78 protein-coding genes, 2 tRNA genes and 1 pseudogene are annotated in these 90,983 nt (G+C 67.7%); 35 read left to right on the forward strand and 46 right to left on the reverse strand.

Annotated elements, in window-relative coordinates; all coding sequences use genetic code 11:
* A partial coding sequence (locus tag CDO44_RS25745; protein ID WP_087783137.1) for an aldehyde dehydrogenase family protein occupies positions 1-1,431 on the forward strand: 1,431 nt, incomplete at its 5' end.
* Between the two features lie 12 nt (positions 1,432-1,443).
* Here the strand turns inward: CDO44_RS25745 and CDO44_RS25750 are convergent.
* Complete coding sequence (locus CDO44_RS25750; RefSeq protein WP_087783138.1) at positions 1,444-1,878, reverse strand: RidA family protein; 435 nt, start codon at positions 1,876-1,878, stop codon at positions 1,444-1,446.
* Positions 1,879-1,976: 98 nt separating this feature from the next.
* Between CDO44_RS25750 and CDO44_RS25755 the strand changes: the two genes are divergently transcribed.
* The 7 genes from CDO44_RS25755 (at position 1,977) to CDO44_RS25785 (ending at position 9,053) form a co-directional block, all read left to right on the forward strand.
* Complete coding sequence (locus CDO44_RS25755) at positions 1,977-2,753, forward strand: nitroreductase family protein (RefSeq protein WP_158213442.1); 777 nt, start codon at positions 1,977-1,979, stop codon at positions 2,751-2,753.
* Positions 2,754-2,780: 27 nt separating this feature from the next.
* On the forward strand, positions 2,781-3,524 hold the full coding sequence (locus CDO44_RS25760; RefSeq protein ID WP_087783140.1) for a FadR/GntR family transcriptional regulator: 744 nt from the start codon (positions 2,781-2,783) through the stop codon (positions 3,522-3,524).
* A 111-nt stretch (positions 3,525-3,635) separates the two neighbouring features.
* Complete coding sequence (locus CDO44_RS25765; RefSeq protein ID WP_087783141.1) at positions 3,636-4,634, forward strand: D-glycerate dehydrogenase; 999 nt, start codon at positions 3,636-3,638, stop codon at positions 4,632-4,634.
* A complete protein-coding gene (locus CDO44_RS25770; protein ID WP_087783142.1) occupies positions 4,627-6,375 on the forward strand; it encodes an IlvD/Edd family dehydratase in 1,749 nt (582 codons plus the stop codon). Before CDO44_RS25765 ends, CDO44_RS25770 begins: the two co-directional genes overlap by 8 nt.
* Positions 6,372-6,884, forward strand: a complete 513-nt coding sequence (locus CDO44_RS25775; RefSeq protein WP_087783143.1) for a 2,4'-dihydroxyacetophenone dioxygenase family protein — start codon at positions 6,372-6,374, stop codon at positions 6,882-6,884. The genes CDO44_RS25770 and CDO44_RS25775 overlap by 4 nt, the downstream gene beginning before the upstream one ends.
* A 170-nt stretch (positions 6,885-7,054) precedes the next feature.
* A complete protein-coding gene (locus tag CDO44_RS25780; RefSeq protein ID WP_233146368.1) occupies positions 7,055-8,005 on the forward strand; it encodes a tripartite tricarboxylate transporter substrate binding protein in 951 nt (316 codons plus the stop codon).
* An 85-nt stretch (positions 8,006-8,090) separates the two neighbouring features.
* On the forward strand, positions 8,091-9,053 hold the full coding sequence (locus CDO44_RS25785) for a LysR family transcriptional regulator (RefSeq protein ID WP_087783145.1): 963 nt from the start codon (positions 8,091-8,093) through the stop codon (positions 9,051-9,053).
* A gap of 36 nt (positions 9,054-9,089) precedes the next feature.
* On the opposite strand, the gene CDO44_RS25790 is transcribed toward CDO44_RS25785, so the two are convergent.
* The 10 genes from CDO44_RS25790 to CDO44_RS25835 form a co-directional block, all read right to left on the reverse strand.
* Positions 9,090-9,821 (reverse strand): SapC family protein, encoded by a 732-nt coding sequence (locus CDO44_RS25790; RefSeq protein ID WP_087783146.1) that lies wholly within the window; start codon positions 9,819-9,821, stop codon positions 9,090-9,092.
* A gap of 57 nt (positions 9,822-9,878) precedes the next feature.
* Positions 9,879-11,519, reverse strand: coding sequence for an allophanate hydrolase (gene atzF / locus CDO44_RS25795; protein WP_087783147.1), 1,641 nt, complete (start codon positions 11,517-11,519; stop codon positions 9,879-9,881).
* A gap of 133 nt (positions 11,520-11,652) precedes the next feature.
* The gene (fnr, locus tag CDO44_RS25800; RefSeq protein ID WP_087783148.1) at positions 11,653-12,378 is read right to left on the reverse strand and encodes a fumarate/nitrate reduction transcriptional regulator Fnr; all 726 of its coding nucleotides are present in this window, start codon (positions 12,376-12,378) and stop codon (positions 11,653-11,655) included.
* Positions 12,379-12,414: 36 nt separating this feature from the next.
* The gene (locus CDO44_RS25805; protein WP_087783149.1) at positions 12,415-13,311 is read right to left on the reverse strand and encodes a LysR family transcriptional regulator; all 897 of its coding nucleotides are present in this window, start codon (positions 13,309-13,311) and stop codon (positions 12,415-12,417) included.
* 168 nt (positions 13,312-13,479) lie between these two features.
* Positions 13,480-15,420, reverse strand: a complete 1,941-nt coding sequence (locus CDO44_RS25810) for a response regulator (RefSeq protein ID WP_233146369.1) — start codon at positions 15,418-15,420, stop codon at positions 13,480-13,482.
* 22 nt (positions 15,421-15,442) lie between these two features.
* Positions 15,443-15,907, reverse strand: a complete 465-nt coding sequence (locus CDO44_RS25815) for a response regulator (RefSeq protein ID WP_087783209.1) — start codon at positions 15,905-15,907, stop codon at positions 15,443-15,445.
* Positions 15,908-15,912: 5 nt separating this feature from the next.
* Positions 15,913-18,174 (reverse strand): ATP-binding protein, encoded by a 2,262-nt coding sequence (locus CDO44_RS25820; protein ID WP_087783150.1) that lies wholly within the window; start codon positions 18,172-18,174, stop codon positions 15,913-15,915.
* Positions 18,175-18,321: 147 nt separating this feature from the next.
* Positions 18,322-19,089 carry an ABC transporter permease gene (locus CDO44_RS25825; RefSeq protein WP_087783151.1) on the reverse strand — a complete coding sequence of 256 codons (768 nt, stop codon included), beginning with the start codon at positions 19,087-19,089 and terminating at the stop codon, positions 18,322-18,324.
* A gap of 5 nt (positions 19,090-19,094) precedes the next feature.
* A complete protein-coding gene (locus tag CDO44_RS25830; RefSeq protein ID WP_087783152.1) occupies positions 19,095-19,877 on the reverse strand; it encodes an ABC transporter ATP-binding protein in 783 nt (260 codons plus the stop codon).
* A gap of 97 nt (positions 19,878-19,974) precedes the next feature.
* Positions 19,975-21,033 (reverse strand): ABC transporter substrate-binding protein, encoded by a 1,059-nt coding sequence (locus CDO44_RS25835; protein WP_369824715.1) that lies wholly within the window; start codon positions 21,031-21,033, stop codon positions 19,975-19,977.
* Positions 21,034-21,262: 229 nt separating this feature from the next.
* On the opposite strand from CDO44_RS25835, the gene CDO44_RS25840 reads away from it, so the two are divergent.
* Positions 21,263-22,045, forward strand: coding sequence for a class II glutamine amidotransferase (locus tag CDO44_RS25840; RefSeq protein WP_087783153.1), 783 nt, complete (start codon positions 21,263-21,265; stop codon positions 22,043-22,045).
* A gap of 15 nt (positions 22,046-22,060) precedes the next feature.
* Here the strand turns inward: CDO44_RS25840 and uraD are convergent, their stop codons facing one another.
* Both uraD and puuE read right to left on the reverse strand, forming a co-directional pair.
* Positions 22,061-23,842: a 2-oxo-4-hydroxy-4-carboxy-5-ureidoimidazoline decarboxylase gene (gene uraD / locus CDO44_RS25845; protein ID WP_087783154.1), complete on the reverse strand. Its 1,782-nt coding sequence runs from the start codon at positions 23,840-23,842 to the stop codon at positions 22,061-22,063.
* An 8-nt stretch (positions 23,843-23,850) separates the two neighbouring features.
* Complete coding sequence (puuE, locus tag CDO44_RS25850) at positions 23,851-24,792, reverse strand: allantoinase PuuE (protein WP_087783155.1); 942 nt, start codon at positions 24,790-24,792, stop codon at positions 23,851-23,853.
* A 186-nt stretch (positions 24,793-24,978) separates the two neighbouring features.
* On the opposite strand from puuE, the gene uraH reads away from it, so the two are divergent.
* Positions 24,979-25,332, forward strand: coding sequence for a hydroxyisourate hydrolase (gene uraH / locus CDO44_RS25855; RefSeq protein WP_087783156.1), 354 nt, complete (start codon positions 24,979-24,981; stop codon positions 25,330-25,332).
* Here uraH and CDO44_RS25860 read toward each other — a convergent pair.
* The gene (locus CDO44_RS25860) at positions 25,295-26,272 is read right to left on the reverse strand and encodes a LysR family transcriptional regulator (RefSeq protein WP_087783157.1); all 978 of its coding nucleotides are present in this window, start codon (positions 26,270-26,272) and stop codon (positions 25,295-25,297) included. The genes uraH and CDO44_RS25860 overlap by 38 nt on opposite strands.
* A 134-nt stretch (positions 26,273-26,406) precedes the next feature.
* Here CDO44_RS25860 and xdhA point away from each other — a divergent pair, with 134 nt between their 5' ends.
* Genes xdhA through xdhC form a run of 3 tightly spaced genes read left to right on the forward strand, consistent with a single transcriptional unit; the run spans position 26,407 to position 31,183 of the window.
* The gene (gene xdhA / locus CDO44_RS25865) at positions 26,407-28,008 is read left to right on the forward strand and encodes a xanthine dehydrogenase small subunit (RefSeq protein ID WP_087783158.1); all 1,602 of its coding nucleotides are present in this window, start codon (positions 26,407-26,409) and stop codon (positions 28,006-28,008) included.
* Positions 28,005-30,329, forward strand: a complete 2,325-nt coding sequence (xdhB, locus tag CDO44_RS25870) for a xanthine dehydrogenase molybdopterin binding subunit (RefSeq protein WP_087783159.1) — start codon at positions 28,005-28,007, stop codon at positions 30,327-30,329. Before xdhA ends, xdhB begins: the two co-directional genes overlap by 4 nt.
* Positions 30,326-31,183, forward strand: coding sequence for a xanthine dehydrogenase accessory protein XdhC (gene xdhC / locus CDO44_RS25875; RefSeq protein WP_087783160.1), 858 nt, complete (start codon positions 30,326-30,328; stop codon positions 31,181-31,183). Before xdhB ends, xdhC begins: the two co-directional genes overlap by 4 nt.
* 50 nt (positions 31,184-31,233) lie before the next feature.
* Here xdhC and CDO44_RS25880 read toward each other — a convergent pair whose 3' ends face one another.
* The 6 genes from CDO44_RS25880 to CDO44_RS25905 all read right to left on the reverse strand — a co-directional run bounded on the left by CDO44_RS25880 (position 31,234) and on the right by CDO44_RS25905 (position 38,384).
* Entirely contained in the window at positions 31,234-33,171 is a 1,938-nt protein-coding gene (locus CDO44_RS25880) for an ABC-F family ATP-binding cassette domain-containing protein (protein ID WP_087783161.1), read from the reverse strand.
* Positions 33,172-33,184: 13 nt separating this feature from the next.
* On the reverse strand, positions 33,185-34,078 hold the full coding sequence (gene prmB / locus CDO44_RS25885) for a 50S ribosomal protein L3 N(5)-glutamine methyltransferase (protein WP_087783162.1): 894 nt from the start codon (positions 34,076-34,078) through the stop codon (positions 33,185-33,187).
* 204 nt (positions 34,079-34,282) lie between these two features.
* The gene (dapE, locus tag CDO44_RS25890; RefSeq protein WP_087783163.1) at positions 34,283-35,413 is read right to left on the reverse strand and encodes a succinyl-diaminopimelate desuccinylase; all 1,131 of its coding nucleotides are present in this window, start codon (positions 35,411-35,413) and stop codon (positions 34,283-34,285) included.
* Positions 35,414-35,441: 28 nt separating this feature from the next.
* Entirely contained in the window at positions 35,442-36,272 is an 831-nt protein-coding gene (gene dapD / locus CDO44_RS25895; protein WP_087783164.1) for a 2,3,4,5-tetrahydropyridine-2,6-dicarboxylate N-succinyltransferase, read from the reverse strand.
* A 132-nt stretch (positions 36,273-36,404) separates the two neighbouring features.
* Positions 36,405-37,613: a succinyldiaminopimelate transaminase gene (gene dapC / locus CDO44_RS25900; protein WP_087783165.1), complete on the reverse strand. Its 1,209-nt coding sequence runs from the start codon at positions 37,611-37,613 to the stop codon at positions 36,405-36,407.
* A 42-nt stretch (positions 37,614-37,655) separates the two neighbouring features.
* Entirely contained in the window at positions 37,656-38,384 is a 729-nt protein-coding gene (locus CDO44_RS25905; protein WP_087783166.1) for a helix-turn-helix domain-containing protein, read from the reverse strand.
* Positions 38,385-38,812: 428 nt separating this feature from the next.
* On the opposite strand from CDO44_RS25905, the gene CDO44_RS25910 reads away from it, so the two are divergent.
* The 9 genes from CDO44_RS25910 (at position 38,813) to CDO44_RS25950 (ending at position 49,503) form a co-directional block, all read left to right on the forward strand.
* A tRNA-Leu gene (locus CDO44_RS25910) sits at positions 38,813-38,899 on the forward strand.
* A gap of 196 nt (positions 38,900-39,095) precedes the next feature.
* Entirely contained in the window at positions 39,096-40,406 is a 1,311-nt protein-coding gene (gene tig, locus CDO44_RS25915; RefSeq protein WP_087783167.1) for a trigger factor, read from the forward strand.
* A complete protein-coding gene (gene clpP / locus CDO44_RS25920) occupies positions 40,406-41,062 on the forward strand; it encodes an ATP-dependent Clp endopeptidase proteolytic subunit ClpP (protein ID WP_087783168.1) in 657 nt (218 codons plus the stop codon). The genes tig and clpP overlap by 1 nt, the downstream gene beginning before the upstream one ends.
* Before the next feature lie 2 nt (positions 41,063-41,064).
* Complete coding sequence (clpX, locus tag CDO44_RS25925) at positions 41,065-42,327, forward strand: ATP-dependent Clp protease ATP-binding subunit ClpX (RefSeq protein WP_087783169.1); 1,263 nt, start codon at positions 41,065-41,067, stop codon at positions 42,325-42,327.
* A 518-nt stretch (positions 42,328-42,845) separates the two neighbouring features.
* Entirely contained in the window at positions 42,846-45,281 is a 2,436-nt protein-coding gene (lon, locus tag CDO44_RS25930) for an endopeptidase La (protein WP_087783170.1), read from the forward strand.
* A gap of 76 nt (positions 45,282-45,357) precedes the next feature.
* Entirely contained in the window at positions 45,358-45,807 is a 450-nt protein-coding gene (locus tag CDO44_RS28285) for an HU family DNA-binding protein (protein ID WP_198951453.1), read from the forward strand.
* Positions 45,808-45,922: 115 nt separating this feature from the next.
* A tRNA-Val gene (locus CDO44_RS25940) sits at positions 45,923-45,998 on the forward strand.
* A gap of 280 nt (positions 45,999-46,278) precedes the next feature.
* A complete protein-coding gene (gene nadA / locus CDO44_RS25945; protein ID WP_087783172.1) occupies positions 46,279-47,430 on the forward strand; it encodes a quinolinate synthase NadA in 1,152 nt (383 codons plus the stop codon).
* Positions 47,431-47,595: 165 nt separating this feature from the next.
* Positions 47,596-49,503: a SurA N-terminal domain-containing protein gene (locus CDO44_RS25950; protein ID WP_087783173.1), complete on the forward strand. Its 1,908-nt coding sequence runs from the start codon at positions 47,596-47,598 to the stop codon at positions 49,501-49,503.
* 66 nt (positions 49,504-49,569) lie between these two features.
* Here CDO44_RS25950 and CDO44_RS25955 read toward each other — a convergent pair whose 3' ends face one another.
* Positions 49,570-50,289 (reverse strand): arylesterase, encoded by a 720-nt coding sequence (locus tag CDO44_RS25955; RefSeq protein WP_087783174.1) that lies wholly within the window; start codon positions 50,287-50,289, stop codon positions 49,570-49,572.
* A gap of 28 nt (positions 50,290-50,317) precedes the next feature.
* On the opposite strand from CDO44_RS25955, the gene CDO44_RS25960 reads away from it, so the two are divergent.
* On the forward strand, positions 50,318-51,055 hold the full coding sequence (locus tag CDO44_RS25960) for an ABC transporter ATP-binding protein (RefSeq protein ID WP_087783211.1): 738 nt from the start codon (positions 50,318-50,320) through the stop codon (positions 51,053-51,055).
* A gap of 3 nt (positions 51,056-51,058) precedes the next feature.
* Here CDO44_RS25960 and CDO44_RS25965 read toward each other — a convergent pair whose 3' ends face one another.
* Together CDO44_RS25965 and CDO44_RS25970 are read right to left on the reverse strand one after the other, a co-directional pair.
* Positions 51,059-52,576 carry an NAD(P)H-hydrate dehydratase gene (locus CDO44_RS25965; RefSeq protein ID WP_087783175.1) on the reverse strand — a complete coding sequence of 506 codons (1,518 nt, stop codon included), beginning with the start codon at positions 52,574-52,576 and terminating at the stop codon, positions 51,059-51,061.
* Between the two features lie 3 nt (positions 52,577-52,579).
* On the reverse strand, positions 52,580-53,851 hold the full coding sequence (locus tag CDO44_RS25970; protein ID WP_158213443.1) for a D-amino acid dehydrogenase: 1,272 nt from the start codon (positions 53,849-53,851) through the stop codon (positions 52,580-52,582).
* Positions 53,852-54,145: 294 nt separating this feature from the next.
* Here CDO44_RS25970 and purL point away from each other — a divergent pair, with 294 nt between their 5' ends.
* The gene (gene purL / locus CDO44_RS25975; RefSeq protein ID WP_087783177.1) at positions 54,146-58,174 is read left to right on the forward strand and encodes a phosphoribosylformylglycinamidine synthase; all 4,029 of its coding nucleotides are present in this window, start codon (positions 54,146-54,148) and stop codon (positions 58,172-58,174) included.
* Positions 58,175-58,272: 98 nt separating this feature from the next.
* Here purL and CDO44_RS25980 read toward each other — a convergent pair whose 3' ends face one another.
* The 7 genes from CDO44_RS25980 to CDO44_RS26010 form a co-directional block, all read right to left on the reverse strand.
* Positions 58,273-59,325 (reverse strand): porin, encoded by a 1,053-nt coding sequence (locus tag CDO44_RS25980; RefSeq protein ID WP_158213444.1) that lies wholly within the window; start codon positions 59,323-59,325, stop codon positions 58,273-58,275.
* A 423-nt stretch (positions 59,326-59,748) separates the two neighbouring features.
* Positions 59,749-60,795 carry a porin gene (locus CDO44_RS25985; protein WP_087783179.1) on the reverse strand — a complete coding sequence of 349 codons (1,047 nt, stop codon included), beginning with the start codon at positions 60,793-60,795 and terminating at the stop codon, positions 59,749-59,751.
* Between the two features lie 424 nt (positions 60,796-61,219).
* Positions 61,220-61,987: a peptidylprolyl isomerase gene (locus CDO44_RS25990; RefSeq protein WP_087783180.1), complete on the reverse strand. Its 768-nt coding sequence runs from the start codon at positions 61,985-61,987 to the stop codon at positions 61,220-61,222.
* Positions 61,988-62,045: 58 nt separating this feature from the next.
* Entirely contained in the window at positions 62,046-62,333 is a 288-nt protein-coding gene (locus CDO44_RS25995) for a BolA family transcriptional regulator (protein WP_087783181.1), read from the reverse strand.
* Positions 62,330-62,920, reverse strand: coding sequence for a septation protein A (locus tag CDO44_RS26000; protein ID WP_087783182.1), 591 nt, complete (start codon positions 62,918-62,920; stop codon positions 62,330-62,332). The genes CDO44_RS25995 and CDO44_RS26000 overlap by 4 nt, the downstream gene beginning before the upstream one ends.
* 122 nt (positions 62,921-63,042) lie before the next feature.
* The gene (gene msrB / locus CDO44_RS26005) at positions 63,043-63,453 is read right to left on the reverse strand and encodes a peptide-methionine (R)-S-oxide reductase MsrB (RefSeq protein WP_087783183.1); all 411 of its coding nucleotides are present in this window, start codon (positions 63,451-63,453) and stop codon (positions 63,043-63,045) included.
* Positions 63,454-63,461: 8 nt separating this feature from the next.
* Positions 63,462-64,976 (reverse strand): YdiU family protein, encoded by a 1,515-nt coding sequence (locus CDO44_RS26010; RefSeq protein ID WP_087783184.1) that lies wholly within the window; start codon positions 64,974-64,976, stop codon positions 63,462-63,464.
* A 156-nt stretch (positions 64,977-65,132) separates the two neighbouring features.
* Between CDO44_RS26010 and CDO44_RS26015 the strand changes: the two genes are divergently transcribed.
* From CDO44_RS26015 to CDO44_RS26030, 4 genes are read left to right on the forward strand one after another with little or no spacing between them, the layout of a single operon-like run.
* A complete protein-coding gene (locus CDO44_RS26015; RefSeq protein WP_198951454.1) occupies positions 65,133-66,098 on the forward strand; it encodes a branched-chain amino acid ABC transporter permease in 966 nt (321 codons plus the stop codon).
* Positions 66,099-66,109: 11 nt separating this feature from the next.
* Complete coding sequence (locus CDO44_RS26020; RefSeq protein WP_158213445.1) at positions 66,110-67,354, forward strand: branched-chain amino acid ABC transporter permease; 1,245 nt, start codon at positions 66,110-66,112, stop codon at positions 67,352-67,354.
* Positions 67,347-68,132 (forward strand): ABC transporter ATP-binding protein, encoded by a 786-nt coding sequence (locus CDO44_RS26025; protein WP_087783186.1) that lies wholly within the window; start codon positions 67,347-67,349, stop codon positions 68,130-68,132. Before CDO44_RS26020 ends, CDO44_RS26025 begins: the two co-directional genes overlap by 8 nt.
* A gap of 8 nt (positions 68,133-68,140) precedes the next feature.
* A complete protein-coding gene (locus CDO44_RS26030; protein ID WP_087783213.1) occupies positions 68,141-68,833 on the forward strand; it encodes an ABC transporter ATP-binding protein in 693 nt (230 codons plus the stop codon).
* Between the two features lie 9 nt (positions 68,834-68,842).
* Here the strand turns inward: CDO44_RS26030 and CDO44_RS26035 are convergent, their stop codons facing one another.
* The 13 genes from CDO44_RS26035 to CDO44_RS26095 all read right to left on the reverse strand — a co-directional run bounded on the left by CDO44_RS26035 (position 68,843) and on the right by CDO44_RS26095 (position 81,019).
* Positions 68,843-70,222: a CoA transferase gene (locus CDO44_RS26035; protein WP_087783187.1), complete on the reverse strand. Its 1,380-nt coding sequence runs from the start codon at positions 70,220-70,222 to the stop codon at positions 68,843-68,845.
* 1 nt (position 70,223) lies between these two features.
* Positions 70,224-71,963 carry a PhoH family protein gene (locus tag CDO44_RS26040; protein ID WP_087783188.1) on the reverse strand — a complete coding sequence of 580 codons (1,740 nt, stop codon included), beginning with the start codon at positions 71,961-71,963 and terminating at the stop codon, positions 70,224-70,226.
* Positions 71,964-72,239: 276 nt separating this feature from the next.
* On the reverse strand, positions 72,240-72,704 hold the full coding sequence (locus tag CDO44_RS26045; protein ID WP_087783189.1) for a peroxiredoxin: 465 nt from the start codon (positions 72,702-72,704) through the stop codon (positions 72,240-72,242).
* A gap of 50 nt (positions 72,705-72,754) precedes the next feature.
* Positions 72,755-73,138, reverse strand: coding sequence for an Mth938-like domain-containing protein (locus CDO44_RS26050; protein ID WP_087783190.1), 384 nt, complete (start codon positions 73,136-73,138; stop codon positions 72,755-72,757).
* Between the two features lie 276 nt (positions 73,139-73,414).
* Positions 73,415-74,389, reverse strand: a complete 975-nt coding sequence (locus CDO44_RS26055; protein ID WP_087783191.1) for a fumarylacetoacetate hydrolase family protein — start codon at positions 74,387-74,389, stop codon at positions 73,415-73,417.
* Between the two features lie 22 nt (positions 74,390-74,411).
* Complete coding sequence (locus tag CDO44_RS26060) at positions 74,412-75,383, reverse strand: tripartite tricarboxylate transporter substrate binding protein (protein ID WP_087783192.1); 972 nt, start codon at positions 75,381-75,383, stop codon at positions 74,412-74,414.
* Between the two features lie 40 nt (positions 75,384-75,423).
* The gene (locus CDO44_RS26065) at positions 75,424-76,170 is read right to left on the reverse strand and encodes a glutathione S-transferase family protein (RefSeq protein WP_087783193.1); all 747 of its coding nucleotides are present in this window, start codon (positions 76,168-76,170) and stop codon (positions 75,424-75,426) included.
* A gap of 14 nt (positions 76,171-76,184) precedes the next feature.
* Entirely contained in the window at positions 76,185-76,979 is a 795-nt protein-coding gene (locus CDO44_RS26070; protein ID WP_087783194.1) for a cyclase family protein, read from the reverse strand.
* A gap of 29 nt (positions 76,980-77,008) precedes the next feature.
* Positions 77,009-77,788: an ABC transporter permease gene (locus CDO44_RS26075; RefSeq protein ID WP_087783195.1), complete on the reverse strand. Its 780-nt coding sequence runs from the start codon at positions 77,786-77,788 to the stop codon at positions 77,009-77,011.
* Positions 77,785-78,549 carry an ABC transporter permease gene (locus tag CDO44_RS26080; RefSeq protein WP_233146370.1) on the reverse strand — a complete coding sequence of 255 codons (765 nt, stop codon included), beginning with the start codon at positions 78,547-78,549 and terminating at the stop codon, positions 77,785-77,787. Before CDO44_RS26080 ends, CDO44_RS26075 begins: the two co-directional genes overlap by 4 nt.
* Positions 78,546-79,349 carry an ABC transporter ATP-binding protein gene (locus CDO44_RS26085; RefSeq protein WP_233146371.1) on the reverse strand — a complete coding sequence of 268 codons (804 nt, stop codon included), beginning with the start codon at positions 79,347-79,349 and terminating at the stop codon, positions 78,546-78,548. Before CDO44_RS26085 ends, CDO44_RS26080 begins: the two co-directional genes overlap by 4 nt.
* Before the next feature lie 23 nt (positions 79,350-79,372).
* On the reverse strand, positions 79,373-80,302 hold the full coding sequence (locus CDO44_RS26090; RefSeq protein WP_087783197.1) for an ABC transporter substrate-binding protein: 930 nt from the start codon (positions 80,300-80,302) through the stop codon (positions 79,373-79,375).
* Between the two features lie 39 nt (positions 80,303-80,341).
* Positions 80,342-81,019, reverse strand: coding sequence for a TetR/AcrR family transcriptional regulator (locus tag CDO44_RS26095; RefSeq protein ID WP_087783198.1), 678 nt, complete (start codon positions 81,017-81,019; stop codon positions 80,342-80,344).
* A gap of 531 nt (positions 81,020-81,550) precedes the next feature.
* On the opposite strand from CDO44_RS26095, the gene CDO44_RS26105 reads away from it, so the two are divergent.
* The 5 genes from CDO44_RS26105 to moaE all read left to right on the forward strand — a co-directional run bounded on the left by CDO44_RS26105 (position 81,551) and on the right by moaE (position 86,420).
* Positions 81,551-82,858, forward strand: a complete 1,308-nt coding sequence (locus CDO44_RS26105) for a homoserine dehydrogenase (RefSeq protein ID WP_087783200.1) — start codon at positions 81,551-81,553, stop codon at positions 82,856-82,858.
* A gap of 142 nt (positions 82,859-83,000) precedes the next feature.
* Positions 83,001-84,413: a threonine synthase gene (gene thrC, locus CDO44_RS26110; protein ID WP_087783201.1), complete on the forward strand. Its 1,413-nt coding sequence runs from the start codon at positions 83,001-83,003 to the stop codon at positions 84,411-84,413.
* Between the two features lie 53 nt (positions 84,414-84,466).
* Positions 84,467-85,696, forward strand: coding sequence for a gephyrin-like molybdotransferase Glp (gene glp, locus CDO44_RS26115; protein WP_087783215.1), 1,230 nt, complete (start codon positions 84,467-84,469; stop codon positions 85,694-85,696).
* Between the two features lie 3 nt (positions 85,697-85,699).
* Positions 85,700-85,957, forward strand: a complete 258-nt coding sequence (moaD, locus tag CDO44_RS26120) for a molybdopterin converting factor subunit 1 (RefSeq protein WP_087783202.1) — start codon at positions 85,700-85,702, stop codon at positions 85,955-85,957.
* Between the two features lie 10 nt (positions 85,958-85,967).
* Positions 85,968-86,420, forward strand: a complete 453-nt coding sequence (moaE, locus tag CDO44_RS26125; protein WP_087783203.1) for a molybdopterin synthase catalytic subunit MoaE — start codon at positions 85,968-85,970, stop codon at positions 86,418-86,420.
* 5 nt (positions 86,421-86,425) lie between these two features.
* On the opposite strand, the gene hpnE is transcribed toward moaE, so the two are convergent.
* Genes hpnE through hpnC form a run of 3 tightly spaced genes read right to left on the reverse strand, consistent with a single transcriptional unit; the run spans position 86,426 to position 89,473 of the window.
* Complete coding sequence (gene hpnE / locus CDO44_RS26130) at positions 86,426-87,814, reverse strand: hydroxysqualene dehydroxylase HpnE (protein WP_087783204.1); 1,389 nt, start codon at positions 87,812-87,814, stop codon at positions 86,426-86,428.
* Positions 87,760-88,623, reverse strand: coding sequence for a presqualene diphosphate synthase HpnD (hpnD, locus tag CDO44_RS26135; protein WP_087783205.1), 864 nt, complete (start codon positions 88,621-88,623; stop codon positions 87,760-87,762). Before hpnD ends, hpnE begins: the two co-directional genes overlap by 55 nt.
* Positions 88,613-89,473: a squalene synthase HpnC gene (gene hpnC, locus CDO44_RS26140; protein WP_087783206.1), complete on the reverse strand. Its 861-nt coding sequence runs from the start codon at positions 89,471-89,473 to the stop codon at positions 88,613-88,615. Before hpnC ends, hpnD begins: the two co-directional genes overlap by 11 nt.
* Before the next feature lie 142 nt (positions 89,474-89,615).
* Between hpnC and alr the strand changes: the two genes are divergently transcribed.
* Positions 89,616-90,719, forward strand: a complete 1,104-nt coding sequence (gene alr, locus CDO44_RS26145) for an alanine racemase (RefSeq protein WP_087783207.1) — start codon at positions 89,616-89,618, stop codon at positions 90,717-90,719.
* 2 nt (positions 90,720-90,721) lie between these two features.
* Positions 90,722-90,983 (forward strand): annotated as a pseudogene (locus CDO44_RS26150) (DNA repair protein RadA); the annotation flags it as partial.

Genomic DNA, 90,983 nt, shown 5'->3' on the forward strand with positions numbered 1-90,983 from the left:
ATGCATGCGAACTACATAGCGGGGCAATGGCTGGAAGGCGCGGGCGCCACGCGCAACATCAATCCCTCAGACGTGTCGGACGTGATCGGCGAGTATGCGCATGCCGCGCCCGAGCAGGTGGCGCAGGCCGTCGAGTCCGCGCGCGAGGCGGCCGGGGAATGGGGACATGCAACCGCGACGCGGCGCGCCGAATGCCTGGACGCCATAGGCGCCGAACTCCAGCGCCGCAAGGACGAACTGGGCCGCCTGCTGGCGCGCGAGGAAGGCAAGACCCTGCCGGAAGCGGTGGGCGAGGCTGCGCGGGCGGCGGCGATCTTCCGCTTTTTCGCCGGCGAAGCCTTGCGCGTGCGGGGCGAGCGCCTGCCCCAGGCGCGCGCCGGCGTGGACGTCGAAGTCACCCGCGAGCCCGTGGGCGTGGTGGGACTGATCACGCCGTGGAATTTCCCGCTCGCCATCCCGGCATGGAAGATCGCGCCCGCGCTGGCGTACGGCAACGCGGTCGTGTTCAAACCGGCCGACCTGGTGCCCGGCTGCGCGTGGGCGCTGGCCGAGATCATCAGCCGCGCGGGCTTGCCCGCGGGCGTGTTCAACCTGGTCATGGGGCGCGGCAGCGTGGTCGGCCAGGCCATGCTGGACGACCCGCGCATCGACGCATTGAGTTTCACCGGCTCGGTCGCCACCGGCAGGCAGGTGGCGCAGTCGGCCGTGCGCCGGTTCGCCAAGGTGCAGATGGAAATGGGCGGCAAGAACCCGCTGGTGGTGCTGGATGACGCCGATCTCGGCCAGGCGGTCGAATGCGCCATCCAGGGATCGTTTTTTTCCACCGGCCAGCGCTGCACGGCCTCCAGCCGCCTGATCGTCCAGCGCGGCATCCACGACCGCTTCGTGGCGGCGATGAAGGAACGCATGGCCGCCTTGCGGGTGGACGACGCGCTGCGGCCCGGCACCGACATCGGGCCAGTGGTCGACGCGCGCCAGTTGCAGCAGGACGAGGAATACATCCGCATCGGCCGGCAGGAGGGCGCGACGCTGGCCCTCGGCGGCCGTCGGGTGACACGCGAAAAGGACGGCCACTACCTGGAGCCGGCCTTGTTCACCGATTGCCGCAACGACATGCGCATCTGCCGCGAGGAGATCTTTGGTCCGGTCGCCGCGGTCATTGCCGCCGCCGACTACGAGGAAGCGCTGGCGCTGGCCAACGATACCGAGTTCGGCCTTTCGGCCGGCATCTGCACGACCTCGCTCAAACATGCGACGCATTTCAAGCGTCATGCGCAAGCGGGCATGGTCATGGTCAATTGTCCGACCGCGGGGGTGGATCCGCATGCTCCCTTCGGGGGGCGCAAGGGCTCGAGCTACGGGCCGCGCGAGCAGGGCGCCTACGCGGCCGAGTTCTACACCACGGTAAAGACCGCCTATACCGTGGCGTGAACCGCTGGCGCGTCAGCCCGCGACCATGGCCTCGATCTCCAGCAGCCAGCCCGGATTCACCAGCCCGGCCACCTGATACACCATGCGCGCGGGATGACCGTCCGGCTGGCCGGCAAAGAATTCGGCATAGCCGGCGTTGAAGCCCTCGAAATCCATCCTGCCGCCCTTGTCCGGATCAGCCACCAGGCAGGCGCGGATATGGACCACGTTGCGCATGGACAGGCCCATGCCGCGCAGGATGCCGTCCAGCCGCTCGAGCGTGGTGCGGGTTTGCGTACGCGTATCGCCGTACGCCCGCCGGCTGTCGGCCGGGGCGTCGGGATCGACGACCGTGGGCATCTGGCCGCTCAGGTAGTACGTGGTGACGCCGGGCGGCACGCCCACGGCGCGGCTGATGGGGGACTTGCCGTTGGGCACGGGGACGTGGACGAAGGCGGGCAGGGACATGGCGAAAGCTCCTTTGAGAGGGCGGTGGACAGGCTTGATTTCAGACGCTTGACTTCAATTAATATGATTATACTATAATCATGAAAATGGAGAGAGCCATGAACGCCGTCCTCGACCACCTGTGCGCCCACCGCAGCGAACGTGATTTTTCCGAACAGCCTGTCGGCGACGACGTCCTGGCCCGGGTATTCGAGGCCACGCGCCGGGCGCCGACCTGGAACAATGCGCAGAACGTATCGTGGGTGGTCGTCAGGAACCCGCAGACCAAGGCCCGGCTGGCGCGCTGCAGCGGCAACCAGGCATGGATAGACCAGGCGCCGGTCTTCGTCGTGCTGGTGATGGATTTCTACAAGACGGAACTGGCCGCGCAGCGGCATGGCCGCCGCCAGGTCGTGCTGGATAACGTGAACAGTGTGCTGATCGGCGCCGTGGATACCGGCATCCTGATGGGAACGATGATGGCGGCCGCGCGGGCCGCGGGCCTGGGGGTGTGTCCCATAGGCGGCGTGCGGCGCAACATGGCAGAGGTCATCGAGCTGCTGCGGCTGCCGCGGCTGGTCGTGCCGATGACGGGCGTCTGCATGGGCTATGTGCGCAAGCCATCGGCTGGCCGCAAGCCGCGCATCGACCTCGCATCGTCGTGGCATCCGGAGGTCTACGATCCGGCTCGCGTGGCCGGGGGCATCGACGCGCTGGATGGCGAGATGCAGGCCTATTCGCGCAGCCTGGGGCGGGAGTCGGCGCAGAGCTGGTCGGACGCCGTATCCAGCCGCTATGGCGCCGATGCCTATGGAGGCGTCGGGCCGGCGTTGCGCCGGCAGGGGTTCCGCTTTGAGTGGACAACGCAGGAAGACGATAGTGGAGGCAGCGCCTAATGCTATTATCGTACAAAGGAGACTGCGATGGCCCTGCTCAAAGACAATCCCGAACCTGCGCGTTCCGAGCCCAACCTGACCGAGCGCATCACGCGGATGCTGATGGACGAGATCACCGGAGGCCAGTACCAGCTTGGGGAAGTCCTGCCGCCCGAGCAGGTCATCGCCGACCGGCTCGGCGTCTCCCGCACCGTGCTGCGCGAGGCAGTCTCCCGCCTGAAGGCCGAGGGTATCGTCAGCAGCAAGCAGGGGCGCGGCCTGGCGGTAATCGCCAATACGCCGCTGTCGGTGCTGCGGATGCATGCCGCCAACGACGAGGACGTCGAGCAGATCCTCTCCATCGTCGAGTTGCGGCGAGGCTTCGAGATCGAGGCGGCGGCGCTGGCCGCGGAGCGGCGTACCGCGGAGGACCTGGCCGAGATGCGCGATGCGCTGGCCGAGATGGCCAAGGCCATCGACAGTGGCGAGGTTGCGCGCGGCGTGGATGCCGACCTGCGGTTCCACCGCGCGGTGGCACGCGCGACCCGCAATCGCAACTACATCATGTTCTTCGATTTCCTGGCGGTGCTGCTGCGCAAGAATCTCGAAGTCTCGCGCAGCCGTTCGGCCAAGGTGTCGGGGCGCGGCGCGCTGGCGCAGAAGGAGCACGCCAAGCTGCTCGCCGCGATCGAGAAAGGGGATCCCGGGCTGGCGCGCGAATGCGCCCGCACCCACGTCGAGAACACCGAGTCGCGCCTGCGGTCCGCCATCCAGGACAAGCCCCCGCGCTGACAGGGGCGGGCCGCCCGGACCGTTCACCGCCATGCCCGCAATCATCGTCCGTGTCCCGGCCGCGTCGCCGGAACAACGACTCCGTTCGTCCGTTTGAAGCCGAGAGGTCCTATGCCGCAATCCCTACCCACCGTCATTGTCAGCGCCCCCGTGCCGCCTGATTTACGCTCGGCCGTCGAGGCCGCATGCAGGATCGTCGAGGTGCCGATCGGCGAGCGTCTCGACCGGGCCGTGCCGGCAGCGGAGCGCCAGGCCGCCCGGGGCGTGCTGTGCACGGTGCGCACACCGGTCGACGCCGCCACCCTCGAGGCCCTGCCAGGCCTCAAGGTGGTATCCAACTTCGCCGTCGGTTTCGACAACATCGACGTGCCGCATGCCACGGGGCGGGGCGTGCTGGTCTGCAATACGCCGGGCGTGCTGGATCGGGCCGTTGCCGACCTCACCATGGGGCTGGTGATATGCCTGGCGCGCGACATGGTGGCGGGCGATGCCTTCGTGCGCCAGGGCAAATGGCAGCGCGGCGCCGCGCCGCTGACCTCGGACCTGGCCGGAAAGACCCTGGGGCTGCTCGGCATGGGCCGCATCGGCCGCATGGTGGCGCGGCGCGCGCAGGCTTTCGACATGCGCGTCATCTACCACAACCGCAACCGCGACACGCAGTCCGAGGCCCAGGGGCTGGCGGCCTACAGGCAGCGCGACGCCTTGATCGCCGAGGCCGATTTCCTCAGCGTGCACATTCCCCTCTCGCCCGAGACCCGCGGGTCGATCGGCACGCGCGAGTTCGACGCGATGAAGCGCACCGCCTATCTGATCAACACCGCGCGCGGCGCCGTCGTGGACGAGGCGGCCCTGGTCCGGGCCCTGCAGGAAGGCCGTATCGCCGGGGCGGGGCTGGACGTGATGGAGCGCGAACCGCTCGATCCCGGCAGTCCCCTGTGCGCATTGCCCAACGTGGTGCTGCAGGCGCACGTGGGCAGCGCCACGGTCGAGACCAGGCGCGCGATGATGGAACTGGCCGTGCGAAATCTGGTGGACGCGATGACGGGCCGAACCCCCCAGGCCATGGTCAATCCCGCGGTCTGGGATGCTTCCGGAGCCGGCCATGTCTGACGAGACGCCGCAACAAGGCCTGGACCGCGGCCTGACGAACTACGGCGACACCGAGTTCGCGCGCTTTCTGCGCCGCTCCTTCGCGCAGTCCATGGGATACACGAAGCGCAGCCTGGCCAAGCCAGTGATCGGCATCGCCAATGCGGGCAGCGATTTCAACAACTGCCACCGTCACTTTCCCGAACTGATCGCCGCGGTCAAGCGCGGCGTGCTGGCCGCGGGCGGCCTGCCCATGGAGTTTCCCAGCATCTCGCTGGGGGAGCCGTTCCTTTATCCGACCAGCATGATGTTCCGCAACCTGATGTCCATGGACGTGGAGGAAATGATCCGCGCCCAGCCCATGGACGCGGTGGTGCTGGTAGGCGGTTGCGACAAGACGGTGCCGGCCCAGCTGATGGGCGCGCTGTCGGCCGGATGTCCTGCGATCCAGCTCGTGGGCGGGCCCATGATGACGGGCCGCTACCAGGGCGAGCGGCTCGGCGCCTGTACCGATTGCCGCCGCCACTGGGGGCGGTATCGCGCGGGCGAGATCGGCGCGCGCGAGATCGGCGCCATCGAAGGCAATCTCGCCACGACGGCGGGTTCCTGCGCGGTCATGGGCACGGCCAGCACCATGGCGTGTGTGGTCGAGGCGCTGGGCATGATGCTGCCGCACACGGCCGCCATTCCGGCCGTTCATGCCGACCGCCTGCGGGCCGCCGAGGCCACCGGCGCCCAGGCGGTGTGGCTCGCGCAGCAGGGCCTGCGGCCCGAGGCCATCGTCACCGCGCAGTCCATCGACAACGCGCTGCGCGTGCTGCTGGCGATCAGCGGGTCCACCAACGCCGTCATCCATCTCACGGCGATTGCCGGACGCCTCGGCCTGCCTGTGGAGGCCGAGCGCCTCAACCGGCTGTCGGAAGAAACGCCGGTGCTGGTCGACCTCAAGCCCACCGGCACGCACTACATGGAAGACCTGTACGCCGCCGGCGGCGTACAGGCCATCCTGCGCGAGCTGGCCGACCTGCTGCACCGCGACTGCATGACGGTGGCCGGCAAGACCGTGGGCGAACTGCTGGACGAGCAGCGCGATGCCTGGGTCGACCACCAGGTGATCCGGCCGCGCCGCGAGCCGCTCAAGCCGGAGGGAGGGCTGCTCGCGCTGTCCGGTTCGCTGGCGCCGAACGGCGCATTGATCAAGCGCGCAGCCGCCGACGAGTCGCTGTTCGAGCACACGGGGCGGGCGGTGGTCTTCGACGACCTGCAGGACATGGCCGAACGGCTCGATGCCGAGGACCTGGACGTGCGGCCGGACGACGTGCTGGTACTGCGCAACGCCGGACCGCTCGCGGCCGCCATGCCCGAGGCCGGCTATATCCCCATTCCGGCCAAGCTGGCGCGCCAGGGCGTGCGCGACATGGTGCGCATCTCGGATGCGCGCATGAGCGGCACCGCCTACGGCACCGTGGTGCTGCACGTTTCTCCCGAGGCCGCGCTGGGCGGGCCGCTGGCGCTGGTGCGCAGCGGCGACCGCATACGCCTCTCGGTGGCACGGCGCACGATCGACCTGCTGGTGGACGAGGCGGAACTGGCGCGCCGCCGGGCGGCGTGGACACCGCCGCAGGCGCCGGCCAGGCGCGGGTACCAGTGGCTCTACCAACAGCACGTCATGCAGGCCGAGAACGGCTGCGATTTCGATTTTCTGCGCGCCCAGGCGCGCCCGGACGACGCCGGCACGGACCGGCAAGGAGACCGCCCATGACCGGCACCGTGTTTTCCCAGCCCCTCGTCCAGCAGCCGGGCATCCTGCCCGAGATCGCCATCGACGCCATTCCCGCCGACGAGCGGGTGTGGGTGCCGCAGGCGCCCAACGTATGGTTCCGGCCGCTCTTCTTCAACACGCTGGGCGGCGGCTGGTGCAACCTGCTGCGGGTGCGGCGCTCGGGCGTCCTGAGCCGCCACATCCATCCCGCGCCGGTGTTCGGCTACGTCCTCAAGGGGGCGTGGCGCTATCTCGAGCATGACTGGGTGGCTTCGGCCGGCCGCTTCGTGTTCGAGCCGCCGGGCGAGATCCATACCCTGGTGGTGGACGCCGATGCGCAGAACGAGGAAATGATCACCTTCTTCAACGTAAGCGGAGCCATGATCTATCTCGACGAGCGCGGCATGCAGATCGGCTACGAAGACGTATTCAGCAAGATCGACATGTGCCGGCGGCACTACCGGGAAGTGGGCCTGGGCGAGGACTACGTGGACCAGTTCATCCGGTAGGGCCGGGCGGCGGGAGGCCTAGGGTTTGCCGCAATTCCTCCGCCTATTTGTCTATAAGTAGTATTTGTTTGTACTACAAATTGGGCGAAGGAGACCGCATCCCTCCGCAACGTCGTTTCCCGTACCGAGGCACTATGGATCGTCGAACAGCATTGAAAGCAGCAGGTGGCATGGCGGCTCTGGCATGGACGCTGCCCCTGCGCGCCCAGGAGAAGTATCCCTCGCGCCCCGTGCGCATCGTGGTGCAGTACCCGCCGGGCGGCGTGACGGACGTCGCTGCGCGCCTGGTGGGCGAGGTGCTGACCAGGAAGTACGGCCAGCCGGTAGTGATCGAGAACCGCCCCGGCGCCAGCGGCATCATCGGCCAGCAATACGTGGCCGGCACGCCCGCCGACGGCTACACGCTCATCACCGGCGGACTGGGCGGCAACGTGATTCCCCCGGTCACCGTGCGCAACCTGCCGCTGGACGTGGTCCATGCTTTCGTACCCATTGCCCAGGTGGCGGAGTTCGTGAACATCCTCGTCGTGTCGAGCCATCACCCCGCGACCTCGGTGCGCGCACTCATCGATTACGCCAAGCGTTCGCCCAAGCCCCTGAGTTACGGCTCCAACGGGCTGGGCACTTCAGTGCACCTGACCAGCGAGCTGTTCGCCTCGACGGTCGGCATCGACCTCATGCACGTACCATACAAAGGCAGCAACGAGGCCCTGGTCGATACCGTGAACGGCAACCTGGATTTCTGTTTTTCCAACCTGCCGCCGGTCATTCCCCTCCTGAAAAGCGGCAAGCTGCGCGCGCTCGCGGTGACGAGTTCCTATCGCACCCAGCAACTGCCCGACGTACCCACCATGGCGGAAGCCGGCGTGCCCGACTTTGCCGTGACGAGCTGGCTGGGCATCTACGGGCCGGCCAAGATGCCGGCCGCCATCGTGGCGCAATTGGGCCGGGATATCTCCGAAGGCCTGCGCCAGCCCGAGATGACGGCGAAGCTGCAGGCTGCCGGGTTCGAGCCGCGGCCGCTCGATTCGGTGGAGTTCGCGCGGGTGAACCGCTCTGAGCTGGAGCGCTGGGATGCCATCGCCAAGCGGTCCAAGGTGGCGCTGGAGTTCGGCCAGTAGGGCGGGCGACGGGATGCCGGATGCGATCCGGCATCCGCGGGTGCGCATTGTTTAATCCAGACCCGGCGGATATAGTGACGCTGCCATGGATATCAACAAGCTGGACCTCAATCTTCTGCTGGTATTCGAAGCGCTCTACCTCGAGCGTAATGTCACGCGCGCGGGCGAGCGCGTGGGCCTGTCGCAGCCTTCCATGAGCAACGCCCTGCTGCGTTTGCGCAATCAATGCAATGATCCGCTCTTCGTTCGCACGCAGGGCGGCATGGAGCCCACGCCCTATGCCGCGGAACTGGCCGGCAACGTGTTGCGGGCGCTCGAGCTGGTGCGCAACGGCTTCGAGCAGGCGAGCGGATTCGATCCGGCCAGCACCCAGCGCAGCTTCACGCTGCTGATGTCCGACTTCTCGCAGTTCCTGGTCTTGCCGCAATTGGTGGCGCGCTTCAAGTCATCCGCGCCGGGCGTGAGCCTGGTGGTCAGCAGTCTCAGCCGCGAGCACTACCGCGCCGCGCTCGAGAGCGGCGATGCGGATCTCGCGGTAGGCAACCTGCAGGAACTGCAAAGCGGCTTCTACCAGCAGGGCCTGTTCGTCGACCAGCATGTCTGCGTGATGGGCCGTGGCTTCAGGAAGGCGGGCGCCGCCATCACGCTCGACGAATACCTGGCGGCGCGCCACCTGGTGGTGACCGCCAACAAGACTGACCTGCAGATCGAGAAGGAACTCGGCAAGCAGGGCCATCGGCGCGAAGTGGCGCTGCGCGTGCCGAATTACCTGGTACTGCCCAAGATTCTGGCCCAGACGGATCTGGTGGTCACCGTGCCCGAGGTCATCGCCCAGGCGATCACCGACGATGCCGAAGGCGCCACCTGGTCGCCGCTGCCGTTCCAGACGCCCCATACGCACATCCGGCAGTTCTGGCACGCGCGCTATCACCACGATGGAGCCAACATCTGGCTGCGCAAGCAGATCGCCGACCTGCACATCGGCGCGAGCTTGCGCCGGGTGGGAGGCGGGGAAGGGCAGCCGGCGGGATGGTCGGCGGCGGCGTGAGCCGCCCGTTGCACCCGACGCGAACCGACGACACACCTAGCCCGCGAGGGCGACCAGATGTCCCCAGTTCAGCCGCGACTGCAGGTGGAAGTAGGTCATGGCGAGCCAGCCCTTGCGCGCCCATGCCGTCACGGTGGCGTCAGGCAACTGGTCGAACCGCGTTTCGTCGACCACGTGAAAGCCGTCCAGCGTGACGCGCTCGCCGCTCTGCAGTTCGACCGCCACCTGGCGCGGAATCATCAGGTTCTCGGCCTGCAGCGCGGCGACGTATTCGCGCGTCATCGTCAGTCCCGCCTGCAGTTCCCCCAGGAACTGCAGCATTTCGCTCACGACAGCGGTGGGCTGGCCGCCCTCGAACAGGGCTTCGGCATCGGTAGCCGTGCTGCGCAGGTGATCGGCGCTCTCGTCCACGCACAACGCATAGCGTTCGCTGGCCGGGTCCTCCTGCAGGATGAACGGATAGCGGCGCAGGTGGGCGGGAATGTAGCGACTGGGCAGCCACCTGCCGTCGGCGTCGACCATGAGGTTTTCCGCCGTGCGCAGGCCCAGCACCGCCATGGGCATGTGCTGTTCGCCGGCGAACACGATAGGCAGGTCGCGCGCGGCCATCGCGAATTCCGTCGCCACCAGCGGCACAGCGGTCTGGCCACGCGAAAAGGCGTAGCCGGCATTGCGGTCGAGCTTGAGGTGGGCGTGGCGCTGCGGGTCCAGCGCGCGCGCCTGTTCGAACATGGGGGCGTAGGTGCCGGCGGGGGTCGAGGTGGTCATGGAATCCTTGCACGAAGGTCGATGCCGCGCGGCATCGTCATGACCGCAATGGTAACGCTACGCGCGGGCGCCGTCCCCCTCGAGGCTCTGAACATAGCGCCGCCAGCCGCCAAACGCCGAGACGTCGCGCGCGCCTTGCGCCGCCCACGGTTCGCAGACGAAACCATGCACCATCGTGCCGTCCTCCAGGGCCAGGCTGCCTATGCCCAGCGGCGCGAGCACCTGCCTGAGGAAAGCGCCGACCTGCCCCAGGGGAAGATTCCACACCTCGACCGCGATCGAGGCGCCGCCTGCGCCGACGCGCACGAGACCGGGCTTGGGCGGCGTGGTGCCCGGCAGCGCGTAGAGCCGGTATTCCGCCGCGGTACGGGTCTCGCGCAGCTTGCGCGCGCCTAGATCGGTCAACTGCCAGTTCAGCGGCATGCCGCTCAGGTGGGCGCCGACCACCGCGATCGGCAGGGCATCGGCCAGGGGCGGTGCGATCTCGCGCGGCGCGGGCAGCGGCGCGCCGGTCGCCCCCTGCGGCAAGCCGGTGGCATGGTGGAAGCGCTGGCCCAGTTGAGCCAGCCGCCAGTCCGAGCCCGAGGGCCCGATCAGCGTGATGCCGAACGGCAGGCCGTCGGCGCGCAGCGAGGCCGGCACGGCCAGCGCGGCCCAGCGCAGCAGGTTGACGAAGTTGGTGTATCGGCCGAGCGTACGATTCAGGCCGATGGGATCGGCCAGCATGGCGGCGATGGTGGGCAGCGTGGGGGCGGTCGGCACGGCCAGCACGTCCATGTCGCGCCAGACTGTGGACAGCCGCTCGCGCGCCTCGTCCAGCCTGGCCTGCATCGCCAGCACGTCGGCCGCGCCATGGTGCCGGCTGCCGCCGATAATGGTGCGCACGGGCTCGATGACCGCCTCGGGCCGGGCATCGAAGAATTCGCGGATGGCCTCGTAGCGCTCGGCCACCAGCGCGCTTTCGTACAGCCATGACGCGACTTCCGCCAGCGGCGCGTCGTCGATGGGTACCGCGGTACCCCCCAGCGCCTCGAGTTGCCGGCATGCCGCTTCGTAGGCCTGGGCCGCGAGCGCGTCGCCGGCGAAATCCGGACGCATCGGCACCCCGAAGCGGAAGGACGCCGGCATGGCCCGCAAGTCGGGGGCCACGGCATCGGTGTCGGCCAGCACGTTGAGCACGTCCACCGCCTCGGCTACTGTGCGGGCGAAGATGCTGGCGGTATCGAAGCTGCGCGAGGCCGGAAATACGCCCTTGGCGCTGAGCAGGCCGATGGATGGCTTGAGCCCGACGATGTTGTTGAAGCCGGCCGGCACCCGGCCGGAACCGGCCGTGTCGGTACCCAGGGCCACGTCCGCCTCGCCGGTGGCCACCGCCCAGGCCGAGCCGCTGCTGGAGCCGCCGCTGACGTATTCGGGGCGCAGCGCATTGGGAACCGCCCCAAAAGGGGACCGCGTGCCGTTCAGCCCGCACGCGAACTGGTCGAGGTTGGTCTTGCCGACGATCGATGCACCGGCATCGAGCAGTTTTTGCACCACGGCGGCGCTAGCCGCGGGCATGTAGGCAAACTCGGGGCAGGCGCAGGTGGTCGGCACGCCGGCCACGTCGATGTTGTCCTTGACGGCCACGCGCACGTGCGCGAGCGGGCCCGAGGCGCGGGTGCGGAGAGGAGGGGAAAGGCGGCGGATCCAGGCTGACATGGCAATCCCTGATAGACGATGTCCATGCTCAAGCAAGGGGCGTACCACGGCGCGGGCGGCGCCGGCCGGGCGCAACGCCGGGAAGGCGCGCGGGCCGCGGGCCCGCGTTTTCGGCTGCTCCCGTGGCTGTACGCTAGCAGGGCAGCCCGGCAATGCGCCGCAAGCCCGCCATGTCGAGGATCTCGACTTCCCTCTGGCGCGTGCGCAGCAGCTGCGCCCTGGACAAGCGCGAAAACAGCCGGCTCACCGTCTCCAGCGTCAGGCCGAGGAAATTGCCGATCTCTTCGCGGCTCATCCGGAGGACGAATGTCGAGGCCGAATAGCCGCGGGCCGCCAGGCGCTCGGAAAGGTTGAGCAGGAAGACGGCCAGGCGTTCTTCGGCGCGCATGGCGCCCAGGGACAGCAGCATCTGCTGGTCGTGCTCGATCTCGCGGCTCATCAGCCGCATGAGCTGGCGCTGCAGGGACGGCAGATGACCGGCCAGGGAAGACAGGTCCCGTACCGGGATCACGCAGACTTCGCTGTCTTCCAGGGCGACGGCGGTGGAGGCATGGGCGGTCCGGGCCAGGCCATCCAGCCCGACGATTTCGCCGGCCAGGTGAAAGCCCGTGATCTGCTGGCGTCCGTCGGCCCGTTCGAGGACCGTCTTCAGTGTGCCGAAGCGGATGCCGTAGACCGCCTCCAGTCCGTCCCCCACGTGGAACAGCGCCTGGCCTTTCGCGACCCGTATGCGTTCCTGCACCAGCTCATCCATCCTGCCGGCGTCGTCGGCCTCCATGCCGACGGGCAGGCAGAACTGGCCCAGCCCGCAGGTCGAGCAGCGGACGGAGTCGGAGGCGAGCGGAATGCGTTTGTTCATGGATGGCGAATCGTCGCGGTAGCGGCCGGACCGCTGCTAGGGCAGGCGGCCGGCGTAGCTTTGCCGCAGCATGTCGATGAAGACCCGCACGCGCGGCGGCAGGTGCTTGCGCTGCGGGTAGACGGCGTAGATGGCGTTGGGCGGCGGGGCGTAGTCGTCGAGCACGGTCACCAGCCGCCCCTGTTTCAGGTCGTCTTCGACCTCCCATAGCGACCGCCACGCCAGGCCCCGGCCGTCCAGGGTCCAGGCATGGAGGACGGCGCCGTCGGTGCATTCCAGCGTGCCGGAGACGCGCTGCGGGGTGGGTTTGCCGTCGATGGTGAAGAGCCAGCCGCGCGTCTGGCTGCCGCTGGCCCCGAACGACAAGCAGTTGTGGCGCGCCAGCTCCGATGGATGCCGGGGCGTGCCGTGGCGGCGCAGGTAGGCAGGCGAGGCCACCACCATCCGGCGGTTGTCGGCCAGGCGTACGCTGACGAGACTGGAGTCGGCCAGGTCGCCGATGCGTATGGCGCAGTCGTAGCCTTCGTTGACGAGGTCCACCAGCCGGTCGTTGAGGTCGAGGGTGACGCTGATGCCGGGATAGGTGTCGAGCAGCCGCGGCAGCAGCGGGGCGACGTGGCGCCGCCCGAACCCGGCCGGGGCGGTGACCCGCAGATGGCCCTTGGGATTCTCGCCGCCGGCCGCGACGCTGTTCTCGGCATTTTCCAGCGATTGGAGTATCTGCTGGCACTCCTCGAAGAATTCCGTTCCTTCCCGGCTCAGGGAGATCTTGCGGGTGGTGCGTATCAGCAGCTTGACCCCGAGGCGGGCCTCCAGCGCGTCGATGCGCCGGCCGATGACCGCCGGAGCGACGCCTTCGCTGCGCGCGGCCGCGGACAGGCTTCCGCGCGAGACGGCCGAAACGAAGGATTCGATCTGCTTGAAGCGATCCATGGCGGGGAAGGGGCGAACATGCGCCGGCGGCGGGCGGGCATGCCGAGGTGGCAAGCCCGGCGGGCGCGGCGTATTTATGCAAATTAGTAAATAATTTGCACCGCATTTTAGCCTATCCATAACAAAACCGCGCCCGCGGCCGGGCGGGCGCGGAAGCGGTTCCCGCCCTCAGGACCGGTTGTCCCGTTGCAGCACGTCGATCAGGTGATCGATATCCAAAGGCTTGGTCAGATGGATGGCGAATCCCGCGCCCAGGCAGCGGCGCACGTCGGATTCCATGCCGTAGCCGGTAAGGGCTACCGCGATCTGGTCGGCGGCGGGCGCATAGTGCCTGAGCACGTCGATGCCGTCGCCGTCGGGCAGGCCCATGTCGCTGACGAGCACGTCGTAGCGCTTGGCATCGATACATGCGCAGGCTGCCGCCACGTTCTCGGCGATGTCGACCTCGTAGCCGTATTCGGCCAGGAGGAATTGCATGGCCTCGGCCGTATCGCCGTTGTCCTCCACCAGCAGAATGGTGGCCGGCCGGTGCGTGGAGGGCGATGCGGGCGTCTCCACGGGCGCAGGCGCCTGCACGTCGCCGCCCGCCGGGTCGTCGAGCGTGAGCGTGAAAGTGGTGCCCTTGCCCTGGCCCTCGCTGCGCACGCTCAGCGTGCCGCCGTGGCGCTGCGCGAGCGAACTCGCGATCGCCAGCCCCAGCCCGAGCCCGCCGCGGGCCTGCGCCGATTCTTCTTCGCCCTGGTCGAAGGCGTCGAAAATGCGCTTGAGCGCCTGCGGCGGGATGCCTATGCCGGTGTCCGAGACGTCCACCGCGATCTTTCCCGGCATGGGCTGGTACATGGTGATGCCGATCTCGCCGGCGCGCGGCGTGAACTTGATGGCGTTCTTGAGCAGGTTCCAGATGATCTGCTGCAACCGGGCCGGATCGGCCTGGACGATGACCGGATACGGCAGGGGCGTGTAGCGCAGTTCGATGTGGCGGGCCGCCGCTTCTTCGCGGAAGATCTCCGCGATGCCGTTCAGGATGGCGACGAGGTCCGTGGGCTCGAGGCGCAGGCTCAGTTTGTCGTTGACGATCTTGGAGATGTCGAGCAGGTCGTCGATGAGCCGCGCCTCGACCTCCACGTTGCGCTTGATGAGCTCGATGCTGCGCCGGCATTCGGGCGGCAGGTCCTGGCGCAGGTCCAGCGCCTGGGCCGCGGCGTAGATGGGGCCGAGCGGCGTGCGCAGTTCGTGCGACAGCACGGCCAGGAACCGGTCCTTGGCGCGGTTGGCCGCCTCGGCCTGTTCCTTGGCCATCTGCAAGAGGTCGGCCGCCACCCGGGTGTCGGTCATGTCGCGGACGATGCGCGAGAATCCCCGGACGGCGCCGCCATTGCCGAAGATGGCCGTGGTCACGACCGAGGCGTAGAACGTGGCGCCGTTCTTGCGCATCAGCCATCGTTCCTCGGCCAGGCTGGTGCCGGTGCTGATCTCGGCCAATCGTTCGACCAGCGGCCGCTCGGTCGGCTGGCCGGGTTCGGGCGGCAGGTTGAACATGTCGCCGGGGCGTCCGATCACTTCTTCGGCGGGATAGCCGAACAGCCATTCCGAGGCGCGGTTCCAGCTTTCTATCGTGCCGTCCAGCGACAGCGTCGCCACGGAGTAGTCCCGTAGCGCGTCGATCAACTGGCCGAAGTAGGTTTCGCTCTCGCGCAGGCGCCTTTCTGCATCGTGCCGGGAGCGGCGCTCCCGGGCCTCGTCCAGGGCCCGCTGCACGACGATGGGCAGGCGGTCCAGGCGTTGCTTGAGGACGTAGTCGGTCGCACCTTCCTTGAGCATGTCCACCGCGTGTTCCTCGCCCAGCACGCCAGAGACGAAAATGAACGGCAGCGCCGAAGGATGGCTGCGCGCGATCCGCAGCGCCTCGCTGCCCGGGAAACCCGGCATGTGGAAGTCGGACAGCACGAGATCGAAGGTTCCGCTGTCCAGGGCCTTGATGAAGTCGGCTTCGTTGTTGACGATGACGCCCTCGACGTCGAGCCCGGCGATTGCCAGGCGTTCCAGGGTCAATTCCGCATCGTGAGGGTCGTCTTCGGCCAGAAGGACTCGCATGACAGGCAGATTCACTTTAAGCGGGCTCCCGGACGCGTTATTCCTGTTGCAGCGTGCGCGCGCGGCGCAGGGAGCCTGGGGGCGGCTCGTTCAGCACCGCCCAGAATACGCCCAGATCGCCGATCGCGCGCACGAAATCGGGAAAATTCACCGGCTTGACCACGTAGGCATTGACGCCCAGCGCGTAGGCGCGAACCAGGTCGCTTTCCTCGTTGGACGAGGTCAGCATGACGACCGGGACGTTGCGCAATTCCTCGCTGGTGCGTATCAGCTTGAGAAGCTCCAGGCCATCCATCTTGGGCAGCTTCAGGTCGAGGAGGATCACCGCCGGGTTGCCGGGCGGCCGATCCAGATAACTGCCGCGCCGGGACAGATAGTCTAGCGCCTCTGCGCCGTCGCGGGTAATGACCACGTCGTTGGCCAGCTGGCTTTTTTCCAGCGCGATCAAGGTCAGTTCCAGGTCCCGGGGGTTGTCTTCGACCAGCAGGATGGGCTTGAGCATCATGATCAGCCTCGCAGTTTCTTTTTGCTTGGAGACGGCGCCGCGGTTGCCGAAGGCTCGGCGCCGGGGAGGAACAGATAGAAGGTGGCGCCCCGGTCGGGCACGCCTTCGGCCCATACCCGGCCGCCGTGGCGCTCGACGATGCGGCGCACGTTGGCCAGGCCGATGCCGGTCCCTTCGAAATCTTCCATGCGATGCAGACGCTGGAATACGCCGAATAGCTTACCGACATATTTCATGTCGAAACCCACGCCATTGTCGCGCACGTATATGACGTGCCCGCCGTCGCGCGCGTCGGCGCCGACCTCGATTACCGCCGGGGTACGGTCGCGGGTGTATTTGATGGCGTTGGACAGCAGGTTGCGCAAGGCCAGGTGCATGTAGGCGGCATCGGCGTAGATCGCCGGCAGGTCGTGCGCGATCCACTCCACCTCGCGTCCTTGCAGGTCGGGCGCCAGTTCGTTGCGGATCTGTTCCAGCGTCTGGGCCAGGTTCACCTGCGTGGGCTTGAGGGCCGAACGCCCCATCTGCGAGAAGGTCAGCAGCGCATCGACCAGGCGGCCGGCAAAGCGCGCCGAGTCGTTGATGTTGGCCAGGTACCGCGTCGCGCGCGCGGACAGTTGCTTGCCTTCGTATTCCTGCAGCAGTTCGGCATAGCCGGCGATGTGGCGCAAGGGCGCCCGCAGATCGTGCGAAACGCTGTACGAGAACGCTTCCAGTTCCTGGTTGATGCGCCCGAGTTCGTCCGCCAGGCCGGCCAGTTCCTCGGCCTTGCGCAGCACCACGCCCGTGATGGCGGTACGCAGTTCGGCGGCGCTGTCGAGCTCCCAGGGCTCCCAGGCAAGGGACTGTCCCCGTATTTCCTGGGGCCAGGGCCGGAAGTTGCGTTCGGCGGCGGCTGCCTCGTCGCCCGGGGCGGGCTGGCCGCCGGCCCAGTGGATGTTGCGCACCCACTCCGGCCGGAACCACAGGACGTAGTTGGGGTGCAGCTCGGAAATCGAGATGGCCAGCACGCCGCAGGCCAGTTCCCGGATCTTCGCGAATTCGGGTGCGAGCGCCGGCAGGTCGCGGGTATGGAACAGTCCTGACTTGGCGATCCGGGACAGGCGGGCGCACAGCATGAGGATGATGTCGCGGCCGGGCGCCTGGCCCAGGGTCAGGCAGTCGTCGCCATGGACGATGGCCGCGCCGGTGGCCCGCGCGAAGTCGAGCAGCGTTTCCGGCACGCTGGCCAAGCCCGCCGGCACGCTATCGTGCTCGGCCATGGCGGACAGCAAGGCGCCCGCCAAGTGTTGCAGCTCGTGGCGCCGTCCGGCTTCGGCCTGCGCGTGGCGAGCCTCGATCTGCAGCGAGACGATCTGCACCAGCAGGTTGGTCTGGGTCCGGACCGCCAGGGGGATTCTGCGCGGCAACGCGTGGTGGCACGAGATCATGCCCCATAGCCGGCCTTGCACCACCAGCGACAGCGACATGGAGGCCTGCACGCCCATGGCCTCCATGTAGCGCAAGTGCGAGGGCGAAACGCTGCGCAGCTCGGCGAAGCTGAGGTCAGTCGGCGCGCCGGTCGCGGGGTTGTCGCGCGGCACCAGCGGAGACGATTCGTAGCGCGCGTCGGGTATGCAGCGCATGCGGTTGACGAGGTAGAGACTGCGGGCCTGCGCGGGAATGTCGCTGGCGGGGAAGTGCAGGCCCAGGAACGATACGTAGCCGGGGTCGTGCCGTTCGGCATTGACCCGGCCATGTCCCTCGGCATTGAATTCGTAGGCAACGACGCGTCCGAACCCGGTGAGTTTCTTGATCTCTTCGACTGCGAGCTCGCAAATGGCGTCCACGGTCTCGCATTGTTGCGCGCGGCCGACGAAATCGCCCAGGCCGGCAAGCTGCGTGCCCGGGATGGCGGGCTCGAATTCGGCCAGGATGGCGCCGCCATCCCGGTGAACGACGAGATCGAAATCGCCGTGTCCGGTCTGGAAGGAAACCGAGCCGAGGTGGAACGGCGCACGTTCGGCCTGGGTGGCCGCTTGCAGCCGCTCCAGGAAACGGTCATCGGGATCCTGGACCAGACCGGCGAGCTCTTGGCCCAGCAACGCCGCCGGCGGCACGCCGAGATGGCGCCGTACCGACTCGCTGGCCTGCAGGATGCCGCCATGAGTACGGTCGAGTACGAGCAGGAAACCGTGCGGCTGGATGCTGCCCGGGATGTGGATCGGCTCGCTAGCGCACGAGTCCGTAACGTTCGTACTGGGCGCTGGGCTTTGGGAAGGCACCTGTCGACATGGCTGAAGGGGACGAAGCCCAATAGTATTCAATCCCCGTGTCTTTTCCCAAGCGCCGGGCGGATTATGTAGCGATACTTACAGGACGTCTCATTCGCGCCGGCCGGGGCGGGCCCGGCCGGCGAGGCGACGGCCGTTTCAGGAGCCATGGCCGCCGCGATGCGCCCAGGCCGTGGTGCGCTTCTCGACCAGGGCGAAAAGCTCGTACATGGCCATGGCCATGACGCCGATCACCATCAGGCCGGCAAAGGCCAGCGGCATCTTCATCGCCGAGCCGGCCGATACCAGCAGATAGCCGATGCCCTCGTTCGAAGCGGCCATCTCCGACACCGTCGAACCCACGAAGGCCAGGGTGATCGCGACTTTCAGGGAGGCATAGAAATAGGGCAGCGAGCGCGGCAGCCCGACCTTGAGCAGCACGTCCAGGCGCTTGGCGCCCAGGACTCGCAACACGTCCTCGAGCTCGGGCTCGAGCGTGGCGAGGCCAGTGGCGATGTTGACCATGATGGGGAAGAAAGAGATCAGGAAGGCCGTCAGCATGGCCGGGCCGATGCCGATCCCGAACCAGACCACCAGCACGGGCACGAACGCCGCCTTGGGGAGGGCGTTGAAGGCCGTCATCAGCGGATAGACGGCGGTATAGGCGATGCGCGAGCTGCCGATGACGAAACCCAGCACCACGCCGACCACGATGGAGATGCCGAAGCCGGCCATGGTGACCCAGAACGTGCGCCAGGCGTGCTGCGCGATGACCGGCGCGTAGTCGATGGTGGCCTGCAGGATCTGCGAGGGGCTGGGGAAGATGAACTCCGAGACCTGGAAGACGCGGCAGATGATTTCCCACAGCGCGATGACCAGGATCAGCAGGGCGATCGGGGCGGTGCGTTCGGCGAACTTGTTATTCATGGGGTTCAACGTCCGATCCGGGTGCGCAATTCGTGCACCAGGGTATTGAATTCGTCGGTATAGGTGGTCTCGAGCTCGCGCGGGCGAGGCAGGTCGATCTCCCGGCGGGCGAGGATGCGGCCGGGGCGCTTGCTCATCACGTAGACCGTGTCGGCCAGGAACACCGCTTCGCGCAAGTCGTGGGTGACCAGGACGACGTTGAAGCGGCGGGCCGTCCACAGATCGCGCAGCACGCACCAGAGCTCTTCGCGCGTAAACGCGTCGAGCGCGCCGAAGGGTTCGTCCAGCATCAGCATCTCGGGCTCGTGGATCAATGCCCGGCACAGCGAGGCCCGCTGCTGCATGCCGCCCGAGAGTTCCCACGGGAACTTGTGTTCGTAGCCGTCCAGTCCCACCGTCGCCAGCAGGGCGCGCGCCCGCTGCTCGTATTCGGCGCGCTTGGCGCGGAAGTTGGAGCGGTAGGGTTCGACGATCTCGAGCGGCAGCAGGATGTTGTCGAGCGTGGTCCGCCAAGGCAGCAGGTTGGGCGCCTGGAACGCCATGCCGACGATCTTGAGCGGTCCCTTGACGGGATGCCCGCCGACTACGACGGTGCCTCGCGTGGGCGACTTCAGGCCCGTCGTCAGTTTCATGAAGGTGGATTTGCCGCAGCCCGACGGGCCGACGATGGCGACGAATTCGCCTTTGCCGATGGAGAGGCTGATGTCCTCGACGGCATATTCGCCGGCGCGCTCCTGGGCAGGGGTATAGGCCAGCGATACGCGCTGGAAGTCGACAAATGGAGTCATGGGGTAGGGCGATGCGGAAAGTCGGGGGACGCGCCGCCGGAGCGGCGCGCGGTTCCGTGCACCCCCGGGACGGGCGGCCACCGGGGGTTCGTTCTCGTTACTTGCCGCGCAGTACGGACGAGGTCAGGGATTTTTCCGGCAGGAACGAGCGATCGAACGCCGCGGCCGGATCCACCGAGGTCTTGGTGCCGTAGGTGCGCGTCACCTGCGCGGCCATCAGCGCCATGCGCGAGGGATTGATGTCGCCGAAGCCGTCCGCCCGCGCGTCGGGCGTGTCGATGGCGGTCTGGATCGCCAGGCGCAGGCGCTTGAGTTCCAGCGCGGTGTCGATGATGCCGTCGCGTTCCTTGACGGTGGCGATCGAACCCGCGGGGTCGGCCAGGACGTCGCGCGTCGCCTTGGTGACGGCGCGCAGGAAGCCCTTGACCGCCTCCGGGTGGTTCTTGGCGAAATTGCGGTCGGCGATGATGGCGTTGCCGTAGAGCTTCACCCCGTATTCGGGGTAGGACATGATCGCGATGTCCTGGTCCTTGATGCCGCGCGCGTTCAGATTCAGCAGCGAGGTGAAGTAGAAGCCGGTGATGGCGTCGATGTCGCCGCGGGCGAGCATGGTCTCGCGCAGCGCGGGGTCCATGCTGACCCAGGTCACCTTGGAATCGTCGATCTTGTTGGCCTGGGCGAAGATCGGGAACGAGCGGCGGCCGCCGTCGAAGGAGGGGGCGCCGATCTTCTTGCCCTCGAGGTCCTTGGGCGCCTTGATGCCGCTCTTCTTGAGCGAGAAGACGGCCGCCGGCGTGTTGTTGTAGACCATCATGACGCCGGTGGGCTGGTTCGGCGCGCCGGGGTTGTTGCCTTGGAATTCCATCAGCGCGGCGAGGTCGGCGAATCCCATTTCGTACGAACCCGAGGCCACGCGATTGACGGCGGCGCCCGAGCCGCTGCCGGCGTCGATGGTGACATCGAGCTTTTCGTCCTTGAAGTAACCCTTCTTGGCGGCCACCAGGAAGATCGCGCTCGGCCCTTCGAAACGCCAGTCTAGCTGGAAGCGGATCTTGGTATTCTGGGCCTGGGCGCCCGTGGCCCACGCGCTGGCCAGGACCAGCGCCATCCCCGCGAGCACGGTGCGGCGACCCGAAGTGCGAAGCATTGTCTTCATGCTGGGTTTTCCTCGAGGTGAGTGGCGGACGGTTGTGCCGTCCTCGGTTTTGTGGGGAGAATACATCCCGGTTTCGCGCGCCAACAATGCGAGGTAAACCCGCAGTGGTGCATCGCCTCCCCGAGTTGGTGCGAACCGGTATTGCAATTTGTTAAAAAGCAGGATCCGTGCCCGCAAGCGTGCTTTCGACGCCTGCATTCCCGCTTCCGCGCACCGCGAAGGGTCTCCCATGTGCCAACTGCTCGGCATGAACTGCAATACGCCGACCGACATCGTCTTCAGCTTCACGGGCTTCGCCACGCGCGCCGGGCGTACCGGCGAGCACGTCGACGGCTGGGGCATCGCCTTCTTCGAAGGGGCAGGCGTGCGCCACTTCGTCGACCACGAGCCTGCGCTGGTGTCCCCGGTGGCGGACCTGATCCGGCGCTATCCGATCAAGTCCGGGAACGTGATCGCCCATATCCGCAAGGCGACGGTCGGACGGGTGGCCCTGGAGAACTGCCATCCCTTCGTGCGGGAGCTGTGGGGGCGCTACTGGGTATTCGCCCATAACGGCGACCTGGCCGACTACCATCCCCGGCTCGCCGGACCCTACCGGCCGGTGGGCGATACCGACAGCGAACGCGCGTTCTGCTGGATGCTGCAAGCCCTGGCCGGGCGCTTCGCCACCCACCCCGGCCCCGAGGCGCTGGCCGACGCGCTGGGCGAACTGACCGCGTCGATCGCCGAGCACGGCACCTTCAATTACATGCTGTCCGATGGCACGGCCCTGTATGCGCATTGCTCGACGCGCCTGCACTACCTCGTTCGGCAGCATCCGTTCGCGACCGCCAGCCTGTCCGACGACGAAGTCAGCGTCGATTTCGCGCAAGTCACCACGCCCGACGACCGTGTCGCCGTCATCGTGACCGAACCGCTGACGGCCAACGAAACCTGGCGCTGTTTCGAGGCCGGAGAGTTGATGGTGTTCGTGGACGGCGCGCCGGTGCTGGCGCGGCAGGTCAGTCCGTAGGCGCCGCGCCGCTGCTCATTTCGCGGCGAGCGAGGCCGCCAGCTGCTCGAGGAAGTCCACCGTCAGCTCGCCCGCGAGCTGGGCGTCGTCGGCTGTCATGGTCTCGAGCGGATTGTGGCTGATGCCGCCGTTGCCGCAGCGGGTGAACAGCATGGTGATGGACGTGGCCTCGGCCAGTTTCATGGCGTCGTGGCCGGCTCCCGACGGCAGCTCGAAGGCGGGCAGTCCGCGGTCCGCGATGGCGCGCGACCACATGGCCATCTGCTCGCGCGAGCAGGGCGCCGCGGCGGCGCGCATCAGTTCTTCGGTCGTCACGGAAATGCCGCGGCGGGCGCAGATGGCGGTGATCTCGCGTTCGATGTCGGCCAGCGCGGCGTCGCGCACGGCGTTGTCGGCCGCGCGGATGTCGAGCGACAGGGTGCAGGCGCCCGGGATGACGTTGATCGATCCATGGGGCACGTTCAGGATGCCGACCGTGCCGACCAGCGACGGAACCTGCGCGCAGCGCCGTTCGACCGCCAGCACGATCTCCGCGGCGGCGCAGGCGGCGTCGCGCCGCATGTCCATGGGCGTGGTGCCGGAGTGGCTCGCCACCCCGCCCAGGGTCAGCATGCGCCGCACGCTGCCCGCGATGGAAGTGACCACGCCGACCGGGAGGTTGCGCTCGAGCAGCACCGGTCCTTGCTCGATGTGGATCTCGAAGTAGTGCCGCAGCCGCGCGGCCTCGGCCGCCGCCTTGCCGAGCTGCTCGGGATCCAGGCCCGCCAGCTGCATGGCCTCGCGCATGCTGATGTCGGCGGCGTCGAGCGTATCGAGCACACTGGCGTCGAAGCGGCCGATGTAGGCCGACGAGCCGAGGAAGGTGCTACCGTAGCGCACGCCTTCTTCTTCCGCGAAGGCCACGACGTCCAGGTCGAAGGGCAGGCGGCGGTTGCGCCGCTTGAGGTCGGCCACCACCGCGATGGGCAGCAGCACGCCCAGGCGGCCATCGTACTTGCCGCCGTTGCGTACCGTGTCGTAGTGGCTGCCGGTTGCGACCAGCGGGGGCGAGACGATCGCCGGCGCGGCGCGGTAGCGGCCCACGACGTTGCCCGCCGCGTCCTGATAGACGGTATCGAAGCCCGCTTCCATCATCCAGGCCTGGATGCGCGCCGCCACCGCGCGGTGGGCGGGCGTCAGGTAGGTGCAGGTCAGATGGTCCGGCGAATCGGAGTGCGCGGCCAGGGATTCGGCCCATGCCATCACGGTGTCGCCGTAGGGACGCGTGAGCGACAGGCGGTCCGCCAGCCGGATCTCGGCAATGCGGTCGATCTGTCGCAGCGCTTCGGCGAACTCCAGGTCGGGCGCGTTGCGCAGCCTGCGCTCCATCGCGGCAATGATGTCGTAGCGACTCAGTCCGGCGCCCGTGGGGCCGCGCACCGCGATGATGAACGGGAAACCGAAACGGCTGTTGTAGGCCGCATTGAGCTGGTGCAGCAGCTCGAATTCCTCGGGCGAGCATTGGGTCAGTCCGGCGCGCGCCTGTTCCCCGGCGGAGTCCTCGGTGAGCTGGCCCGCCACGGCGGCCCGTCCGGCCAGTTCCGGATGGGCGCGGATCAGCGCCAGCTGTTCTTCGCGGCTGGCCGCGCGCACGGTCTGCGCCAGCGCGTACTTGAGCGCGGCCACTGAAGCGAACGGCCGCTTGGCCGCGACCCGTTCCATGACCCAGGGGCTGTGTTCGTAGAGCCCGTCCAGGAACTGGACGAAGCGGGCGGGATCCGCGGCATTGAGGACGTCGAGCGTGAGCGAGGCGGTCATGGCGATGGTCAGGAGGCGGAACCGGTGGCCGGCACGTAGGGATGTTCTTGTTTCCAGTGCCGCGCGATGTCGACGCGGCGGCACACCCAGATGTCCTGGTGCTTTTCGATATGGTCGAGAAAGCGTTGCAGCGCCGGAAAGCGGCCCGGGCGGCCGAGCAGGCGGCAGTGCATGCCGATGGACATCATGCGCGGCTTGTCGGCGCCTTCGGCGTAGAGCACGTCGAAGGTGTCGCGCAGGTAGTGGTAGAAATGATCGGCGGTGTTGAAGCCCTGGGGCGTGGCAAAGCGCATGTCGTTGGCGTCCAGGGTGTACGGAACGACCAGGTGGGGCTTGCGTTCGCCGGAGGAGGTCTCGACTTCGGTCCAGAAGGGAAGGTCGTCGCCATAGTAATCGCTGTCGTACAGATAGTCGCCCTGTTCGACCAGCAGGCGCCGCGTGTTGGGGCTGTCGCGGCCGGTGTACCAGCCCAGCGGCCACGCGCCGTCGGTCAGCCTGCGCAGGATCTCGGTGCCGCGGTGCATGTGCTCGCGCTCGGTGGCTTCGTCCACGTTCTGGTAATGGATCCAGCGCCAGCCGTGGCAGGCGATCTCGTGCCCATGTTCGAGGAAGGCAGAGGTGGCCTCGAGGTTGCGTTCGAGCGCCATGGCGCAGCCGAATACCGTGAGCGGCAGGCGCCGGCGCTCGAATTCGTTCAGGATGCGCCATACGCCCACGCGCGATCCGTACTCGTAGATGGAGTCCATGCTCATGTGCCGCGCCGGATAGGCGGCCGCGCCGACGATCTCCGACAGGAACTGCTCGGACGCCGGGTCGCCGTGCAGCACGTGGTTTTCCGCGCCTTCCTCGTAGTTCAGGACGAATTGCACGGCGACGCGGGCGCGGCTGGGCCAGCGGGCGTCGGGAAGGCTGCGGCCGTAGCCGGTCATGTCGCGGGGATATGCAGTCATGGCGCTCGCAACGGGTAAGAGGGAGAGGCCCGGCGTGTCACGCCGGCACGGGCATTTTCACACGTCGCGCGCAGGAGCTGCTGCGCGTCGGGATGTGGCCGCTAGCGAAACTATATACACTTTTGTGCTCTCGCCGAACCGGCGCACGCAGGCACCGCCTGTCCGTACAGCGATGAAAGGACTTCCATGGGAAAGCTGACGACTCACGTTCTTGATACCGCCAATGGCTGCCCGGCCGCCGGCCTGCGGATCGAGCTGTTCCGCCTGGACGACGGCCAGACCGTCCTGTTGCGGCAGGTGGAGACCAATGACGACGGCCGCGTCGACGGCCCGCTGCTCGAAGGCGACGACTTCGCCGCCGCCACCTATCGCCTGGCGTTCGAGGCGGGCGACTATTTCGCCGGCAAGGGCGTGTCCGTGCCCGAGCCGCGCTTCGTGGACCGGGTCGTGCTCGACTTCGGCATCGCCGATCCCCGGCAGCATTATCACGTCCCGCTGCTGGTCAGCCCGTGGAGCTGGAGCACCTATAGGGGGAGCTAGGGCGCACGCAGGCGGCGATCTGCTCGCGCAGCCACTTGATGGGGCCGTCGCGCCGGGTGCGCGGATGCCACAGCAGGTAGTACTGCAGCGGCGGCAAGGGCAGCGGCAAGGGCGTCACGCGCACGGGGAGCGAGCTTTCGAAGAAGTCGGTAAAACGCTTGCCCGTGGTCAGCAGGAGATCCGTCTGCGTGAGGACATAGGGGATCAGGCTGAACACCGGGCACTCGAGCGCGATCTGCCGGGTATGTCCAAGGCGGGCGAGCATCGTGTCGACCGTGCTGCGCAGGCCGGGACGCATGGCGGTAGGCGCCGCGTGTCGCGCCTGCAGATAGGCCTGCATGGTCAGGCTGCGCTGGGCCAGCGGATGATGGCTGCCCATCATCACCACCAGTTCGTCATTCATCAGCGGTAGCCGGTGCAATTGCGAGGGCGGATCGGGCCAGTTGGCGATTACGAGGTCCAGCCTCCCGTCGGCGAGCTTCTGCGCGTAGTCCAGGTCGTCTGTCAGGGGATGCACGCTGAGCGCGAGCGAGGGCGCCGCCGCGCGCAAGCGGCCGGCCAGGCGCGGCAACAGCATGGGATCGAGGTAATCGGGGGCCGCCAGATGCAGGGTCCCGTGGGCCCTGCGGGGATCGAACTCGGCCGGCGGCGCGAGAAAGTGCTCGGCCTGGGCCAGCAGTTCGCGCGCCGGCGCTTCCAGCGACTGCGCGGTCGCGGTCGGCACCACGCCGCCGGGGCCGCGCACGAACAGCAGGTCGCCGGTCAGGCGGCGCAGGCGCGCCAGCCGCGTCGACAGCTGAGGCTGGCCCATGCCCAGCCGTATCGCGGCGCGCGAAACGTTCAGCGTATCGAGCAGCGTGACGAAAGCCTGGATGTCCGTCATGTTGAGCTGCGACAGCTCGGCGCTGGCCTGGGCGGCAGGGGAGGGGGCGTGGGACATGGCGGCGTTTCCTCCAGATCATCCCGGAAAGCGAATGATCATCATGCGAATAGGCAGATGATAACCGCCGCCAAGGCGCGTATGTTTGCGGTATAGACCCCCGGCGACGGAGGGGGAACTCCTGGTAGAACGACATGCCTTCCGATCTTTCCATTCCTGTTCGGCCTCCCGAGGTGCAGACCCGTCCCATCCGCTTCTGGCATGGTTCGCGGCGCATCGACCTGGACAGGGTGCCGCCCGCCCTTACCGTGCTCGAATGGCTCCGGGAAGAAGCGGGCTGCCACGCCGTCAAGGAAGGCTGCGCGGAGGGCGATTGCGGTGCCTGCACGGTGGCTGTGACGGAACTGGACGAAGGCGGCCGGCCCCGGACGCGCGCCGTCAACGCCTGTATCCAGCCAGTGGCCACGCTCGACGGCAAACTGCTCGCCACCGCCGGAGACATCGGGACGGCGGGCGCCCTGCATCCGGTGCAGCAGGCCATGGTGGACCACCATGGCTCGCAGTGCGGTTTCTGCACGCCCGGTATCGTGATGTCCCTTTACGCGCTGTATGAAAACAAGCGGCTGGCGGAGCAGGGGCCGGTGACCCGCGCGGAGGCGGTACAGGCGCTGTCGGGCAACCTTTGCCGCTGCACCGGCTACCGGCCGATCCTGGACGCGGCGCAGGCCATGCGGGGGCAGGCCTGGCGGGGCGAGCCCGCCGCCGAACTGCGGGCTCGGCTGGAGCAGGTGGCGGCCGATGGCCGAGCCTGGATGCCTGCCGAGGCGGCGGAAGGTTTCGCCGGCCACGCGCGTGGCCGCTTTCTCGCGCCGCGTACCCTCGCGCAGTTGGCCGCGCTTCGCGCCGCTTGTCCGGACAGCCGCATCGTCGCCGGCGCCACCGACGTCGGCCTCTGGGTCACCAAGCAGCACCGCGCGCTAGGCGACGTGCTGTGGATAGGCGGGGTGCGCGAACTGGCCGCCATCGGCAGGGTGGACCGCGATCCGGTGGCGTCGGAACGCTGGGGCAGGCCGACCACCTGCCTGGAAATCGGCGCCGCCGTCACGGTCGCCGATGCCTGGCGCGCCCTCGCGCCGCATTTTCCCGCCTGTGCCGAGTACTTCGACCGCTTTGCCTCGGTGCCGGTGCGCAACAGCGCGACCCTGGCGGGCAACGTGGCCAACGGCTCGCCCATCGGCGACACGGCGCCGCTGCTGATCGCGCTGGGCGGTTCGGTGGTGCTGCATCGGCAAGGCGCCGAACGCGTGCTGCCAGTCACCGATTTCTATCTCGGCTACCAGAAGAACGATCTGCAGCCGGGCGAGTTCGTCCGCGCGGTACGAGTGCCGCTTCCGGAGCCCGATGTCGCCGTCCATGCGTGGAAAGTCTCCAAGCGCCCCGAACAGGACATCAGCGCAGTGGCTCTCGCCACGGCGCTGCGGGTCGAAGGCGGCCGCATCGTCGCCGCCGGCATCGGCGTCGGAGGCATGGCGGCGGTGTCCAGCCGCGCACCGCGCACCGAGCAGGCCCTGCTGGGGCTCGCGGTCGACCAGCCGGGCCTGCGCGACAGTCCGGCCATGCGGGCGGCCTGGCAAGCCATGCACGATGAGTTCGATCCGCTCGACGATCATCGCGCCAGCGCGGCGTACCGGCGCCGGGCGGCCGCCAACCTCGTGCTGCGCTCCTGCCTGAGCGTGGCCGGCGCGGGGCAGGCGCCACGGCTCGGCGAACTGGCGCCGATGGAGGTGCAGCCATGAACGCGCCCGATCATCCCGGCATCCTGAACATCGAGGCCGAACCCTTGGCCTGCGGCACGTCGGCGCCCCACGAGGCGGCGCACCTGCACGTCACCGGCCAGGCCCTCTACGTGGACGATTATCCGGAGCCGCGCGGAACGCTGTTCGTCGCGCCGGTGCTGTCGAACGTCGCGCATGGGCGTCTCCGGGGCGTCGATGCCTCCGCCGCCCTCGCGGTGCCCGGCGTGCATCGCATCGTGACCGCCGCGGATCTGCCCGCGGGCAACGTGCTCGGACCCAAGCACGACGAACCGGTCCTGCCCAGCGACGTGGTGGAGTACCTGGGCCAGCCGGTGGCGCTGGTGATCGCCAGCGGCGCCAAGGCCGCGCGCGTCGCCGCGCGCGCGGTCAAGCTCGACATCGAGGCCCGGCCCGCCATCCTGACCATAGACGAGGCGCTGGCGGCGCAGTCGTGGGTACTGCCGCCGGTGCACCTTGTCGAAGGCGACGTCGACGGCGCGCTGGCGGCCGCGCCGCACCGGCTCGAAGGCGAACTCGCCGTGGGCGGGCAGGAGCAGTTCTACCTGGAAGGCCAGATCGCGCTGGCCATGCCCGGCGAGGACGGCACGATGAAGGTGCTGTCCTCCACCCAGCATCCGGGCGAAGTGCAGCATTGGGTGGCCGATGCGCTCGGCGTGCCCGCGCATTCGGTGCAGATCGAGTGCCGGCGCATGGGAGGCGGTTTCGGGGGCAAGGAGACCCAGGCCGGACACATCGCGGTATGGGCCGCGGTGGCAGCGAGGATCAGCGGCGCGCCGTGCAAGATGCGCCTCGACCGCGACGACGATTTCCTCATCACCGGCAAGCGCCATCCCTTCATCGGCCGCTGGAAGGTCGGCTTCGACGACGAAGGCCGGATACTCGCGCTCGATCTCCTGCAGGCGGCGGCCTGCGGCTTTTCCGCCGACCTCTCGGGACCGATCGCCGACCGCGCCATCTTCCACGCCGACAATGCCTATTATCTGCCGGCCGCCGCGATCCACAGCTATCGCTGCAAGACGAACACGCAGTCCCATACCGCATTCCGGGGCTTCGGCGGACCGCAGGGCGTCGGCATGATCGAAGCCGTCATGGACGACATCGCCCGCCACCTCGGCCTCGATCCGCTGGCCGTGCGCCGCGTCAACCTGTACGGCGAGGCGCCGCGCGACCGTACGCCTTACGGCATGCAAGTGACGGACAACATCCTTCCGCCGCTGATCGGCCGGCTGGAAGCCGATTGCGGCTATGCGGCCCGCCGCGCGGCCATCGAGCGATGGAACGCGGGCAGTCCGGTGGTCAAGCGCGGGCTTGCGCTCACGCCGGTAAAGTTCGGCATTTCCTTCACCGCCACCATGTTCAACCAGGCGGGGGCGCTGGTGAACGTCTACACCGATGGTTCGGTCACGGTGAACCATGGCGGCACGGAGATGGGCCAGGGGCTGCACACCAAGGTGTGCCAGGTCGTGGCCGACACGCTTGGCGTGCCGCTGGAGCGCGTGCGCATTACCGCCACCGATACCGGCAAGGTGCCCAACGCTTCGGCCACCGCCGCGTCGAGCGGTACCGACCTGAACGGGCGCGCGGCCGAGTTCGCGGCGCGGGAAGTGCGCGACCGCCTGCGCGCCTACGTGGCCCGTGCGCGCGGCATCGATACGGAGCAGGTGTCGATACGCCACGGCAAGGTCCGGGTGCCCGGCGCCGAGCTCGAATTCGCCGACGTTGCCAAGGCGGCCTACGCCGCACGCGTCTCGCTGTGGTCGGACGGCTACTACGCCACGCCCAAGATCCACTACGACCAGGCCACCATGCGCGGGCGGCCGTTCTACTACTTCGCCTATGGCGCTGCAGCGGTCGAGGTCGCGGTCGACACCCTCACCGGCGAGACGCGGCTCTTGCGCGTGGACATCCTGCACGACGTGGGACGCTCCATCAATCCGGCCATCGACCTGGGGCAGATCGAAGGCGGCTTCGTGCAAGGCGTGGGCTGGCTGACGTCCGAGGAACTGGTCTGGACGCGCGAGGGCCGGCTGGCCACGCACGCGCCGTCGACCTACAAGATACCCACCGCGGGCGACGTACCGGCCGAATTCCACGTCCAGCTCTGGCCCGAGCCCAACCGCGAGGACAACGTCTACGGTTCCAAGGCCGTGGGCGAGCCGCCCTTCATGCTGGCCTACGCGGCGTTCTTCGCGATACGCGAGGCGGTGGCCGCGGCCCGGCGGGACCGGGGCCTTGCGGGGCCGGTCCCGCTGTCGGCCCCCGCCACGCCCGAGGCCGTGCTGCGGGCGGTAGAGCGATGACAGGCGCCGCGCTGCTGCCCGACGGGCTGGTCGATTTCGCGCGCGCCGCCGGCGGGCGTCCCTTGTGCCTGGTGCGGATACTCGATGTGCGCGGCAGCGTGCCGCGCGGCACCGACGCGGCGCTGCTGGTCGGCGAACACGGGTTTGCCGGCACCATAGGCGGCGGACATCTGGAGTACGAGGCCATCCGGTACGCGCGCAAGCTGCTGCGGCAGCCTGCCGAGGAGGACGCAGACGCGCCGGCGCACACGCGGCGTTTCGCCCTCGGCCCGAGCCTGGGCCAATGCTGCGGCGGCAGCGTGGAACTCGGTTTTTCCCTGTTGCGCGATCCGGCCGCCGCGCTGCCCATGCTGGCGGCGATGGAGCCCCGGCCGCACCAGCTCTGGCTCTATGGCGCGGGTCACGTCGCGCGGGCGCTGGTGCACGTGATGTTGCCCCTGCCGTTCCTGATCCGCTGGATCGACACGCGCGAAGACGTCTTTCCCCACCCGTTGCCGCCGCAGGTGGAACCCGTGCAAACCGACGATCCGCCGTCCGAGGCCGCCTGCGCGCCGCCGGGCGCCCTGCACCTGATCATGACTCATAGCCATGCGCTGGACTTCGACATCGTGCGCGCGGTGCTCGAGCGAGGCGGCGGCGTCTATTGCGGTCTGATCGGCTCGGCCACCAAGCGGACGACTTTTGAACGCAGGCTGCGCGCACGCGGCATGGACGACGCGCTGATTGCGCGATTGACGTGCCCGGTCGGGTTGCCGCAGCTGACCGGCAAGCTGCCGGGAATCATTGCGGTATCGGTGGCAGCCCAGCTGCTGGAGGCGGTGGAAGCGCGGGCGGGCGCCGGCCAGCCGGCCTGAACCGCAAGGTCCAGGCAGCGGGCGGCAGCGGCGGCTTGGCGGCGCGCCTTCTAGCGCTCGGCCGGCGCCGGCAATCCTTGGTCGATCGCCTCCAGCTCCTCTTGCACGCCCAGCCATTCCTCTTCGATTTCACCCAGGCGTTTCAGCAGGTCGCCATGTTCGGCAAGGACACGGCGGCATTCTTCCTTGCGGGATTCCTCGTAGAGGTCGGGGCCTGCGATGAGGGCGTCGAGCTCGCGTTTGCGGGACTCGAGTTTCTGCATCTGCTCTTCGAGTTTTTTGAGCCGGGTCTCGAGCGGTTTGCGTAGCGCCGACAGGCGCTGCCGGTTCTCGGCCTCGAGGCGGCGCTGAGTCTTGCGGTCGACCGCGTCCGCGGGCGACTGAGCGTCGCCGGAAGCGGGTGCCGCCGCATCGCCCGCGCGGCGGTTGTTGAGCCAGTCGCGGTAGTCTTCCAGGTCGCCGTCGAACTCCCGCACGCCGCCGTCGGCCACGATCCAGAAGCTGTCCACGGTGGTACGCAGCAGGTGGCGATCGTGCGAAACCAGCAGCATGGTGCCTTCGAACTCGGCCAGCGCTTCGGTCAACGCTTCCCGGGTATCAACATCCAGGTGGTTGCTGGGTTCGTCCAGCAGCAACAGGTTGGGTTTTTTCCAGACCACCAGCGCGAGGGCGAGCCGGGCCTTTTCGCCGCCAGACATGGGGCCCACCTTGGCGAGCGCGAAATCGCCCGAGAAACCGAAGCCGCCCAGATAGTTGCGCAGGTCCTGTTCGCGCGCCTCGGGCGCGAGCCGCGCCAGGTGCACCAAGGGCGTGGCCTCGGTGTCGAGCATGTCGAGCTGGTGCTGGGCGAAATACCCTACTTCCAGGCCGCGAGCCGCCTTGCGCTCGCCCGCCAGCGGCAAGAGTTCGCCCGCCAGGGTCTTGACCAGGGTACTCTTGCCCGCGCCATTCGCGCCCAGGATGCCGATGCGCGCGCCGGCCCGCACCGAGAGCTTGACGCCGTCCAGGATGGGCGCCTCGGGATAGCCCGCGCGCACGCCGTCCAGCGACAGCAGCGGGTCGGGCATGTGGTCGGGGGAGGGGATGCGGATGTCGATGCCCGAGGCGGCGCGTACCGGCGCGAGCACCTGCATCCGCGCCAGCGCCTTGACCCGGCTCTGGGCCTGCTTGGCCTTGGTGGCCTTGGCCTTGAAGCGGTCGATGAAGCTCTGCAGGTGCGCCGCCTCGCGCTGCTGCTTCTCGTAGGCGATCTGGTTCTGGCGCAGCCGCTCGGCGCGCTGTGTCAGGAAATCCTCGTAGCCGCCCTTGTAGCGAACCAGCTTGGCCTGGTCGAAATGCAGGATGGTGCGGGCTACCGCGTCGAGGAATTCGGTGTCGTGCGAAATCACCAGCACCGTGCCTGGATAGGCCGCCAGCCACCGTTCCAGCCACAGCATGGCGTCCAGGTCCAGGTGGTTGGTGGGTTCGTCAAGCAACAGGAGGTCCGAAGGCGCCATCAGGGCACGCGCCAGGTTCAGGCGCATGCGCCAGCCGCCCGAGAAGCTGGCCACGGGCCGGCGGAACTCCTGTTGGGCGAAGCCCAGGCCGACCAGCAACTGTTCGGCCCGGGACTGCGCCGAGAACGCGTCCGCGTCGGCCAGTTCCGCTTCCAGCTCGGCCAGCCGCAATCCATCGCGGTCGGCATCCACGGCCGCGCGTTCGGCCTGCAGGCGGCGCAGGCGGGTGTCGCCGTCGATGACGAATTCCAGCGCCTCGCGATCGGTGTCGTGGATTTCCTGGGCGATCGAGGCAATGCGCCAGCTCGCCGGAATGTCCAGGTCGCCCGCGTCCGGGTCCAGTTGGCCGTTCAGGAGCGCGAACAGCGTGGACTTGCCCGCGCCGTTGGGTCCCACGATGCCGACGCGTTCGCCCGGGTGGACAACGAAGTCGGCGCCGTCCAGCAGCACCTTGGTGCCGCGCCGCAGAGTAATGCCTGATGCTCGTATCACTTGAAGGAATGCCTCAGACCAACTGATCCTGCCTGAGCAGCAGCACCTTGTCGTCGCCACCGGAGGTGCTCAGCCATACCGGATCGAGATGGGGAAAGGCCTGCTCGAAATAGCTTTTCTCGTGACCCAGCTCCAGCACCAGGATGCCGTCGGGCTGCAGGAAATCGGCAGCTTGCGCCAGCAGCGGCCGGATGAGGTCCATGCCGTCCGCGCCGCCCGCCAGCGCCAGGCTGGGCTCGTGCCGGTATTCCGCCGGCAGCGCATCCATGGACGCGGTGTTGACGTAGGGAGGGTTGCACAGGATGAGGTCGTACTGCGCCGGGGGCAGCTTCTCGAACAGGTTGGACTGGTGCAATGCGACGCGGTCCTGCAGGCCGTAGTCGTCCACGTTGATGCGGGCCACGTCCAGCGCATCCTGCGAAATGTCCACCGCGTCGACCTGGGCGTGCGGGAAGGTCTCCGCCGCGGCGATGGCCAGGCAGCCCGATCCCGTGCACATGTCCAGCGCCCACTCCACGGCGTACGGATCGTCGATCCACGGGGCCAGGCCATCGTCCAGGAGCTCGGCGATGTAGGAGCGCGGCACGATGACCCGCTCGTCCACGTAGAAGCGGCGGCCGCGCAGCCAGGCTTCGTTGGTCAGATAAGGCGCGGGCAGGCGCTCGTCGATGCGTCGGTCGATGATGGCGAGCACGGCGGCGCGTTCGTCATCGAGCACGGCGGCGTCGACGAAGGGTTCGAGCCGGTCGATGGGCAGGTGCAGCGTATGCAGGACCAGATAGACGGCTTCGTCGTAGACGTCGAGCGTGCCGTGGCCCAGCGCGATGCCGGCGGCATTGAAACGGCTGACCGCGTAGCGGATCAGGTCGCGCACCGTGCGCAAGGAATGGAAATCGGCGGCCGGCATATCGGTATCCAGATTCAGAGCGCCGCGGATCCGGCTCGGCCGGTTCGCCAGCGCCGCCCCCTCAAGAGCGCGCGCAACGCGTTCAGGGGATGGGGTTTCATTTCAGTTCTCCACGGCGCATGACCAGGGCACCGCGGATCCGGCTCCGCCGGTCCGCCAGTGCCGCCCCCTGGGGGGCGCGCGTCAGCGCGTAGGGGGGGACTTTCATCTCAATAGTGCTTCGAGCGTCCGCCGATAGATGTTCTTGAGCGGTTCCAGGCTGTCCACCGCGATGTGCTCGTTGACCTTGTGGATGGTGGCGTTGACCGGGCCGAATTCCACGACCTGCGGACAGATCCGGGCGATGAAGCGGCCGTCGGAGGTGCCGCCGGTGGTCGACAGCTCGGCCTCGATGCCGACTTCCGCGGCGATCGCCTCCGTCAGCGCGCTGCACAGCGTGCCGCGCGGCGTCAGGAAGGGCAAGCCGGAAAGCGACCAGGCCAGCGCATACTCGAGGCCGTGGCGGTCGAGAATGTCGTGCACCCGGGCTTTCAGCCCTTCTTCGGTGCTGGCGGTGGAGAAGCGGAAATTGAAGTCGACCACCGCTTCGCCCGGCACGACGTTGGTGGCGCCGGTGCCGCTATGGAAATTGGAGATCTGGAACGTCGTGGGCGGAAAGTACTCGTTGCCGCGATCCCATTCGGTGGCGGCCAGCTCTGCCAGCGCCGGTGCCGCCTGGTGGATGGGGTTGCGTGCCTTCTCGGGATAGGCCACGTGGCCCTGCACGCCCTTGACGACGAGACGGCCGGACAGCGAGCCGCGCCGGCCGTTCTTGATGGTGTCGCCGAGCTGGGCCGACGAGGTCGGTTCGCCGACGATGCAATAGTCCGGCGCTTCGCCGCGCGCCGCGAGCAGCTCGCAGACCTTGACCGTGCCATCGGTGGCCGGCCCTTCCTCGTCGGACGTGATCAGGAAGCCGATGGAGCCGTGATGGTCGGGGTTGTGCGCGACGAATTCCTCCGTCGCCACCAGGAAGGCCGCGATGGAACTCTTCATGTCGGCCGCGCCGCGGCCATATAGCTTGCCGTCCAGCCGGGTGGGCACGAAGGGGTCGGTGTTCCAGTGTTCCCGCGGACCGGGCGGGACGACATCGGTATGCCCGGCAAAGACCACCAGCGGCCCTTGCGTGCCGCGGCGCGCCCACAGGTTGACCACCCCGCCGCCTGCGACGGTTTCGCATGCGAAACCGAGCGCGGTCAACCGCTCGGCCAGGAGGGCCTGGCAGCCTTCGTCTTCGGGGGTGACCGAGGGGCGGCGGATCAGTTCTTCGACCAGGGAAAGGACGGTGGCGGTCATGATGGGCGCGATGGGGAGGCGGCGGCGGTCAGGCGCGCAGCAGGTCGTTGATGCTGGTCTTGGCGCGGGTCTGCGCGTCGACGCGTTTGACGATGACGGCGCAGTACAGGCTGTACTTGCCGTCGGCCGACGGCAGGCTGCCCGGCACGACCACCGAGCCGGACGGCACGCGGCCGTAGAGGATCTCGCCGGTCTCGCGGTTGTAGATCTTGGTGCTCTGGCCGATGAACACGCCCATGGACAGCACCGAGTTCTCTTCCACGATCACGCCTTCGACGACTTCGGAGCGGGCGCCGATGAAGCAGTTGTCCTCGATGATGGTGGGATTGGCCTGCAGCGGTTCCAGCACGCCGCCGATGCCCACGCCGCCCGACAGGTGGACGTTCTTGCCGATCTGCGCGCACGAACCCACGGTGGCCCAGGTGTCGACCATGGTGCCTTCGTCGACGTAAGCGCCGATGTTGACGTAGGAGGGCATCAGCACCGCGTTGCGGGCGATGAAGGAACCGCGGCGGGCGACCGCCGGCGGCACTACGCGAAATCCGCCTTGCTTGAAGTCCTCGGCGCTGTAGCCCGCGAACTTGCTGGGTACCTTGTCGTAGAACTGCAGTGCGCTGCCGGGGCCGGTGCCCATGACGACGTTGTCCTCGAGGCGGAAGGACAGCAGCACCGCCTTCTTGATCCATTGGTGGACGGTCCAGTCGCCGTTCTGCTTCTCGGCCACGCGCAGTTCGCCCTTGTCAAGGGCGTTCAATACGTGGTCCACGGCTTCGCGCACGCCGGCGGGGGCGGCGGCGGGCGACAGCGAGGCGCGGTCTTCCCAGGCTTGTTCGATGATGGTCTTGAGGTCTTGGCTCATGGTCGGATTCCAATAAAAGGACCCCCCTTACGCGCTTGCGCGCTCCCTCCGAGAGGGCGGCACTGGCGGACCGGCAAGGCCGGATCCGCTGTGTCCAGGGTGGTGAAGTGTATTTGCATGCGGTGCGGGTGTTTATGCGATGCGCGGGGTTGGCAGCGAACGGGCGTAGCGGGCCAGGCGATGGGCCGCCTCCACGCATTCGTCCAGCGGCGCCACCAGCGCCAGGCGCACGCGATTGGCGCCGGGATTGCCGGCGGCCGTTTCGCGGGCCAGGTAGCTGCCGGGCAGGGCCGTGACGTTCTCCTGGGCCAGCAGGCCCCGCGTGAATTCGGTGTCGTCGATGGGCGTGCGCGGCCAGAGGTAGAACGAGGCCTGGGGACGCTGGACGTCCAGCGCGTCGCCCAGGATGGGCAGGACGGCGTCGAATTTCTCGCGGTACATGCGCCGGTTCTCGCGCACGTGCTCCTCGTCGTTCCATGCCGCGATGCTGGCCGCCGACACCACGTCGCTCATGGCGCTGCCGTGGTAGGTCCGATACAGCAGGAACGGGGCCAGCAGCCTGGCGTCGCCCGCCACGAAACCCGAGCGCATGCCCGGCACGTTCGACCGCTTGGACAGGCTGGAGAACACCACGATGTTGTGGAAGTCGCCGCGGCCCAGCCTATGGGCCGCTTCCAGCGCGCCCAGCGGCGGTTCGGCCTCGTCCAGGTAGATCTCGGAATAGCATTCGTCCGAGGCGATGACGAAGCCGTACTTGTCCGCCTGCGCGAACAGGTATTTCCATTCGTCCAGGTCCATGACGTTGCCCGCCGGGTTGCCGGGCGAGCAGACATAGACGAGCCGCGTCTCGCTCCACACCGCCTGCGACACCGAAGACCAGTCGCAACCGAAGTTGCGCGCCGGGTCGGCGTTGACGAACGTCGGCCGCCCGCCGGCCAGCAAGGCCGCCCCTTCATAGATCTGGTAGAAGGGATTGGGGCACAGCACCCTCGGCTGATGCGCGCCGTCGAGCACCGTTTGCGCGAATGCGAACAGCGCCTCGCGCGAGCCCAGCACCGGAAGCACCTGGGTGTCGGGATCGATCGCGGGCAGGCCGTAGCGCCGCTCGAGCCAGCCGGCGATGGCCGCGCGCAATGCGGGCGAGCCCTTGGTGGGAGGGTAGCTGGACAGCCCGGACAGGTGCTGCCGGATGGCGTCCTCGATGAACGCCGGCGTGGCGTGCTTGGGCTCGCCGATCGACAGGCCGACGGGACGCAGGTTCGCGGGCGGCACGACATCGGCGTACAGCGCGCGCAATTTTTCGAAGGGGTAGGGCTGCAGCAGCCCGAGACGAGGATTCATGGGCGCGATTGTAACCTCGGGCCCGCCGTTTTGCCGGCTGCGCTAGGACACGCGCTTGGCGCCCGTATCGACGCGCGCGCAAGGCTCGGTGAACGCATAGCCGACGCCGCGCACCGCTTCGAGCGGCAGCTTGATGCCGTGGCGCGCCGCCTTGCGCCGCAGGCGGCTCACGAGGACCGCGACGTTGTGCAACTGCCTCTGTCCGTCCCGGACTGAGGCGGCCTGCCACTGCGCGAAGGTCAGGACGCGGTTCGGCGCCATGAACAGAAGGCTGACGAACTGCCATTCGGTCAACGTCAGCGGCAGGCTTTGATCTCCCGGGCCGATCAGGCGCCGTGGCGGCGTCGACAGGCGCCACTGGGCGGGCGCGGGGACGGGCCGCTCGATGCTCTCCGGCGCCATCGGCGCATCCAGATGGCGCCGCATCGTACGCAGAATGGCGGTCAGCTCGACGCGGGCATCCGAGCCCATTACCCGGACTTCCACGCCGGACGCGGCCCCCGTCGCCTGCCTGCCGGCCGGGGTGGCGGCGTCCGCCGTGCGCGGCACGTAGACCAGCCGGGGCAAGGGATAGTCGTCGAACGCCGCCGCCTGCCTGGCGTCGGCGAGGATCACGGGAAGCTTGCCTGCGCGCATCAACGCATGGACCTCCTGCGTGCTCGTGCAGACGTAGACGATGAAGCCCGTGCGCATGAGTTCGTTCGCGATATCGTAGTCGCGTCCGGTTTCTCCAAGCAGTACGGCGATTTCGGGCAGGTTCGTATCGATCATTCCGTGGGGTGGGCGGCGTCGCGGTTCGGGTGCAAGCGCTGGCGTTTGCACGGTGTATGCCCGCAGGGCCTGCCAGGCCCGCCTGTCGAGCCTGGTGGAGCGGTCGAGCCGCGTGCCGGAGCCGCTGGCGCAGAGTGATTGCAGGATTGCAATGGCAATCTATCCCAACGTTTCCGAAAGGATGATCAATAAGCGTAAACATTGGGCCCGCATGGCACGGAAGTGGCGCGGCAAGCGCAAACAATGGTTGTCCCGCCCCGGATCCCTTGATGTCGGGCCTGTTGCTCCCATATAGGGATCTCGCCGGCAAGGCGTGCCGGCGGCGGGCAGCCGTGGGCCTCGGATGCGGCAGAAGGGTGGCGGGTGCCGCCCGGCAGGGGTCGCTTCCGGCCTTTTCCAATACTCGGGTTACAATCCCGTTTCTGAGTGCGACCGTGGCGAAATTGGTAGACGCAACAGGTTTAGGTCCTGTCGGGAGAAATCCTGTGGAGGTTCGATTCCTCTCGGTCGCACCACAAGTTTGAACCACCCTGGCGGTGTCCGGCCGCAGCCGGCGCAAGGCTGCTCCCGGGGGAGCCGGGCGTCGCCGCGGCGCCGCCCGGGGCTGTGGCACAATTCGCGAATGCCCGGATCGATCTTTGGTTGCGGTGCCTCTCGCGGCGCGGGTAACTCCGATTCTGTCGATTACACATACTCAATATAGGTTTTTGCATGCAGCCTGTGGTTGAAACCCTGTCAGGTCTTGAGCGGCGCGTGGATCTTTCCGTGCCGGTGGCCGACATCGAAAAAGAAGTCGAAACGCGCCTGAAGCGCCTGGCCCGCACCGCCAAGATGCCGGGCTTTCGACCCGGCAAGGTCCCGCTGCCCATGCTGGCCCGCACCTACGGTCCCGACGTGCGCATGGAAGTGCTGAACGCCAAGATCGGCGACGCGCTCGAGAAGGCCGTGGCCGAGTCCAAGCTGCGCCTGGCCGGCTCGCCGTCGGTCGAGCCCAAGACCGAGGGCGTGCCCGAGGACGTCGTGGCCTTTACCGCCACGTTCGAGGTCTATCCCGAAGTCGTGATCCCCGACCTCTCCGCGCTGGAAATCGCCAACGCCAAGAGCGAAGTGGGCGATGCCGAGGTCGAGCGCACGGTCGAGATCCTGCGCAAGCAGCGCGTCTCGTTCGAAGAGCGCGAAGGCCGTGCGGCCGCCGACAACGATCGCGTCACGCTGGATTTCGCCGGCACCATCGACGGTGTCGCGTTCGAGGGCGGTACGGCGCAGGACTTCCCATTCGTGCTGGGCCAGGGCCGCATGCTGCCCGAGTTCGAGCAGGCCGCGCGCGGCATGAAGGCGGGCGAGACCAAGGTGTTTCCGCTCGCGTTCCCGGCCGACTACGGTTCCGCCGAGGTCGCGGGCAAGACGGCCGAATTCACCATCACGATCAAGAAGGTGGAAGAGGGCGTGCTGCCCGCGGTTGACGCCGAGTTCGCCAAGCAACTGGGCCAGGCCGAGGGCGACGTCGAGAAGCTGCGCGCCGACATCCGCGCCAATCTCGAGCGCGAGGTGCGCAACCGCACGCAGGCCCGCACCAAGGCCAGCGTGATGGACGCCCTGGCCAAGGCCGCGACCTTCGACATCCCGAAGGCCCTGGTCAGCGACGACACCGAGCGCCGCATCGCCGCCGCCCGCGAGGATCTCAAGCAACGCGGCGTACCCAATGCGGACAAGCTGCCCATCCCGGCCGAGGCCTTCGCATCGGAGTCCGAGCGCCGCGTGCGCCTGGGCCTCCTGGTGTCCGAACTGGTCAAGACCGAGAACCTCAAGGCCAAGCCCGACCAGATCCGCGCCCGGATCGAGGACTTCGCCCAGAGCTACGAGCGCCCGGAAGAAGTCGTGCGCTACTATTTGACTGACAAGGCCCGCCTGGCCGAGATCGAGGCCATCGTGCTGGAGGACAACGTCGTTCAGCATGTCCTGTCCAAGGCCAAGGTCACGGACGAGCAAGTCTCCTTCGATGAATTGATGGGAACGACCTGATGCAACGCTTCGTAGATTTCTACGCATCGATGTACGGGGCCGAGTCGCTCGGTCCCAAATCCCTCGGCTACGTGCCGATGGTGATCGAACAGTCCGGTCGGGGTGAGCGTGCGTACGACATCTACTCGCGTTTGCTGAAAGAGCGGATCATCTTTCTGGTGGGGCCGGTGGCGGAAGCCTCGGCCAACCTGATCGTGGCCCAGTTGCTGTTCCTCGAGTCCGAGAATCCCGACAAGGACATCTCGCTCTACATCAACTCGCCCGGCGGGTCTGTGTATGCCGGCATGGCCATCTACGACACCATGCAGTTCGTCAAGCCCGACGTGGCGACGCTCTGCACCGGACTGGCCGCCAGCATGGGCGCGTTCCTGCTGGCCGCGGGAGCCAAGGGCAAGCGCATCTCGCTGCCCAATTCCCGCATCATGATCCACCAGCCCTCGGGCGGCGCCCAGGGGCAGGCGACAGACATCGAAATCCACGCCCGCGAAATCCTGTACCTGCGCGAACGCCTGAACCGCATCCTGGCCGAGAACACCGGCCAGCCGATCGAGCGCATCGCGGTGGACACGGAACGCGACAATTTCATGTCGGCGGCTGATGCGCTATCTTATGGCTTGATCGACAAAGTCTTCAGCAGTCGTAGCGAACAGGGTTGACCATGTCGGAAAAGAAAGGGTCGAACGAAAAGCTGCTCTATTGCTCGTTCTGCGGCAAGAGCCAGCATGAGGTTCGCAAGTTGATCGCCGGACCGTCGGTGTTCATTTGCGATGAGTGCATCGACCTCTGCAACGACATCATCCGCGACGAAGTGGCAGCCGACGTCAAGACCGGCGCCAAGTCCGAGCTCCCCACGCCGGCCGAGATCAAGGAAATCCTCGACCAGTACGTGATCGGGCAGACCCGGGCCAAGCGGATCCTGTCGGTGGCGGTGTACAACCATTACAAGCGCATACGTCACGCCGGCGGCAAGGCGGACGACGTCGAGCTGTCAAAAAGCAACATCCTGCTGATCGGCCCCACCGGGTCGGGCAAGACGCTGCTGGCGCAGACGCTCGCCCGTCTGCTGAACGTACCGTTCGTGATCGCCGACGCCACCACGCTGACCGAGGCCGGCTACGTGGGCGAGGACGTCGAGAACATCATCCAGAAGCTGCTGCAGAACTGCAACTACGACGTCGAGAAGGCGCAGCGCGGCATCGTCTACATCGACGAGATCGACAAGATCTCGCGCAAGGCCGACAACCCGTCCATCACCCGCGACGTTTCCGGCGAGGGCGTGCAGCAGGCCTTGCTCAAGCTGATCGAAGGCACGGTCGCGTCGGTGCCTCCGCAGGGCGGCCGCAAGCACCCGAACCAGGACTTCGTGCAGATCGACACGACCAACATCCTGTTCATCTGCGGCGGCGCTTTCGACGGATTGGAAAAGGTCATCCGCGGCCGCACCGAGAAATCGGGCATCGGCTTCGGCGCCTCGGTCAAGTCCGAAGCGGAGCGTTCGGTCAGCGAACTGTTCGGCGAGGTCGAGCCCGAGGACCTGATCAAATTCGGCCTGATCCCCGAACTGGTCGGCCGCCTGCCGGTCGTGGCGACGCTGGACGAGCTGAACGAGGAAGCGCTGATCCAGATCCTGGTCGAACCCAAGAACGCGCTCGTCAAGCAGTTCCAGAAGCTGCTCGCAATGGAAGGCGCCGAACTGGACGTCCGTCCCCAGGCCCTGCAGGCCATCGCCCAGAAGGCGCTCAAGCGCAAGACCGGCGCCCGCGGCCTGCGCTCCATCATCGAGGCCGCGCTGCTCGACACCATGTACGAACTGCCCACCCAGGGCAACGTCACCAAGGTGGTCCTCGACGAAAACGCCGTCACGGGCGAGGGTGTTCCCCTGCTCATCTACGGCGACAAGCCGAAGGTGGCTAGTAAGTAGGTCCCCCCTACACGCTTGCGCGCGCCCCCCAGGGGGCGATGCGAGTGGACCGGCGGAGCCGGATCCACCGCATCCTGGGGTACCGCCAGGATGGCGGGGAACGGCGTTCTCTTCTCCGTTTTCTATCTTTTATTTTTCTTTACGACTGGCCGTCGCGTTTAGACCACAGCGTTCGCCTCGCGCGGTTGTACGCCAGAACGCCGGCCTCCCATCAGCCCGGTGGTACCCCAGGGCACAGCGGATCCGGCCCCGCCGGTCCGCCAGTGCCGCCCCCTTGGGGCGCGCGCGTAAGCGCGTAGGGGGAGCTCCATATGCTACATTGGTCCATGGCGTGTAAATCAAAGGCCTCAAGGCGAATGATGAATCTGCGCCTCTCTTCGGGTTTATGCCTTTTTCTCGTGGCGAATGTCCGGGAAAAGGGCATGGGCCCGGCTGCTTTCGCAGACCAATTGCCCGCCGACGCTTGAAATCCACGTTTACGCCCTCATCCTGATTGCATTCAAATTCGAGGACGAATCATGTCTGCGAGCCAGATACTCCCTCCCGAACCGATCGAGTTGCCGCTGCTCCCGCTGCGCGACGTGGTCGTATTTCCGCACATGGTCATCCCGCTGTTCGTGGGCCGGCCGAAGTCCATCAAGGCCCTGGAATCCGCCATGGAGGCCGGCAAGAGCATCATGCTGGTGGCCCAGAAGTCGGCGGCCAAGGACGAGCCTTCGGCTGACGACATCTACGAGATCGGATGTCTGGCCAGCATCCTGCAGATGCTCAAGCTGCCCGACGGTACCGTGAAGGTGCTGGTCGAGGGAGCCCAGCGCGCCCGTATCACCCGCATCGACGACCTCGGCGCGCATTTCGCCTGCGAGCTCGTGCCGATCGACCCGGATCGCGGCCAGGGGTCCGAGACCGAGGCCTTGCGCCGGGCCATCGTTTCGCAGTTCGACCAGTACGTCAAACTGAACAAGAAGATCCCGCCCGAGATCCTGACTTCGCTGTCGGGCATCGACGAACCCGGCCGCCTGGCCGATACCATCGCCGCGCACCTGCCGCTCAAGCTCGAGCAGAAGCAGAAGATGCTGGAGGTGTTCTCGACTTCCGAGCGCCTGGAGGCGCTGCTGGCGCAGCTCGAGACCGAGATCGACATTCTTCAGGTGGAAAAGCGCATCCGCGGCCGCGTGAAGAAGCAGATGGAAAAGAGCCAGCGCGAGTACTACCTGAACGAGCAGGTCAAGGCCATCCAGAAAGAACTGGGCGAGGGCGAGGACGGCGCCGACTTCGAGGAACTCGAAAAGAAGATCACGGCCGCGCACATGCCCAAGGAGGCCAAGAAGAAGGCCGACGCCGAGCTCAAGAAGCTCAAGCTGATGTCGCCCATGTCGGCCGAGGCCACCGTGGTGCGCAACTACATCGATACGCTGGTGGGCCTGCCCTGGAAGAAGAAGAGCAAGGTCAACAACTCGCTGCAGCACGCGGAAGAGGTGCTCAACGACGACCACTACGGCCTGGAGAAGGTCAAGGAACGCATACTTGAATACCTTGCCGTGCAGCAGCGCGTGGACAAGGTCAAGGCGCCCATCCTGTGCCTGGTCGGGCCTCCGGGCGTGGGCAAGACCTCGCTCGGCCAGTCGATCGCCAAGGCGACCAACCGCAAGTTCGTGCGGATGGCGCTGGGCGGCGTGCGCGACGAGTCCGAGATCCGTGGCCACCGCCGTACGTACATCGGTTCGATGCCGGGAAAGATCCTGCAGAACCTGTCCAAGGTCGGCGCGCGCAATCCGCTCTTCCTGCTCGACGAGGTCGACAAGATGGGGATGGATTTCCGCGGCGATCCGGCCTCGGCGCTGCTCGAGGTACTGGACCCCGAACAGAACCACACCTTCCAGGACCACTACGTCGAAGTCGATTTCGACCTCTCAGACGTGATGTTCGTGGCGACGAGCAACACCTTGAACATTCCGCCGGCCTTGTTGGACCGGATGGAAGTGATTCGCCTGTCGGGCTATACCGAAGACGAAAAGGTGCATATCGCCATGCAGCATCTGCTGCCCAAGCAGATGAAGAACAACGGGCTGAAGGCCGAGGAACTGAAGGTCGAAGAGTCGGCGCTGCGCGACATCGTGCGTTACTACACGCGTGAAGCGGGCGTGCGCGCGCTCGAGCGCGAGGTCAGCAAGATCTGCCGCAAGGTGGTCAAGGGCCTGCTGCTCAAGGGCGAGAAGCGGCAAGTGGTGGTCACGGCCGACAACCTGAACGACTACCTGGGCGTGCGGCGCTACACCTTCGGTGTGGCCGAGAAGGAAAATCAGGTCGGCCAGGTAACGGGACTCGCCTGGACGGAAGTCGGCGGCGATCTTCTTACGATCGAAGTGGCGGTCATGCCGGGCAAGGGCGCGATACAGCGTACCGGTTCGCTGGGGGACGTCATGAAGGAATCGGTCGAAGCCGCGCGTTCCGTGGTGCGCTCGCGCGCCCGTCGGCTGGGCATCGACCATGCGGTGTTCGAGAAGAAGGACATGCACGTGCACGTGCCGGAAGGCGCGACGCCCAAGGACGGTCCGTCGGCCGGCGCGGCGATCACCACCGCCATCGTTTCGGCGCTGACCGGTATCCCGGTGCGCGCGGATGTCGCGATGACGGGCGAGATCACCTTGCGCGGCGAAGTTCTGCCCATCGGCGGCTTGAAGGAAAAGCTGCTGGCCGCGCATCGTGGCGGCATCAAGACCGTGCTGATTCCCGAAGAGAACGCCAAGGATCTGGCGGAGATTCCCGATACGGTCAAGAACCACCTCGAGATCGTGCCGGTTCGCTGGATTGACCGCGTGCTGGAACTGGCGCTGGAGCGTCTGCCCGAGTCCTTGCCGGAAGAAGAGGCGGCCGCCAAGACCGACGAGAAGGTCGAGGCGCACGTTGCGGCGGAAGGCGGAGGCGCTGCCGATCCTGTCATGAAGCACTGATCACCGCGACTGTTACGGACAAGAGGGCACGCAAGTGCCCTCTTTTTTTCGGTCACAAGGGGAAACATGAGGTTTTATGCGGTTTTCCAGCGTGTTTCCCTTGACACGCCTTTCTGCCCGAGGATTAAATACCCGTCTGCGTTTTGTATGCGCGGGTGGTACTGACGCGATACGTCGCGCTCCGGGGGTGCCCCTTGCGACCCAGCATCGGGACCAAAAATTTTTTCCACAGATAGACCTTGTGAGGGGCCTAATGAACAAGACCGAGCTTATCGACCACATCGCCAAGCAAGCCGACATTTCCAAAGCGGCTGCCGGCCGTTCGCTGGATGCGTTGGTGGGGGCGGTGAAAACGACGCTCAAAAAAGGTGGCACCGTGACGTTGGTCGGTTTCGGCACTTTTGCGGTGACTGCTCGCGCCGCGCGTACCGGCCGCAACCCGCGCACCGGCGAAGCCATCAAGATCAAGAAAGCCAAGGTGCCCAAGTTCCGTCCGGGCAAGGCACTCAAGGACGCCATCAACTAAGTCGGCGCTCCGCCCGTCATTGCAGCCGATCATCATCGGGTCGGCTTTCTGCAAGAGTCCGGGCAATCCGCTACAATACGCACCGAAACAAACGGCAAGCTGTTGCCGCATCGGCGGGTGCTTAGCTCAGTTGGTAGAGCGGCGCCCTTACAAGGCGTAGGTCACAGGTTCGACCCCTGTAGCACCCACCAAGTCCGCCAATGCGAGGTGCGTTTGTAGCAAGAAACCCTGGTCAGGCACCGGGGTTTTTTTTCGCCCATGCCCTCCGCGGCGCGTCGCTCCCCCCGGGGGCTGCGCTGCCTTGGCGCCGGCGGGATCGTTGACGTCGATGAAAAGCACGAGGCCACTGAGCATCAGTGACGAAGCTTTTTCCTTGACACGACATATGCTCACATTTAGCATAAATAGCGGTTCCTATTTTTTTGCCCTATAAATGCTCAAGTTGAGTATATAACCAACCCTGAAGACGACATGAACACGGCCACGCTGCGCGCTCTCGATTTCGACCATCCCTCCATCGCCCCGCATGCCGAAGGCGCGGCCTGCGCGGTCGGGCGGGCCTGGGCCAAGGTGCCCGAACCGGTGTCCGCCGAACGCCGCGCGGACTTGAAGTCGCACATCCGCGAGTTGCTGGCGCGCGAGCATGCCGTGCTGGTGGCGCACTACTATGTCGACGCCGAACTGCAGGAGCTGGCCGAGGAAACCGGCGGGTGCGTGGCCGATTCGCTGGAGATGGCACGGTTCGGCCGCGATCACCCGGCCCGGACGCTGGTGGTCGCCGGTGTGCGTTTCATGGGGGAGACCGCCAAGATCCTGAGCCCGGAAAAGCGTGTGCTGATGCCCGATCTTGACGCTACCTGCTCACTGGACCTGGGCTGCCCGGCCGACGCCTTCTCGGCATTCTGCGATGCGCATCCGGACCGCACCGTGGTGGTTTATGCCAACACCAGCGCCGCGGTGAAGGCGCGGGCCGACTGGGCGGTGACCTCCGCGATCGCGCTCGACATCGTGGCGCACCTGCACGGGCTGGGACAGAAAATCCTGTGGGCGCCCGACCGCCACCTCGGCGCCTACGTCCAGGCGCAGACCGGAGCGGACATGCTCCTGTGGCAGGGCTCGTGCCTGGTGCACGACGAGTTCAAGGGCGTGGAGCTGGAGCTGCTGCGCGCCGAGTATCCCCATGCCAAGGTCCTGGTGCACCCTGAGTCGCCGCCGGCGGTGGTGGCGCAAGCCGACGTGGTGGGGTCGACCGCGCAGATGATCAAGGCGGCGCGCGAGCTGGACGCAAGCCATTTCATTGTCGCTACGGACCAGGGGCTGCTGTACAAGATGCGGCAGGCGGCGCCGGGCAAGACCTTCATCGCCGCGCCCACTGCAGGCAATAGCGCCACTTGCAAGAGTTGCGCGCATTGCCCATGGATGGCCATGAACGGGCTGGCCAACCTCGCCGACGCCCTGGAGCATGGAAGCGGGGAGATCGTGCTCGATCCGGCGCTTGGAGAGCGGGCCCGAGTGCCGATCGACCGCATGCTGGACTTCGCCGCGAGCCGGGACCGGCGCGTGCGGGCGAGCGGCGACCTGGCGCGCGACACGGCGCTGTTTTCGGCGGTGGGGCCAGCCTGAGGCAGTGGCGGGCGCCGCGCGCGGGGACGTTGCGTGCGTGCATTTCGGCGCGGGGGGCCATGCTAGAATCGGAACGACACTTTTGGGTGCCCATTGGCCTTGCGCCTGTGGGCATTTTGCTTGTATGGCCGTCTTGCCGCTGGCATCCGACCGGAGTATTCCCGCATGTTTGACCTCATCCGTAACCACCGCCGCTGGATGCAGTTCGTCCTGCTGCTGCTGATCCTGCCGTCGTTCGTCTTCGTGGGCATACAGGGCTACTCCAGTTTCATGGAAGGCGAAAAGGCCCTGGCGAAGGTGGCGGGCGAGTCCGTGACGCAGCAGGAGTTCGACGCCGCCGTGCGCAACCGGCTCGACCAGCTGCGTTCGATGATGGGGGCGCAGTTCGATCCCCAGGCCTTCGACACGCCCGCCATGCGGCAGGCGGTGCTGGACGAGATCATCAATACCCGGCTGATCGCGGCGGAAGCGTCGAAGAACCATTTCTCGGCCTCCGACGACCAGCTCCGGGCCACCATTCAGGCCATCCCGGCGGTGCAGGAAAACGGCCGCTTCAGCAATGCCCGCTACCGCGACGCGCTGGCCGCGCAAGGCATGACGCCGGTCATGTTCGAGTCTCAACTGCGGCGCGATCTCGCCCTGCAGCAGGTGCTGGGGCCGGTGGCGCAATCGGCGGCCGTACCCGATGCGGTGATGGACCGCCTGGTGGCCGCCGCTACCGAGCGCCGCCAGATCCAGACCCTGCGCATCGCCGCCGCCGACTACCGCGCCAAGGTCAACGTCAGCGACGACGAGGTGAAGGCCTACTACGAAGCCAACCGGTCCCGCTTCGAACTGCCCGAGCGGGTCGATGCGCAGTACGTGGTGCTGGACCAGGGCGCGGTGACCACGGGCGTTTCCGTGTCCGACGAGGACATCAAGGGCTATTACGAGCAGAACCAGGCGCGCTACCGCCAGGACGAGCAGCGCCGCGCCAGCCACATCCTGATCGCGGTCGACAGTAGTGCCAGCGAGGCCGCGCGCGAGGAAGCGCGCAAGAAGGCCCAGGCCCTGGCCGACCAGGCCAAGGCGCCCAACGCCGATTTCGCCAAGCTGGCGCGCGAGAATTCCCAGGACCCGGGCTCGGCCCGCAACGGCGGAGACCTCGATTGGTTCGGCCGCGGCATGATGGTCAAGCCCTTCGAGGATGCCGCCTTCGCGCTCAAGCAGGGCGAGGTGTCGGGCGTGGTGCCGACCGACTACGGTTTCCACGTGATCAAGCTCACGGGCATCCGTCCCGCGGTGGTCAAGCCGCTGGCCGAAGTGCGCAGCCAGATCGTCGAAGAGATCAAGCAGCAGCAGGCGGCGCGCCGTTTCGCCGAGGCGGTCGAGCAGTTCACCAACCTGGTGTACGAGCAGAGCGACACGCTCGACCCGGCGGCGCAGAAATTCAGCCTCAAGATCCAGGAAGCCCAGGGCGTTACGCGCAGCGGGCAATCCGGCAACGACGTGCTGGGCAATCCGAAAGTGTTGCAGGCCCTGTTCTCCGACGAGGTCCTGCGCGAGAAGCGCAATTCCGGCGTGATCGAGCTGGCTCCCAACCGGCTGGCGGCCGTGCGCGTGACCCGGCACATCGCGGCCGCGGTGCAGCCGCTCGCCGACGTGGCTGCCGGCATTCGCAAGCAATTGACCGAGGACAAGGCCATCGACCTGGCGCGCGCCGCCGGCGAAGAGCGCCTGAAGGCCCTGCGGGCGCAGGACTCGACGCAAGGCTTCGGCGCCGCGACCACGGTGGCGCGCAATGCGCCGCAAGGCGTGGCGCCCGCCGTACTGGATGCGGTCATGAAGGCGCCTACCGACAAACTGCCGGCTTTCGTCGGCGCGATCGCGAGCGATGCCTACGTCATTGCCCGCATCGCCAAGGTAGAGGCTGCGCCCAAGCCCGACGCCAGCGCCATCGCCGGCGAGAAATCCATGATGGAGCGCCGCTGGGCGCAAGCCGAGCAACTGGCCGTGCTGCAGACGCTGCGCGAGAAATACAAGGTCAGCGTATCGGCCGAGGGGCAGGGCGCTGCGCCGTCTTCCGAGCGTTGAGCGCCGGAGGGCGGGGCGGCTTCGCCCCTTCCTTCCGGTGTGGACGGCCTATGTCGAGAACGGGCCTCAGGACTTTCCCGTCGCGAGCAGCGGCTCGAGGCGGGGCCAGACGTTGTCCAGCAAGCGCGGCTGCGCCTGCGCCGTGGGGTGCAGGCGATCGGGCTGGAACATTTCGATGTGCTCGGCCACCCCGTCGAGCAGGAAGGGCAGCAGCGCCACTTTCTGGGACTGCGCCACCTTCGTGAACACTTGTTGGAAGCGCTGCGTATAGTCCCGCCCGTAGTTGGGCGGGATCTGCATGCCGACCAGCAGCACGCGCGCCCCGGCGTCGCGCGACGCCTGCACCATCCTGTTGAGATTCTGTTCGGTCATCTGCAGCGACAGGCCGCGCAAGGCGTCGTTGGAGCCCAGTTCGATGACCACGACCCGCGGCCTATGCTTGGACAGAAGGGCTGGCAGGCGGCTCACGCCGCCGCTGGTCGTATCGCCGCTGATGCTGGCATTGACCACGCGGTAATCGAATTTGCGTTCGCGCAGGCGCGTTTCCAGCAGTGTCACCCATCCGGTGCCGCGAGGCAGCCCGTACTCGGCCGACAGGCTGTCGCCCAGCACCAGCAGCACCGGCGCGGAACTCGCGCCGGCGGCGGCGGTCTGTGCCTGGGCGGCGGAGGCAACGACGGCGAGCGCAAGGGCAAGGCCCAGCGCGCCCGTCAGGGCCCGGCGTCCCGCATGGGGCCTTGCCGGGGCCGCGACGTGGGCGGGTGGCGATGAGCGAGGCTTTATCATGTCTTTCCTTTCTTCGAGCGATGCAATCATGACGGGACCTACCCGATCCGACGCCGGCCATCCTGCCGCCGCATCCGCAACCCGCCACGCCATCGCCGTGCGATCGCTGGCCAAGCGGGTCACCGATTCGAGCGGGGAGCTCTCCATCCTCGATGCGGTCGATTTTACGGTGGCCTTTGGAGAGACCGTCGCCATTACCGGGAGTTCGGGATCGGGCAAGTCCACGCTGCTGGGGCTCTTGGCCGGGCTGGACGTACCGACCGAAGGGGACGTGCACCTGGCCGGCCAGGACCTGTTCGCGCTCGACGAGGACCAGCGAGCGAGGCTGCGTGCGCGCCATGTCGGATTCGTGTTCCAGTCGTTCCAGCTGCTGCCTCATCTGACGGCGCTGGAGAACGTCATGCTGCCCCTGGAACTGGCCGGCCGCGAGGCCCGGGCGGCCGCCACGGCGATGCTCGAACGGGTCGGGCTGGGCGCGCGCCTGCGCCACTACCCCAAGACCTTGTCGGGGGGAGAGCAGCAGCGCGTATCGCTGGCGCGGGCCTTCGTGGTCGAACCCGAGCTGCTGTTCGCCGACGAGCCCACGGGCAGCCTGGACTCGGCTACCGGCGAGGCCGTCATCGACCTCATGTTCGAACTGCATCGTGAACGGGGAACCACGTTGCTGCTGGTGACGCACGACGCCAAGCTGGCCCAGCGCTGCGCCCGCCAGCTGGTGGTGGCCGGCGGCCGGCTGGTGCACGATTCGGCGGCCGACGTTTCCTGAAGGTTACGTGCGGTTGCGCAGCGTCCGCGCGGCCGGGGCGATCTCGCTCGCGGTCAGTCCCAGCGGGCCGATGCCGCGCGCGACCAGATCGTCGGCGGCCGCGCCATGCAGCCAGACGCAGTTACGCGCGGCCAGCTCCACGCCCATGCCTTGCGCCAGCAGCGCCCCCATCATGCCGGCCAGCACGTCGCCGGTGCCGGCCGTGGCGAGGCCCGCATTGCCGCTGCCGTTGACCGACCATGCGCCGTTCGGGCCGCAGACGATGCTGCCTGCGCCTTTCAGCACGATCCACGACCGATAGCGCGCCGCCAGTTCCCGCGCGCTTTCGATGCGGTCCGCCTGTACTTCGTCGGTCGAGACGCCGAGCATGCGGGCCGCCTCGCGCGGATGCGGCGTCAGGATGGCGGGGCCGCCGCGGGCCGCCAGGCCGCGCGACAGCGCCGGAACCGCCGCGAGCAGGACCAGCGCATCCGCGTCCAGGACGAGCGGGAGCGAGGCGGGCGCCTCGGACAATAGGCGCCCCAGCCACCGTTCGGCGCATTCGTCCGCTCCCATGCCGCAACCTGCCACCCAGGCCGTGACGCCCAGGCGTTCGGCGTGATCCAGCAGCGCGTCGGCGCTGCGCAGCATCAGTTCGGGATGCAGCGGATCGCATGCCAGCGATGACGAGGCCGTTTCGGCCAGGCCAACCAGGATCTTGCCCGCGCCGCCGTACAACGCCGCGCGGGCGGCGAGCAGGGCGGCTCCGGTCATGCCGGGGGCGCCACCGAGGAGGCCCAGCGTGCCGAAGCTGCCCTTGTGCGTATCGTGCGGGCGAGGCTGGAACAAGGCGGCGCAGTCGGCCCGCCGCGTCAGCAGGCCCGCGTGGGCGGCCTGCCGCTGGACCTGGGCCGACAGGCCGAGGTCCGCCACGCTGACCGTGCCGGCATGGTCCCGGCCGGCTCGCGTATGGAGCCCCGGCTTGTCGGCGATGAAAGTGAGGGTGTGGTGGGCGACGAAGGCGCCGGGTTGTGCCGTACCGGTGTCCGCGTCGAGTCCGCTGGGCGTATCCAGCGCCAGCACCGTCGCTTCCCGGCGGGCGGCCCAGGCCGCCCAGCGCTGCGCTTCCTCGGGCAGGGGGCGGGACAGGCCGATGCCGAACAGCGCATCGACCACGAGCACGGCGGATGCGGGCGGCAGGCCGCGCGCATCGGGCTGGCCGGTTTGCACCAGGCCGGGCGGCAGTTCATTCCAGGCTTGCTCCGCATCGGGCGGCCGCTTGCCGCCGCCGGACAGGGTCCAGACCTTCACCGGGCGTGCGGCCTGGTGCAGGAGCGCGGCCAGCATGAGGCCGTCGCCGCCGTTGTTGCCCGGCCCGCACAGGATTTCGACCTCGTGCCGGGGCCATCGCGCGGCGATGAGGTCCGCAGCGGCGCGCGCCGCGCGGCGCATCAACGTGTGCGCGGGCAGCGCAGCCTGCGCTTCGCGCTCGATCAGCCGGATGACCGGCGTGCGGAACAGCTGGTGCGGACGGGCTTCCATGCGCTAATTCTTGCGCGCGTAGCGGCCTATGTCCAATCCGTCCAGATCGATGTCGGGCGTCTTGCCGGCGACGAGATCGGCCAGGATGCGCCCCGTGCCGACGGCCATGCTCCATCCGTGCGAGCCATGGCCGGTATTCACGTACAGCCCGGGAAGGCGGGTTGCGCCGAGAATGGGCGGACCATCCGGGGTCATGGGCCGCGTGCCGGACCACCACGTGGCGCGCGACAGATCCAGCATGCCGGGCAGCCAATCCTGGGCCACCCTGACCAGCGTGCGCAGCGCCTTGCCATGCATGCCGGGTCCGCGCCCGCCCAGTTCCGCCGTGCCGGCAATGCGCAGGCGCTGGCCGAGCGGCGTCACGGTCACCCGGTAGGCTTCGTCGACGAAGGCTCGCCGGGGGCCGATGGCGTCTCCCCGCAAGGGCAGGTTGGCGGCGTAACCCTTGACCGGGTACATGGGAACGGCGATGCCCAGCCGGCCGAGCCACCCGGCCGCGTCACTGCCTCCGGCCATCACCACGGCCTGCGCCGGCAGCATGGCGCCGTCCTTCAGGCGTACGCCGGTGACCGCGCCCGACGCGTTCTGCATGGGATGCGCGACGGCGTTGAACTTGAACTCGACGCCGGACCGCTCGCATTCGGCCGCCAGCAGGCGGGCGAAGAGAGGGCAGTTGCCGGATTCATCGTCGGGATAGTGGATCGCCCCGGCCAGCGGCGTGCCGACGTGGACGGCGTCCTGCAGGTGCACGTCCATGGCAAGCGCCTCGTCGGGGCTCAGCAGGCGATGGGCGATGCCGCTGTCCTGCATGACGCGGCGCGCGGGCTCGGTCCGCTCCAGGTCGCGCTGGGTGCGCAGCAACTGCAGGTAGCCGCTGCGGCGCTCGTACTCGAACCCGTGCTCTTCGCGCAAGTCGGCCAATTGCGCGCGGCTGTAGCGCGCCACGCGCTGCATCGTCCGCTTGTTGGCGGCATAGCGCTCCGCGCGGCATTGTCCCAGCCACTTGACGAGCCATTTCCACAGCGCGGGGTCGAGCGAGGTGCGCAGGGCCACGGGCGCCTCGGCCTTGAACAGATGGGAGAAGAAGTGGCCCGGCATGCCCGGCGCCGCCCAGGGCGAGGCGTAATCGGCGGCGAGTATGCCGGCGCTGCCATAGCTCGATTCCTGCGCGATGCCGCTGCGGCGGTCGACGACCGTGACCTGCATGCCGTGCCGGTTGAGCCAATACGCGGTGCACACACCGACGATGCCGGCACCGATCACAATCACACGCATAGGGAGTCTGGTCGCTTTACTTGGTCGGCCCGTCTTCCCCATGAGGCAGCGGTGTGCGCCAAGGTGCGGGCACCGGATTTTACGCGGCGCAGGCTACACACGCGAAAAAAATGCAAACGCTGTGGGTTTTGCGGGAAAAGTCGGCGTACCGCCATTTTCCAGCCGTGGCCAGCGCCGATGTGGCGCAGCGCCGCTCGTGGTTTTCCCGGATGCCTCCGTACGAAGTAAAATCAGCGCTGGCACGCGGTTCTCCTCGCGTTTTCCGTCATCTCCTCCGCTTCCTGCTCTCTTATCGTGGCCTCCATCCTGCGCCTCTCCGGCCCCCTTGCCCTTTCCTCGTTCCGCCGCGAGCGCCTGCTGCGCCGGCTCCAATCCCTGCAAGCCTCGGTGACCGACGTCGCGGCCCGCTACGTGCATTTCGTTTCCGTGGAAGGCGAGTTGACGGCGGACGAGCATCAGCGCCTGGAGGGCCTGCTGCGCTACGGAGATCCGGCGCCCGCCGCGCCGCAAGGCGTGGAGCTGCTCGTGGTGCCTCGCCTGGGTACCGTTTCGCCCTGGGCCAGCAAGGCGACCGACATCGCCCATAACTGCGGCCTGGCCGGCGTGCGCCGGATCGAGCGCGCCGTTTCCTATACCCTGGTGCTCAAGCGCGGATTGCTGGGAGGTGCCAAGGCGCCGTCGGCCGACGAGCTGGCGGCGCTGGCCGGAGTGCTGCACGATCGCATGACCGAGACGGTGGTCGACGGCGCCTTCGATGGCGCGCCGCTGTTCGCCACGCTGGCCGGCAAGCCCATGCAGACCGTGCCGCTGCGGACGGAGGGCGCGCAGGCGCTGGTGGCCGCGAACCGTACCCTGGGGCTGGCGCTCTCCGACGACGAGATTGCCTACCTGGTCGACGCGTTCACGGCGCTGGGCCGCGATCCGACCGATGTCGAGCTGATGATGTTCGCGCAGGCCAACAGCGAGCACTGCCGCCACAAGATTTTCAACGCCCAGTGGGTCATCGACGGCCAGGCCCAGTCCGATACGCTGTTCGGCATGATCCGCGCGACCCACCGCGCGCAGCCGGAGGGCACGGTGGTGGCGTATTCGGACAACGCCGCCGTGATGGCGGGCGGCAAGGCCGAGCGCTTTCATGTGCAGCCCGGGGGGGAAGGGCAGGTGTATGGCCGCCGCGAAGCGATCGTCCATACCCTGATGAAGGTCGAGACGCACAACCATCCGACCGCCATTTCCCCGTTCCCCGGGGCATCGACCGGCGCGGGCGGCGAAATCCGCGACGAGGGCGCCACCGGCCGCGGTTCCAAGCCCAAGGCCGGGTTGACCGGCTTTACCGTATCGCACCTGCGCTTCGACGACGCCCTCGAGCCATGGGAGGGCGCCGGGCACGGCGCGCCGGACCGCATCGCCTCGCCCCTGTCCATCATGATCGAGGGGCCCATCGGCGGCGCCGCTTTCAACAATGAATTCGGCCGGCCCAACCTGCTGGGGTATTTCCGCACCTTCGAACAGACTGCCGGCGGCGTGCGCTGGGGCTACCACAAGCCCATCATGATCGCGGGCGGCCTGGGCAGCATCGAGGACGGCTACACCCACAAGCTGGAGCTGCCGCCGGGCGCCTTGCTGATCCAGCTCGGCGGACCGGGCATGCGCATCGGCATGGGGGGCGGCGCGGCCTCCAGCATGAGCGTGGGCAGCAATGCCGCCGACCTGGACTTCGATTCGGTCCAGCGCGGCAATCCCGAGATCGAGCGCCGCGCGCAGGAAGTCATCGACCGCTGCTGGCAGCTTGGCGCGGAGAATCCTATTCTCTCCATCCACGACGTGGGAGCGGGCGGCCTGTCCAACGCCTTCCCCGAACTGGTGGACGGGGCTGGACGCGGCGCGGTGTTCGACTTGCAGCGCGTGCCGCTCGAGGAGTCGGGCCTGTCTCCCGCGGAGATCTGGTGCAATGAGTCGCAGGAGCGCTATGTATTGGCCATCCTGCCCCAGGACCTGGAGCGTTTCGATGCCATCGCTCGGCGCGAACGCTGCCCGTATGGCGTGGTCGGCGTCGCTACCGAGGCGCGCCAGCTGCGCGTGGTCGACGGGGAAGGATTCTCCGCCGGCGACGTGCCGGCCGCCGAATGGGCCCGGACCGCGCGGCCGGTGGATGTGCCGGTCGATGTCATCCTGGGCAAGCCGCCCCGTATGGAGCGCGACGTGGTTCGCCAGCCCGGGGCCGGCGAACCGCTCGATGTCGTCGGCCTGGACCTGGACGACGTAGCCCTGCGCGTGCTGCGGCATCCCACGGTGGCCAACAAGACCTTCCTCATCACCATCGGCGACCGCACGGTGGGCGGGCTGTCGTCGCGTGACCAGATGGTCGGCCCATGGCAAGTGCCCGTGGCAGACTGCGCGGTCACGCTGGCCGACTACAGCGGCGTGCGCGGCGAAGCCATGGCCATGGGCGAACGCACGCCTTTGGCCGTCATCGACGCCCCGGCTTCCGGCCGCATGGCCGTGGCCGAGGCCGTGACCAACCTGGTCGCCGCGCCCGTGGCCCGCATGGAAGACGTCAAGCTGTCCGCCAACTGGATGGCCGCATGCGGCGAACCCGGCCAGGACGCCGCGCTGTACGACACCGTCAGTGCCGTGAGCGCGCTGTGCCAGCAGGTCGGCCTGGCGATTCCGGTCGGCAAGGATTCGCTCTCCATGCGCACCACCTGGGCCGAAAACGGCGAGGAACGCCGCGTCGTGGCGCCGGTGTCGCTCATCGTGACGGCCTTCGCACCCGTGGACGACGTGCGCAAGACCCTCACCCCGCAGCTTCGCACCGACCAGGGCGAGACGACGCTGATCCTGATCGACCTGGGCCGCGGGAAGCATCGGCTGGGAGGATCCGTCCTGGCCCAGGCCATCGGCCAGGTCGGCCAGGAAGTGCCCGACATCGACGCGCCCGAGGATCTGCGCGCGTTTTTCGCGGCGATACGGACCCTGGCGGACAGCGGCGTCATCCTGGCCTATCACGACCGTTCCGACGGCGGCCTGTTCGCCACCTTGTGCGAGATGGCTTTCGCCGGTCACACCGGCCTGTCGATCAACCTCGATATGCTGACCCTGGATCCCTACGCGGCGGACTGGGGCGACTTCAAGATCCGGCCGGAGCAGGTCGCGGTGCAGCGCGACGAGCTGACCATCAAGGCCCTGTTCTCGGAAGAGGCCGGAGCCGTCATCCAGGTGCCCGCCGGCAGCCGCAACGCGGTGATGGAGGTGCTGCGCGGGGCCGGGCTGTCGGCGCACTCGCACGTCATCGGCGAGCCCAATGATCGCGACGAGATCGAGTTCTACCGCGATGCCCGGAAGATCTGGGCCAAGCCGCGGGCCGAGCTGGGCAAGGCCTGGAGCGAAGTCAGCCGCCGCATCATGGCGCTGCGCGACAATCCCGACTGCGCCCAGGCGGAATTCGCGCTGTGGGACGACACGGCCGACCCTGGCCTTTCGCCCCGGGTCGAGTTCGATCCCCAGGAAGACATCGCGGCCCCCATGATCGCCACTGGCGTGCGGCCGCGCGTGGCCATCCTGCGGGAGCAGGGCTGCAACAGCCAGGTCGAGATGGCCTACGCCTTCGACCGCGCCGGCTTCGAGTCCTGGGACGTCCACATGACGGACCTGATCGGCGGGCGGATCAACCTGTCGGACTTCAAGGGCCTGGTCGCCGTGGGCGGCTTCAGCTATGGCGACGTGCTGGGGGCCGGCGAAGGCTGGGCCAAGACCATCCAGTACAACGCAGTGCTGGCCGACATGTTCGCCGCCTATTTCGGCCGCAGCGACACCTTCGCGCTGGGCGTCTGCAACGGCTGCCAGATGCTCGCCGCGCTGGCGCCCATGATCCCTGGCGCCCAGGACTGGCCGCGCTTCACCCGCAACCGCTCGGAAAAGTTCGAGGCTCGCTTCTCGCTGGTGGAGATTCCCGAGTCGCCGTCCGTCTTCTTCGACGGCATGGCCGGATCGCGCATGCCCATCGCCGTTTCCCATGGCGAAGGCTATGCCGATTTCTCCCGGCAGGGTAATGCCGGCGCGGCGCTTTCCGCCATGCGCTTCGTCGATCATGCCGGCAAGCCGACGGAAGCCTATCCGTACAACCCGAACGGCAGCGCCGGCGGCCTGGCCGGCGTCACGACCGCGGACGGTCGCTTCACGGCCTTGATGCCGCATCCGGAACGCGTGTTCCGCAACGTGCAGATGTCATGGAGCCCGGCATCCTGGGGACCGAAGGACAGCGGCGGGGAGTTCTCGCCGTGGATGCGCATGTTCCGCAACGCGCGCCGCTGGACCGCCTGATTCCCACGCGCAAATAAAAACCCCGGGCGCATACCCGGGGTGAGGGGCCGGCGCGCCCGCGAGGGGCGCCGGCGGATGTTGGCCTTGCGGCCTCTTGCTTAGAAGCGGTGTTGCAGACCGACAGCCAGCTGGCGGTAGGTCATGTCGCGGTTCTCGTCGAAGTTGCGCACATCGTTGTCGGCGAAGAAGGCGTACAGGTTGGTGCGCTTGGACAGGTCGTAGGTATAGCCGATGGCCCAGCCGTCCACCTTGGACTTGGTGGCCTTCTGGTAGGCGGCGTACAGCTTGCCGGGTCCCAGGGGTGCGCTGGCACCGATGGTGTAGGCGTTGTCGCTGTCGAACTGGCCGCCCGTGGCCACCACGCGGTTATAGCCGTTCAGATAGGCGCCGGTGATGTCCCGAGCACGGGCGTAGCCGGCGTAGATGGCCGCGACGCCGAAGTCGTAGCTCGCACCCAGGGTCAGGTTACGGAACGTCTTGGTGCCCGGCAGCGGCGATTCCACTTGCTGATAGGTCAGCACGCCCTTGATCGGGCCGTTGTCGTACTTCAGGCCGGCGTCGATCATGCGGTTGTTGCTGCCGCTTCGCGGGGCTTCGCTTTCGCCGCTCGGGCTGGCGAACGCGTTGAAGCTATAGCCGATGGCGCCCTGGATGCCGTAGAACGACGGGCTGTAGTAGTACACGGAGTTGTTGACGCGGCCGCCACCCATGACAGCGTCGTTATAGGCGAACGTGCTGCCGATGCTGGCGGAGCTGAAGCTCAGGCCGAACGGGTTGACGATGCCGGCGGCCCACATGAACGCCAGGTTGGTCGTGCGGCCCAGGGTCACGCGACCCAGGCTGTTGCTTTCGAGGCCGACGAACGCATAACGGCCGAACAGGCGGCCGTGGGTTTGCTGGCCATTGTCCACCGTAAAGCCGTTTTCCAGGGTGAAGATGGCTTTCAGGCCATTGCCCAGATCCTCAGAGCCGCGCATGCCGAAACGCGATTGGCTCATCAGGCCGCTGTCGATTCCTTTGACGGTCTCGCCGTCTTCCTTGGCCCAGTTGAAGCCGGCATCAACCAGACCGTACAGGGTGACGGACGATTGAGCATGGGCGGCGCCTGCAAAACCTGCCAGCAGAGCGGTCGCGAGAAGGGTCTTCTTCATTACGTGGTCTCCAGCGAAAAACATTGCGTTTAGGTGGCAGCGCGGACGGCGGTGGGTATTTCTTGGTTTGCCGCTGCGCGATCCCCGTTCGACTTTCGATTTCCAGGCGGTGCTGCTTAGGCTGCGAAGAAATCTGCAATAAATTTCACCAGAAAGGATTAAGAGTGCCAACTGCTAAATCTGGTGCGGGATTTGGCGGTGTTGCGATTCTGTCTAAACCAATTGGTCTTGTCGTTATCCACGCAACAGATAGGGGAAAGGACGTTACATCCTGATACGGATCGGCAAGCGGGGTTCATCGGCGAGGCGCCGGGGGGAATGCACGGTATGCGCAAAAAAGAACCCCGCCGAAGCGGGGTTCCCATGCTTGGTCGCACCGGGGGCCGAAGCCCCCATGACGCCGGTCAAACCGGCATCGTGTGCTTAGAAGCGGTGTTGCAGGCCCAGGGCGAACTGACGATTGGTCAGATCCTTCGCGGCCGCGAAGTCGCGAACTTCGCCGTCGACGAAGAAGGCGTACAGGTTGGTACGCTTCGACAGGTCGTAGGTGTAGCCGATGGCCCAGTTGCTGGTCTTCGACTTGGTGGCCTTCTGGTAGGCAGCGTAGGCCTTGCCAGGTCCCAGGGGAGCGCTCAGACCGATGGTGTAAGCGTTGTCCTTGGTGAAGTTGGCCGAAGTGGCGTTGATGGCGCCGTTGTAGCCAGCCACGGTACGGATGCCCTTGGCGTTGGCGTAGCCGGCGTAGACGGCCACGACGCCGAAGTCGTAGTTGGCACCCAGGGTCAGGTTCTTGAACTTGCCGTTGTTCGGGGTCAGGTCCGACGGGTTCAGGTACTGGTACGTCACCACGGCCTTCAGGGGACCGTTGTCATACTTCAGGCCCAGGTCGACCAGGCGATCGTTGTTCTTGTTGCCGGCGACTTCCGTGTCGGGGTTCGACTGGAAGCTGTAACCGACGGCGCCCTGGAAGCCAGCGAAGCTGGGCGAGTAGTAGTAGATCGAGTTGTTGACGCGGCCGGCGCCCAGATCGGCGTCGTTGTAGCCGAACGTGCTGCCGATGCTGGCGGAGCTGAAGCTCAGGCCGAACGGGTTGACGATGCCGGCGGCCCACATGAAGGCCAGGTTCGTGGTACGGCCGAGGGTCAGGCGGCCAGCGGAGGCGCTTTCCAGACCAACGAAGGCGTAGCGGCCGAACAGGCGGCCCTGGGTTTGCTGGCCGTTGTCAACGGTGAAGCCGTTTTCCAGGGTGAAAATGGCCTTCAGGCCGTTGCCGATGTCTTCCGAACCGCGGATGCCGAAGCGCGACTGGCTCATCAGTCCGCTGTCGATACCGATCCGACGGTCTTGGCCTTCGAGTTTGGTGTAGTTGAAGCCGGCGTCAACCAAACCGTACAGCGTGACGTTGCTTTGCGCTTGAGCGGCACCTGCGAAGCCGGCCAGCAAGGCGGCGGCAAGAAGGGTCTTCTTCATTTAAATAGGTCTCCAGCGGAGTGAGTAACTCGATAAGCCGAAGGGACATGCCGGAAGACAGCACTGCTGCCGCTTTCCCCCGGTGGCAAACCCCCCGTCTTGCTCATGATTTCTACGCGATGTACTTGCTGTGAAGAAATCTCGACAAATTTCACCAGAAAGACCCTGAGGTGCCAACAGTTAATTCCGACGTAATAAAAATGTGTTGTGCTTGGACATAAGGTTTTGTTACCTAATTGCAACCCGAGTCGATGGGCGAGCCGCGAGGCGGCAGGCGCCGCAGGACGAGCGGCCAAAAGAAACGCCCCGTATAACAGGCGTGGAAGCGCTGTTTTTACGGGGCGTTGACATCAACCCAGGGAAACCCTGATTGTTGAAAATTTAATTATCAGGCTTTCCTTTTTTGTTGGTTCAATCCAACAAATTACTGGATCTTGGCTTTTTCGCGCAGGCCGGTCTGGAAGTCGCGCAGCTTGGTCTGCCGCAGGGATTCCTCGATTTGCGGGCGCAGCTGGTCCACCGGCGGGAACTGCACCGGGCGGACGTCTTCCAGCCGGATGACGTGCCAGCCGAACTGGGTCTGCACCGGCGCTTCGGTGGTCTGGCCTTTCTTCAAGGAGGCCAGGGCGTCGGCGAAGGGCTTCACATAGGTGGCGGCGGGCGCCCAGTCGAGGCTGCCGCCGTTGGCGGCCGAGCCGGGGTCCTTGGACTGCTTGGCCAGATCCTCGAACTTGGCGCCTTTCTTCAGCTGGGCAATGATGTCCTTGGCCTGGGCTTCGCTCTCGACCAGGATATGGCGGGCCTGGTATTCCTTGTCGCCCTGGGCGCTCTTGACGCGGTCGTACTCGGCCTGGACTTCCTGCTGGGTGACCGGGTTCTTGGCAAGGTAGTCATTGAAGAGGCCGCGAATCAGCACGCTCTGGCGGGTCAGGTCGATTTCGGCCTGGACCTCGGGCTGCTTGGCGATGCCGCGCTTGTCGGCTTCCTGCAGGAAGATTTCGCGATTGATGAGCTCTTCGCGGATCTGCTCGCGCAGCTGGGGCGAGTCGGGCTGCCCCTGCTTGGTCAGCAAGTTGACGAATTGGTCCACGCGCGACGAGGGGATGGCCTTGCCGTTGACCACGGCGGCGTTTTGCGCAAAAACCGGAGCGGCCACGGTCAGCGCGGCAGCCATCATCAAAACACGCTTCATGTATGGAAGTCCTTGAAGGTAGAAAGGAAGGGGGAGATCGGTAGGAAAGGGACCGGGCTCAAGAGGTTGGTGCGGAGTCTTCTTCTGGCGTCAGTGCCTGGATGGCCAGCGCGTGGATGTGCGCGGGCATCAGGTCTGCCAATCGATCATACACCAGCCTATGGCGAGCCACCCGGTTCAGCCCGGCGAAACGGGAGGAAACAATGCGTAGCCGGAAGTGTCCCGCGCCCCCGGCCGCGCCGGCGTGACCGGCATGCAGGTGCGACTCGTCCTGCACGTCCATGGCGGTGGGCGGCGCCAGTGCCTGCAGGCGCTGGCGGATCTGGGCCATGCGTTCCTCGTTCATGACCGTTCGGCCCCCGCGTCGGTTTCGCGCTTGGCGATGTCCTGGGCGGACATTTCCTCGGGCTGCTTGATATGGCGGCCGAGGTAGATCGACTGCAATACGACGAAGACCAGCAGCAATCCGAAGATGCCGAATACCTTGAAGCTGACCCAGGTTTCGGTGGGCCAGTTGTAGGCGACGTACAGGTTGAGGCCGCCTACCGCGGTGAAGAACAGGACCCAGGCGAGGTTGAGCCGGTTCCAGATGGCGTCGGGCAGCTGGATCTGCTTGCCCAGCATGCTGCGCAGGAAGTTGCGCTTGAGCAGCAGCTGGCCGCCCGCCAGCACGACGGCGAACAGCCAGTAGAGCACGGTGGGCTTCCATTTGATGAAGACCTCGTCGTGCAGGAACAGGGTCGCGCCGCCGAATACCACGATGATGGCGAGGTTGATCCAGTGCATGGGCTCGATCTGCTTGCGGCGAGCCAGCAGCCAGACGATCTGCAGCACGCTGGCCGCCATGGCCACGCCGGTCGCGACGTAGATGTCGGCGAATTTATAGGCGGCGAAGAAGAGCAGCAGCGGGAAAAGGTCGAACAGTAGTTTCATTGAGGTCGCGAGCGTCCTGGGTGCGGGATTGAGACAGGGAAAGCGTCGTTTTGTCCAAGGCCTGCCGCGCCAGGCATTGGGCCGACAGTCTGCGTGCGAGGCGCTTTCCCCTTGGAGGAAGACTAAGACTCACTAAATGGTTCGAATTTCAACGACACCGAATTGATGCAATAACGAAGCCCGGTCGGGGGCGGGCCGTCTTCGAATACGTGGCCCAGGTGGGCATCGCAGACGTTGCACAGTATTTCGGTGCGCACCATGCCGTGGCTGGTATCGAGTTCCTCGCGCACGTTGTCAGGGTCGAGAGGAGCGAAGTAGCTGGGCCAGCCGCAGGCCGATTCGAACTTGGTGTCCGAGGCGAAAAGCGGGGTGCCGCAGGCGACGCAGCGATAGATGCCCGGTTCTCGATGGTTCCAGTATTCACCGGTGAAGGCGCGCTCGGTGGCTTTTTCGCGTGCCACCGCGTATTGCATGGGGGTGAGCAGGGTGCGCCATTCGGCGTCGGATTTCTTGACTTTGGGCCTGTCGGACATGGTCTACCTCATGAAGAGCAGCTGACTTGGAGAGAGCCCGCCCAGTCGGGTGGCACGCGGGCGTAGCTTTCGTAGCCGGGCCGTTCCGTGTAGGGGTCGCGCAGCAATTGCAGCAGCCGGTCGATTTCGCTCGGGTCGCGTTCCTTTGCGGCGCGGATCGCGAGCTCCGCCAGATGGTTGCGCAGCACGTACAGCGGATTGACGCGATGCATGGCCGCCGCCCGTTCGGCGTCGGGGCGGCCGTCCTGGCGTACGCGTTCACGGTAGCCCGCCAGCCATGCGCGGGCCGCTTCGCGATCGGCATACAGATCCTCGAAGGTCTCGGCGTCGGGAGCAGGCGCGGGGGCGCCGTCGGCGGTGGCGACCTCGGCCAGGCGGCGGAAGCTGAGGGTGAAATCGGCGCGGTTGTGATGCATGACGGACCACAGCCCGTTGAGGAGTTCCTCGTCGCCGGCCTGCCATTGCCTGAACCCCAGCTTGGCGGCCATTTTGCGGTGGAAGGCGTCGACGAACGTAGCCTCGTAGCCGGCTAGCGCGGCGCGCAGGGCGGCCTCGTCCTGCACCAGCGGCAGGAGCGCGCCGGCGAGGCGGTACAGGTTCCAATGGCCCACCGCCGGCTGGGCATCCCACGCATAGCGGCCGGCCGTATCCGAATGGTTGCAGACATGGTGGGCGTCGAAACCATCCATGAATCCGTAGGGGCCGTAGTCGAGCGTCAGGCCGAGTATCGACATGTTGTCGGTGTTCATGACCCCGTGGCAGAAGCCGACCGCCTGCCAGTCGGCCATGAGCTCCGCGGTCTTGCGCGTGACCGCCGCCAGCAGCCTCAGGTAGGGGCCGGCTTCGGTGGCGGCTTCGCCCGCGGGCGCGGGGCGGCACTCGGGATAGAAGCGGTCGATGACATAGTCGGCCAGCACGCGCAGCAAGTCGGGCCGCTGGCGGCTGGCCCAGTGTTCGAACGAGCCGAAGCGCACGAAGCTGGGCGACATGCGGGTGACGATGGCGGCAGTTTCGACCGTCTCGCGGATGACCGGATCGTCGGACGCGACCAGCGCGAGCGCGCGGGTGGTGGGAATGCCCAGCCCGTGCATGGCCTCGGATGCGAGATATTCGCGTACCGAAGAGCGCAGCACGGCCTTGCCGTCGCCCATGCGCGAATAGGGCGTCAAGCCCGACCCCTTGAGCTGCAGTTCCCAGTTGCCGCCAGAGCCCTGGACTTCGCCCAGCAGCAGCGCCCGGCCATCGCCGAGCTGGCCGGCCCAGACGCCGAATTGGTGGCCGCTATAGACTGCCGCCAGCGGCGCGCCGCCGGGCAGCGGACGGGCGCCGGAGAACACGTCGAGGAACTCGGGCGTGGACAGGGCTTCGGGCGCAAGGCCGATCAGCGCGGCCGCCTCGGGATTGGCATGCACCAGCCAGGGGTCGCCGAGGGGCTGGGGCGAGACCCGGGAGTAGAACGCATTCGGCAGCGCGGCGAACGAGTTGTCAGTGCGCAGGGACTGGAGTGTGCTGGCGAGCTTCAAAACGGTGGCCTTGGTCGGTGGCCGGCGTCACGCCGGACATCAATCAAGGTTAACCTATTTGCCGTCGTTTCTCGTTTCGTTTCCACTCTTTCCGCGCCGGCGGCGCCATGCGCCGCTTCCCGGCCAGGCCGGCGCGGCCGCCCAGGGAGTTCATGGTTGGACGGGCTGATCGTTTCGCTGCTCAACGGCCTTTGCTATGGCCTCTTGCTATTCATGCTGTCGGCCGGATTGACCCTGATATTCAGCATGATGGGCATCATCAACTTCGCACACGCGAGTTTCTACATGCTGGGCGCGTATTTCGCCTACACGGTAGCCGGCACACTCGCCCGCGTGCCCGTGCTGGCCGGCGCCGCGTTCTGGATCGCGCTGTTCCTCGCCCCCGTGCTGGTGGGCCTGGCGGGCGCCGCGATCGAGCGGTTTGCCCTGCGCCGGCTGCGCCGGCGCGGCCACGTGGCCGAGCTGCTATTCACCTTCGCGCTGGCCTACGTCGTCGTGGAACTGGTGCAATTGGCGTGGGGCCGCTCCGCCGTGCCCTACCGCGTCCCGGCGGCCCTGGCCGAGCCGCTTTTCAGCCTTGGCGGCCACGCGTTTCCCGCCTATCGCCTGCTCATCGCGGCAGTGGCAGGGTCGATGCTGGCGGCGTTGTGGTGGGGGTTCAAGCGGACGCGCACGGGGCTGGTCGTGCAGGCCGCCATCAGCCACCCGGCCATGGCGCAGGCGCTGGGCCACGACGTGCCCCGTGTGTTCATGCTGGTATTCGGCGCGGGCTGCCTGCTGGCGGGCATGGCCGGCGCCATAGGCGGCAGCATATTCGTGACCGACCCCGGCATGGCGCAGGCCTTGGGGCCCATCGTTTTCGTCATTACTGTGGTGGGGGGGCTGGGGTCGCTGCCGGGCGCCTTCCTCGCCAGTCTCCTGATCGGCCTCCTGCAGACGCTCGCTGTCGGGTCGGCGCTGTCACTGGCCGGCGCGGCGTCCTGGCTGGGGGCCACGCCGGCCACGGCGCAGGCGCTGGCCGCATGGCCATTGTCGCGCATCGCGCCGGTGCTGCCATATCTGCTGATGGTCGCCGTCCTGGTCTGGCGGCCGCGGGGGCTCATGGGCGTGCGCGAAACATGAGGCCGGGCCGGATGGGTTCCCGGACCGGCTGGACATGGGGCGCCGTTCTGCTGGCTTTGCTGGCGTTCGCGCCGCTGGTCCTGGGCGGCCGTTTCCAGTTGGGGCTGATGTCGCAGATGTGCGCGATGGCGGTTTTCGCGCTGTCCTACAACCTGCTGCTCGGCCAGACCGGGATGCTGTCGTTCGGGCATGCCGTCTATGCCGGATTGGGCGGCTTCGCGGTCATCCACTTGCTGCGCGGGATGGAAGCGGGCGGCCTTGTCCTGCCCGTGGCCCTGCTGCCGCTGGCTGGCGGGCTGGCCGGGGCCGCTTTCGCCGCGCTGATCGGCTATCCGACCACGCGCCGTGGCGGTACGCCGTTCGCCATGATTTCGCTCGCCATCGGCGAACTGGTCTATGCGGCGGCCGGCATGCTTCCGGAGTGGTTCGGGGGCGAAGGCGGACTGACGGCCGATCGCACGGCCGGCCCTGCGTTCGTGCCCGGCTTGTGGCCCGGCTGGAGCCTGGGGCCGGATACGCACATCTACTATCTCACCGCCTGCTGGACGGCCGCGTGCGCCTTGGCGATGCGCGCGCTCGGCCGCACGCCGCTGCTGATGCTGGCCAATGCCGTGCGCGACAACCCGCAGCGTGCCGCCTTCGTCGGCCAGGATCCCCACGTCGTACGCTATCTGATGCTGATGGCGTCCGCGTTCTTTGCCGGTATCGCGGGCGGACTCGCGGCGCTCAATCTCGAGATCGCCAGCGCCGACAGCCTGGGCGCGGTCCGTTCGGGCACCGTGCTGCTGGCCGTCGTCGTCGGCGGCAGCGGGTTCTTCCTCGGGCCGGTGGCAGGCGCCGTGGTGGTCGTCTTCTTCTCGGTCGCCTTGTCGCGCTATACCGGCGCTTGGCAACTCTACCTCGGCCTGGCTTTCGCAGCGACCGTGCTGTTCCTGCCAGGCGGATTGGCCGGCGCGGCGCACGGCCTCGCGCGGCGAATCCGGCGCCATGGGCCCGTGGCGGTGGCGCGCGAATTCGGCTGGACGGCCGTGGGCACATTGTCGCTGGCCCTGGGTCTCTGCCTGGCGATCGAGCTGGCTTACGCCGTGGTCCATGCGCAAGGAAGCATGGCAACGACCGCCTCGCCAGCCAAGGCGCTTGATCCGTCCGGAGCCGGGCCGTGGGTCGCGGCGGGCGTCTTGCTGGTGGCCGGCGCGGCGTGCTCGTGGCGCGGCCGTGCGAGGCTGCCGGCGATGCCGGAGGGACGCGATGCCTGAAAAATCCATTCCGCCGTCTGCCGCGGATGCGCTGGTGCTCGAGGGCATCAGCAAGCGGTATGGCAGTGCACGGATCCTCAACGAGGTGCACCTGCGCGTCGCCGCCGGCGACGTGCATGCGCTGATCGGCCCGAACGGGGCAGGCAAGTCCACGCTGTTCAACGTGGTCTCGGGCCTGGCGGCGCCTTCGTCGGGCACCGTGCGGCTGCATGGTCGCGACGTGACGGGGCTGCCCGCGCATCGCGTGGCCCGGCTCGGCTTGTCGCGCAGTTTCCAGGTCGCCAACGTGTTCCCGCGCCTGTCCGTATTCGACAACCTGCGCTGCGCCGCCATGCGCTCGTGCGGTCTCGGGTATGCCTGGTGGCGCGGGCTGGGCAGGGCCGGGCCCCTGGCCGAGCGCGCCGGCGAAGTCATGGCGCGTGTGGGGCTGGCACAGCGCGCCGGCGCCGCGGCGGGCGAGCTGAGCTACGCCGAACAGCGGGCGCTGGAGCTGGGCATGGTGTTGGCGGCGGATGCCCGCGTGCTGCTGCTGGACGAGCCCACGGCCGGCATGAACCGCGGCGAATCCGCGCGCATGGCCGAGTTGATACGGGCAACGTGCCGGGACCGGACAGTGCTCATCGTGGAGCACGACATGCAGGTGGTATTCGGCTTGTCCGACCGGATTTCCGTCATGGTGCGCGGGGAGTTGATCGCCACCGGCGAGCCCTCGGGCATCCGCGATGATGAGGCGGTGCGCCGGGCCTACCTCGGCCGGTTTCCGGGAGGACGGTCGTGAGCGCGGATTTGCTGCGCCTCCGAAACGCGCATGCCTGGTATGGTCGCGCCCACGTGCTGCAAGGCGTCGACCTGGGCATCGCGGACGGCGAAATCGTGGGGCTGCTCGGCCGCAACGGCGCCGGCCGCTCGACGCTTGCGCGCGCCGTCATGGGGCTGGTGGCGCGCCGGGGGGAGTTCCTCTGGCGGGGGCGGGACATCGGCGCCTTGCGCACGTTCGAAATCGCGCGCCTGGGCATCGGCTATGTGCCCGAGAGCCGCGACATCTTTCCCGACCTGACGGTGGAGCAAAACCTGACGCTCGGGCAAAAGGGCAAGCGTCCCGGCCGCTGGCGCATGGAAGACGTCCATGAGCTGTTCCCGGCGCTCGCGCAGCGGGCACGCGTGCCGGCACAGCGCCTGTCGGGCGGCGAACAGCAGATGCTGGCCTTGGCCCGCACCCTGATGGGAGATCCGGCGCTGATGCTGGTGGACGAACCGACCGAAGGGCTGGCGCCCATGGTGGTGGCTCAGTTGGCCGACTTCTTCCGCAGCCTGCGCCGCCGTGGCGTGGCTATCCTGCTGATCGAGCAGAAGCTGGACCTGGCGCTCGACATTGCCGACCGCGTCTGCGTGCTGGGCCATGGGGCGGTGATGTTCGAAGGGACGCCGGCCGCCTTGCAGGCCGATGCCCAGGTACGGCAGGAGTGGCTGGAGCCGTAGCCGCCAGCTCTACCAAGTCGCGGGAGACGCCCCCAAGGGGCCGGCCGGCAGATTCCACGCCATGGCCGCGCCGGCAATTTCCACCGGTGCCTTGACCCGGCGCGCCCGGCCCCACGCGGTCATTTCCGACGGCATGGTGCAGTCGTCGCGCGTTTCGGCGGCTAACGCCGCGGTGTCGGCCGGGGCCTTGCCCTGGACCAGCAGCGCGGCGGTGCGTGCCAGCGAAGTTCGCGCCTCGCCACCAGCGCCGCTGCGCAGCCGTTCGGCCAGGCCCCGTGCGGCGGCGGCCGCCATGATGTAGCCGGTAGCGTGGTCCAGCGCCTGCACCGGCAGCGGCGCCGGCCGGGGTTGGCCGAGCGCGCGCATGCCGGCATCGGCTATGCCGCAGCTCATTTGCACCAGGCTGTCGAAGCCGCGGCGGGTCTTCCATGGACCTGTCCAGCCGTAGGCATCGAGCGAGACATCCACCAGTCCCGGATTGATCCGCCGCCGCTGCTCGGCATCGAAGCCCAGCGAGGACAGTGCATCGGACCGGTAGCCGTGCACCAGCACGTCGGCATCGCGCAGCAATTGGCGGAACGTGCGCCGTCCTTCGGTACCGCGCAGATCGAGGCGGGCGCAGCGCTTGCCCAGGGTCAGTTCGGGCGCGGCCACGGGCTCGTCCCAGCCCGGCGGGTCGAGCCGCAGCACTTCGGCACCGTAGCCGGCCAGGAAGCGGGTCGCCACGGGCCCGGCGATGATGCGAGTCATGTCGAGTACCCGCACGCCCTGCAGGGGCCGATCGCGGGAAACCGGCCACGCCGGCTTGTCCGTGGCGGGAGCTGTGGTGCGCCAGACCAGCGGCTCGGCGGCCACGGCGGCGCCTTGCGGATGCGCGGCCCAGTCGGCGAGGCTGCGCATCTGCGCAGCGCAGCCCTTCTGCTCGACGACGGCATTCTCCAGGTCCAGGGCCTGCCACCGCCTGACGGCTTCCGCCACGCTGGCACGGTCGCCCGCGCAGCCCAGCACGCGCAGCGCGGCCGCGCGATGATGGGGCGCATTGGTATGCAGGCGGATCCAGCCGTCGGCCGCTTCGTAGTCGCCGGCGATGGGGTCCCAGGCTGGCGGCAGCTTCCAGCCTACCGGGCGCAGCGACGAGCCGAACCAGAACGAGGCGAGGCGCTTGTCGACCTGGACCTCGGGCAACTGGCCGTGGCGCAGCGCGAGCACTTCCGCAACCGCGAGGCCGGCCGCCCCGATGGCGGCGGCGGCCAGATCGGTGACAGGAAAGACCGACGGCAGGCTGCCCGCCCCCCGGAACACGACGCCATCGGGCAGGGACGACTGTCCCCCCAGCGCATTCCAGATGGCGCGCAGATAGCCGTCGCCAGCCGTACGGTCTGTCGTCATCTCATAACACCTCGGCCGCGTAGTCGGCCAGGCGCGAGCGCTCGCCGCGCTGCAGCGTGACGTGACCCGAGTGCGGCCATCCCTTGAAGCGGTCGACCACATAGGTGAGGCCCGAGCTACCCTCGGTCAGGTAGGGGGTATCGATCTGCGCGATATTGCCCAGGCAAACCACCTTGGTGCCGGGGCCGGCGCGGGTGATGAGGGTCTTCATCTGCTTGGGCGTGAGGTTCTGGGCCTCGTCGATGATCAGGAACTTGTTGAGGAAGGTGCGGCCCCGCATGAAGTTGAGCGACTTGACCTTCACCCGCGAGCGGATCAGATCCATGGTGGCTGCCCGTCCCCAGTCGCCGCCGTGCCCGCCCTCGCCATCGCCCATGTTGAGCACGTCCAGGTTGTCTTCGAGCGCGCCCATCCAGGGCAGCATCTTTTCTTCCTCGGTCCCGGGCAGGAAGCCGATGTCTTCGCCCACGGGAACCGTCACGCGCGTCATGATGATCTCGGTGTAGCGCTTGGTCTCGAGCACCTGCGTCAGCCCGGCGGCCAGTGCCAGCAGCGTCTTGCCGGTGCCCGCCTGCCCCAGCAGCGACACGAAATCGCAATCGGGGTTCATCAGCAGGTTGAGCGCGAAGTTCTGCTCGCGGTTGCGCGCGGTTATGCCCCAGACGTTGTTCTTGCTGTGGGTGTACTCGCGCAGCGTCTGCAGCACGGCGGTCTTGCCCACGACCTCCTTGACCTGCGCGTACAGCGGCATGCTGCCTTCGAAGTACACGAACTGGTTGACCGCGAATTGCGCGCACAGGGGGCCGGTGATGCGGTAGAAGGTGCTGCCGCCCTGTTGCCAGGATTCCATGCCCTTGCTGTGCTTGTCCCAGAAATCGTCGGGCAGAGGCAGCACCCCGGTGTAGAGCAGGTCGGAGTCTTCCAGCACCTGGTCGTTGAAGTAGTCTTCCGCGGGCAAGCCGAGGGCGCGCGCCTTGACGCGCATGTTGATGTCCTTGGACACCAGCACGACCTCGCGCTCGGGGAAGCGTTCCTGCAGCGCGCGGACCACGCCCAGGATCTGGTTGTCGGCCTTGCCGGCGGGCAGGCCCGACGGCAGCGACGCCGTCAGCAGCGTCGTCTGCAGGTACAGGCGGCCCAGGGCATCGCGGTTGCCGAGCTTGTCGAGCGGAATGCCGGCATCCATGTCGCCGATGTCGCTGACCAGTTCGTCGAGCGAGCGGCTGACCTGGCGGGCGTTGCGCGCGACTTCCGACATGCCCTTCTTGTGATTGTCGAGCTCTTCCAGCGTCATCATCGGCAGGAAGATGTCGTGCTCCTCGAAGCGGAACAGCGAACTCGGATCGTGCATCAGCACGTTGGTGTCCAGCACGAAGAGCTTGGCGACTTCCGGCCCGGCCGACTTGGCCTTGCGCTTGCCGGTGGCGGGCCTGGCCGTGGTTTTGGCGGGCGCCTGGGCCTTGGCGGAGGCCGGCTGCGGCGCCCGCGCCACCGGCGCTTCGGGTGCCTTGGCGGCCGGTGTCAGCAGCGTGCCGGACTTGGACTTGGCCGTCTTGCGCGCGGTCTTGGCCGGAGCGGCCTGTATCCCCGCCAACTGGGGCTGGACTTCGTGGAGCTCGGCGGAGGAGGGCGGGGGCTGCTCGACTTCGGACTGCTTGCCGCGGGCTACGGGACGCGCTGGTTCACCCGAAGGGAAGGACAGGATTGCTGCGGGCCGGGTGGGCATCTTGGGAAGCGGCATGAGCGCGGATCTCCTCTGTAAGGGAAGCTCAACGATACTGCATCCTCCATTGCAAGCATGGTACGCCTGCCGGCGGTCGATGCGTGCGCTGGAAGGGAGACGGATCTGCCCAAGCGCCCAGGCCGCTGCTCGTTCTCGGGAGCGGCTGCGGCGCGCAGGGGGAAACGCTTTCGCCCCGGCGCCCGGCGGCGGCGCCCGCCGCGCGGCAGAGCCGGACGGACGGTTCGCGGGCGTGGCGGGGGAGTTCCATGGGGACGAGGCGAGGAGGCGGCTTTCTCAGGCCAGCCCGCGCACGGCTTCGAGCACGGCGTCCACGTGTCCGGGCACTTTCACGCCGCGCCATTCCTGGCGAAGCTTGCCCTGGGCATCGATCAGGAAGGTGCTGCGTTCGATGCCGCGCACCTGCTTTCCGTACATGTTCTTCATCTTCATGACTCCGTAGAGTTCGCACAGCTTTTCGTCGGGGTCGGCGATGAGGGGAAAGGGGAATTCCTGTTTTTCCTTGAACTTCTGGTGCGAGGCGAGCGTGTCGCGCGAGACGCCCAGCACTTCGGCGCCCGCGGCCTGGAAATCGGCGTAGCGGTCGCGGAAGTTCTGCCCTTCGGTCGTGCAGCCCGGGGTGTTGTCGCGCGGATAGAAGTACATGACGACGATGCGTCCCTTCAGGTCTTTCAGCGAAATGTCGCCGTCGGTGCTGGGCGCGGTGAAGGCGGGGGCGGCTCGCCCGATGGCGGTGCTCATGCGTGGGGCTCCGGGAAACGAGGGGAAATGTGGATGGTCGGGCGCATCGGTCAGGCCGGAATCAGCGCAGCGAGCACGCGGCGCCCCTCGGCCATCAGAATGTTGTAGGTACGGGCGGCGGCCTGGGTGTCCATCATTTCGACCCCCACCCCCGCCCTCAGGAGCGGACGCAGCAATGCGGGCGCCAGGAAGCGCTGGCGCGCGCCGGTGCCGACCAGCAGCACCTCGGGCGGCTTGGGCGCATCCGGGCGCACCACCTGCGCCATGGCGGCGGCATCGATTTCTTCGAAACTGGAAACAGACCAGGCAGTGACATCGCCCTCGGGGCCGAACACGACGGCGTGCTCGAAACGGACGCGGTTGACTTCGACGTATCCATCGCCATAGGCGGTCACGGTGTTCAGCGCCGAGGCAGGGTCGGAATGCAACTTCAAAAGGTCAGCTCCGGATCAACGGGACGATAGGCCTACTATACCGCCCTCCGATGGCCGGAACGGATGCGTGGAGGAGACAGTCCGGCCCGGCTTGTGGACTATTATAAATGATCCCCCTAGGTGCTGACCGGAAGGGAAGCCCACCCCCGCCGCGCTTCGCGCGTCCCCCTCAAGGGGGCGATGCGGGTGGACCGGCGGAGCCGGATCCACCGCATCCTGGGTCTTGCACCGTTGCCGACTGGTACGGCCGCCGCAAGAGAATCCGGGCCGCCCCGATCAAGACCCGCCGTGTATCAACTTCTGGTCCAGCGCGCCAAACACGCTGGTTCCGGCCGACGTCAGCACTTCCATCCGGACGCGATCCCCGAACTTGAGGAAGGGCGTCGAAATCGCGCCGCGCGTGGCGTTCTCGATGGCTCGAACTTCCGCGAGCGCCGCCGACCCGGCGCCTTCCGCGGGATCCGATACCGTCCCCGACCCGATCACCGTCCCTGCACGCAGCCTTCGCGTCGTCGCCGCATGCGCGATCAGCTCCCCGAATCCGACGCTCATCTCCCCCGCATTCGGATGCCCCATCCACCGCCCGTTGACTTCCACCCGCAACGGCAGGTGCAGCCGCCCGTCGCGCCAATGCCCGTCCACCTCGTCCAGCGTCACCGCCACCGGACTGAACGACGTCGACGGCTTGGCGTGGATGAAACCGAAGCCCGTTTTCATTTCGCGCGGCTGCAGGCCGCGCAGGCTCCAGTTATTGGCCAGCATGACCAGCTTCACGTGAGCCAGCGCCGCTTGCGCGCTCGTGCCCATCGGCACGTCGTCCAGCACGACCGCGATCTCGCCCTCGCAGTCGATGCCATGGTTTTCGTCCGGCAGCGGAACGTCGTCGCGCGGGCCGAGGAAATCGTCCGAGCCACCCTGGTACATCAGCGGCAGCGTGGTATCGATGGGCGGCACGCCGAATCCGCGCTGCATCCAGAGCCCATGATTGGCGAAGGCCGAGCCATCCAGCCATTGATAGGCGCGCGGCAGCGGCGCCATCGCCCGTGCCGGATCGAAGGGAAACGATGACTGCGCCGCGCCGCGGTTCAGCGCGTCATACAGCGCGGCCAGTTCCGGTTGCAGCGCCTGCCAGTTTTCCAGCAAGCCTTGCATGGTCGGCGGCCGGGCAGGATGGACCGCGGTCGCCAGGTCGGCGGATACGACGGCAAGGCGGCCGTCACGGCTGCCGTCTTTCAAGGTTGCGAGTTTCATGCGGGAACCTCCTCGGCGTCGGTCAATCGTTCAGCCGGATTTTCTTGTCGGCGATGATCCTGCCCCACTTCTCGCGCGATGCCGCCATGGTGCGCGCCAGTTGCTGGCGGTCACCCGGGGTGACGGTCATCGCCAGGGTGGCGGCGGTCTCGGCCATCGCGGCGCTGGAGAGCGTGCGGTTGATCGCCTGGTTCAGGCGGTCGAGTATGTCGGCCGGTACTTTGGCCGGCGCGAACACGCCGAACCACGTGGTTCCGTCGTAACCCCTGAAGCCCTGTTCGGCCAGGGTGGGGACGTCCGGGTATTGCGGCTGGCGCGCCGCCGAGGTCACACCCAGGATCTTCATCTTGCCGTTCTTCGTGTTGGCCACGGCCAGCGCCGGCGGCGCGAACAGCAGGTCGATCTGGCTGCCCATGAGCGCGTTCATCGCCGCCGGCGTGCCCTGGTAAGGCACGTGCAGCAACTGGATGCCGGCCGATTCTTCCAGCAGGCCGCCCCACAGGTGCGCGACACTGCCCAGGCCCCAGGAGCCGTAGGTCAGTTTGCCCGGCGCGCGCAAGGCCGCGTCGATCAGGCCGCGGCCGTCCTGGAAGGGCGCGTCGGGCCGGGCGACCAGCATCGCGGTCAGGATGCCGAGCTGGGCCACGGGCGAGAAATCGCGCGCGGGCTCGTAGCGGATGTGCCGGTAAAGCAGCGGGTTGAGCGCGTGGGTATCCATGTTGCCGATCATGAGGGTATGGCCGTCGGGCGCGGCGCGAGCCACGAACTCGCTGCCTATCATGCCGTTGGCGCCGGCCTTGTTCTCGACGATGAAGGGCTGGCCCAGTTGCCGGGCGAGATCTTCGCCGAGCTTGCGGGCGACCAGGTCGGCGGGCGAGCCTGCCACGTAGGGGACGACGAAGCGCACGGGTTTGTCGGGATAGGGAGCGGCGATGGCGGCGCACGAGACGAGGGCGGCGCATGCCGCCATCAGGCGCGAAAGCAGGGAATGCATTGGAAGTCTCCGTATGCGTGGAAAGAATCGATCGAAGCGCCTAGCGCGCGGGCGCGCCAACCGCAGGCGGCGGCGAGACCCGGCTGCCGGGGTAGTAGGCCGCCTGGAACGACGGCCGGGCCGTCATGCGCGCATACCAGTCGGCGACCCGGGGCCGCTGCGCCCACAGGTGCGCGAAGCCGAGGTCTTCCATGCGCACGACCGTGGGCAGCATGCTGATGTCGGCGAGCGAGAATGCCGCGCCGTTGAGCCAGGGGCCGTCGGCAAGCGCCCCTTCGGCACGGGCCAGCGATTGCTCGATCTGCTCCATGGCCTCGGCCAGGTCCTGCCGGCCGAACCCGTCCGGGCCCATGCGCAGGTACATGTGTTTGCGCAGGGGCCGCTGCGCAGCCACGTCTTCCAGGACCGGACGCGGCAGGCGGCGCAGTCCGAGACCGAATACGTGATGGAACGAGGGAATGCGCGTGGCGGCCGTCGGCACCTCGTCGATGTAGTGCGTCCATACGCGCATGCGGGCGAGTTCGAACGGATCGGAAGGCCGCAGGGCGGGGGACGGAAACACGTCTTCGAGGTATTCCATGATGACCGACGAGTCGGCGATGGCGCGGCCATCGTGCACCAGCGTGGGCACCAGGCCGTTGGGATTGATCGCCAGGTACGCCGGCGAAAGATGTTCGTTGTCCGGCAGGGAAAGCCGGCGATCGACCCAGTCCAGGCCTTTCTCGGCCAGCGCCATGCGCACGCGCTGGCTGCAAGTGGACACCGAGGCGTTGTAGAGCTCGAGCATGGCGGTCTCCGGGTTCAGAGAGGAGCGAAGAGACGGTCGTCGAAGATGGCGACGGCGCGCGTCCAGCCGGCCGAGGCGGCGCGCACCTTGTGCGGGAAGCAGCTCACGTAGAAACCGTCGGGCGGCAGGCTCTCGAGGTTGTGCAGTTTCTCCAGGTGGCAGTAGCCGATGTCGCGGCCCGCCTTGTGGCCTTCCCAGATCAGGGACTTGTCGCCCGTTTCCACATACTTGCGCGCGGTGTAGGAGAACGGCGCGTCCCAGCTCCAGGCGTCGGTGCCGGTCAACCGCACGCCGCGTTCCAGCAGGTACATCGTGGCTTCGTAGCCCATGCCGCAGCCGGTGTCGACGTAGTCGGGATGACCGTAGCGCGACCCGGCGCGCGTGTTGACCAGCACGATCTCCAGCGGCCGCAGTGTGTGGCCGATGCGTGCGAGTTCGGCCTCGACGTCGGCCGCGGTGACGACATAGCCGTCGGGGAAGTGGCGGAAATCCAGCTTGACGCCAGGCTGGAAGCACCAGTCGAGGTCGACCTCGTCGATGGTGATCGCGCGTTCGCCGCGATTCATCGTGGAGTGGAAGTGATAGGGCGCGTCCAGATGCGTGCCGCTGTGCGTCGTCAGGGTGACCCATTCGGCGGCCGCGGCTTCGCCGTCGGGCAGGTCTTCGGCCTTCAGTCCCGGCAGCAGGCGCTGGAAGCCGGCCACGCCTTGCACGTGATTTTCGTAGGTGATGCGTGGGGCAAGCGAAGGCGGGTCCGAGAGGACGTCGTTCTCGAGATAGATGGAAAGGTCGACGATGCGGCGTGACATGATGCGTCCGGACGGTAGGGTGGAAGGGATCAGCGATGGATGCGGACCATGCGTTCGGCCAGCGCGAGCAGGACGTTGCTCAGCAGCCCGATGATGCCCAGCAGGACCACGCCTGCGTAGAGCTCCGGGGCGCGGAACGACCGTGCTGCCATGAGGATGGCGGAACCCAGTCCGGTCTGCGACGCCAGCATTTCGCCGACGATCGCCAGCACGAGCGCAATGGTCAGCGACAGGCGCATGCCGGTGATCACGTCCGGCAGGGTGTGCGGCAAGCCGATCTTGGCGACGAACGCGCGGCGCGACAGGCCGAGCACGCGCGCGACTTCGTGCAGGCGCGGATCGATCGACGCGAAACCGTGCACCGTAGACAGCAGCACCGGCCAGATGGCGCCGAACGCGATGACGGCCAGTACCATGCCGGGCGACAAGCCGAGCAGCGCGATGGCGACCGGCATCACCGCCGAGGCGGGCAAGGGGCGGATGAACTCGAGCGTGGGTTGTATCCAGGCGCGTAGCGCGGGCGAAATGCCGATCAGCGTGCCGATCGCGACGCCAAGGGCCGATGCCAGCACCCAGCCATAGATCATCCGTTCCACGGTGGCCGCGCTGGCGGCGGCAAGATCGCCTTCGGCGAGCCCGTGCCGAAGGGCTTCCCACGTGGCCTGCGGCGAAGGCAGGAAAATCGGCGAAACCCAGCCGGCCGCGCTGGCCCAGGCCCAGGCTCCGACGAGCGCGAGCAGGACCAGCAGGCCGCCCGCGGCATCGCCCAGGCGCCGTGCCAGGCGCGGCGGCGCAAGCGCGGCGCTCATGGGCGGGCTCCCCGGCGGCCGAACAGGCGTTCCTGCAGCCGCAGCAGACCGGCGTTTACCGCCCAGCCCAGCACGCCTATCCAGATGACCAGCGCGAGCATCAGTGCCGGGTTGAGGCTTTGTTGCGCCATGCTGAGCCCGTAGCCCAGGCCCATGGGATTGGCGACGATCTCGGTGGTTACCGCGATGGTCAGCGCGATGCCCAGCGACAGCCGCAGTCCGACGAAGATGCGCGGCAGCGCCGCCGGCAGGACGATCTTCCAGGCCCGCCGCAGGCCGCGCAGGCCCAGGACTTGCGCAACCTCCAGCAGGCGCGGTTCGATGCGCGCCACGCCGTCCTGGGCGAACATCAGCATGGGCCAGATGCAGGTGAAGGCCACCACCGCGCTTTCCATGCGATAGCCGAAGCCGAATGCCAGCATCGCGATGGGAACCAGGGCTACGGAAGGCAGGGGACGAAGCAGATTGACCGTCAGCGCGGACAGGCGCCCCACGCGCGGCACCGCGCCGAACCATAGGCCGCACGCCAGGCCGATCCCGCCGCCCATCGCCAGGCCAAGCAGCGCGTTGCCCAATGTCTGGGCCGAGGCGGCGGCAAGGGATCCGTCGAGCGCGGCGGCCCACATGGCGCGCAGGATTTCCGACGGCCGGGCGAATGCGTCGCTTTGCGCGCCCGTGGCCAGCATGGCGAGTTCGGCGGCGAGGAGCGCGGCCACGGGCAGTGCAAGGCCGCGCAGGCGCGAGAGGTAGCCTCGGCTCACGGACGCGGCTCCTGGATGAAATCGAACAGGAAGCGCCGCAGGCGCAGGAATTCGGGATGCTCGCGGGTGGCGAGCTGGTCGCGCGGATGGGGCAGCTCGATCACGATGTCCTGCGCCAGGCTGCTGCGTTGAGATCCGGGATTGGCGCGCAGCGCGATCACGCGGTCGCCAAGGTAGATCGCTTCTTCCAGGTCGTGGGTGATGAACAGCACGGTGGTTCCGTGCTGGCGGACCAGCGCCAGCAGGTCGTCCTGCAGCGATTGGCGCGTCATGGCGTCCAGCGCGCCGAACGGCTCGTCCATCAGCAGGACCGCCGGCCGCTGCGCCAGGCAGCGCGCGATCTGCAGGCGTTGCTGCATGCCGCCGGACAATTCGGCCGGATACTTCGCGGCATGGGCAGCCAGGCCGACCTGGGCCAGCAGCGGCGCGATGCGCGCCGACCGCTCGGCGCGCGGCACGCGGGCGGCCTCGAGCGCGAGCGAGACGTTGCCGGCCACGGTGCGCCAGGGCAGCAGCGCGCGCCCGTAGTCCTGGAACACGATGGCCACGTCCTGCGCCGGGCCATCGACGTTCCTGTCGTCGCGCAGGATGCGGCCGGAAGTCGGGCGAACGAGGCCCGACAGCAGCCGCAGCAGCGTAGTCTTGCCGCAGCCCGACGGACCCACGACGCAGACGAATTCACCCCGGCCGAGCGCGAGATCCAGGCCGTTGATGATGCGGCGTCCGCCCAGGTCCAGCGCCACCCCGTCCAGCCGGATCAGCGGCTGTGCGGCGGGGCGGACCGCGACACTCGGATCCAAGCTTGCTTCGCGCAACGCCGCGGTCACTTCGCCACCATCGCGGCAAGGTCGGGCGTCTTGCGCAGCATGCCTTGCTGGCGCATGGTGTCGGCCCAGAATTGCAATTCGCCGCTGGCTAACGGCACCTTGTAGACGGGCACCGCAAGGCTCGCCAGTACCGGTGCGGGTACTTTGAGGTACTTGCCCATGTCGGCGCGCGCGGTCTCCGGATTGGCGGCGGCGAATTCCAGCGCCTCGGCCAGCGCCGCGCGGAAACCTTCGATGGCCTGGCCATGCTGTTGCTGCCAGGCGCGCGTGGACATGTACAGCATGTTGGAGAACCCGGCGGGCAGATCCGGCGCCAACGGCGACAGCAGCGTGCCGGCACCGCTTTGCACGATACGGCCCAGGAACGGATCGGCGGTGACGGCGGCGTCGATGGAGCCTCCCTTGAGCAGATCGCCCATTTGCGGGAAGGCGCCTTCCACGAAGGTGACCTTGCGCGTGTCCACCCCCTGGTCGGCCAGCCACTTGCGGCCGATGATGTGCAGCGCCGCGTTCAAGCCGGGCACGGCGATCTTCTTGCCCACCAGGTCGGCCGCGCTCTTGACCCCGCCGCCGTTGCGCACGACCAGGCCGATCGACCTGGACGACTGGCTATGGATGCTGGTGCCCGCCAGCCCTACCAGATCCATGCCGCTGTCGTTGGCCTGCAGCAGCACGGGGCTGGCCACGCCGGCGATCTGTACCGAGCCGGATTGCAGCGCCGCGGGCATGACGCCGCTCAGCGCAAGCTGCTGCGGCGTCACTTCGAGGCCGCGCTTGGCGAAAAAGCCGCGTTCCTTGGCGACGAAAAGCGGCATGAACTCCGATACCGCGGTGTAGGCCACGGTAACGCGGGTCTGCGCCGCCGCGCCGGCCGCCCACAATGCGAGTGCCAGGCCCAGGGCAGGGACGAGTTTCGACGTCTTCATGATGTCTCCGGTGAAGGTGTGTTCAGGGCAGAGGGGCGGCTAGACGTTGCACGCGCTGCGTATGCCCGCCGCGAGAAAGCGGCAGAGCAGTTCGGCCGAACGGTCGAATTGCCGCGCCTTGGCCTCGCCGTGCGACAGGTCTTCGATGCGCTGGTCGCTGATGTGATGCATCAAGGCGCCCAGCGAGAACTGGTAGCACCATGCCGCCTGGGCGCGCGAGATGCCCGGCAGCGCCTTCATGAACGCGTCGATATAGGCATGCGCGACGGGATCGAAGAGTTCCGCCCGCGGACCGCTGTTCTCCGGCCCTTGCTCCACCAGGTTGCGCGCTACCAGTTGCATGAACTGCCGCCCCTCGGGATCGGCCGCCAGCTTCAGCGCCGGCCGCACGAAGGCGCGCACGATGCGCTCCAGCAATTCCTCCCGCGGCCCCTGCCAAAGCGTCTCCAGCGCCGCCAGCCGCTCTTTGATGTAGCCCGAGCGCTGGCGGAAGATTTCCTCGTAGAGCTCGAGCTTGGGGCCGTAGTAGTACCCCACCAGAGCCAGCGGCACGCCGGCTTCCTCCGCGATGTCCCGTATCGACACCCCGTGATAGCCATGCCGCGCGAACAGCCGCTCGGCCGCGGCGAGGATATTGCGGCGCCGGTCCGGCGCTTCTTCCGCCTCGGCCCGCGGACGGGCGCGGCGGGGAGCAGAGGTTCTTGCTTGGGTAGCCATGTCTCGATCTAAGGGTTTTGTACGATCGTACAGTTTGTTGTACGACCGTACAAATTGGTGAAAACCAGAGGATGGGACCGATTCTTGGACGTTGCCAGGAAAGCGCTGCTGCAGGCTTTTCCTCGTGGCCCTTAGACTCCGTTACACTGGAGGTTTGCCAGCCGGTGGCTCGTGCCGGCGAGTTTCCGACCCTTGCGCAGTCAACTGCCGCAGCTCGTGCCGGTTGGGCGGAGCCGATGCGGCGTGTCAGAGCGCGCCGAGGGCTACCGAAGGAAGGGCGGGGAAGTCGTCGGGGGCCTGTTTGAGCGCGGCGAAGCGGAGCGAGTTTGCCCCCGGCGCCGCCCTGACGAGGTAGACGAGGGGCGGCCTGGCGGGCGCCGTCCCGCCAGGCCGCGCGACCAGGTCGCGTCGGCTCCGCCCAATCGGCACGAGCGTGTTAAGAACCCATTCGATGCAATCCACCTGACTGCATCGAAACGAACCAGAACGACCAACCCATTTTTCGAAGAACCCGTATTGCCCGGAAACACAATGGAACCCATCCGAGTAGGCCTCCTGGGCCTTGGCGTCGTAGGCGGCGGCACCTTCAAAGTCCTCGCCCGCAACGCTGAAGAAATCGCCCGCCGCGCCGGCCGCCACATCGTCGCCACCAAAGTCTCCGCCCGCGACCTCGCCAAAGCCAAATCCCGCGTCGGCGAAACCGCCGAAGTCGTCGCCGACCCCTTCCAGATCGTCCGCGACCCCGACATCGACATCGTCGTGGAACTCATAGGCGGCGACACCCTGGCGCGCGAACTCGTCCTGGAAGCCATTGCCCACGGCAAGCACGTCGTCACCGCCAACAAGGCCTTGCTCGCCAAGCACGGCAACGAAATCTTCGCCCGCGCCGGCGAGAAAGGCGTGATGGTCGCCTTCGAGGCCGCCGTCGCCGGCGGCATACCCATCATCAAGGCGATCCGCGAAGGCCTCTCGGCCAACCAGATCGAATGGGTGGCGGGCATCATCAACGGCACCACCAACTTCATCCTGACCGAGATGCGGGCGCGCGGCCTGCCGTTCTCCGAAGTGCTGGCCGAGGCGCAGCGCCTGGGCTATGCCGAGGCGGATCCCACCTTCGACATCGAGGGCGTGGACGCCGCTCACAAGCTCACGCTGCTCTCGTCGATCGCCTTCGGCGTGCCCGTCCGCTTCGACAAAGCCCATATCGAGGGCATTTCCCAGCTGGCGCAGGAAGACATCCGCTACGCCGAGGAACTGGGCTACCGGATCAAGCTGCTGGGCATTACCAAGGCGCGCCCCGAGGGCATCGAACTGCGCGTGCATCCGACCCTGGTCGATGCCAAGCGGGTCATGGCCAATGTCGAGGGCGCGATGAACGCGGTCATGGTCAAGGGCGATGCCGTGGGGGCCACGCTCTACTATGGCCAGGGCGCCGGCGAAGAGCCGACGGCCTCGGCCGTCGTAGCCGACCTGGTGGACGTGACGCGGCTGCATACGGCCGATCCGGAGCACCGCGTGCCGCACCTCGCGTTCCAGCCCGACGCCATCACCGACCGGCCCATGCTGTCGATCGAGGAGATCACCACCTCGTACTACCTGCGGCTGGCGGTGACCGACCAGCCCGGCGTGCTGGCCGACATCACGCGCATCCTGGCCGACGCGTCGATCTCCATCGTATCGATGATCCAGAAGCCGCGCGCCGATGCGACGCAGGCCGACATCATCTTCCTGACCCACGAGGCGCTGGAGCGCAACGTCAACGTTGCCATCGCCCACATCGAGGCGTTGCCGACCGTGCTGTCCGAGGTGACGCGGCTGCGGATTGAAAACCTGGAGTAGGAATCGCCCCTACGCGCTTGCCCCACTGGGGCTCTACTTACGGACCGGCGGAGCCGGATCCGCTGTGCCCTGGATCGAGTGGCATCCCGGGGATGCAATGCGGCGGCGCTGTGGTCAGCGTGCAGCATCATGGAAAACTGACATGAGATACCTTTCTACCCGCGGCGGCATGGCGCCGCAACCGTTTACCGATGTCCTGCTGGAAGGGCTGGCTCCGGACGGTGGCCTGGCCGTGCCGGAGGCCGTTCCCCGGGTCACGCCCGAGCAGCTCCAGGCCTGGCGCTCCCTGTCGTATGCCGACCTGGCCTACGAAGTGCTCAAGCTGTTCATCACCGACATCCCGGAAGATGACCTGCGCGCGCTCACGCGGGCGACCTACCGGCCCGAGGTGTTCGGCGGCGACGTCATCGTTCCGCTCAAGCCGCTCAAGCAAGGCATCGCGTTGCTGGGCCTGTCGGAAGGCCCGACGCTGGCCTTCAAGGACATGGCCATGCAATTCCTCGGCAACCTGTTCGAGTACGTGCTGGCGCGGCGCGGCACGACGCTGAACATCCTTGGCGCCACGTCGGGCGACACCGGTTCGGCGGCCGAGTACGCGATGCGCGGCAAGAAGGGCGTGGCGGTATTCATGCTGTCGCCGGCCGGCCGCATGAGCGCGTTCCAGCGCGCGCAGATGTATTCGCTGCAGGACGCCAACATCCACAACATCGCCGTGCGCGGCGTGTTCGATGACTGCCAGGACATCGTCAAGGCGGTCAGCGGCGATCTCGCCTTCAAGACCACGCACCGCATCGGGGCGGTCAATTCCATCAACTGGGCGCGCATCGCGGCGCAGGTGGTGTATTACTTCCACGGCTGGCGCATCGCCACCGAGGGCGCCGGCGATCCCATGGCCCAGGTGTCCTTCGCCGTGCCGTCGGGCAATTTCGGCAACATCCTGGCGGGCCACGTGGCGCGCAGCATGGGCCTGCCGATCCGGCGCCTGGTGCTGGCCACCAACGAGAACAACGTGCTGGAGGAGTTCTTCCGCACCGGGATCTACCGTCCGCGCGCCTCGAGCGAAACGTACGAAACCTCCAGCCCTTCGATGGACATCTCGAAGGCGTCCAACTTCGAGCGCTTCGTCTACGACCTGCTGGGCCGCGATCCCGCGCGCCTGAAGGCCCTGTGGGACGAACTGGCGGCCACGGGTTCGTTCGACCTGTCGGCGCACAAGCCGCAGTTCGCGCAGTACGGCTTCGTCTCGGGGACCAGTACGCACGCCGACCGGCTGGATACCATCCGCCGGGTGCACACGGAAACGGGCGTGGTCATCGACCCGCACACCGCGGACGGCGTCAAGGTGGCGCTGCCTTTCGTCGAGCCCGGCGTGCCCATGCTGGTGCTGGAAACCGCGCTGCCGGTCAAGTTCTCGGCCACCATCGAGGAGGCGCTGGGCCGGCCCGCGCCGCGCCCCGCCGGCTTCGAGAACATCGAACAACTGCCGCAGCGCGTACAGACGGTCGACGCCGACGTGCAGACCATCAAGGACCTGATTGCCGCCGGCGCCGTCTGACGGCGTCGTGGCGAATGTGCGGCGCGCCGCTGGGCGGCGCCGCGAAGGAGTCGATTGTGAAGCCTGGTTCGAACTTGCTTTCCCTGGACGAGGCGCTCGAGATCCTGCTGGCGGTCGAACCGGTGGACCGGCCCGCCGAGCAGATCGAGCTGGCGCGTGCCGCTGGCCGTATCCTGGCCGCCGACGTGACCGCCTCCATCAACGTGCCCGGCGCCGACAACTCGGCCATGGACGGCTACGCGGTCCGTACGGCCGATGCGGCGCTGTTCGCGGCGGGCGTGCCCGTTTCGCAGCGCATTCCGGCGGGGACGGTGCCGCAGCCGCTGGCCGCCGGCACGGCCGCGCGCATCTTCACCGGGGCCGAGATACCGGCCGGCGCCGACGCCGTGGTCATGCAGGAAGAGGCCGAGGTCCGGGACGATCGCGTGGCGTTCGCCAAGCCCGTCGAGGCGGGAGCCTGGATACGCGCCAGGGGCTGCGACATCGAGGCCGGCAGCCGCATCCTGCAGGCCGGCGCGCGTCTGCGGGCGCAGGACGTCGGCCTGGCGGCATCGGTGGGGATCCCGAACCTGACCGTGCGGCCGCGCTTGCGGGTGGCCACCCTGTCCACCGGCGACGAACTGGTCGCGCCCGGCGAGCCGCTGTCTCCGGGCAAGATCTTCAACTCCAACCGTTACCTGTTGCAGGGGATGCTGGCGGCCCTTCCCGTCGAGCATGCCGATCTCGGGGCCGTGCAGGACAGTTTCGAGGCAACGCGGGAGGCCTTGCGCCGCGCCGCGCGGGACAATGATCTGATCATCACCACGGGCGGTGTGTCGGTGGGCGAGGAGGATCATGTCAAGCCCGCGGTCGAGTCGCTGGGCCGGCTCGACATGTGGAGCCTTTCCATCAAGCCCGGCAAGCCGCTGGCCTTCGGCCGCCTGCGCCGGGAGGACAGCTCCGAGGCGGTCTTCATCGGTTTGCCCGGCAATCCCGTGTCGAGCTTCCTGACCTTCGGCCTGCTGGTCAAGCCGCTGCTGCTCAAGCTTGCCGGCGCGCGCGTGACGGCGCCGGTGCGCACCGCGATGCGCGCCGATTTCGACTGGCCCAAGGCCGACCGGCGGCGTGAGTTCCTGCGGGTCCGCCGCAATGAACAGGGCGGGCTCGACCTGTTCCCCAATCAATTGTCGGCGGTCCTGACCTCCACGGTGTGGGGCGATGGGGTGATCGACAACCCGAGTGGACAGACGATCCGGCGCGGCGATATGGTTCAATTCATCAGCTATGCGGATCTGCTGGGCTGAGCCATGAAAGTCGACATCCTGTTCTTCGCTTCGCTGCGTGAAACCCTGGGCCGGGAAAAGGAAACGGCCGAACTGCCCGAGACCGTGCGGACGGTGGGCGAACTGCGCCAGTGGCTCGCCCAGCGCGGGGGCGCGTGGGCCACGGCGCTGGCGCCGGAGCGCGCGGTGCGTGCAGCGCGCAACCACGCCATGGTGCCGGCCGGCGAGCCCCTGCAGACCGGCGACGAAGTGGCGTTTTTCCCGCCGGTCACCGGCGGCTAGCGGGGCGGCAATGTCGGTCAGCGTACAGACTTCCGATTTCGATGCCGGCGCGGAGATCGCGGCTCTGCGCCGCGATCCGTCGGTCGGCGCCATCGTCACCTTCGTCGGCACCGTGCGCGACATCAACGAAGGCGACAGCGTCTCGTCGTTGACGCTGGAACACTATCCGGGCATGACCGAGAAGGCGCTGGCAGACATCGTCGGCCAGGCCCGTGCGCGCTGGTCGCTGAATGCGGTGCGCGTCATCCATCGCGTCGGCACGCTGCGGGCGCTCGACCAGATCGTCTTCGTCGGCGTCGCGGGGCGGCACCGGGGAGAGTGTTTCGCCGCCTGCGAATTCATCATGGACTACCTGAAGACGCAGGCGCCGTTCTGGAAGAAGGAAGCCACCGGCCGGGGCGAACGCTGGGTCGAGGCGCGCGATTCCGATGACGAGGCCGTCCGGCGCTGGGAGCGGGGCTGAAAAATTCAGCCCGCCGCCGGCGGCATGGCCAGCGTATCGGCCAGAATGCCGGCAGCCCGTATGCCGCTGCGCACCGCGCCCTCCAGGGTGCCCGGATAGCCGGTATCGGTCCAATCCCCGCATAGCGCGAGCCGCGGCCACGCCGTGGCGTTGTCGGGCCGCTCGAGGCCCGGCTCGGCGGCAAAGGTGGCGCGCTTGTCGACCAGCAATTCCCACGCCGCTACCTGGGGCAGGCCGGCCAGTTGTTCGCGCAATTGCTCGATCAGGGCCGCCGCGCAGACGGCGCGGTCCCGTCCTTCGAACGCCGTCGCAGCGCTGACGACGACGGCCAGTTCCCCGTAGCGCGGGTCCTGCCCGAGCAGGCTGCCGCGATCGAATACCCATTGGCCAAGGTGGCCCCGCGCCGCGTCCTCGGTCAGCATGAGCATGGGGAACGCCAGGCGGAAAGGCGCGTCCAGCCGCACTGTCAGCGTGGCGATGGGCAGGTAGCGGAAGGCCCGCATCGCGCGCTGTGCCGCTTGCATACCGGGGTGGGGCGGCAGCAGCCGCGCCGTGACGGCCGGCGGCGTGGCCAGGGCGACGGCGTCGTAGCGTTCGCCGTCCACGGTCGCGGCGCGGTCATCGATGGCGAGCCGTCGTACGGCGTGTCCGTAGCGCATGGCGTGCCGGGTGGCCGCCGCGCGTGGCCATAGCGACGACAGGTCGCAGCGCGGCAACAGCAGGTCGCTATGGCGGCGCGGCGCATCCAGGCTGTCGCGCAGCACGCTGGCGAAGAGCTGGGCGCAGGCTTGCTCCGGCGGCGTGTTGAGGGCGGCCAGGCAAAGCGGCCGCCACAGGCGGGAGACGACTTCGGGCGCCTGGCCGCCGGCGGCCAGGAGCGCGGCCACGGTCCCGCCTTCGGGCGTACGCCATTGCCGGCGCTTGAGGCCAGTCACGAATCGCAGCGCCGCCCAGCGTCCGGCGGCGGTCATGCCGCGGGCTCCCAAGAGCGCGCCCGCCGCATGCAGCGGGGCGGGCAGGCGCGGGGCGCGCAGGTCGAAACTGCCGTCGGCCGCCGCCAGCCGCAACGGCGCGCGGAGCAGGCGCGCATCGGGGTCAATGCCCAGCCGGCGCATCAGCGCGAGGGTCTGCTCATAGGCGCCCAGCATCAGGTGCTGGCCGTTGTCCAGCGGATGGGAAAAGGAGGCATCGCCCGGCCGGGGGGGCACCGCACGCGCCCGCCCGCCGACCTCCCGCGAAGCTTCGTAGACCGTCACGGCAACGCCGCGCCGGGACAATTCTTGCGCCGCGGCCAGCCCGGCCCAGCCGGCGCCGACGACTGCCGCGCGCGGCGCGCCGTTCACGTGCCGACCTGGCGCCACAAGGCGCGGCCGCCGGTCACGTACGTCTTCCATGCCAGCCACAGTTTGCGTACCGGCGTGAGTGAAATGCGCTGGTGCAGCACCTGGTAGCCGGACCGTTCGATCTCGTCCAGCAACACATAGTAGATGGCCGCCATCATCAGGCCCGGCCGCTGCGGGCGCCTGTCTTCGGGCGGCAGCAGCGCGAGCGCCTCGCGGTAGGTCCGCCGGGCGCGCTCGCACTGGAAGCGCATCAGCGCCGAGAACTTGTCGGAATAGCGGCCGTTCAGGATGTCGGCGGCCTTGACGTCGAATTGCTGCAGTTCGTTGACCGGCAGATAGATGCGGCCCTTGCGGGCGTCGTCGCCGACGTCGCGGATGATGTTGGTGAGCTGGAAGGCCAGTCCCAGGCGGTCGGCATAGGCCAGGGTCTGCGCGTCGGCATAGCCGAATATGCCCGCGGACAGTTCGCCCACGACTCCCGCCGCCAGCCGGCAATAGCGCTGCAAGGCGGGGAAGTCGAGATAGCGCGTCTGGTCCAGGTCCATTTCCATGCCGTCCACGATGGCCTGCAGCCGGTCCTGTGTAATGCCGCAGGCAAGCAGGTGCGGCGCGAGGGCCTGGGTGACGGGATGCTCGGGCTTGCCATCGAACAGCCTGTCGATTTCGGTTCGCCACCAGGCCAGTTTCAGCCGCGCGACCGAGGCCTCGCTGGCCTCGTCCACCGTGTCGTCCAGCTGCCGGCACAGGGCATATAGTGCGGTGATGGCGCGCCGGCGCTCGGGCGGCAGGAACAGGAAACTGTAGTAGAAGCTCGAGCCGCTCTGCGCGGCTTTCTCCTGGCAGTACTGGTCAGGGGTCATGATGGGATCGGGATGCGGGCAAAGCGCGCGGCATGCGCAGGGCGCGCCAGCCAAGTCTCAGCCACTCGGTTTTCTTCAGTACCGGCCGGGCCCGGAACACGTCGTAGCCGCAGGCCTCGATGCGTTCCAGGATGCGCAGTCCGCCTTGCACGACCAGGCGCAGCTCCCAGCCCATGCGCCCGGGCAAGGCCCGCGCCAGCGGCGCTCCGGAGTGTAACAGCGCGCGGGCGCGCCCGACCTCGAAAGCCATGAGCGCGCGCCAGGCCGGCGAGCACCGGCCCTCGGCGATATCGGCCTCGGCCACGCCATGGCGCGCGAGGTCCTCCTGCGGAATATAGACCCGGCCCTTGCTCCAGTCCACGGCGACGTCCTGCCAGAAGTTGGTCAATTGCAGGCCGGTGCAGATGTCGTCCGACCAGGCCAGGTTGCCCGGGGTCGCCGCATCGTACAAGTGCAGCATCAATTCGCCCACCGGGTCGGCGGAACGATGGCAATAGTCTCGCAGGGCCGCGAAATCGGCATGGCGCTTGACCACGACGTCCTGCGAGAAGGCCGATAGCAGCCGGCGAAAGGGATCGAGCGGCAGGCGATGGCGGGCGATGGTGGAGGCCAGGGGAACGAAGATCGGCGCCAGGTCCGCCGCGGGCGCGGCCGAGGCATGCTCGATCCGGTCCAGCTCCGCTTCGAAGCGGGATAGCGCGGCCAGCCGTTCCCCGTCCGGCGCATCGCCTTCGTCGGCAATGTCGTCCGCCGCGCGGGCGTAGCGGTAGATGTCGAGCACCGCGGTCCGCAAATGCGGCGGCAGCAACAGCGAAGCGACGGGAAAGTTCTCGTAGTGACCGGCAGACATGGCAAGACCAGGGGAATCCGGCGCCGATGATACCGGTTCGCCGCGGGCGCGGCATGGCCCATCGTATCCTGCGCTTCTCGCGCGCCGGGGCTACACTTCCCTTTTGCCATTCCGGCGCCGCCCGCCGGCCTTGTCCCGCACCATGCCCCGTCCCATCTTCGCCCGTATTTCACGCCCCGCGCTTTCCCACAATCTCGATGTCGTCCGCCGCCGGCTGGACGCCGCGCGGCCTGCCGGCAAGCCCGCCAGGGTCTGGGCCGTCATCAAGGCCAATGCCTACGGCCATGGCATCGAACGCGCGGTGGCGGGTTTCGGCAAGGCCGACGGCCTGGCGATGCTGGATCTTTCCGAGGCGGTGCGCTGCCGCGAGGCGGGCTGGCAGGGGCCGATCTTGCTGCTCGAAGGGATCTTCGAGGCCGCCGACCTCGACGTGGTCGGCCGGTACGGACTGACCATCTCCGTGCACCATCCGGACCAGCTGGCCCTGCTCGGGCACGCCAGGCTGGCGCGCCCCGTGGACGTGTTCCTCAAGCTCAACAGCGGCATGAATCGCCTGGGCTTCACGCCCGACGCCTATGCCGGCGCCCATGCCAGGCTGGTGGCGCTGCAGGCCGCGGGCACGCTGCGGGAGGTGGGCCACATGACCCACTTTTCCACCGCCGACACGGGAGAGGGGATCTCGGCGCAGCTGGAAGTGTTCCGGCGGGCCACGGCCGGGCTGCCCGGACCGTCGAGCCTGTGCAATTCGGCGGCCAGCCTGCGCTATCCGGAAGTGGCCGGCGATTGGGCGCGCCCCGGCATCGCGCTGTACGGCGCCAGCCCGTTCGCCGACGAAAGCGCCGAGGCGCTGGGGCTGGCCCCGGCGATGGCGCTCAAGTCCCGCCTCATCGGCACGCAAACGCTGCGGCCGGGCGATGCGGTAGGCTACGGCGGCGTGTACCGTGCCGAAGGGCCGATGCGCATCGGGGTGGTGGCATGCGGCTACGCCGACGGCTACCCGCGCCATGCGCCCACCGGCACGCCCGTCGTCGTGGCGGGCGTACGGACTCGCCTGCTGGGCCGGGTCTCGATGGACATGCTTGCCGTGGACCTCACGCCCGTGCCTCAGGCGCAGGCCGGCGCGCCCGTCACCTTGTGGGGCGACGAAGGCCTGTCGGTGGACGAAGTCGCCACCGCCGCGGGCACCATAGGCTACGAATTGTTGTGTGCGCTGGCACCGCGCGTACCCGTGCATTTCGAGGAATGACCATGGCCAAGGCCAAGACCGTCTACGTATGCGCCGAATGCGGCGGCACGTCGCCCAAATGGCAGGGCAAGTGCCCGCATTGCGGCGGCTGGAACACGCTGGAAGAAACCGTGGCGGCGGCCAGCGCCGGCGCCGCGGCCGGGCATCGCTATGCGCCGCTGGCGGCGAGCGCCCCGGTGCGCAAGCTGGCCGACATCGAGGCGCGCGAGATGCCGCGGTTCCCCACGGGTATCGACGAGTTCGACCGCGTGCTGGGCGGCGGCA

The organism is Pigmentiphaga sp. NML080357 (genome assembly GCF_002188465.1).
In the GTDB taxonomy this organism is placed as follows: Bacteria; Pseudomonadota; Gammaproteobacteria; order Burkholderiales; family Burkholderiaceae_B; genus Pigmentiphaga.

Coding starts and splice junctions, on each gene's coding strand:
- CDO44_RS25750 (WP_087783138.1), bottom strand. CDS start 1,878: ATGTCCCTGCCCGCCTTCGTCCACGTCCCCGTGCCCAACGGCAAGTCC.
- CDO44_RS25755 (WP_158213442.1), top strand. CDS start 1,977: ATGAACGCCGTCCTCGACCACCTGTGCGCCCACCGCAGCGAACGTGAT.
- CDO44_RS25760 (WP_087783140.1), top strand. CDS start 2,781: ATGGCCCTGCTCAAAGACAATCCCGAACCTGCGCGTTCCGAGCCCAAC.
- CDO44_RS25765 (WP_087783141.1), top strand. CDS start 3,636: ATGCCGCAATCCCTACCCACCGTCATTGTCAGCGCCCCCGTGCCGCCT.
- CDO44_RS25770 (WP_087783142.1), top strand. CDS start 4,627: ATGTCTGACGAGACGCCGCAACAAGGCCTGGACCGCGGCCTGACGAAC.
- CDO44_RS25775 (WP_087783143.1), top strand. CDS start 6,372: ATGACCGGCACCGTGTTTTCCCAGCCCCTCGTCCAGCAGCCGGGCATC.
- CDO44_RS25780 (WP_233146368.1), top strand. CDS start 7,055: ATGGCGGCTCTGGCATGGACGCTGCCCCTGCGCGCCCAGGAGAAGTAT.
- CDO44_RS25785 (WP_087783145.1), top strand. CDS start 8,091: ATGGATATCAACAAGCTGGACCTCAATCTTCTGCTGGTATTCGAAGCG.
- CDO44_RS25790 (WP_087783146.1), bottom strand. CDS start 9,821: ATGACCACCTCGACCCCCGCCGGCACCTACGCCCCCATGTTCGAACAG.
- atzF (WP_087783147.1), bottom strand. CDS start 11,519: ATGTCAGCCTGGATCCGCCGCCTTTCCCCTCCTCTCCGCACCCGCGCC.
- fnr (WP_087783148.1), bottom strand. CDS start 12,378: ATGAACAAACGCATTCCGCTCGCCTCCGACTCCGTCCGCTGCTCGACC.
- CDO44_RS25805 (WP_087783149.1), bottom strand. CDS start 13,311: ATGGATCGCTTCAAGCAGATCGAATCCTTCGTTTCGGCCGTCTCGCGC.
- CDO44_RS25815 (WP_087783209.1), bottom strand. CDS start 15,907: ATGCTCAAGCCCATCCTGCTGGTCGAAGACAACCCCCGGGACCTGGAA.
- CDO44_RS25825 (WP_087783151.1), bottom strand. CDS start 19,089: ATGAATAACAAGTTCGCCGAACGCACCGCCCCGATCGCCCTGCTGATC.
- CDO44_RS25830 (WP_087783152.1), bottom strand. CDS start 19,877: ATGACTCCATTTGTCGACTTCCAGCGCGTATCGCTGGCCTATACCCCT.
- CDO44_RS25835 (WP_369824715.1), bottom strand. CDS start 21,033: ATGAAGACAATGCTTCGCACTTCGGGTCGCCGCACCGTGCTCGCGGGG.
- CDO44_RS25840 (WP_087783153.1), top strand. CDS start 21,263: ATGTGCCAACTGCTCGGCATGAACTGCAATACGCCGACCGACATCGTC.
- uraD (WP_087783154.1), bottom strand. CDS start 23,842: ATGACCGCCTCGCTCACGCTCGACGTCCTCAATGCCGCGGATCCCGCC.
- puuE (WP_087783155.1), bottom strand. CDS start 24,792: ATGACTGCATATCCCCGCGACATGACCGGCTACGGCCGCAGCCTTCCC.
- uraH (WP_087783156.1), top strand. CDS start 24,979: ATGGGAAAGCTGACGACTCACGTTCTTGATACCGCCAATGGCTGCCCG.
- CDO44_RS25860 (WP_087783157.1), bottom strand. CDS start 26,272: ATGTCCCACGCCCCCTCCCCTGCCGCCCAGGCCAGCGCCGAGCTGTCG.
- xdhA (WP_087783158.1), top strand. CDS start 26,407: ATGCCTTCCGATCTTTCCATTCCTGTTCGGCCTCCCGAGGTGCAGACC.
- xdhB (WP_087783159.1), top strand. CDS start 28,005: ATGAACGCGCCCGATCATCCCGGCATCCTGAACATCGAGGCCGAACCC.
- xdhC (WP_087783160.1), top strand. CDS start 30,326: ATGACAGGCGCCGCGCTGCTGCCCGACGGGCTGGTCGATTTCGCGCGC.
- prmB (WP_087783162.1), bottom strand. CDS start 34,078: ATGCCGGCCGCCGATTTCCATTCCTTGCGCACGGTGCGCGACCTGATC.
- dapE (WP_087783163.1), bottom strand. CDS start 35,413: ATGACCGCCACCGTCCTTTCCCTGGTCGAAGAACTGATCCGCCGCCCC.
- dapD (WP_087783164.1), bottom strand. CDS start 36,272: ATGAGCCAAGACCTCAAGACCATCATCGAACAAGCCTGGGAAGACCGC.
- dapC (WP_087783165.1), bottom strand. CDS start 37,613: ATGAATCCTCGTCTCGGGCTGCTGCAGCCCTACCCCTTCGAAAAATTG.
- CDO44_RS25905 (WP_087783166.1), bottom strand. CDS start 38,384: ATGATCGATACGAACCTGCCCGAAATCGCCGTACTGCTTGGAGAAACC.
- tig (WP_087783167.1), top strand. CDS start 39,096: ATGCAGCCTGTGGTTGAAACCCTGTCAGGTCTTGAGCGGCGCGTGGAT.
- clpP (WP_087783168.1), top strand. CDS start 40,406: ATGCAACGCTTCGTAGATTTCTACGCATCGATGTACGGGGCCGAGTCG.
- clpX (WP_087783169.1), top strand. CDS start 41,065: ATGTCGGAAAAGAAAGGGTCGAACGAAAAGCTGCTCTATTGCTCGTTC.
- lon (WP_087783170.1), top strand. CDS start 42,846: ATGTCTGCGAGCCAGATACTCCCTCCCGAACCGATCGAGTTGCCGCTG.
- CDO44_RS28285 (WP_198951453.1), top strand. CDS start 45,358: ATGCGGTTTTCCAGCGTGTTTCCCTTGACACGCCTTTCTGCCCGAGGA.
- nadA (WP_087783172.1), top strand. CDS start 46,279: ATGAACACGGCCACGCTGCGCGCTCTCGATTTCGACCATCCCTCCATC.
- CDO44_RS25950 (WP_087783173.1), top strand. CDS start 47,596: ATGTTTGACCTCATCCGTAACCACCGCCGCTGGATGCAGTTCGTCCTG.
- CDO44_RS25955 (WP_087783174.1), bottom strand. CDS start 50,289: ATGATAAAGCCTCGCTCATCGCCACCCGCCCACGTCGCGGCCCCGGCA.
- CDO44_RS25960 (WP_087783211.1), top strand. CDS start 50,318: ATGACGGGACCTACCCGATCCGACGCCGGCCATCCTGCCGCCGCATCC.
- CDO44_RS25965 (WP_087783175.1), bottom strand. CDS start 52,576: ATGGAAGCCCGTCCGCACCAGCTGTTCCGCACGCCGGTCATCCGGCTG.
- CDO44_RS25970 (WP_158213443.1), bottom strand. CDS start 53,851: ATGCGTGTGATTGTGATCGGTGCCGGCATCGTCGGTGTGTGCACCGCG.
- CDO44_RS25980 (WP_158213444.1), bottom strand. CDS start 59,325: ATGAAGAAGACCCTTCTCGCGACCGCTCTGCTGGCAGGTTTTGCAGGC.
- CDO44_RS25985 (WP_087783179.1), bottom strand. CDS start 60,795: ATGAAGAAGACCCTTCTTGCCGCCGCCTTGCTGGCCGGCTTCGCAGGT.
- CDO44_RS25990 (WP_087783180.1), bottom strand. CDS start 61,987: ATGAAGCGTGTTTTGATGATGGCTGCCGCGCTGACCGTGGCCGCTCCG.
- CDO44_RS25995 (WP_087783181.1), bottom strand. CDS start 62,333: ATGAACGAGGAACGCATGGCCCAGATCCGCCAGCGCCTGCAGGCACTG.
- CDO44_RS26000 (WP_087783182.1), bottom strand. CDS start 62,920: ATGAAACTACTGTTCGACCTTTTCCCGCTGCTGCTCTTCTTCGCCGCC.
- msrB (WP_087783183.1), bottom strand. CDS start 63,453: ATGTCCGACAGGCCCAAAGTCAAGAAATCCGACGCCGAATGGCGCACC.
- CDO44_RS26020 (WP_158213445.1), top strand. CDS start 66,110: ATGGGTTCCCGGACCGGCTGGACATGGGGCGCCGTTCTGCTGGCTTTG.
- CDO44_RS26025 (WP_087783186.1), top strand. CDS start 67,347: ATGCCTGAAAAATCCATTCCGCCGTCTGCCGCGGATGCGCTGGTGCTC.
- CDO44_RS26035 (WP_087783187.1), bottom strand. CDS start 70,222: ATGACGACAGACCGTACGGCTGGCGACGGCTATCTGCGCGCCATCTGG.
- CDO44_RS26040 (WP_087783188.1), bottom strand. CDS start 71,963: ATGCCGCTTCCCAAGATGCCCACCCGGCCCGCAGCAATCCTGTCCTTC.
- CDO44_RS26045 (WP_087783189.1), bottom strand. CDS start 72,704: ATGAGCACCGCCATCGGGCGAGCCGCCCCCGCCTTCACCGCGCCCAGC.
- CDO44_RS26055 (WP_087783191.1), bottom strand. CDS start 74,389: ATGAAACTCGCAACCTTGAAAGACGGCAGCCGTGACGGCCGCCTTGCC.
- CDO44_RS26060 (WP_087783192.1), bottom strand. CDS start 75,383: ATGCATTCCCTGCTTTCGCGCCTGATGGCGGCATGCGCCGCCCTCGTC.
- CDO44_RS26065 (WP_087783193.1), bottom strand. CDS start 76,170: ATGCTCGAGCTCTACAACGCCTCGGTGTCCACTTGCAGCCAGCGCGTG.
- CDO44_RS26070 (WP_087783194.1), bottom strand. CDS start 76,979: ATGTCACGCCGCATCGTCGACCTTTCCATCTATCTCGAGAACGACGTC.
- CDO44_RS26075 (WP_087783195.1), bottom strand. CDS start 77,788: ATGAGCGCCGCGCTTGCGCCGCCGCGCCTGGCACGGCGCCTGGGCGAT.
- CDO44_RS26090 (WP_087783197.1), bottom strand. CDS start 80,302: ATGAAGACGTCGAAACTCGTCCCTGCCCTGGGCCTGGCACTCGCATTG.
- CDO44_RS26095 (WP_087783198.1), bottom strand. CDS start 81,019: ATGGCTACCCAAGCAAGAACCTCTGCTCCCCGCCGCGCCCGTCCGCGG.
- CDO44_RS26105 (WP_087783200.1), top strand. CDS start 81,551: ATGGAACCCATCCGAGTAGGCCTCCTGGGCCTTGGCGTCGTAGGCGGC.
- thrC (WP_087783201.1), top strand. CDS start 83,001: ATGAGATACCTTTCTACCCGCGGCGGCATGGCGCCGCAACCGTTTACC.
- moaD (WP_087783202.1), top strand. CDS start 85,700: ATGAAAGTCGACATCCTGTTCTTCGCTTCGCTGCGTGAAACCCTGGGC.
- moaE (WP_087783203.1), top strand. CDS start 85,968: ATGTCGGTCAGCGTACAGACTTCCGATTTCGATGCCGGCGCGGAGATC.
- hpnE (WP_087783204.1), bottom strand. CDS start 87,814: ATGGAAGACGTACGTGACCGGCGGCCGCGCCTTGTGGCGCCAGGTCGG.
- hpnD (WP_087783205.1), bottom strand. CDS start 88,623: ATGACCCCTGACCAGTACTGCCAGGAGAAAGCCGCGCAGAGCGGCTCG.
- hpnC (WP_087783206.1), bottom strand. CDS start 89,473: ATGTCTGCCGGTCACTACGAGAACTTTCCCGTCGCTTCGCTGTTGCTG.
- alr (WP_087783207.1), top strand. CDS start 89,616: ATGCCCCGTCCCATCTTCGCCCGTATTTCACGCCCCGCGCTTTCCCAC.